Genomic DNA, 109,682 nt, shown 5'->3' with positions numbered 1-109,682 from the left:
TCCCCCGCTACCGCACCTACCTCACCGCGGATGCGCAGCCCGAGGAGGACCTGCGCCTGATCGCGGACACCATCGACGGCATCCGCCCCCCGCTGCCCGTGGGCGACGCGCTCAAGGCGCTCGGCGCCGCGCTCACGGCCCGAGGCCCCGCCGCCGATGCTTTGCGCGTCCGGATGCAGCAGGTGACCGGCGCGGTGGCCGCCAAGGCGCAGGAGGACACCGCCTTCTATCGCGAGACCCGGCTGCTTTCGATGAACGAGGTCGGCGGAGAGCCCGACGACGGCGCGCTCGATACCGCGTCGTTCCATGCGCTGATGACGCAGCGCGCCGAGGAGATGCCGCATGGCATGGTCCTGACCTCCTCGCACGACACCAAGCGGTCCGAGGACGCGCGCACCATGCTGATCGCCGCCACCCATGCGCCCGCGGCCTTCGACGCGTGGATGGCCCGATGCGCCGCGCAGGCGCCCGAGGGGCTGGACCCGGGCACGGAATGGTATCTCTCGCAATCGCGGCTCGCGCTCGGGCCGGAGGCGGAGGCCGCGGCGGAGCGGCTGGCCGATCACGCGGTGAAGGCGCTGCGCGAAGCCAAGGAGGCGACCTACCACACCGCCCCCGACGCCGCCGTGGAGGACCGCGCCACGGGCTTCGCCCGGGCGCTTGCCGAGACGGAGGAGGGCCTTGCCGCCCTTGCGGAGATCGCCGCGCAGCTGTCGCTGGTTCAGGTGGCGCTCAAGCTGACGATCCCGGGGATTCCCGACATCTACCAGGGCGCCGAGATCATCACCCGGACGCTGACCGACCCGGACAACCGCCGCCCGGTGGATTTCGACCTGCTCCGGCGCGCGCTGGAGGCGCCGGATGCGCTGCCGCAGGGGCCGGCGCGCGACAAGTTCGCATTGACCCGGACCCTGCTGCGGCTGCGCCGTGACCGGCCCGCGCTCTTCCTCGAAGGCAGCTATGCGCCCGCCGAGGCCGCGCCGGGTCAGCTCTCCTTCACCCGGCAGCACGAGGGGCTGACGTTGCTGGTCACGGTCGCGCTCCGGCCTGGCGCGGCGGCGGAGGGCGCAGCGGAGGGGGAAACGCTCTGGCCCCGCGATGCAGGACAGGGCCCGGTGCGGATCGCGCTGCGGACGGCCTGACGTGGCCGCCCGGCGGCGCTGCTCAGACCGCCCGCGACAACCCCGCCTTGACGCGCCGCAACGGGATCGAGCTTTCGATGGAGGCGACGCCATGCACCTTGGTGAGCTTGCCGACGAGGAAGACCTCGAAGGTCTTCAGGCTCTCGGTGGCGATGCGCAGCAGGTAGTCGCGGCTGCCGGTCATCAGCCAGCAATCGACGACCTCCGGATAGGCCGTGACCGCGGCCTCGAAGGTCTCGAGCGCCTCGTCGACCTGCCGGTCGAGCTTGACCGAGACGAAGACGGAGACGCCGAACCCGAGCGCGGCCTCGTCGACCAGCGCGGTGTAGCCGGTGATGATCCCCGCCTGTTCCAGCCGTCGGATCCGGCGCGCGACGGGGGTCTGGCTCAACCCGACGCTTTCGGAGATCTCGTTGATCGACGCGCGTCCGTTGGCCAGAAGCGCCTGCATGATGTCGCTATCAATTTTATCTATCACGAGAGTTTCCGCCACGGTCCTGCAGGATGGCGCCATTTATCTCTACCGCAGGCACCAAAGGCAATCACATTTGGAAGGACTCGCCAAGCGGTGCGTGAGATACTCCGCGCGATCCCGAGGAGGAATGAATGACGTCGACCCTGAAGCTGACCGAACAGCGCCTGCTGTGGCTGTCCCACTGGATGATCCACCACGCCAACCACATCCGGCCCAAGGTGGACGGGATCAAGGTCGGCGGACACCAGGCCAGCTCGGCCTCGATGGTGTCGATCATGACGGCGCTCTATTTCTCCGCGCTGCGGCCGGAGGATCGGGTGGCGGTCAAGCCGCATGCCTCGCCGGTCTTCCACGCCATGCAGTACCTGATGGGCAACACGACCCGCGTGAAGCTGGAGGCCTTCCGCGGCCTCGGCGGGGTCCAGAGCTATCCCAGCCGGACCAAGGACATCGACGACGTGGATTTCTCCACGGGCTCGGTCGGTCTTGGCGTGGCGATCACCTCCTTCGCGTCGCTGACGCAGGATTACATCGCCGCCAAGGCTTGGGGCCGCGACGTGCCCCTGGGCCGGATGGTGGCGCTCGTCGGCGATGCGGAGCTGGACGAGGGCAACGTTTATGAATGCCTTCAGGAGGGTTGGAAGAACGGCCTCCGCAACACCTGGTGGATCATCGACTACAACCGCCAGTCGCTTGACGGGGTGATCCGCGAGGGGCTCTGGCAGCGGATCGAGAAGATCTTCGACGCCTTCGGCTGGGACGTGGTGCGGGTGAAATACGGCGCGCTCCAGCGGGCCGCCTTCGAGGAAGAGGGCGGCGATGCGCTGCGCGACTGGATCGACAGCTGCCCGAACCAGCTCTATTCGGCGCTGACCTACCAGGGCGGCGCGGTCTGGCGGAAACGGCTGCTCGACGATCTCGGCGATCAGGGTCCGGTGAGCCGGCTGATCGAACGGCGCAGCGATGCGGAACTGGCCGCGCTGATGGAGAACCTCGGCGGGAACTGCGTCCAGACCATGGCGGACACCTTCGCCGCGATCGACCACGACCGGCCGACCTGTTTCCTCGCCTACACGATCAAGGGCTGGGGCACGCCGATCGCGGGGCACAAGGACAACCACGGCGGGCTGATGACGACCGCCCAGATGGCCGAATGGCAGGCGCACATGGGCGTGCCCGAGGGCGAGGAATGGGAGCCCCTCGCCACGGTCGAGGACCCGGAGGCCTTCCGCGACTGGCTGTCCCGCGTGCCGTTCTTCGCCGAGGGGCCGCGCCGTTTCAGCGACGCCCGGATCGCGGTGCCTGAGATCCCCCTGCCGAAGGACGCCGAGATCGCGACGCAGATGGCCTTCGGCAAGCTGCTGGACGCGATCGGCCGCACCGACAGCGCCCTGGCGGAGCGGATCCTCACCATGTCGCCGGACGTGACCGGCACGACGTCGCTCGGCCCCTGGGTGAACCGCCGCAAGCTGTTCGCGCGCGAGGCGCAGGCGGATACCTTCCGGGAGGAGAAGATCCCCTCGACCGCGAAATGGGACTTCGCGCCGGAGGGCCAGCATTTCGAGCTCGGCATCGCCGAGATGAACCTCATGCTGATGCTGGGTGCGGCGGGCCTGTCCCATTCGCTCTTCGGGCGGCGGCTGATCCCCATCGGGACGGTCTACGACCCCTTCGTGGCGCGCGGGCTCGATGCGCTGAACTATGCCTGCTACCAGGACGCGCGCTTCCTGCTCGTCGGCACGCCCTCGGGCGTCAGCCTGGCGCCCGAGGGCGGCGCGCACCAATCCATCGGCTCGCCCCTGATCGGGATGAGCCAGGACGGCCTCGCCGCCTTCGAGCCCGCCTTCGCGGACGAGCTCGCCGCGATCCTCGAATGGTCCTTCGACTACCTCCAGCGCGACGGCGAGGGCGATCCTGACGAACGGACCTGGCTCAGGGACGAGACCGGCGGGTCGGTCTACCTGCGGCTCTCGACCAACCCGATCGAGCAGCCGGGCCCGCGCCCCGATCCGGACTGGCGGCAGGGTGCCATCGACGGCGCCTACTGGCTGCGCAAGCCCGGCCCGAACTGCGAGGTCGTCATCGCCTACCAGGGTGTCGTCGCGCCCGAGGCGATCCGGGCGGCCGGTCTGCTTGGCGAATTCCGCCGGGACATCGGCGTGCTGGCGGTGACCTCCGCCGACCGGCTGAACGCCGGCTGGACCGCCGCGCAGCGCGCCCGCGCGCGGGGACAGGAGGCGCAGTCGCTGGCCGAGCGGCTGCTCTCCCCCCTGCCCCGCGACTGCCGGATCATCACGGTGATCGACGGGCACCCCGCGACGCTGGGCTGGCTCGGTTCGGTCGCCGGTCACGTGACGGTGCCGCTCGGGGTCGAGCATTTCGGCCAGACCGGCACAATCGGCGATCTCTACCGGGTGCACGGGATCGACGCCGAGGCGATCGTCGAGAAGGTCCGGGGGCTCACGGCGGGACGAAAGGTGCCCTCCCGCCTCGTGGGGTGAGGGCGGCGCGGAGAGCCGGCTGACATCATTGCGGTGCGGCGTCCTGCGCGCCTTCGCGCCGGGGCGCCCGCCTCAAGCCTCTCCGGACGGCCGCAGGAAAGTTGCGCCCCATGCAAGGCCATTGCCTTGCCAGACAGGCGCCGGGTCCGGCGAAACGGTTGACAACGCCCGATTTCGGGCCAGTTTCATGCGCCCCACACAAGGACATACCCGGGCAGGCCCGACGACGCTCCGGCACCCCGGGGCCGCCTGCCGATCCGAAGACCACAAAGGAGCCCCGCCATGGAAGCTCAGGTGATCGCCGCGCTCATCCTGTTGCCCTTCGCATTGGCCTTCATCTACGCCGCCGTCCACGAGTACCTGCGGTACAAGTCCGACGGACGCGCGAATTACGGCCTCGTCTACAACGAGGAGACCGGGACGACCCACGTCACCGGGATCGCCGACGACCAGGAAGCCTACGACCCCGAGGATTACGATCCGAACGCCTACCGGGACCTCGACGTTAAGCAGGAGCCCGAGGAGAAAAGCAGCTAGACGGCCCCTCGGTCCTTCTGAACCGACCGCGCCTTCGCGCCCCCCGTCCGACCTTCACACCGCCTTGAGCAGCCGCAGCGCATCGTAGACCGCCGCATGCGTGTTGCGCGCGGCCACGGCGTCGCCGATGCGGAAAAGCTGGTAGCGCCCGTCCGCGTTGCGCAGCAGCTCCTGCCTCCGGCCCTCGATCAGTGCGTCGTAATCCACCTCGCCCAGGTTGGTCGATCCGGCGCGCAGGTCGAAATAGAGCTCGTCCAGCGGGCGCGTCCCGTGATTGACGACGACCTGATCGACCACCCGCTCGCGCTGCACCCCGCCGTAATCGCTGCCGATCTCCGCGATCAGCCGGTTGCCCTCGCGGCGCACGGCATCAAGCTTCCACGTCACGGTGAAGGTCACGTCGCGGGCCTGCAACAGGCGCATGGCCGGGGTGAGCGACATCGCCATCACCTCGGACGAGATGTTGCGGTCGCGCGTCATCAGCTCGACCCGCGCGCCGCTGCCCGAAATCAGCTCGGCGGCCTGAAGCGCGGGATAATCGCCGGCGTCGTCGTAGATCAGCACGCTCTCGCCCGGCTTCACATCGCCCGAGAGGATGTCCCACGCGGAGACCACCAGATCGTTGCCGTCCGCGAGGACCTCCGTATGCGGCAGGCCGCCGGTCGCGACGATCACGACATCCGGCGCGTCGTCCCGGACCGTCCCGGCATCGGCGACGCTGTTGTAGCGGATGGTCACGCCCATCCGGTCGCATTCGGACAGCCGCCACTGGATCAGCTGCATCATCTCGGCCCGGCGCGGCGTCAGCGCCGTGAGCCGGACCTGCCCGCCGGCCTGCGGGGCGGCTTCGTGGACGATCACCTCGTGACCGCGGCACGCGGCGACCCGCGCGGCTTCGAGCCCTGCGGGCCCGGCCCCGACGATGACCACCTTCCGCCGCGACTCCGCGCGGGCGATCTCGTGCGGCTGCTCAAGCTCCCGGCCCGTGGCGGGATTGTGCAGGCAGAGCGCCATGCCGCCCTGGTAGATCCGGTCGAGGCAGTAGTTCGCGCCGACGCAGGGGCGGATGCGGTCCTCTTCCCCGCGCATGATCTTGGCGACGATATGCGGGTCGGCCATGTGCGCCCGCGTCATGCCGACCATGTCCAGCTTGCCGCTGGCAATGGCGTGCCGGGCGGTCGCGACATCCTGGATCTTGGCGGCGTGGAATGTCGGAAACCGCGTCGCCGCACGGATCTCTCCGGCGAAATCGAGATGCGGCGCGCTCCGCATGCCCTGCACCGGGATGACGTCGGTGAGGGCCGCATCCGTGTCGATATGCCCCCGCACGACGTTGAGGAAATCGACCATCCCACTGTCCTTCAGCCGGTGCGAAATCTCGAGCCCGTCCTGTTTCGTCAGCCCGCCCGGCACGTCCTCGTCCGCGGTGTAGCGGACACCGACGAGGAAGTCGGCGCCGCAGCGCTCCCGGATCGCCCCGAGCACGTCGAAGGTGAACCGCAGCCGGTTCTCGAGGCTGCCGCCGTAGGGGGCGTCGAGATCGTTGGTCAGCGGCGACCAGAACTGGTCCATGAGGTGCCCGTAGGCCTCAAGCTCGATCCCGTCGAGCCCCGCGGCCTTCATCCGCTCCGCCGCATCCGCGTAATCGGTGATGATACGGGCGATGTCCCAGTCCTCGGCCCGCTTGGGAAAGGCCCGGTGCGACGGTTCGCGTTCGTGTCCGGCCGAGACCACGGGCAGCCAGTCGGCCTTGTCCCACCGGGTCCGGCGGCCAAGGTGGGTGAGCTGGATCATGACCGCGCAGCCGTGATCGTGGCACGCGTCGGTCAGCGCCTTCATCCAGCCGACGACCTCGTCCTTCCAGGCCAGGATGTTGTTGAAGACCGGCGGGCTGTCGCGCGAGACCGAAGCCGATCCCGCGGTCATCGTCAGGGCGACACCGGCGCGCGCGCGTTCGGCGTGGTAGGCGCGATAGCGCTCCTTCGGCATCCCGTCCTCGGGATAGGCGGGCTCGTGACTGGTGATCATCAGGCGGTTCTTCAGCGTCAGGTGCTTCAGCTGGAACGGCTGGAGAAGTGGATCGGCGGTCATCGGACCCTCCTGGTCTGCCACCTAGCGATTCCACGAAATGTTCATACCTGTCAAGTTTATGATCGGACCTGTCCATTTCACTTGTTGGCGCGGCGTCGCGGCGCTACGCTCGCCCCCATGACCGAGACGGGTATCCAGGATCAGACCGGGTGGCGCGGGTCGCGCGACGTGTGGCTGGCGGCGGCCCGGACCGCGCTGCTGGAGGGCGGGATCGACGCCGTGAAGGTCCAGCCGCTGGCGACCGGCCTGAACCTCTCGCGGACGAGCTTCTACTGGTTCTTCAAGGACCGTGCTGCGATCCTCGACGCGCTGCTGGACGAATGGGACGCCTCGAACACCGCCGCCCTGGTCGAAGGCTGCGCGGCCTATGCCGAGACGATCCAGGAAGCCGTGCTCAACCTGATCAGCGTCTTCCTCGATGAGACCCGGTTCGAACCGCGCTTCGACATGGCGGTCCGAAGCTGGGCCCACCAATCCGACGCGGCAAGCCAGCGCGTCCGGCAGGCCGACGACAGGCGCCTCGCGGCGATCCGCGCCATGTTCGCGCGGTTCGGGTTCTCGGATGACGAGGCCGACGTGCGGGCGCGGACCGTGTACCTTGTCCAGATCGGGTATATCTCGCTCCAGACCCGCGAGAGCCTGCGCGACCGGATGGCGCGCGTTCCGGCCTATGTGAAGACCTTCGCGGGCGCCGCCGCGACCGACCGGGACCTGGCGAGGTTTCGCGCCCGGCACGCGACGGGGGCCCCCGAAGACGACGGCCCCTAGGGTTCGAGCGCGCCGCGCGACGCCATCCGAACCCGACGCCGCGCAGGCACCGGGGCCCGTCCCGGCCCGAAAGCCGCAAGGCGATCGAGGCGCGCCCCGGCGCGCGCAGTTCGAACAGGCTTATGGCCAGAGCAGCGCGATGTAGCCGACATAGGCCGCCAGAAGCACGCCGCCCTCCCAGCGGGCGATGCGCAGGCCGGTGGCAGCGAAGAGGACCAGGAGGCCCGAGACCCCCAGCATGACGAGGTTGTCGAAGGACACGATCTCGGCCGGGACGACGGAGGGCGAGATCAGCGCCGTGGTGCCGCCGATCCCGAGAATGTTGTAGATGTTCGACCCGACGATGTTGCCGAAGGCGATGTCGCTCTGCTTTCTCAGCGCGGCCAGGACCGAGGTGACGAGCTCCGGCATCGAGGTGCCGAGCGCGACGACCGTGAGTCCGATCACCGTCTCGGAAATCCCGAAGGAGCGGGCCAGCCCGACCGCGCCCTCGACGAAGAACCGGCCCCCGAGGATCACGAGGACAAGCCCTGCGACCGCAACCGCCAACGGCACCAGAAGGCTGCCCGCGGAGGGGCGCGACGCGCGCAGCGCCGGGTCCGCACCCTGCAGCGCGGCGCCCTTGTCGTACAGTGCCCCGTGCGGCGCCGCATTCCGTTCCTGCCGGATGGCCATGGTGATGTAGGCGACGAGAGCCGCGAGGAAGACGACGCCCACGCCGCGGCCCATCGGGATGACGGCGCTCGCCCCGGCGAAGACGACCGCCGTCGCGAGCATCACCGCAGCGTCCCGGCGCAGGGCCGCAGACGTCACCGCGATCGGCAGCAGCAGGGACGAGACCCCGACGATCAGCAGGACGTTGGCGATGTTCGACCCGACGATGTTGCCGAAGGCGATGCCCGGAGAGCCCGCCAGCGCGGCCTGGACCGAGGTCACGAGCTCGGGCATCGAGGTCCCGAAGCCGACGAGCGTGAGGCCGATCACCAAGGGCGAGATCCCCAGCCGCTCGGCGACCTGCACCGCGCCGCGGACCAGCAGCTCCCCGCCCGAGACAAGCAGGAGGAGGCCGCCCAGCAACGGTAGCCAGATGTCGAACATGTGCAGTACTCCCGATCCGATTCCCCCTGAGATGTGCATCGCACGCCCTCACATTCAAGAATCCGCCCATCTCGTCACGGCGGATTTCACGGCTTCCTTGTGGTCGCGCGCCGATCCGGGCGTCCCGGTCCATGGGCCGCGCCAGTCGCAGACGGTCCGCAGATAGCGGCGTGATCCGGCACGGCGCGGAGGTCATCAGCGCCGCGCTGGCGGCGACGTTCCGCGACCAGGCGTTTCCTGGAACAGGTGCGGCAAGGGTCGGGAGAGACGCGCGCCCCGGGCCCTCCGCTGCTCCGTCAGCCGAGGTCCACCGTCCGAGACACCGCGCGTCAGGAGGACGCGACGAGCTCGAGAAGCCTTCGGCCGAGAGGGGCGTCCGGATCGGCCAGGTCGTGGACGACGGTGAGGTGGTTCCGGCCGCGCTCGCGGCGGAGCTCGGTCGGCTGCTCCTCCCGGTCGAGGAGCGCGTTCAGGGCGACGGCCTGATCCTGGAACGGCGCGGTCTCTTCGTCGCCGCGGGTGATGATGCGCCGCGGCCCCGGAATGTGCCGCGCCAGCAGGGGCGACCAGGCGCGGGCCTCGTCGTCGGTCATCTTCGCCTCGTCCTTCAGGAACGAGCCCGGGATGCCGGAGAGGTCGTAGATCCCGCTGACCAGCATGAGGCCACGCAGCGCGGGCAGGTCGGCCGGGCCTGCGTCTCCCGGCGCCTCGGAGGCGAGCAGCGAGGCGAGATGCGCCCCGGCCGAATGGCCGCTCACCGTGAAGCGGGCCGGGTCGGCGCCGATCTCGGGCGCCATGCGGACGACGTGCCGCGCGGCGTTGCGGACCTGAGCCACGATCTCGGCCAGCCGGGTCCCGGGCATCAGGTCATAGCCGATCAGCGCGGCGATCCCCCCGGCCGCGATCACGGGCGCCGCGACGCGGGTATGCGCCGCCTTGCTGCCCCCCCGCCAATAGCCGCCGTGGATGAACATGTGCAGCGGCGCGCCGGGGGCCGGATCGGGCGGAAATACGAGGTCGAAGCTCTGCCGCGGCGTCGGGCCGTAGCTCAGGTTCCGTTCGATGCGCACGGTCTCGGCGAAGGCGCGGCTGCGCGCCTCCGTCTCGGCCATGATCGCGTCGAAATCGGGGATGAAGTCCCGGTTGCGGTAGAGGTCGTGCTCGGCCATCGCTCGTCCTTTCCCGCCGTCAGAATTCGACGGCGAAGTACTTGGGCTCCATGAACTCGAGGATGCCGATGACACCGCCCTCGCGCCCCAGCCCGCTCTGTTTCGCGCCGCCGAAGGGGGCGGCCGGGTCCGACATCAGCCCGCGGTTGATGCCGACCATCCCGGTCTCGATGCCGCGTCCGACGCGCATCGCCCGCATGATGTCCCCCGAATAGACGTAGGCCGCAAGCCCGTACTCTGTGTCGTTGGCCAGGCGGATCGCCTCCTCCTCGGTCTCGAAGCGGTAGATCGCGGCGACGGGGCCGAAGATCTCCTCGTGCGCGAGGGCCGCATCGCTCGGCACATTCTCCAGCACCGTCGGCGGATAATAATAGCCGCTGCCGTCCACCGGCGCGCCGCCCGTGGTGGCCCGCGCGCCGCGCGCCTTCGCCTCCGAGACCAGCCGGTCGATCTTGTCCACGGCCTTCGTGGTGATCATGGGCCCGCACTGGGTCTCGGGATCGTAGCCCGCGCCCAGCTTCAGCGCGGACATGCGCTGCGTCAGCCCCGCGACGAAGGCATCGTGAATGCCCGCCTGCACGTAGAAGCGGTTCGCGGCCGTGCAGGCCTCGCCCCCGTTCCGCATCTTGGCCACCATCGCCCCGTCGAGCGCGGCCGAGAGGTCGGCATCGTCGAAGACCAGGAAGGGCGCGTTGCCGCCCAGCTCCATCGAGCAGTTCACGACCGATTTCGCGGCCTCCGCCAGCAGGATGCGCCCGACCCCGGTCGATCCGGTGAAGGAGAGCTTGCGCACCCGGGGATCGGCCAGCATGGCCGCGGTGACCGGGCCGGGGTTCGAGGTCGTCAGCACGTTCACCACCCCGGGCGGCACGCCTGCCTCTTGCCCGAGCCGCGCCATGGCATAGGCGGTCAGCGGCGTTTCCGAGGCGGGCTTGAGGATCACCGTGCAGCCCGCGGCCAGCGCCGGCGCGATCTTGCGCGTGGCCATCGCCGCCGGGAAGTTCCACGGCGTGATGAGCACCGCGATCCCGATCGGCTCGTGATCCACGAGGATGTTGTGCGCGCCGGACGGCGTGTGGCGGAACTCGCCACCGATCCTGGTGGCTTCCTCGGCGTACCAGCGGAAGAACTCGGCGGCATAGGCGACCTCGCCCCGCGCGTCGGCCAGCGCCTTGCCGTTCTCGAGGCTGATCAGCAGCGCCAGCTCCTCGGCGCGCTCGGTCATCAGGGTGAACCACCGGCGCAGGATCTCGGATCGCTGCCGCGGCGGCGTGGCGCGCCAGCCGGCGGCGGCGGCCTCGGCGGCGTCCACGGCGCGCATGGCGTCCTCGATGGAGGCGTCGGGCACCTCGGCCAGCGTGGTGCCGGTCGAGGGGTCGGTCACGGGGATGCCGCGCCCGGCCTGCCATTGGCCGCCGATATAGAGACCCTCGGCATGAAGCGCGGGGTCCGCGTAGCCGGTGAAGGCGGTGTCGAGTGTCATCCTGGGATCTCCGTCAATGGGTTTCGAGCACGGCCAGCTCGCCGCGGAAGGCCGCGCCGACCAGCCGACGCATGTCCTCGGGCGGCAGCGGGCGCGGGTTGTTCTGGATCAGGCGCGCGATGCCGCAGGATTGCTCGGCCACCCAGTCGAGCTTGTCTTCGGCGAGCCCGAGGTCGCGGAGCGTGCGGGGTATGCCGATGCGCCCGAAGAGTGCCGCAATCGCCGGGATCACCTCCGCGCCGCTTGTCAGGCCGATGGCCGCGGCGATCCGGTCCAGCTCGGGACCGATCTCGGGAGCGTTCCAGGCCATGACGTATGGCATCAGGCAGGCGACCCCCGCGCCATGCGCGGTATGGGTCAGCGCGCCGACCGGGTACTGGATCGCATGGGCCGCGGCGGTCCCGGCCACCCCGAAGGCCAGCCCGGCCGTGGTGGCCCCGAGCATCACCTGCGCCCTCGCCTCGGCGTTTCGGCCGTCGGCGCAGGCCGCCTCCAGCCCCTCCCAGAGCAGCCCGATGGCGGTCAGCGCGAAATGGTCCGAGGTCGCGTTCTTGCCGACGAAGACCCGCTCCTGCGCCAGCCCCGGTTCGGGCGCGCGGCGGATCGCGGTGAAGGCCTCGATCGCGTGGGTCAGCGCGTCGGCCCCGGCGATGGCGGTCAGGGCGGCCGGGCAGGTCAGCGTCAGGTCCGGGTCGCAGATCGAAACGGTGGGAATGATGTGGGGCGAGGAGATGCCGACCTTGAGCTGGCGCTCCGAATCCGAGAGCACCGCCACCGGCGTCGCCTCGGAGCCCGTTCCGGCGGTGGTCGGCACGGCGATCAGCGGCATGACCGGGCCGGGGACCAGGAACTCGCCGTAGTAATCCTGCGGCGTGCCGCCGTGGGTCAGCAGGACCGCCACGCATTTCGCCATGTCGAGGCAGGACCCGCCGCCGACCCCGATCACCAGGTCGGGCGCGAAGTCCCGCGCGGCCTCCGCGCTGGCGACGGCGGTTTCGACGGGCACGTCCGGCAGGGTCGAGCCATCGACCCGGACCGCCAGGCCCGCGGCCTCGAGCTGCGCGACCATGGCGCGGAAATCCGCGTCGCCGGCCAGCCGTTCGTCGGTCACCACCAGCGCCCGCCTGCCAAGCGTGGCCGCGACCTTGCCGAGGGCCGCGCGCTGGCCGCTGCCGAAAATCAGTTCGCGCGGGGCTCTGATCGTGCCGAATAGGGTCATTTCGTCTCCTGTCATGTCGTCTGCCCTCTGCGAGGGCGTGCAGTTCGTCGTAGCGGGCGCCGGGCAGCGCGATGCCGTCGCAGAGCGCCTGCGCCCGGCGGGCGCGATCCCGTCGCCGGGCACGGCCACCGGGCGCCAGCCCGCGAAGCTCGGCCTCGACCAGGAGATCGGTCTGGAGACGCGCATGCGCCGCGGCCACACCGCGCGGCACCTGCGCCTTCTTTGCGACGTTCCGAAGATCTCCGATCGAAACCAGCACGCGTCCCCTCCCGGATCAGATCCTATATGATATTGTATTTGACATACGACATCCTATCAGTGTTAGGTTCGGCCTTGTCAAGAATGCTGAAGTGGGGAGGAACGCATGGCAGTCACGGCGGATCGCGACGAAAAGGGCGGGTTCGTGCGGCCTTCGAGCATTGCCGAAAGCGTGCACCAGCGGATCTACGAACAGATCATGTCGCTGGAGATCCCGCCCGGCGCGCGGATCCCCATCGACGGGCTGGCGCGCGAACTGAACGTGTCGCAGACCCCGGTGCGCGAGGCCCTCACCCGGCTGGAGCGCGAGGGTCTGGTGCGCAAGGCCCACCTGATCGGCTATTCCGCCTCGCCCCAGCTCACCCGCAAGGAGTTCGACGACCTCTACAGGTTCCGCCTGATGCTCGAACCCGAGAGCGCGCGGCAGGCCTGCCGGAAGCTCACGCCCGAGACGCTGGCGCGGATCGAAAGCGCCGCCGCGGACATGGAGAAGGGCGAGCAGCCGGTCGACCGCAACAGCCGCTATTCCCGTTTCGCCCGGGCGGACGCCCATTTCCACGACGAGATCCTGCGCGTCGCCGACAACGAATTCGTCCGGCAGGCGCTCAACGACCAGCACATCCACCTGCACATCTTCCGCCTGATGTTCCACAGCCGCGTCACGCAGGAGGCGCTCGAGGAACACGAGCGCCTGCTTGCCGCCTTCCGCGCCGGCGCGCCCGAGGATGCCTACAGCGCGATGCACGACCACATCGAGCGCTCCCGCGACCGGCTCGCGGCGGCCTTCGAATGAGCCTCGCGGCCCCCGATACCGCGCCGGGTCGGACCGCCCCCGCGCCGGTGCTGCGCGCCGAGAGCCTGTCGAAGGCCTATGGGCCGATCACCGTGCTCAGCGATGTGACGCTCGATATCCGGCCCGGCGAGGTCCACGCGATCATCGGCGAGAACGGGGCCGGCAAGTCGACGCTGATGCGGCTGCTGTCGGGGCATGCCGAGCCGACCGGCGGGGCGATGGCCATGGCCGGCGCGCCGGTCGCCTTCACCAATGCGGTTCAGGCCGAAGATGCGGGGATCGTCCTGGTGCACCAGGAAATCCTTCTCGCCCCCGATCTCACCGTGGCGCAGAACCTCTTTCTCGGGCGCGAACTGTCCCGCCTCTTCGCCGTCGACGACAGGCGGATGAACCGGCGCACCGCCGAGGTTCTGGCGCAGGTCGGCGCCTCGGCGCGACCCTGGACCATCGTGGGCGACCTGCCGCTGGCGCAGCGCCAGCTGGTCCAGATCGCGCGCGCCCTGCTCGACGACCGCAAGGTCATCATCCTCGACGAACCGACCGCGATGCTGGCGCATGACGAGGTCGACGCGCTGCTCGACATCGTGCGCAACCTGCGCGCGCAGGGCGTCGCCGTGCTCTATATCTCGCACCGGCTGGAAGAGGTGGAGGCGCTGGCCGACCGCGTCACCGTCCTGCGCGACGGCAAGATGATCGGCACATGGCCGGCCGCCGATCTCGACCAGCGGCAGATGGCGGAACTGATGGTGGGGCGCGAGCTCTCGATGCTCTACCCGCCGAAACGCGAGCCGGCGACGGCCGAGCCCGCGCTCACGGTCGAGGACCTGACGGTCGACCACGGCAGGATCACCGGCTCCTTCAGCGTCCGGCCCGGCGAGGTGCTGGGCATCGGCGGCATGATCGGCGCCGGCCGGACCGAGCTGATCGAGGGCCTGATGGGGCTCCGCCCCTCCCAGGCCGGCGCGATCCGGGTGAACGGCACGGCGGTCGCCAAGCCCGGCGTCGGCGCGCTGATGGCGGCGGGGGTCGTCTACCTGACCGAGGACCGCAAGGGGAAGGGCCTGCTGCTGAACGAGGGGCTGGGGCCGAACCTGATCCTGCAGGCGATGGACATGATCAATCCGCGCCTCCGCCTCGACCGGAAGAAGGAGGCCGCGGTCGTCAGATCCGCGGTGGAGGACTACGACATCCGCGTCCGCAGCCTCTCGATCGAGGCCGGGCAGCTTTCGGGCGGCAACCAGCAGAAGCTGCTGCTGGCCAAGGTGATGCAGGCCGACCCCTCGGTCGTCATCATCGACGAGCCGACGCGCGGCATCGACATCGGCAACAAGAGCCAGATCTACCGCTTCATCGACGGTCTCGTCCGGGCCGGGAAGGCCTGCGTCGTGATCTCGTCGGAGCTGCCCGAACTCGTCGGTCTTTCCGACCGCGTGCTCGTCATGCGCGGCGGTCGCTTCGTCGCCGAGCTGACGGGCGGGGACATCACCGAGCAGAACGTCGTCTACGCCGCCGCGAGCAGCGGCAAGGACACCGAGGGGAGGAAACGCGCATGAGCAGCGCCGAGATCGCAACGCTACCCGAGAGCGAGGGCTTCCGGATCCGCTGGGGCGACCTCGCCCCCTTCATCGCCCTCGGCGTGATCATCCTGCTGGGCACGATGATCAACTCGAACTTCATGTCGGCGAACAACATGCTGAACGTGATCACGCGGAGCGCCTTCATCGCGATCATCGGCGTGGGCGCCACCTTCGTCATCGCGACCGGGGGCCTCGACCTCTCGATCGGCTCGATGCTGGCCTTCGTGGTCGGCATCATGATCATGGCGATGAACGCGCTCGCGCCCTCTCTGGGGCCCTGGGCGATCCCGGTCGGCGCGCTCGTCGCGCTGGTGGTGGGCTCGCTCTGCGGGTTGATGAACGGGCTGATCGTCACCGTGGGACGGATCGAGCCCTTCATCGTCACGCTCGGCACCATGGGCATCTTCCGCGCGCTCATCACCTACATGACCGACGGCGGCTCGCTCTCGATCGACCGCAGCCTGCGCGCCGCCTACCGCCCGCTCTATTTCGGCGATTTCCTCGGCGTGCCCTACCCGGTCATCATCACGCTGGTCATCGCGCTTCTCGGCGCCTTCATCCTCTACCGGACGAAATACGGCCGCCGCGTCACCGCCGTCGGCTCGAATGCCGATGTCGCCCGCTTCTCGGGCGTGCATGTGGGCGGCGTGCGGACCATGGCCTTCGTCATCCAGGGCTTCTGCGTCGCCGTGGCCGCGATCTGCTACGTGCCGCGCCTCGGCGCCGCGACGCCGACCACCGGCCAGCTCTGGGAGCTGCAGGTCATCACCGCCGTGGTCATCGGCGGCACGCTGCTGCGCGGCGGCAAGGCCCATATCTGGGGCACGGTCGCGGGCGCACTCATTCTCGAGGTCATCGCCAACGTCATGGTCCTGTCGGACATGGTGTCGGAATACCTCGTCGCCGCGGTCCAGGGGGCGATCATCATCATCGCCATGCTGGCTCACCGCTTCACAAGCTCCCGCTGAACGGACGGAGCGCACATGAACCCAATGGAGGAGGGAACCATGGAACTGAGAACGAAAGGGGCCGCACTGCTATCCGCGGCGGCAATCGCGGGGGCGCTGACCGGCGCGGCCGCACAGGCGCAGGACAAGGACTTCACCATCGCGGTGTCGATCCCGGCCGCGACCCACGGCTGGACCGGCGGCGTGGTCTACCACGCGCAGGAGGCCGAGAAGCAGCTCGAGGCGGCCTACCCGAACATCGACGTCATCGTCTCCACCGCGTCCTCGGCCACGGCCCAGGTCGCCTCGCTCGAGGACCTCTCGGCCACCAACGAGCTCGACGCGCTGGTGATCCTGCCCTTCACCTCGGAGGAGCTGACCGGCCCGGTGGAACAGGTCGCCTCGAACGGGACCTTCATCACGGTGGTGGACCGTGGCCTGTCGGACCCGTCGATCCAGGACCTCTACGTCGCCGGTGACAACATCGCCGTCGGCGCCAACACCGCGAAATGGCTGGTCGAGAAGCTGGGCGGGACCGGCGAGATCGTCGTGCTGCGCGGCATCCCGACGGTGATCGACGACGAGCGCATCAAGGGCTTCCAGGACGTCATCGACCAGTCCGACATCAAGATCCTCGACATCCAGTACGCCAACTGGAACCAGGACGAGGCCTTCACCCTGATGCAGGACTACCTCGGCAAGTATCCCAACATCGACGCGGTCTGGGCGAACGACGACGACATGCTGCTCGGCGTGATCGAGGCCGTGGACCAGGCGGGGCGCGAGGACGTCCAGTACATGCTGGGCGGCAACGGCATGAAGCAGGTGATCGAGATGGTGAAGGCGGGTGACGAGCGCACCCCGATCTCGACCCCCTACCCGCCGTCGATGATCGCCTCGGCCATGTACATGACCGCGGCACAATTCGCCGGCCAGGCGCCGATGCGCGGATCGTTCAAGCTGGATGCCCCGCTGATCACGCCCGAGAACGCCGACCAGTTCTATTTCCCGGACAGCCCGTTCTGACCATCCAGAGCACCGTCCGGCCACTCCGTTCGGCCGGACGGATCACCCAAAGACGCAGGAGACCCAGATGAGCGGCAAGAAAATCCTCATGCTGACCGGTGAGTTCACCGAAGAATACGAGATCTACGTCTACCAGCAGGGCATGGAGGCCGTCGGCCATACGATCCACGTGGTCTGCCCCGACAAGAATGCGGGCGACATGATCGCCACCTCGCTGCACGATTTCGAGGGGCACCAGACCTACACCGAGAAGCCGGGCCACAATGCCGAGATCAACAAGACCTTCTCGGAAGCCGAGGCCGAGCTCGACAGTTACGACGCGGTCTACGCGGCGGGCGGGCGCGGCCCGGAATACATCCGCACCGATCCCCGGGTGCAGGCGATCGTGAAGCACTTCCACGACACCGGGAAGCCGATCTTCACCATCTGCCACGGGGTGCAGATCCTGATGGCGGTGCCCGGCGTCCTGAAGGGCAGGACCGTCGCCGGGCTCGGTGCCTGCGCGCCCGAGGTGGTGGCCGTCGGCGGCACCTATTACGACGCCGATCCGAAGGAAGCCTATGTCGACGGCAACATGGTCTCGGCCAAGGGCTGGACCGCGCTGGCCGCCTTCATGCGCGAATGCCTGAAGGTGCTGGGCACGGAAATCCGGCACAGCTGAGCGCAACATGCATCCCGGCAGGCGAAGGGTCCGGAACGACCCTTCGCCTCCGGTGCATCTGCCGGCTCCGACGTGTCAGCCCTGTTCGTTCGGGGACCTGACCAACTCCGGTCTCGCCAGGAAGCCGGGCGAAAAGATCATGTCGCAAAGCGGCGCGAACCGCGCCTCCAACTCGGCGCAATGCGCATCGACCGTCATTCCCGCGTCGCGGATGAACCCGTGAAAGGTCTGGGTCCAGACGTCGTAGAACAGATGCGCGATGGCGCGCGGATCGCCGGTCGCACCGGAATGCAGGGTGAGGTCGTAGCGCGACAGGATCACCGTGATGAGGTCCAGCAGCGCGTCATCGACCTGCCGGAACGACATCGCAAGCCCGGTCGTCGGATGGCGCATCGCCGCGGCGTTGGCATAGCGCCAGATGCGCTTGCTGGCGATGTTCATGGTCTCCACCGAGATGTCCGTGAAGACCGTCATCACCGTCTCGAGGAAGGTCACGTCCGTCCTCGGCTCCAGCACATTGCTGGTCTCGCGCGCCTTCTGGGCCCCCTCGGCAATGATCGCGATGAGGATGCCGTCCTTGTTGCCGAAATAGTTGAACACGGTCGGGGGCGACACGCCCGCAGCTTCGGCGATCTCGGCCATGGTGGTCGCGTCAACGCCGCGCTCGCCGAAAAGCCGTCTTGCGTGGTCGCGGATCTCCTCCCGCCGCCGCGCCTTCTTGCGGGACCGGAGGCTTCCTTCGGCCCCGTGCTCGCCATCCGGGCTGATGGCTGTCGCGTCCGATGCCGCCATGCCCTGCCTCTGCGCCCTCGTGCCCTTCATCCGGATCTTTCTTTACTCCGTAAAAGTTTTTATTGACTAAAACTTTATCGTCAATAGCAATGGAGCCGTCGACCGGTCTGGGGAGGGTCCTGGTCCATCGTCTGTCACGCTCCTGCACTCGGGGACTGCCCCGCCGTCCCATCGGCAGGGCCTCGTTGAACCCGGATACGCCAGCCCGGGCACGGATGCCATGCCCATGCAGGCTGGCCGCAACGCGGCAGGACAGGAGGCGGGCTGCCGTCGACAGCGTGCAAGACAGCTGAGAGGAGATACGCGTGTTTCAACTGAACTATGTCGCGGCGGGACTGACGGCCGCCGCCGCCTTGACCAGCATGGGAGGGCCCGCCCTGGCGCAGTCGGACGACCCGAGCCGCTGGCTCGCGCCCACGATGATCGAGGCGCGGGCGAACATGTTCATGCCCGGCCTCAACTATCTGACGTTCCAGCACATGGACCAGATGTTCGCCACCCGCGAGGTGGCCGCCGGCGACACGGTGTGGGAGCTGCCGGAAAACCCGATGTCGCTGGAAGGCGACTACACCATCCAGGGCGAGACCTTCGACCTCGAAGGCGCACTCGAGAGGACCCGGACCAACGCGCTCGTCGTGCTGAAGGACGGAGAACTCGTCCACGAGACCTATCGCAACGGCAGCGGGCCGGACACCCGGTTCCTGACCTTCTCGGTGGCGAAATCCTATACCTCCACCCTGATCGGCCTTGCGCGCGCCGACGGCCTGATCGAAAGCCTCGACGACAAGGTCACGACCTACCTGCCCGAGATGGAGGGCTCCGGTTACGACGGGCCCACGGTGCGGGACCTGCTCCGCATGCGCTCCGGCGTGAACTGGGAAGAACGCTACGAATTCGGAAGCGAGACCCAGCTGACCACGGTGCATGACAACTCGCTCGTCGCCTACAATTACCGCTGGTGCGACTACGCGGCCAACGAAAGCGAGCCCGGGGCCAACGCGCCGGACGCCGTCTTCAACTACGCCACGCTCGACACCAGTGTCCTGGGCTGCATCGTCGAGCGCGTCACCGGGAAGACCGGGGCCGAATACATGTCCGAAAAGCTCTGGAAACCGATGGGCGCGGAACACGATGCCTACTGGATCATGGACGGCCCCGACGACGTGGGGCGCGAGTTCTTCGGCGCGGGTCTCGCCGTCACCGGCCGCGATCATGCGCGCTTCGGCCAGATGTTCCTGCAGGGCGGCATGGCCAACGGGCAGCAGGTCGTCCCGGCAGACTGGGTGACCGAGGCGACCGTGCCGGACGAGGGCTACGAGCCTTTCGCAGAAGGCGCGCCGATGGGTTACCAGTACCAATGGTGGACCGATGCGGCGAGCGACGTCTTCATGGCCCTTGGCCTGCACCACCAGTTCATCCGCGTCGATCCGGAGAACGACATCGTCATCGTCAAGATCAGCTACACGCAGGAACCGGTGGGAAGGGACGCGGAGAACGAAGAGCTCTTCGCCCAGATCACCGCGAAACTGACGCAGTGACCGCAGCGCGCGGGCCGGGACGTCCCCGGCCCGCGCGTCGTTCATCCGGGCTTCGCCAGAGCTTGCGCGGGCAGCCCCGGGTGATCGTCGTGTCTGCGGCCGGCACGGTCCTCGCCGTGTTCGAGGACGATGCCGGCCGGGATCAGGGATGTCTTCAGGATATGCTTCCGTGCATCATCCGGCGGCGCAAGTGCGGCGGAGCTTCATCGAGAAACGCGATAGCCTTCGTCTTCGATCGCCTTCCGGATCGCATGCGCGTCCGTCCCGCTTTCCACCGATACCCGGCCCGACGCTCGGTCCACCGAGACCTTCGCATCGGGGTCGAGGCCCCGGACCGCTTGCGTGACTGCCTGCTCGCAATGGCCGCAGGTCATTCCCTGAACTTGGAAATCCATTGTCCGCCTCCTTGTCTGATCGACCGAATATCGGGGCTTCCAGCGCTGGAAGGTCAAGACGTGCGCAGTCACGCACTCGTGCAGATCCCGCTGATCTCGATCCCGCGCGGACCTGCCGGATGGCCTGTTCCCCGGCATGCGCCGACGAAGAGGCGCCTCTACACGACAAGCATCGTCGGGTTCGGGCCGGGACAGCCTTTCCGGGCAAGGGCGGGGCGTCCGGGTCTTGCGGAGTTCAGCTCTCCAGGTGCCTGCGCCGCAAATCGAACTCCCCCGGCTCGATTTCGCCACGGGCGAGGCGCTCCTTGAGCACGTCCATCGCATCCCGCCCACCCGGAGCGGCCCGCCGCTCGCCCTTCCAGCGGATCGCGAGGACGACCAGAGCGGCAAGACCACCCCAGAACAGGATCATCATGCCGAACCCCATGAGCCCCATGCCCCAGCCACTCATGTGGCCGTGGTAGTAGCTGTCGCCGGCCGGATCGGCGGAGACCGGTCCTGCGGCAATGACCGCCGCCGACGTCAGGAAGATCATGGCGGTTGCCTCGAAGCGTTTCATCTCGCTCTCCCGTAAAAGGATTTCATTGCCCCACGCGGGATCGATAGCAGACGGAGGAAGCGCTGGATTTGATGCCCGTCAAACTGAACCCGGATTCCCGGTCTTGAAGCGCCCCCGAGCAGCGACCGCACGACAAGGCTTCAGCCGGTCCGAAGGCGGGCATGCCGCCCGTCTTGACGGTTGCGGTCGGGTCAGATCGACTTGGCCCTGAGCCGAAGCGCATTGGCTATGACGGAGACCGACGACAGGCTCATGGCGAGCGCGGCGATCATCGGCGACAGCAGAAGGCCGAAGGCCGGATACAGCACCCCCGCCGCCACCGGCACGCCAAGGCCGTTATAGAGAAAGGCGAACAGCAGGTTCTGCTTGATGTTCCGCACCGTGGCGCGGGACAACCGCCGGGCCGACAGATCGCCCCTGACAAGCGTGACGCCGGCACTTTCCACCGCCACGTCGGCGCCGGTGCCCATGGCGGGGTTGGTGCCGCCTTCAACGCGCCAGCGCATCATGTTTCAGGACGTCGTGGGGCTGCTGGAGAAGGTGCGCGACCGAAGCGGCCCGGGTGGAGGCGGAAATCGCTCGGGACGCCGCAGCGCGCCGAGGCTCTGCCGGCTTCAGCGGCCGAGCGCATCCTTGATGGACCAGCCGCTCTCCCGCAGCATTCCCAGAGCGTGGCGACGCATGTCGCGCTGCCGCTTCATGGCATTCTCGAAGTCCTTCAATGCCACTGTCGGCAGGCCGGCATCACCGAGGCGCTCCAGATCGGGTGTTGGCGGCACCTCCTCGGCCATCCTGGTGCCGCTCCCGGCATGTTCGAAGAACTCAGTCAGCGAGCGCCGGGCCGACAAGAGATCGAGGGCCGCCGGGCGGGCCTCGGGCGCGATGCCGTGCTCGACCAGAAGCAGCGCTTCGCTGAGCTTCACGATCTGCACGGGCATGGAGCGCCCCGCTTCAGCGGTGCCGAAGGTGTGCAGGATAGGATAGGAAAGGTGAGAGGCCGCTGTTCCCGCGATCGGCGAGGAGAGACTGGCGAGCCTCGTCCCGAGCGAAAGCAGGTTCCCGTCCCGCCACCCGTTGATGACGATCTCTTCCGGAGTGTCGCCCATGGAGTCGATCATCGACGCCACGGCCCTCTTGTGCGCAGCGGCCGACAGCATCGGCACGAGATACGTGGCGGACATCGTCACCGACAGGAAACCGGTGGCGACGCAGAGCGCGGTCAGGATCTGCCACAGCGCTCCGTCCGGCCGGTAGTCGCCCAGACCCAGCGTGAAGAGGGTGAACCCGGAAAAGTAGATGCGGGCGGCGAAGTCGGCGGGCTCTCCGCTGCTCGCCCGCAGAACAGCGTCCGAGACCGGGAGGAAGATCAAGGTCCAGCCAAGCCAGAGAAGCGCCATCCACATCAGGATCGTGCAGAGCGAGAGGATGCCGCCAGCCGAACCACGAAGCGGCCCCGGGCCCCAGGGAAGACGCTTCCAAATGCCGATATTCATCCTCGCACTCAGGGGGCCGCCGCCGCCCAGGCTGATCGTCGTGTTGAACATGTCATAGAGCGTCAGCAGGACGATGAACGCTCCAACGACAACAATAGCTACTTCCATCACGGGCGCGCCCTGAACAACCGGGCTCCTCCAAAGGCTTCACAATGGTGATCGTGGCCGGCACGAGAGCCGGCCTTCTGTCGCGGACAGCGCAGGCCGCGTCATCGTCGAACGGAAGACCGGCGGCCGATCGGCCGCCGGTGTCCCGGGATCACTGCACCTGCGGCAGTGCGTCGTTGCAGGCCGTGGCGCAGCGGCGGCAGCACTCGGCGCAGATGCGGCAATGCTCATGCTTTCCGGCATGCTTTTCGCATTCCTCCGCACAGCGGTTGCACGCCTCGGCGCATGCCTTGATCGCGGCCGCCAGAACGGCCTCGTTGGACCCGGTGCGGCGCGATGCCATGGCACCGGTCGCGGCACAGATGTCCGCGCAGTCGAGATTGAGGCGGATGCACTGGCGCAGGTCGGCAACCATATCCTCGGCCAGACAGGCATCTGCGCAGGACGTGCAGGTCTGGGCGCAAGCGTAGGCTTCCTCGATGAACTTCAGCAGCGCATCGGCCGTGTTGCCCTGAACGTCGGGGTGGGTGCTGATCATTTCGCGGACTTGCACAGCTATCTCCTTCTCGTTTGCAACGACGGGAAAACGCAAGGAATGAAGGGATGTTCCTCGTGCTGTCGCGCCGGGCGCTGCCGGATGCCGGATGCCGGATGCCGGATGCCGGATGCCGGAACCGTGTGGGAGCCAGGGGTCGGGACAAGGGCAGTCACGCTGTCGGCACGGTTCCGCCATCGATCACGTATTCGGCGCCGGTTATGGTCCCGGCCAGGTCCGAAGCGAGGAAGGCGATCAGGTTCGCGACCTCGCCAGGTTTCGACGGACGCCCGATCGGCACCCCGCCGAGCGAGTCCATGATCATGCGCTTGCCGGCTTCCACGTCGACCCCGTGCTCGATCGCGAGGCGTTTGGCCAGCTCGACGGAGGATTCGGTCTCGATCCAGCCCGGAGAGACCCGGACGACCCGCACCCCCCTTGGCGAGATCTGCTTCGACAGGCTCTTGCTGTAGGTGGACAGGGCCGCCTTGGCGGCGGCGTAGGCGGTCGTCGCCTCCGGCAGCGGCAGCTCGCGCTGGATGGATGTGACGTGGATCACGACGCCGCTGCCCCGCGCCTCCATCTCCGGAACGAGCGCGCGGTCGAGGCGCACCGCCGGCATCAGGTTCAGATCGAGCTCGCGCCGCCATTCGTCGTCGTCGAGCGCCCTGTAGCCGCCCGCGGGCGCCGAGGAACCGCCGAGCATGTGGACGATGATGTCGACGCCACCCAGCCTCTCTCGCACGGCCTCGGCCACCCTGGCGCACCCCTCGGCCCGGGTCAGGTCCGCCGCCACGAACCGGTCTTCCGGCATCTCCGGCGGCCTGGTCCGCGCCGTCGTCAGAACGTCGGCGCCAAGCGCCTGGAACAGGGCCACGGTCGCCGCTCCGGCACCGCGCGTGCCGGAGGTGACGAGCGCCCGCTTTCCCTCGAGGGTCAGGAAGGGGCTCATGGCACGATCTCCAGTCCGGCGATCTTGTCCCCGCGAAGGACGAAGAAATAGCGCAGGTCGACCGGGCTGCCGGGGAAGTTGCCGACAAGGTGGCTGGTGACGATCGTGCGCTGACCATCTTCCGCGATGTCGAAGGGCTCGACCGTGTAGGTGTATTGCGTGGAGGCATTCGCCATCCACTGCCGGATCGCGTCGCGACCCGTATAGCTGTTGCCTTCGTCGACGACGGTGGCGTCCTGCGTGAACAATTCCGACAGCGCCTGCGCGTTGCCTGTCTTGTCAGACGAGAAATAGGCGTCAATCGCGTCTGGCAGATCGATACTCATGGTGGATCTCCTTTCTGGATATGGAGCTCGCCGCTTGCCCTCCCGGGTCGGATCGGGACCGGCGCCCTGGGCATGAATTTAAGCCTTTGACACAATGCGGATAAGCGGGACTAATCCGGACGTGGAGTTTGGATTTTCGGGATAATGGGAACCTACAAGCTGGCCGATTTTGACGCGGTCCTGGCGATTGCCCGCAGGGGATCGTTCCGGGCGGCCGCGCTGGACGTGGGGATGTCCACGAGCGCGCTCAGCAGCGCGGTCTCGAAGCTCGAGGAGCAACTGGGCGTGCGGCTCTTCAACCGCACGACCCGCAGCGTGTCGCTGACCGCCGCCGGGCAGCGTTTCGTCGATCAGGTCAGCCCGGCGCTCAAGGACATTCACGGCGCGATCGACACGGTCCGGTCGCAGCAGGAGACGCCCACTGGGATCCTGCGCATCAACACCTTCGCCACGGCGGGCCGGGAGATCCTGGCGCCGCTCGTCCTCGAATACCTCCGGCGGTTCCCGGGGGTGCAGATCGACCTCGTGACCGAGGGCAACCTCGTCGACATCGTGGCGGAGGGTTTCGATTTCGGGGTGCGCAGCCAGAACCTTGTGCCGACGGATATGATCGCCATCCCGCTCGGGCCCGCGCGCCGCTACGCGGTCGTCGCGACACCCGCCTATTTCCAAGGCCGGGAGCCGCCGCAGGGGCCTTCCGACCTGAAGGCGCATGCCTGCATCCGGACGCGCCTGCCGAATGGTGCGCTCTTTCGCTGGCAGTTCGAAAGCGACGGACAGCCCGTTCATGTCGATGTAGAGGGGCCGATCACGCTGGACGAGGCCAGCCTCGCGCGCATTGCCGTTCTCGATGGGCTCGGCATCGGGTTCTTCATGGAATCGGACGTGCGGGAGGATATCGAGGCGGGGCGGCTGGTGCGTGTCCTCGAGGCCTGGACGCCGCCGCTGGCGCCGCTGTGCCTGTACTATCCCAGTCGGCGCAATCCACCGGCGGCCTTCAAGGTGTTCGTCGATCTCGCCCGCGAACTCGCGCGATCCTCGAGAGCGCGTTGAAGGCGTCGGGCCAATCCCGTCGCAAGAGAACGACTTGGGGCAGCGGCATCAGCGCAGCGCAAGATCGGGAGGCCTCGCACCGCTGAGCTTCGCGCGGGCCGAGGTCAGCTACGAGGCTTCCTTCCATTTGACCGGGGTCACGTAGGCGATGCGATCCTCGGCGCTGACCATGACATCGCCGTCCTGGATGTTGACCTGCAGCTTCATCGAGCGGCTTGCCATCTCGGCAAGATCACGGGTCGTCGCTTCGGGAAGGTTCATGACCTGAAGGTTGTCGAAACGGGTCGTGCCGCCCTTGATCTTGTCCCACCAAAGCTCGGCAGTCCTGCCGCCATAGGTATAGACGACGACCTTGCCGGCCTTGCCACAGGACTGACGCACGACCTTTTCACTCGGAAGTCCCAGGGCCACCCACAGTTCCAGTTCACCGCTCAGGCTCTTTTGCCAGATGTCGGGCTCGTCATCCGTCGAAAGGCCCTTGGTGAGCTCCAGATGCTCACCGGCATTGAGGGCGAACGCCAGAAGTCGCACCATCAATCTTTCGTCTGTCTCCGAGGGGTGCTTCGCGACCGTCAGCTTGTGGACCTCGTAGTAGTGCCGGTCCATGTCGGAGACGGAAAGCTCGACTTTGTAGATGGTGGAATTTTGCGCCATGACGGTTCCCTCACTCGCGAAGATGGCGATGCCTATTGGGTCTGAAGTCGATGTGGAAGCGGATAAGACACGGTGCAACAAAAGAGGCCGCCAGAACGGTACACTTCCGCGGTACGACACCGGGAGGTGGCCTTCAGCAGGTGTCGGTTCACACCTTCTTCACGACGACTGACTGAAGGACAAGTTCGGCTGGCTCCTGGGAGTCCATGAACGCCACGTCGTAGGCGTCGCGACCCACTGCGATGATCGCCATCGTATCTGCCCGGGCCATGCCCGTGGCATCGACAAGCCACCACTTTCCGCTCAGCCAGACTTCCGTGACGGCGTGAAAGTCAGGAGGCTCGACGTCCGGGCTGTAGACGGCCACCATGCGGGCGGGGATTTCTGCGGCGCGCACCAGCGAGCACATGAGATGCGCGTAGTCGCGGCATACGCCCTGCCGTCCGGCGAACGTCTCGAGCACGTTGGTGTCCGCATCCGAACTGCCAGGCACGTAGGTCAGGTTGGCCTCGATCCAATCTCGCAAAGCAAGGACCTGCTGCCCGCCGCTCAGGTGCCCGAAGCGGCGTTGCACGAAAGTCCTGAACTTGTCCGACTGACAGTAGCGCGAGGGTCGCAGATAAGGCGCGACATCGCCGGGGAGCAGATGCAGTGGCATCGCCTCGAGCGTTTCGAACCGAGGTTCCGGCCGAGTGATGTCGAGCAGCGCACGATAGGTCAGGTTCATCTCGCCATCGGGAACCTGCGCCCAGATCCGCTCGCCGACATCCGAGTCCCCGTTGATGCGGGTCAGCGTGGCTCCGCCGATGTCCAGATGCTCCTGAACCACCACCTGCCCTTCGACCTTTCCCGCCTCCAGTGCAAGGAACACGGTGTTTGGACGGGGGAAACGGTAGGTCATCGCGAGGTCGATGGTGATACGCATGCGGGCCCTTGTCTTTCGAGTTGTGCGCACGGCTCTGAACGCCTGTCCATGGGGTCCCGACCGAAGAGTGCCTGTCCGGAACGCCGGGTGCCTGTGCGATACGGAGCGCTACAGGCGCGCCAGAAGTTCAGCTTTCTTCGTTTCGTACTCTTCCTTGGTGAGGATGCCCTTCTCGAACAGGCCGGCGAGCCGTTCGATCCGGCTGAAGATCTGGTCATCGCTGCTGGCCTGAGCGGCCACGACATCAGGCGCCGGTTGTGTTTCCGGTTCAGCACCCTGTGCAGGGGCCGGAGCGGCAAGAGGCGCCTCCGTTGAAGCCCGGGTCGCGCTGTCTCGCGACGTGGGCGATGCGCCATCGACGATCGGCAGCTCCGAAATCGGGACGAGGCCGCGCTGGCTGGTGAAGCTGAGGCTCTGCCCCCCGCCCTGCGCCTGTCCGAAACCGCTGATCCTGTGGTCGCCGGTGTCGTAGACCGTGGTCTGCCCTCCGACCTTGACCGCCAGCCTGCGCTTGTCGGGGAAATAGGCATAACGCAGGTCATTCTGCGCTCCCGCGGAAGACGGCTGACCAAGATCGGCGGGCCAGTCGCTGCTCTCTTGCGCGAACAGGCTGACCCCGGACAGGTCAGGAGGCCCGCCTTGAGACTGCGACTGCGAGGACACCGGTACGGCGAAAAGCCGGTGCTGTTGCACGATCCCCGAGAGCTCCGTGCAAAGGGTGTCGACCCGGGCCTTCAGGCCGTCGTTGAACATGTCACCGACCATGGTCATCCCACCCCGTGACCATTGCCCCATGCCGCCAAGCTCGGGGTGGTTGAATTGCGCCTGAGCGCCATGTCCGGCCGAGACCGCCACGAGCATATGCAAGGCGGCATCGCTGCTGATCCCATGGCGTGCCGCGATATCGGCCACGATCGCCTCGCCGTCTTCAGTCAGTTGGGGCATGTGTCGACGCTCTGGTTGCTCCAGCCGTGAAGGTAGCACCGATGGGTCGCGTTCGACAGGCGCTTTCAACCGCCATGAGAGCGCATCCCACGGGCCGGGGCAATCATCGGCTCAATGCAGCCGGGCCCGCACAAAATAGGCCTGCACCGACGCTTCTCCGAGCAGCCGAAGCGCCTCAAGTCGGTGGAGACCTTCAATCAGAACGTAGCCATTGCCGTCAGACCGGAGTTGAATCGGGGTGGTCTGCCCGTCTGCCAGAATGCTTTCGGCAAGTTTCAGGACCTTGTCCTCGGACAGTGTCTTCTGTCGCTTGAGGGGAACCCGGACATCGCGGATCGTGACCTGCTCCCCTGAAAAGTCCGCGGTTTGAGGTTAGCCTGTTCTCCAAACGAGGAGACAGACGATGCGGAAAAGCCGTTTTAGCGAAGAGCAGATCATTGGCATCCTGAAGGAGCACCAAGCCGGGATAGGCGCCAAGGAGCTCTGCCGGAAGCACGGCGTCAGCGATGGCACGTTCTACAAGTGGCGGTCGAAGTATGGCGGCATGGAAGTGTCGGAGGCCAAGCGGCTGAAGGCGCTCGAAGCCGAGAACGCGAAGCTGAAGAAGATGCTGGCGGAACACATGCTCGACGTGGCCACGCTCAAGGAGATGCTGGGAAAAAACTTTTGAAGCCCGGTGCAAGGCGGCGAGCTGTGGACTGGGCCATGAAAGAGAAGAGCTACAACCAGCGGCGGGCCTGTGCTTTGGCCGGGATTGATCCGCGCGTCTACAGGCGGCGATCATCCAGACCTGCAGACGCCGAGCTGCGGGAGAGGCTGAACGAGCTATCCAGCGAACGGCGTCGCTTCGGCTATCGTCGACTGCACCTGCTTCTTGATCGCGAAGGCTGGAAGGTGAACTGGAAGAAGCTCTACCGGATCTACCGAGAAGAAGGCTTAACAGTCCGTAAACGAGGCGGTCGCAAGCGGGCCCTGGGGACCAGGGCGCCGATGGCGATCCCGCAGGGGCCGAACCAGCGCTGGTCCCTGGACTTCGTCTCAGACAGCCTGTCCGATGGTCGCCGCTTCCGGGTGCCCTGCGTCATCGACGACTTCAGCCGGGAATGCCTGGCCGCGGTCGTGGACACCTCACTGTCAGGGCAGCGCGTTGGCCGTGAGCTCGACAGCATCGCTCGGGTGCGCGGCTATCCATGCATGGTGGTCAGCGACAACGGCACGGAGCTGACCTCGAATGCCATCCTCAAATGGCAGGAGGACCGCAAGGTCGAGTGGCATTACATCGCGCCAGGAAAGCCCATGCAGAACGGCTTCGTCGAGAGCTTCAATGGCCGCCTGCGCGACGAATGCCTCAATGAGCACCTGTTCGCCAATCTGCGCCATGTCCGCGACCTAATCGAGGCGTGGCGCGAAGACTACAACCACCACCGCCCCCACACCAGCCTCGACGGGCTCACCCCGTGGGAGTATCACCAACGGTCAGTAGAGGACCAAAACCTGAACAGAGCTAACTCATAAGTGCGGACTCTATGGGGAGCAGGTCAAAGCGGACATTCCACCAGGATCACGCCGCCAGACCCGGCGCAGCACTCGTGCGCAAAATGCAGCCCCCCAATACCACACCGTTACTACGCTATCGTATGGCAGTAGGTGGTTATTGATACTCAGCGAAGTCTTTTTAACGCATACAGATCGTGCAGAGCGCCAATGGTGTTAAGCATTCGCTGGAAGAAATCGTCGTATATTCTGGGGAGGTCGTGGTTTATCTTGTGGTCACGTCCGTAAAAATTTGATCTATTCTTGAATACTTCGAAGCGCCCTTCCGCCATATCAGGGATTAAAACAAAGCGCTCAACCAATCGGTTTCGCTTGAAACTTTCATACAAGCGAGCGCTAATATCTAAATGACCGTCATGCACGATCCTATCCCTGATGGAGCATATCGTCCAAATAAGTTCATCCTTCACAAAAAGAGTGCCTGCGCGCTCATTCATGGTGAGTGACTTTTTGTCTCCATACTGTCTTGACCCACCTTTAAGCTTTACTATTTTGGAGTAATCAATATCATCTCGCTCTGCTTCCAGAGAAATTTTGACAGCATAGTCCAATAAGCTCCTCATGCGAACGAAGATGGTTTCCAAATGAGCATGCAGCAGTGAAGTTTCGGCGCCAACTGAAGAGCGCAAGCCAACTGTTTCGTTGATTGAGTAGAGGTAGGGAGCACAATCATTCAGGATACCGTAAAATTCACCGATAACCTGACTGACCTGTGCGCTTGTTCGCTGGACATTCGTGAGAAGGCCTTGAACATCTTGCAAGTATATAAACTTATGCAATACTCTCTCGCTTGCTGATCCGGCTATGAGTTTTTCAAATTGCGCTTTCGTTACCCGGCTTTCGGGCTCGACACCCGCCATGTGCACCCAGTCAGGAATTCTATCATGAAATATCTCAAACTCGACATCAGATATTATTGATCTGCGTATGTGGCCATGTGTTGCTGCACATAGATTATCAAAGTCGACATCAATATTAGTGTCCGTGCGACGCCAATACCCTTGGGCGTCCTTAAAGTATCCTCGAGAACCCTCTTCGCGGATACGTTTCGATGGCCTGCCATCCAGATTTTTTATAGGCTTTAAGTCGTCACCGGATACTGGCCATCCAGCGATTTTCTTCTCGCCGATTGGAACTTGCACTGATATCTTCCGATACCCACGGCGGTCTTTTGATCTTTTGGTCATTTCTGGAAAGTAACTGGGGCGCTCGAGATGATCAATCGGCACTCGCCGGGCTCAACCCGGCGCCTGACGCTCGGGGCCGACAAAGGATATGACAGCGTCGACTTTGTCGCCGCGCTCAGGCGTATGGTCGTGTCGCCACATGTCGCGCAGAAGGCCCGGCATTCCGCCATCGACGGGCGCACCACCCAGCATCGCCGCTACGCCTTGTCCCAGCGGAGCCGGAAGAAGATCGAGGAACCCTTCGGCTGGGCCAAGACCGTGGGTGGCATGAGCCAGACCCTTCACCGCGGCATCAACAGGGTCCGCGCGCAGTTCACGATGACAATGGCGGCCTGCAATCTGGCCAGGCTACCGAAACTCCTGGCAGCGTGACGAACAGGGCAACCCGGACACGCGTCCGATGCAGATACCGATGTCGACAAAAGCTGCCTTCAAGCCATCAGGGCAAGAAATCGTCCTTCGAGCCCAACTTCTTCAGCGGCTTGTTAGGGAACCGCAAGAACGCGGTCGATGCAAGCACTGCGTTCCACACGCGCGGCATCCGTAGCGACGGTGTCGACGCACAAGCGTCTTCCTATCCTGCCCTCGTTGGCATAGATAGCAACGGAATAATGTCGGGCGGGTGTTGCATGACTGCATATCTGGCTGAACTATTCGCATGGATTAAAGCTAATCCCGGGGCGACAGCAACCATCAGCGCTGCCATTATCGCCGTATGCGGCGTGGTTTTCTCCGCTTTCAGTGCTTTTGTGACGGGTCGAAGATCGGTTTATATCTCATCTGTGACGGCGGAAAGGTCGAAGTGGATCGAGAAGCTACGTTCGAACATCGCAGAACTTCTGCAAGTGTGTGCCGCGATAAACAACGAAACGCAACGAACCCATGGCTATGACGATTGGAGAAACAGGGCCGATGGCCTCATTTCCCTTATATCCTTACAGCTAAACCCCGCAGACGAGGACGGCATCGACAAAAATCTGATCGCGCATCTCAGGATACTCGTTAAAGCCACTACAAAGTCACCGGACGAGTTCCGGAAGGAAGAAGAGAAATTTGTCCGTCATTCCCAGTTCATGCTCAAGGAAGAGTGGGAGAAAGTGAAATCCGAGGCGCGCGGATCAATCTCGAAAATATGGCATAAGATTCGGGGAAGGAAATGCGCTCGTAGGTGTGCTTACAAGCGTTTCGTCCGCGAAGAACTGCCGTGGGCATCAATGAACAAATAGCGTGACATCAGATGGCCTTCAGGCCAGATTGTCGTCCGGATGCCACGAACAAGGAGCGAGGTTTGCTGCAAAAGCGAATGGCCGGTTCGTTCGCACTCGGACTGCCCAGCCATGCTGCACGACGCTATGGATGACCGGATCGAGGAAGCCGCGCCGCAGCGACCTGCTGCCTCTTGCCCGGCAGCTATGGGCCGGTCGCGTTCATGAGTTAGTCCCGAGATAGCACACGGTCTCCCTCCGCCCGCCAGCGGGCTGACGGAGACCGTAGGCAAGCGCCGGTCGCGGCAATGTGTGCGCCGACGATCCCGGATCGTCACGCCCCGGGGGCGCCATCCGCGTAGTCCTCTTGTTGAAATTTCCGTCTTCCGTTTTCAGCCTTGATGCGTTTCCTCTGTTCATGAAAACGAGCGCCACCGCGCTCGTGGTCGTCTCCCGTCGGTGGCCGGGATTTCGAAGACCGCCCGGGACGGCCTTCTCTGACAGACGAAATGGAACTTCGCCACGGATGCACGTCGTCGCTTCCGCTCTCGCGGATGCCATCACCTCCGGGGAGTGATCAGATCCCCGCAGCGCGCTGCGTTTTCGGTGATGCGCAACGGTTTCTCGCGAGCGTCCAGGGGTGCTGGATCTTGTGCTGCCTCCTTTCTCTTCGCTCGACCGTGCAGTCCTCGGCGGCATCCTCATGCCCGTCCGTCATAGGGAAGAAATGGAACGACAGGATCCGGACCAAAACACTTCCGTGGTCGGAAACCGAAAAAGTCAGCTCTTAGCCCCCTCTCGCGCCTCGCTCGGTTTAAGCCTGCTCCCAACGAGTCGCCCGACGGGGACGAGGACGGCGTCCTTCAGTTGGGGCGCACCAAGGCTCTCTGCCAGAGTAGTCGATCGGCGTCACGGGGCCGATCAACGGCTCTGGCCGGAGGATTTCGTCTTCCGTGTCGAACAGAGCGGAAGTTTTTTCTTCGTGCCGCGGGCGGCTGGCCAATCTTCAAATCAAGGAACGGGAATAATGGTCAATCGCCCCGCAGGAACAAGGAGGGAAATCCCAAGAAACGGACAGGCTTGATGCTGCCACGACTGGCAGACGCGCAACAAAAGGAGGACCCATCATGCTGCGCAAGCTACCCTCGAAGACCCTGTCCGCAGACCAAACTCTCGACGCCGTTCGCGCGCATTTCGACGAGCACGGAGCCGCGCTGTGCAGCGCCGCCGGGCTGATCGACGGGGAGGCCGGAACGGCTCGCGTCCTGCGCCTGATGACCGGCTTGCGCGAAGCATCGCGCCTGGACCGGGCGACTCGGCGCAGGCTTGTCGACCTGCACCGCCTGCTTTCACTCGACCCCGTCATCGACGAGTTCGAACCGGATCTGTCTTCATGGATCCTCCTCGATCCAGACAGCCCCGAAGTGGAAGAGCTCTGCCTGCTCACCGATCGGCTCTATGACCTTCTGTTCGAGATCGGAGAACTGGACGATGAGCGGGATGCGCTGGCGCTTGCCCTCCCGGCGCAGGACGCGGCCTGAACTGCGGCGCCGGCCATGCAAGGATCGCACGGCCGGCGTCATGGCCCCGGACGAACGCAAGGACCGATCCTCAGCCTTGCATCGCCTTGGAGCCTCATCGGCAGCAAAATACCATGCGCCAGGCAGATTTCTTCTTCGTCATCCCGATGAACGACCAATGTTCTCGTCACCAGCACCTAAGAACAGCCTTCGCAACCAGCCGAAAGGACCCAGCCAACGCCCCAGTATCTCCCTGCGACGGAACATGACGCCGATGAATCAGGCACCCAGCACCGTTTCCGCCACCGCATGAAAGGGAGATCATCATGCTCAACACCACCTCACTCGACACCGCCGAGGCGCGTTTCGGCGCCGCCTATGCGGTGGAGCAGCACCTCCGCCGCCACGGCGCGAGCCTCTGCGACCTGCTCGACGCGCTCGATGATCCGAGCGGGTTCGCGGCGCTCTGCGATCTGCATGGCGCCTTCGGGCAGCCGATCCCGGATACAGATGCCGTCGAGGCCGCGCTGCGCGATATTCGTCGTATCCTGGCCGACCAGGCGCCGACGTCGCTCGACAGGATCGGTCATGAGAGGGGTCTGCCAGCTACCGACATGACCCGGTGGCACGGCGCGCGCGTCAGCGAGCTTCTCGGGCGGTTCCGTCGTGCCGACTGAGACCGGGGCACGCTGTGTCCTTCAGCTGGCGCGTCGGCGCCGCCTGAGCGTCCATCCCGATCAGTTCGGGATGGAGCAGGACATCTGCGACGTGACGCTGTGGCTCATCGAGAAGCACAGCCTGTCTCGTGTCCACGTCTGGGTGGACCGGCACTACACCCAGATCAGCCGGGGGATCGCAGGCGTGACCGTCATGACTTCACCAAGGCATCCCGCGCAGCTGACCGACGCGGCGCACGAGGCGTTTCTCGCGCTCGGCTACACGATCGAAGACACCCGCGCTGACACTTACGGCCATCAGCTTTGCGACGGCCATCACTCAAGGCATGAGGTCATCCAGGCCTATGCGCGCATAGAAAACGCGCTGAGGCTCTGGCGGTCACAATAACAAATACTTGGACACCTCGGAAAAGGGCGGCGGAAGCCGCCCTTTTTGCGTGCCTTGGGTTCGTCGGTGCAAGGCATGCCGGCATTGCACATCGGCTTCTCGGGAAGTCTTCGAAAACGGTCGCGGTTGTGCTCGTCCTGGAGAACTGGCACGCGATGAGTGGCGGCGGAAACTATGCCGCAAACCCAAGAACGCCACGGCCAGGACCAAGCCCGAGAAAGATTACGAAAACCGTTTCTGCCGCGTGCTTCGGATGCCTATATCCCTCAGGACAGAGTCGAACCCTCGTTCTCGTTATAAACGGCCGAAATAACGGAAAATCGGGCGCTTACGCCCGATTGACCTTATTCGCCTGCGGAATGGACCTCCGAAGCCCGCCGGTGGCCACTAATTGGTAGTGGCGATACCACCCGAAGCCGCTGGTTCACCCGCATTTCGAATGACCGCAGGCCGCGCAGGTCATGCAGCCTTCGATCATCACCAGCTCGTACTGGCCGCAGGAGGGGCAGGCCTTGCCGCGACGGCCGTTCTCGAGGCCGATCACCTTGGCCTGCGGGTCGGTCTTCAGGCCGAGGCCCTCGCCCTCGATGAAGCCGATCGAGATCATGTGGCGCTCGATGACGCCGCCGATCGCCGCGAGGATGGAGGGGATGTACTTGCCCTGCACCCAGGCGCCGCCGCGGGGGTCGAAGACGGCCTTCAGCTCCTCGACCACGAAGGAGACGTCCCCGCCGCGCCGGAACACGGCCGAGATCATCCGGGTCAGGGCCACGGTCCAGGCGAAATGCTCCATGTTCTTCGAGTTGATGAAGACCTCGAAGGGACGGCGGCGGCCGCCCACCACGATGTCGTTGATCGTGATGTAGATCGCGTGCTCGCTGTCCGGCCACTTGAGCTTGTAGGTCGAACCTTCAAGCTCCTGCGGCCGGTCGATCGGGTCCTGCATGTAGATGATCTCGCCGCCCTCCTCGGGGACGGGCTGGGCCGCGGGCTGTTCGCCCGGCGCGGACTCGGTGGTCTCGGAGACCGACAGGACGGAGCCGGTGACGTCGTTCGGACGGTAGGTCGTGCAGCCCTTGCAGCCCGAATCCCAGGCTTGCATGTAGACGTCCTTGAAATCCTCGAACGAGATGTCCTCGGGGCAGTTGATCGTCTTCGAGATCGAGCTGTCGACCCATTTCTGGGCGGCCGCCTGCATCTTGACGTGCTCCGAGGGCGCCAGCGTCTGGGCGTTCACGAAATAGTCGGGCAGTTCCGCGTCGCCCTTCAGCTCGCGCCACATCCGGACGGCGTAGTCGACGACCTTCTCCTCGGTCCGCGACCCGTCCTTCTGAAGCACCTTGCGGGTGTAGGAATAGGCGAAGACCGGCTCGATCCCCGACGAGACGTTGCCCGCGTAGAGCGAGATGGTTCCGGTCGGCGCGATCGAGGTCAGCAGCGCGTTGCGGATGCCGTTCTCGCGGATCGCGTCGCGGACATCCTCGTCCATCAGCCGCATGGTACCGGAGTCGAGATACGGATCGGCATCGAACAGCGGGAAGGCGCCCTTCTCCTTCGCGAGATCGACCGAGGCGAGGTAGCTCTCGCGCGCGATCAGCTTCAGCCAGGCTTCCGTCTGCGCGGCGGCCTCGTCGGAGCCGTAGCGCAGGCCCAGCATCAGGAGCGCGTCGGCGAGGCCGGTCACGCCGAGGCCGATCCGGCGCTTGGCCGCCGCCTCGGCCGCCTGCTGCGGCAGCGGGAATTGCGAGGCGTCGACGGTGTTGTCCATCATCCGGATCGCGGTCCGGACGAGCTTCGACAATGCCGCGCCGTCCAGTTCGGCCGCGTCCGAGAAGGGATCGGTCACGAGGCGGGCGAGGTTGACCGAGCCCAGAAGGCAGGCGCCGTAGGGCGGCAGGGGCTGCTCGCCGCAGGGATTGGTGGCGGCGATGGTCTCGGCGTAGTTCAGGTTGTTGGCGGCGTTGATCCGGTCGATGAAGATCACGCCGGGCTCGGCGTAATCAAAGGTCGACTGCATGATCTTGTTCCAGAGATCGCGGGCCTGGAGCGTGTGATAGACCTTGCCGTCGAAGACCAGGTCCCAGGAGCCGTCGCTCTTCACGGCTTCCATGAAGGCGTCGGTCACGAGGACCGAGACGTTGAACATCCTGAGCCGCGCCGGGTCGGATTTCGCGGTGATGAAGGCCTCGATATCCGGGTGGTCGCAGCGCATCGTCGCCATCATCGCGCCCCGGCGCGACCCGGCGGACATGATGGTGCGGCACATCGCGTCCCAGACATCCATGAACGACAGCGGGCCCGAGGCATCCGCGGCCACCCCCTTCACGTCCGCGCCCTTGGGCCGGATGGTCGAGAAATCGTAGCCGATCCCGCCGCCCTGCTGCATGGTCAGCGCGGCCTCGCGGAGCATCTCGAAGATGCCGCCGAGGTCGTCGGGAATGGTGCCCATGACGAAGCAGTTGAACAGCGTGACCTTGCGGCCCGTCCCGGCCCCCGCGGTGATCCGCCCGGCGGGCAGGAACTTGAAGTCCTCGAGCGCCTCGTAGAACGGCGCCTCCCATGCGGCGGGGTCGGATTCGACCGACGCCAGCGCCCGCGCGATTCGCCGCCAGGAATCCTCGACGGAGCGGTCGATCGGCGTGCCGTCGGCCTCCTTGTAGCGGTATTTCATATCCCAGACCTGTTCGGCGATCGGGGCGGCGAAACGAGACATCGGCATACTTCCGGCAGCTTGAAAGGGAGCGTCCAAGCTAGCACTTGTTGTCCGGCCTCTCAACGTCATATCTTGGCTTGGAAACCATAAATAGATATGTCTTCGCGTGACGACCACAATATGTTGGGGGCGGCCTTGGGAAAATCGGTAAATCTCGTGAAATTGTCCGTGGGGACGGAGAGCGTGGAGGGCCTCGCCGCCTGGCAGGCGACCCGCGTCGCGCAGACCGAGGACGGCCTGCCGCGGCATGTCACGCGGATGTGGCCGAAACGTGAGGCCGAGGTTCTGGCGGGCGGGTCGATCTACTGGGTCATCAAGGGGCTGATCCAGTGCCGCCAGCGCATCCTGCGGCTGGAGGAGGTCGTCCGCGCCGACGGCATCCGCCGCTGCGCCATCGTACTGGACCGCGAGCTTGTCCGCACCGCGCCATCCCAGAAGCGCCCGTTCCAGGGCTGGCGTTACCTTGCCGCCGGGGACGCGCCCCGCGACCTTCCGCCCGGCCGCCAGAGCGAGGACGCGCTGCCGCCGGAGCTTTCCGCCGCTCTGGCCGAGATCGGCGTGCTCTGAGAAAACGCAAACGGGGGCCCGCGGCCCCCGTTCCCCGTCATGCCGATGGCAAGATCAGAAGGCCGCGATCACGGCCGAGCTGATCGCGCTGTGCCGGGCGTACTGGACATTGCCGGCCAGGCTGTTGAGCGGCAGCTTGGCGGCGGGGGTGCCGCCGAGCGGCATCGTCACCCCGAGGCGGACGATGTTGAGATCTTCCGAGGTGCCGCCGGAGCCGATGCGGGTCCGCCCCAGTTCGCACGCACGCCAATTCCGCAGCGCTACATTCGGAATTCCGACCTCGACCGCTCAGCCCCGCGCAATCAGATCGCGCAGCCGTTCCAGAGTCCGGCGTTCCGCACCGTCCATCGCGGCGTTGCGCGACCGGAAGAGCGTCGCCTGGCTTTTCAGGAGCGGGCCGTCCGACAGCGGGCGCAGGTGGTTCGCCCGCAGCGTCTCGCCGGTCGAGGTGATGTCGGCGACCGCCTCGGCGGTCTCGTTCTTCACCGTGCCCTCGGTCGCGCCCTGGCTGTCGACCAGCTGGTAATCGGCCACGCCGGCCTCGCGCAGGGCGTCGCGCACCAGCCGGTGATACTTGGTCGCGATCCGCATCCGGAAGCCGTGGTCGCGGCGGAAGGCGGCGGCGGCGGCGTCGAGGTCGTCGAGCGTCTCTACGTCGACCCAGAAGTCCGGCACCGCGATGATCAGGTCCGCCTGGCCGAAGCCCAGCTCGGCCAGCACCTCGACCTGCATGTCCCACTGCGCCAGCTTCTCGCGCACGAGGTCGATGCCGGTGACGCCGAGGTGGATGCGCCCGGCCGCCAGTTCCCGCGGGATCTCTCCGGCGGAGAGCAGGACCAGCTCCACGCCCTCCACACCCTCGACGCGGCCCGCGTATTCCCGCTCCGATCCCGTCCGCCCCAGCGTCACGCCGCGGGCGCCGAACCAGTCGAAGGTCTTCTCCATCAGCCGCCCCTTGGAGGGCACGCCCAGTTTCACGCTCATGTCCGCCCCCCGAGTTCGCGGATCAGCCCCGGCCGGATCACGCCGCCGACCGCGGGGATCGCCCGGCCCTGCCCAAGCTGCCGGGTCAGCGCATCGTAGCGCCCCCCGGTGGCGACGGGCGGCAGGTCGGGCCGGGTCTCGGCGTAGAAGCCGAAGACGAAGCCGTCGTAATATTCCATGTGGGTCCGGCCGTAGGCGGCTTCGAAATCCAGCGCCTCGGTGTCGATGCCGCGCCGGGCGAGCGCCGCGCCGCGGGCCTCGAGCCGGTCGAGCGCCGGGCCGATCCACGGCAGGTCCACCGCGATGTCGCGCAGGTGCTCGAGCGCGTAGGGCATCTTCTCGCGCACGGCGAGCACGGCGTCGATCAGTTCGACCACGCCGGCGGGGATCGGGTCGGCGGCGGCCTCCTGCCGGAGGCTCTCGAGCCGCTCCTCGACCTGCGCCCGGGTGCGCAGACCGATCTCGGGCCCGGCCTGCGCGAAGGGATCCTCGGCGGCGAGCAGCGCCGCGCGCTGCGCCGGCAGCGGCGCCGAGGAGGAGAACCGGTCGAGCAGCGCCCGGAAGCGGCGCGGCCGCCAGATGTGACGCATCAGCGCGCGCTTGCGCCTGTCCGAGATGGCCAGCCCCGAAACGGCCGTCGTGAGGATACCGATGTCCCCGGTCGCCGTGCGCAGGCCCATCGGCGCAAGGATCCGCTGGAAGAGGGCGAAGATCTCGGCATCCGCATCGGGCGGGTTGGCGCCGTCGAAGATCTCGAACCCCGCCTGGACGTATTCCGAAGCACGGTGCTCGTCCTCTTCCTGCCGCCGGAAGACTTCGCCCGCATAGCAATAGCGCGCTGGTTCCGCGCCGTCGGCCATGTGCATCTGCACGACCGGCACGGTGAAGTCCGGGCGCAGCATCTGTTCGCCGCGCAGCGCATCCGACGTCACGTAGGCGCGCGCCCGGATGTCCTCGCCATAGAGGTCGAGCAGGGTCTGCGCGGGCTGCAGGATGGCGGCCTCGACGGGGACCGCGCCCTCGGCCTCGAAAAGCGCGCGAAGGCGGGCGGCCTCGGCGAGGTCGGCCGCGCGGGCGGCGGTGTCCTGGGCGAGCGTGGTCATGCGAACGCCCCGAGGTCGAGCGCCTTCGAGAAGAACTCCATCACCCCTGCCCCGCCAGGATCTCTTTCAGCTTCGCGACCATCTCGCCGCGCGGCACCTCGAACTGGGAGGGGCGTTCCTTCCACTCCTCCAGCGTCGCGTTCTCGGCGATCTGCGCGCCGAGGATCAGGTCCTTGATCTGCACCACGCCGCGCTCCTTTTCGTCACCGCCCTCGATGACGGCGGCCGGAGAGCCGCGCTTGTCCGCGTATTTGAGCTGGTTGCCGAAGTTCTTCGGGTTGCCGAGGTAGATCTCGGCCCGGATCCCGGCGTTCCGGATCTCGGATACCATCGTCATGTAATCGGCCATCCGGTCGCGATCCATCACCGTCACGACGACCGGCCCCTGCACGGTGCCGCCGATCCGGCCCTTCTCGCGCAGCGCGGCCAGCAGCCGGTCCACGCCGATCGAGATCCCCGTCGCCGGCACCGATTGCCCGGTGAAGCGCTTCACCAGATCGTCGTAGCGCCCGCCGCCCGCGACCGAGCCGAACTGCCGCTTGCGGCCCTTCTCGTCGAGGATCTCGAAGGTGAGCTCGGCCTCGAAGACCGGGCCGGTGTAATAGCCGAGGCCGCGGACAACGGAGGGGTCCAGCTCGATCCGCCCGGCGTCGTAGCCCTGGGCGTCCAGAAGCCCAGCGATCTGCTCCAGCTCGTCGACGCCCTCGGCGCCGATCGCGGAGCCGCCGACCGCCGCCCGCAGGTTCGCCAGCGTCCCGGCCGCATCCGCGGCCTTCGACGTCAGGAAGGCGATCACCGGCTCGGCCTGCGCCTCGCTGAGCCCCACGCCGTCGATATAGGCGCCCGAGGCATCGAGCCGCCCCTTGCCCAGAAGCTCGCGCACCCCGGCCTCGCCGACCTTGTCGAACTTGTCGATGGTGCGCAGCACGTCCGCCGCCTGCCCCTCGTCAGAGACGCCCATGGCCTCCAGCACCCCGTTCAGCACCTTCCGGTTGTTCACCCGGATCAGGTAATCCCCGCGCGGGATCCCCACCTCTTCCAGGCAATCGGACAGCATCGCGCAGATCTCGGCATCCGCGGCGACGGAGGCCGTGCCGACCGTGTCCGCATCGCATTGATAGAACTGACGGAACCGGCCCGGCCCCGGCTTCTCGTTCCGCCAGACGGGCCCCATGGCATAGCGCCGGTAGGGCGTCGGCAGGTCGTTGCGGTGCTGGGCATAGACCCGGGCCAGCGGTGCCGTCAGGTCGTAGCGGAGCGCCAGCCAGCCGCCCTTGCCCTCGTCATCGGACTCCTGCCAGGCAAAGACGCCCTCGTTCGGCCGGTCCACGTCGGGAAGGAACTTGCCCAGAGCCTCGACCGTCTCGACGGCGGAGCTTTCCAGAGCCTCGAAGCCGTAGCGATGGTAGACCCCGGCGATCTTCGACAGCATCGCGGCGCGCTCGGTCACCTCGGCGCCGAAATAGTCACGGAACCCCTTGGGCGTTTCAGCCTTGGGGCGCGGGGATTTCTTGTCTTTGGCCATCGTCATTCCCGGGTCTGGGTGTCGCGGCGCGGTCTAGCCCATGCCCCGCGGGCAGGCAAGCGCCGGCTCCGGCCGCGGGGAACCTGATTTGCCTTTATCGCATTGTGCCGTCATACGGGCCCCAGGGCACCGGACGGTAATGGCTTCGTGGGGGAAGGCATGCAGGAAATCGAGGAAAAGCTCGCGCATCTCGAGCGGATGGTCGAGGAGCTTTCGGATGTCACCGCGCGCCAGCAGACCGAGATCGCGCTGCTCACGCGGCGGGTCCAGCTGCTGATGGAGCGCGAGGCGCAGCGGGAGACGGATACCGGCGGCGGGATGCATTTCGGCGACGAGAAGCCGCCGCACTGGTAGCGCTCAGAAGGCGCCCATGGCGATGCCCGCGGCAAGCGCAGCGCCGAGCTCGCGGCATCTGGCAAGCGCGTCCTCCGGCACCGTCTTCTCGGCGAGGATCTCTTCCGGCGTCTGCGCCTTCAGGTTGACGATCACCGGCTCCTGCACCGGCCTGAGCCGCCAGCCCTGCGCGATCCGGGCCGTCTGGCGCGCGCAGTTCTCTCCGTCCGATCCGGCGCAGACCATCTGCGCATAGGGCCTGCCCTCGATCCGGCCCAGCACGGCGTAATAGCTGCGGTCGTAGAAATCCTTCATCACGCCCGCAATGGCCGCGAGGTTCTCGGGCGCGCAGAAGAGATAGCCCTTCGCGGCCAGCAGGTCGTCCGGCCCGGCCTCGGCGGCCGTCTTCAGCACCACCTCGGCCTCGCCGCGTGCGGCCTCGAAGGCGGCCTGCGCCATCTGGCGGCTGCCGCCGGTCTTCGAATGGTAGACGATCAGAAGGTCGGTCACGTCGCGCTCCCTCCGGGCGGTGTCAGATTTCCTCGACCGCCATCACCCCGCCGAGGTGCTTGATCGCGCCCTTGATCGCCGGGGTCACGGGGAATTCGGCGCCCGAGTCGATCTCGACCTCGCCGGGCAGGGTGTCGTCCAGCAGGCAGAACCAGATCGGCCCCTTGGGGATGTTCTTCACCGTCTGCGCCGCGTCGCGGAGCACGTTCGCCACGGGGTCGATGGCCGAGAGATCCTCGACGAAGATCTTCAGCCCCGTCGCGCCCGCATCCGCCACCACGTTGTCGATCGGCTGAACCCCGCGGGCGAGCAGTTTCAGCTGGTCGCTCTCCATCGTCGCCTCGACGGTCAGGACGACCTTCGAGCCGTTCTCGAGATGATCCCGCGATGCCTCGAGCGTATCGCTGAAGATCGTCACCTCGTAGGCCCCCGTCGTGTCCGAGAGCTGCGCGAAGGCGAAGCGGTTGCCCCGCGCCGACTTCCGCTCCTGACGGCCCGCGACAATGCCGGCCATCTTCGCGATGATCGCCCCGCCCTGCGCCAGCTTCATCACCTCGTCGAGCGTCTTGACGCCCTTGCGCTTGAGCGGCCCCTGGTAATCGTCGAGCGGGTGGCCCGAGAGGTAGAAGCCCACGGCCGAGAATTCCTGCGCCAGCCGCTCCGCGGGCAGCCAGTCCGCCACCGGCGAGAGCCGCGGCTCGGGCAGGTCGTCCCCGGCATCGCCGAAGAGCGACACCTGGTTCGAGGTCTTCTGCTCCCAGATCGCCGCCGAATAGGCCATCAGCCCCTCGAGCGAGTCGAAGATGCGCCGCCGGTTCGGGTCCAGTTCATCGAAGCAGCCCGAGCGCGCCATCATCTCCAAGGGCCGCTTGCCGATCTTCTTCAGCTCCACCCGGCGGGCAAAGTCGTAGATGTTCACGAAGGGCTTCTCGCGGCCCTCGACCTTCCGGCCCTCGACCACCAGCCGCATCGCCTCCACGCCCACGTTCTTCAGCGCGCCGAGCGCATAGACCAGCGCGCCGTCCCTCACCTTGAAGGTGGCGTCCGAGCTGTTGACCGAGGGCGCGACCCAGGGCAGTTCCAGCGCCTTCTTCACTTCCTCGAAGTAGACGCCCAGCTTGTCGGTCAGGTGGATATCGCAGTTCATGACGCCCGCCATGAACTCCACCGGGTGGTTCGCCTTGAGCCATGCGGTCTGGTAGGAGACCACCGCATAGGCCGCCGCGTGGGACTTGTTGAAGCCGTAGTTGGCGAATTTCTCGAGCAGGTCGAAGACCTCCGAGGCCTTCTTCTTCTCGACCCCGTTCTCGGCCGCGCCCTTCTCGAACTTCGGGCGTTCGGCGTCCATCGCCTCCTTGATCTTCTTGCCCATGGCGCGGCGCAGCAGGTCGGCGCCGCCGAGCGTGTAGCCCGCCATCTCCTGGGCGATCTGCATCACCTGCTCCTGGTAGACGATGATGCCCTGCGTCTCTTCGAGAATATGGTCGATCAGCGGATGGACCGAGGCGCGTTCGCGCAGCCCGTTCTTCACCTCGCAATAGACCGGGATGTTCTCCATCGGCCCCGGGCGGTAGAGCGCCACGAGGGCCACGATGTCCTCGATGCAGGTCGGCTTCATCCGCTTCAGGGCGTCCATCATGCCCGAGCTTTCCACCTGGAACACCGCGACCGTCTTGGCGCGGGCGTAGAGGTCGTAGGTCTTCTCGTCATCGAGCGGGATGGCGTTTATCTGGTTCTCCGCGCCCTCGGCGGGGGTATAGAGCTGCGTCCCGTCCGCCGCGACGTGCAGCGGGCGCCCGCCCGCGTGGATCTGCTCGATCGCGTTCTGGATGACCGTGAGGGTCTTCAGGCCGAGGAAGTCGAACTTCACGAGCCCCGCCTGCTCCACCCATTTCATGTTGAACTGGGTTGCCGGCATGTCCGACCGCGGATCCTGGTAGAGCGGCACCAGCCGGTCGAGCGGCCGGTCCCCGATCACGACACCGGCGGCGTGGGTCGAGGCGTTCCGGAGCAGCCCCTCGACCTGCTGGCCATAGGTCAGGAGGCGGTCCACCACCTCCTCGTCGCGGGCGGCCTGGCGGAGGCGTTCTTCCTGAATCAGCGCCTGTTCGATCGAAACGGGCTTCACGCCCTCCACCGGGATCATCTTGGACAGCCGGTCGACCTGCCCGTAGGGCATCTGGAGCACCCGGCCGATGTCGCGCACCGCGGCCTTCGACAGCAGCGCGCCGAAGGTGATGATCTGGCCGACCTTGTCGCGGCCGTATTTCTCCTGGACGTAGCGGATCGTCTCCTCCCGCCGGTCCATGCAGAAGTCGATGTCGAAGTCGGGCATGGAGACCCGTTCCGGGTTCAGGAACCGCTCGAAGAGCAGCGAATAGCGCAGCGGATCGAGGTCGGTGATGGTCAGCGCATAGGCCACGAGCGAGCCCGCGCCCGAGCCCCGGCCGGGACCGACCGGGATGTCGTTGTCCTTCGACCACTGGATGAAGTCGGCCACGATCAGGAAATAACCGGGGAAGCCCATGCCCTCGATGATCCCCAGCTCGAAATCGAGCCGCTTCTGGTATTCCTCGACCGACACGGCATGCGGGATCACGGCGAGGCGCTTCTGGAGCCCCTCGTTCGCCATCCGCCGCAGCTCGGCCACCTCGTCGTCGGCGAATTTCGGCAGGATCGGGTCGCGCCGCTCGGCCTTGTAGGCGCAGCGTTTCGCGATCTCGACCGTGTTGGCGATGGCCTCGGGCAGGTCGGCGAACAGCGTCACCATCTCCTGCTGCGACTTGAAGTAATGCTGCGGGGTCAGGCGGCGTCGCTCTTCCTGCTGGTCGACATAGGCGCCCTCGGCGATGCAGATCAGCGCGTCATGCGCCTCGTACATGTCGGGCTTGGGGAAATAGACGTCGTTGGTGGCGACGAGCGGCAGGTCCATCGCATAGGCCATTTCGACGAAGCCGCGCTCGGTCAGGCGCTCGTTCGCGGGCAACCCGCTGTCGCCCGGGTGGCGCTGCAGCTCGACATAGAGCCGGTCGGCATAGATCGCCTTGAGCTGGTCCATCAGCTCCTGCGCGGCCGGGCGCTGGCCGGCCTGCAGAAGCATCCCCACGGGGCCGTTCGCGCCGCCGGTCAGGCAGATGAGGCCGTCGCCGTGCAGCCCCAGCTCCTCGATCGTGACATGGGGGACCTGGCCGCGCTTTTCGACATAGAGGCAGGTCGAGAGCTTCATCAGGTTCTCGTAGCCCGCCTCGTTCTGCGCCAGCAGGACGACCGGCGCGGGGGGCTTGGGCATCTGGCCCGGCACGGTCGGCAGATAGGCCACGTCGACCTGGCAGCCGATGATCGGCTGGATCCCGGCGCCGGCGGCCGAGACCGAGAATTCCAGCGCGCAGAACATGGAATTCGTGTCGGTGACGGCGACCGCCGGCATCTCCATCTTCTCGCAGAGCGCGGGCAGCTTCTTGAGCCGCAGGGCGCCTTCGAGAAGGGAATATTCGGTGTGCGTGCGGAGGTGGATGAATCGCGGAGAGCTCATGGCGCGAAGGTAGCCGAGGGGGCGGCCGGGCGGAAGCGGCGAAGCGCCGCCCCGGCGGCGGATGTGCCCCGCGGGGTGCCGTGACGCCGCGGCGTCACCGGCCCACACAGGAACCCTACGCGCTTGTGAAAGTTGGGCGCTGGCACGTGACCCGAGGAAGGATTACTCTTTGTCCATGTTGAAGCGACTGGCCCTTGCCCCCGTTCTCACCCTCGCCATGGCTCTTCCGGCCATGGCCGAGAAACTGCCCCTGGGCGATATCTCGTCCTACCTCAACGGGCTGAAAACCGCGCAGGCGAAGTTCACGCAGGTGAACGACGACGGCTCGCTCTCGACGGGCACGCTCTACATCAAGCGTCCCGGCCGGGTGCGGTTCGAATACGATCCGCCCGAGGAATCGCTGGTGATGGCCGGCGGCAACACGGTGGCGATCTTCGACCCGAAGTCGAACTCCGGCCCCGCCACATACCCGCTTGCCCGGACGCCCCTGTCGATCATCCTGGCCGCGAACGTGGACCTGGGCCGGGCGCGGATGGTGACCGGGCACAGCTCGGACGGCAAGACCACGACCGTCACCGCGCAGGACCCGGATCACCCGGAATACGGCAACATTCAGATGGTCTTCACCGACAGCCCGACCGAGCTGCGCCAATGGGTGATCACCGACGATTCCGGTGCCAGGACCACCGTCGTGCTGGGTGACCTGCGCTCTGGTGTGAGTATCCCCGACAGTCACTTCAACATCGAGATGGCCAAGGCCCGCAAGGCGCCCGAGCGCCGCTGATCCTCAGCGGCGGCTGCAGGTCGCCAGCTGCACACCATAGGTGACCGCCCGGGTCTGGACCCGGTCGGCCACCGCCAGCAGCCAGGCCTTCTGCCGATAGGTGCCCCGGGCATAGCCGGTGTGGCCGTCGTGATAGGCGAGGTACTGGTTCCGCACATCGTTCATGTCGATGCCGAGCCGCTGGTTGGTCTTGGTCATGTACCAGCCCATGAAATCGGTGGCGCTGCGGATGTCGTCGCGCTTGGCACGGCGGTTGCCGGTCTCGCGCTTGTAATCGTCCCACGTGCCGTCCAGCGCCTGGCTGTAGCCGTAGGCCGAACTCTGCCGACCCATGGGGATGATCGCCAGCGCGTATTTGTGCGGGGTCCGCGCGTTGCCGATGAACTTGCTCTCCTGATGGATCATCGCCATCAGGACCTCGGGACGCACGCCGTACTTGCGCTGCGTCCGCTGGAATGCCTTCAGATACTTGGGCCGCTCCTTGACGATGCTGCACGCATTGTCGAGATCCTTGGGCGCGGAGAAGTTTCCGCCGCCGCAGGACGCGACAAGCAACAGAATCATGGCGGCACGGAGAATTCTGCCCATTCGCCTCTTGCCCACTCGTTCGTTTTTTTCGTTCGGCGTTTGCCGCCGTTGGCGACAGGATAGCGCAAACCGGCTGCGGGGAAAATCACGATTTCCTCAGGCGCCCCGGTCAGAGCACGGCAGCGAGGATCAGCGGCAGGTAGAGGACCGAGGCGAGGGTCGAGGCGACGACCAGCCCGGCCACGGAATCGCTGTCCGCGCCGTATTTCTCGGCCAGCAGGAACGAGGTCACGGCGACCGGCGTCGCGATCTGCAGCACGAGCACCGCGAAGGCCACGTCGTCGAGCGCGAACCAGCGCCCGAGCGCCCAGGCCACGCCCACGCAGAGCGCCACCTTCACCACCGACAGAAGCGCCGCGCGCGCCATGTGCCCCGGGTGCAGCCGCGCCACGGCCACGCCCAGGGTGATGAGCATCAGCGGGATCGCCATCTGGCCTGTCAGCTCCAGCGTGTTGGTCAGCCACCGCGGCGTCTGCCAGCCCTGCCAGAGGAAGATGCCGCCGAGGATCGTCGCCCAGAGCAGCGGCTCCTTCAGCGCCCGGGTGAGCGATCCTCCGCCCGCCACGATCCAGATGCCGAAGGTGAAGGACCACAGCGCCATGATCGCGAAGACGACGACCGCGTAGGAGAGCCCCGTCTCGCCGAAGGCAAACAGCGCCAGCGGCAGCCCGAGGTTGCCGGTATTGCCGAAGATCAGCGGCGCCAGGTAGGTCCGCGTCTCGAGCCGCATCAGCTTGACCAGCACGAAGGCCGCGAGCGTGAGCACCCCGTAGGCCGCCGCCGCGGCATAGGAGAGCGCGGCGAGCGCCGCCGGGTCGATCTCGGTCTTCATGAGGGCCGTGAAGATCAGGCAGGGCACCGAAAGCGTCATCGCCAGCCGGGTCACGAACTGCACGCGGTACTCGAATCCGGCCTTCACCCAGACAAGGCCGACACCGGCCAGAATGAAGACTGGCGCCACGATCTGGAGCACTGTAAGGGCGAGGTTCACAGACTGTTTCCCCTGATTTCCACGACAGAATTGGACATTCGCCGGGTGTTAACGGTAGTAGTGGAGCCAAGGGGCTGTAACACATGCTGAAAGCACGTGCTAAATATCATCTTGGGCAGGTGGTCCGCCACCGCAAACACCCGTTTCGCGGGGTGGTTTTCGACGTCGATCCGGAATTCAACAATACCGACGAATGGTATGCCGCGATTCCGGAGGACAGCCGTCCCTGCAAGGAGCAGCCGTTCTACCACCTGCTGGCCGAGAACGATCAGAGCTACTACATCGCCTACGTCTCCGAACAGAACCTGGTCGAGGATTACTCGGGAGAGCCGGTCGATCATCCGGACATCCCCGATCTCTTCGGACCCTTCGAAGACGGGCACTATCCCCTGCATTTCCAGCTGAACTGAGCGGTCCGCCGACGCGGCAGAGGCGCCGGGCCGAAGCCCGGCCGATACCTGGTGCCGCCGTGTCGCGCAGGGCCGGGCGCCGGACCCGGCCCCTCCGCTCAATACCCGATGGCGCAGCCGTCCTTGCGCGGATCGCTGCCGGCCATGAGCACACCGTCCGGGCGGATGTGGATCGCCTGCGCGCCGCCGATCGCCTCGTCCGGGACGCGCACGTCGTGGCCCAGATCGGCCAGCGCGGTGCGGGTCGCCTCCGGGTAGCCGCGCTCCACGTTCAGAACGCCGTCCGTCGCGAAGCAGCGCGGCCCGTCGATCGCCGCCTGCGGGTCGAGCCCGAAGTCGTGCACATTGGTGGTGAACCGCGCATGCCCGGTGCATTGATAGGCCCCGCCCATGACGCCGAAGGGCATGATGACCCGCCCGTTCTCGCGCAGCATGCCGGGGATGATCGTGTGCATCGGCCGCTTGCCCGGCGCCATCTCGTTGGCGTGCCCCTTCTGGAGCGAGAAGCCGGCGCCGCGGTTCTGCAGCAGGATGCCGAACTTCTCGGACGCGATGCCCGAGCCGAAGCCGTGGAAGATCGAATAGATCAGCGACACGGCCATCCGGTCCTTGTCGACCACCGTGATGTAGACGGTATCGCGATGCACCGCCTCGGACAGCGCTGCGGGCGAGGGCATCACGCGGCGCGGGTCGATCAGCGCGGCGAGTTCCTCGGCCGTCGCATCCGAGAGCATGTGGTCGAGCCGGGTCATGTGATCGGCATCCGACACGAACCGGTCGCGCGCGTCATAGGCGAGCTTGGTCGCCTCGGCCTCGATATGCGCGCGCTCCGGCCCCCAGGGGTCCATCGAGGCAATATCGAAGTGTTTCAGGATGTTGAGCAGCAGGATCGCCGTCGCGCCCTGCCCGTTCGGCGGATGCTCGAGCAGTTCGATCCCGCGGTACATGCCCGAGACGGGCCGCGTCGGCGTCGCCTCCACGCCTGCGAAATCCTCGACCGTCTGGGGACCGCCGAGCGCCTGGAGCGCGGCGACCATGTCCTCGGCCACCTCGCCCTCGTAGAAGGCCTGCGCCCCCTCGCGGGCGACGCGGCGCAGCACCTCGGCCTGGCCCGGGGCGCGGAACAGCGTGCCGACCTGCGGCACCTCGCCGTTCGGCAGGAAGTGGCGGCGGGCGGTTTCGTTCAGGGTCTTGTGCTTGAAGGCATAATCCCATGCGACGCGCGGGGCGACCGGCACGCCCGCCTCGGCATGGCGGATCGCCGGCTCCAGCAGCGCCTCGAGCCCGAGCTTGCCGTAGCTTTCGCTGAGGCGGCAGAACGCGTCGACCGCCCCCGGCACCGTCACCGCCCAGGGGCTTTGCAGCGGCACCTTGGCATGGCCCTCGGCGCGCAGCTTCTCCGGGTCCGCGCCCGCCGCCGCACGGCCCGAGCCGTTCATCGCCTCGACCTCGGCGCCCGGCCCTTTCGAGACCAGAGCGAAGAGGTCACCGCCGATCCCGGTCATCGCCGGCTCGCACAGGCCCAGAAGCACCGCGCCCGCAATCGCCGCGTCCATCGCGTTGCCGCCCCGTTCGAGAATCGAGACGGCCTCTTTCGCGGCCAGCGGATGCGACGTGGCGCAGGCACCGTTGAGGGCAAGGACCGGCGAGCGGCCGGGCAGGTGAAAGTCACGCATTATCAGGATCTCCCATTTCGGGCGCGATCCTAGTCACCCTGCGTCGCCCGTCCAGACCTAGCTGCACGGAATGTCCGAAGCCGCACTCAGAGGGCAAGGGTCGCTGCATAGTACCTCGACGTCGCGCACTGGGTGGGGGCTGTTGGAACGCGACGCCGAGGGAAGCCATATGCAGCTACGCCCTCCTTATCGCGCGGATTTCCGACGGAACTTCGCTCCGATTGAGGCAATTTGATGAAGGCGTGAAATTTGCGGGGACAATTCGGCGCTTCGACCGGGACTGATCGGGAAATGGAAACGGCCGCCTCGGCAGCTGCGGCGGGCCTTCCGGCCCGATTGCAGGTGCCGGATCCGATCGGTCCCTGATGCGTCGGCGCGAGTCTCCACCGACGCGAACGGGTGCACGATGGTCCTGCGGCGCCGCAGCGGTCCGCGGCGACCGGCGACCGGCGCGCCGGACTCACGCGTCTTGTCAGGGGTTCACTTCTGAATGGGGCGCCGCGATGACTGTCGGCCTTCGCCCTCGTGTCCGCACGGCCAGTGCAGCGTCGGGTCGAGGCCGACGGCGACACGAAAGGTCAGCACGTTCTCCGCGTTCTGGCGGCGATAGGCGATGTCACGGGCGATGTGGCGGATGATGAACCAGCCGAAGCCGCCCTCGGGCGCATCCGGCCCCTCCCCGTCCGGGGTCGAGAGATCGCTCAGCGGCAATCGCTCCTCGGGCATGGGTCTGCCGCTGTCACGGATCAGAACGTGCAGCCCGTCCGCGGCGTGGTGCAGTTCCAGATGCACGGGACGCTCCGCCGCCCCGCGGTAGGCGTGTTCCACCACGTTGTTCAGCGCCTCGGCCAGCACCAGTTCGACCGATCCCTTCTCGTCCGGATCGAGGGACAGGATGTCGATGCTGCGCATCACCCGCGCCAGGACCTCGCGCACGCCGAGCAGCGAGCCGTCGAAATCGAGCCTGACATCGTCCAGAAGCGGCGCGCCGGCACCGGCGCGGGTCCGGCCGGTTTCAGATCGCATGGTGCCCGAGGGCCCGGTCGAGATCGGCATGGATGGCAAAGACACTGTCCATCCGGGTGAGCCGGAAGACCTTGTCGACCTTGGGCTGCAGGGCGGCGAGATCCAGCCGCTGTCCCTCTGCCAGCCCCTTCATCACCGAGACGATGGCGCCCAGCCCGCTCGAATCGATGAAATCCACCGCTCCGAGGTCGAGCACGATCCGGCGCGGCCCGCCGGGGATCGCAGCGCGCATCGCGTCCTTGAAGCGGATGGCCGCCGCGGCGTCGATCCGCTCCGCATGGACCGAGATGACGGTGACGCCCGCCACCTCTCTCGCATCAAGTTCCATCCTGGTCCCTCGCATCAAGTTCCATTCCGGACCTCCGATTCCAGCCGAAGTCGCGCAGCAGGCTAGACGGCATTCCTTACCATTCGGTATGCAGGCATGAACCGAGGAGGAAATTTCATGCAGGATGTGGTCATCGCAGGCGCGGCCCGGACCGCCATGGGCGGCTTCCAGGGGGTCTTCACCGGGGTGCCCGCCGCCGAACTGGGCGGCGCGGCGATCCGCGCGGCGCTGGAGAACGCGGGCGTGTCGACCGTGGACGAGGTGGTCATGGGCTGCGTCCTGCCCGCGGGACAGGGGCAGGCCCCGGCCCGGCAGGCGGGCTTCGCGGCCGGCCTCGGAGAGGAGGTGCCGGCCACGACGCTCAACAAGATGTGCGGATCGGGGATGAAGGCGGCGATGTCGGCCTACGACCAGATCGCGCTCGGCCAGAACTCCGTCATGGTCGCGGGCGGGATGGAGAGCATGACGAACGCCCCCTACCTTCTGCCGCAGATGCGCGGCGGCGCCCGGATCGGACACCAGCAGGTGGTCGATCACATGTTCCTCGACGGGCTCGAGGACGCCTATGACAAGGGCCGCCTGATGGGCACCTTCGCCGAGGATTGCGCCGAGGCCTTCCAGTTCACCCGCGAGGCGCAGGACGAATATGCGCTGAAATCCCTCTCGAACGCGCTGGAGGCGCAGGAATCCGGCGCCTTCGCCGGCGAGATCGCGCCCTTCACCGTCACCTCGCGCAAGGGCGAGACGGTGGTGGCGGCGGACGAACAGCCCGCCAGCGCCCGGCCCGAGAAGATCCCCACCCTGAAGCCCGCCTTCCGCAAGGACGGGACGGTGACGGCCGCGAATGCCTCGTCGATCTCGGACGGGGCGGCGGCGCTGGTCATGGCCTCGGGCGCGACGGCGAAGGCCAGGGGGCTGAACGTGCGGGCGAAGGTGCTGGGGCATGCGAGCCACGCGCAGGCGCCGGGGCTCTTCACCACGGCGCCGGTGCCGGCCGCGCAGAAGCTGCTGCGGCGGCTCGGCTGGTCGGTCGGGGATGTCGACCTCTGGGAGGTCAACGAGGCCTTCGCCGTGGTCCCGATGGCCTTCATGCAGGAGATGGGGCTGTCGCGCGACATCGTGAACGTGAACGGCGGGGCCTGCGCGCTCGGCCATCCGATCGGCGCCTCGGGCGCGCGGATCATGGTGACGCTGCTCAATGCGCTCGAGACGCGGGGGCTGAGACGCGGCGTCGCCGCGATCTGCATCGGCGGCGGCGAGGGCACGGCGATCGCGATCGAGCGGGTCTGCTCGAGACGCGGGGGCTGAGACGCGGCGTCGCCGCGATCTGCATCGGCGGCGGCGAGGGCACGGCGATCGCGATCGAGCGGGTCTGAGGCCACACTCCCCCGATTCCTGTCGCGCGGCGCTTGCCAGTGCCCCCGCAGGTCGCGTCATCCTTGGCGCGACCGACAGCAAGGGGATGCCATGAGCAGGTTGAACGTTCTCGGCGGGCTCGTCCGCCTCATGATGCCCGCGGGCGTGATCTCGGCCCTCTATGCCGGGCGGCTGGCCGAGGTGGAGGGGCGCCGGATCGACCCGAAGGCGCAGGCGCTGCTCGACCTCGTCGCGACGGTGCGCGGGCCGGAGCCGGTCTACGACGTCGCCACCAGCCGCGAACAGCTGGCGGGGTTCGTGAAGCGCTTCGACCAGCCCGGGCCGGAGGGCGTGCGCCGGACCGAGGAGGAATTGCCGGGCGCCGAGGGGGTCCGCGCGGCGCGGGTCTACAACCCCGAAGGGGCGAAACCGGCGCGGACGCTCCTTTATTTCCACGGCGGGGGCTGGATCCAGGGCTCGATCGACACCCATGACGCGCTCTGCGCGAAGCTCTGCGCGGGGGCCGGGATCCGGGTGATCTCCTACGATTACCGCCTGGCGCCGGAGGACCCCTTCCCCGCCGCGCCGGACGATGTGCTTGCCGCCTACCTCGGGCTGGTCTCGGGCGGGCTGGACCTGTCCGCCGATCCCGCGCAGCTGGTGGTGGGCGGGGACAGCGCGGGGGGGAACCTCGCGGCCGGGCTGATGCATGACCTGCGGGCGGGGGGCCATCCGCTGCCGACGGGGCAGCTGCTGATCTACCCGGCGGTCGACGGGCGGATGTCCTCGGGCTCGATGCAGGCGCTGGCGGAGAGCCCGATGCTGTCGCGGCCGCGGATGGAATGGTACCTGGAGCAGTACCTGCCCGAGGGGCACGACCGCGAGGATCCGCGGTTCTCGCCGCTCCTGTCGGAGCGTCTCGAGGGCCAGCCGCGGGCGCTGATCCTCGTGGCCGGGCACGACCCGCTCTGGGACGACGGGCAGAGCCATGCCCGCGCGCTGCGCGCGGCCGGGGTCGAGGTCGAGCTGCGGGAATATCCCGGCCAGGTGCACGGGTTCCTCAACCTGACGAAGGTGCAACCCGAGGGCCGCACGGCGATCGCCGACGTGGCGGGCTGGCTGCGCGCCGTCTTCGCGGATGCCCCCGCGACGCGCGTGGAGGAGAGCGCATGACATTGCGGGACGCTGCCTCTGCGGGCCTGCGGGTTCCGCGTCGAGGGTGAGGCGAGCGTCGCCTCGCCTGTCACTGCACGATGTGCCGTAGGACCTCGGGCCATGTCCGGGCCTCGGCCCGGGCGCGGAGGAGAGCGTGACGATCGAGGGGCCGGTGACCTGGTTCGCGGCCTCGGAAAGCGCCGAGCGGGGATTCTGCCCGGGCTGCGGCGCCTCGATGTTCTGGCGCGGGCATGGCGAGGGGATGGTGAGCTTCGCGCTCGACTGCCTGGACGGTGACACCGGGCTGCGGCTGGAAAAGCACATCTGCACGGCCGACAAGGGCGATGACCACGAGATCGCGGACGGGCTGCCGCAAAGCTGAGGTCTTGCGCCGGGCCTTGCCCGTCGCCCGGGCAACGCCCGCCCCGGCCATCGAGGCCGGGACGGGCGTCGGGGGGCCGTCTGCCCCCCCTGCCCCCCGAGGATACGCAACCAGAGGAAGGGGCGGGAGGTGGTCATGGCCGCGGCGGCGCGGTATGGGGCGGCATGGATGAATATGCGCCTCCCGACGTGCCGCTCGACGTGATCCACGCGGATCACGAATTGCTGGTGGTGAACAAGCCCTCCGGGCTGCTCTCGGTCCCCGGGCGGGGGGCGCACCTGGCCGATTGCCTGCTGGCGCGGCTGGAGGCGGCCTTCCCGGGCGTGCTGCTGGTGCACCGGCTGGACCGGGACACCTCGGGGGTGATGGTCTTTGCCCTGACGCCCCATGCGCAGCGCCATCTCGGGCTGCAGTTCGAGCACCGGCGGACGAAGAAGACCTATGTCGCGCGGGTGGCGGGCGAGATGGCGGAGAGCACGGGGACCGTCGACCTGCCGCTGGCGGTGGACTGGCCGAACCGGCCGAAGCAGCGGGTCGATCACGAGGCGGGCCGCCCGGCGCAGACCGACTGGCGCGCGCTGAAGCGCGGGGATGGCGAGACCCGCGTCAGGCTCCTGCCGCGGACCGGGCGGAGCCACCAGCTGCGGGTCCACATGGCGGCGCTCGGCCATCCGATCCTGGGCGATCCGTTCTATGCCGAGGGGCCCGCACGCGACGATCACCCCCGGCTCATGCTGCATTCGGAAGAGCTGCGTCTGCTGCATCCGGACGGCGGGCGCGGCATGTCCTTCCGCGCCAAGGCGCCGTTCTGAGCGCATTGGCCTTTGGCGCCCGTCCCGGTATGAAGGCGCAAAGCGCGAAGGAGCCACCGATGACGCCCGAGGAGATCGCCCGCCTGCCCTATCGCCGCAATGTCGGCGTGATGCTCGCCAATGCGGCGGGCGAGGTCTGGGTCGGCCAGCGGCTGGATTACGAGGGCGCCGCCTGGCAGATGCCTCAGGGCGGGATCGACGCGGGCGAGGACGCCCGCAGCGCCGCCCTGCGCGAGCTGGAGGAGGAGACCGGGATCACCCCGGACCTCGTCACCGTCGAGGCCGAGACGCAGGGCTGGCACGCCTATGACCTGCCCCATGACCTCGTCTCGAAGCTGTGGAAGGGGCGGTTCCGCGGGCAGGAACAGAAGTGGTTCCTGATGCGTTTTCACGGCAGCGACGCCGACGTGAACATCGCCACCGAGCACCCGGAGTTCTCAGAATGGAAATGGATCGGACCCGACGCCCTTCTGGGCGCCATCGTCCCCTTCAAGCGCGCGGTCTACGAATCGGTGCTGGCCGAGCTGGGCGGACGCTTGGCGCCGCGCTGATGTTCGGAGGGCTGGCGGGACAGGCCATGGCGCTGTCCTGCCTGCGGCCCGACGTGGCACGGACCTATGCCGAAGCCGCCGAGGCCGAGGCGGCCTATGTCGTCGTGCACGGCGAGCTCGATTTCGAGCCCGGCGACATGCCACCCGCGGAGGGGACGGAGCCTGCCCCCAAAAGCCGCGAGCTGCGCGCCACGCTGCACGGCAAGGGTCTGACCCAAGGGGGGTTCGACACGCCCTTCACGCGCCCGATCACGCTCGAGGCGCAATGCCTCGGCCCGTGGTGCGCGCAGGCGGAACCGGGGGTGGAGGTGCTGGCCTTCGTCGAGACCGCGGGCGATGGCTACCGGCTGACGATCACGCCCTGCGGCGGCATGGCCTTCCAGGAGCCCTCGGAGGCGGACATCGACCGCGTGGTCGCCTGCTATCAGGGCAAGGCCTGCGCGCCCGAGGGCTGACCCTTCCGCGCCCGTTCGAGCTGGACGTTCAGCGCAGCGCCGAGAAGGACGACGAAGGCGCTCACGAAGAGCCAGACCAGCAGCGCGATGGCGGCCCCGATGGAGCCGTAGACCTCGTTGTAATGGCCGAAATTCGTCAGGTAGACCGAGAATCCCCATGATGCCACGCCCCAGAGGGCAATGGCGAGGCCGGCCCCGGGGGTGACCCACCTCATCCGGTCGTCGCGCGTGTTTGGCCCGTAGCGGTAGAGCAGCGCGAGGCCGAAGAGCATGACGGCGATGGCCGCCAGCCACCGCACCGCCGAGATCGCGAGCGTGGCGACCAGATCGAGCGGGATGAAGGCGAGGATCACCGGCAGGACGACCACGGAGGCCAGCGCGATGATCGTCACGCCGAAGAGGATGACCGTCAGCAGGAGCGCGGTCATGTAGTGGCGGATGTTCTTCCGGCGCTGGCGCCCGTGGATCATGTTGAGACCCAGCATCAGCGCGCCGACGCCGGAGCGGGCCGACCAGGTGGCCAGCATGAGCGACAGCAGGCCTGTCCAGCCCAGCGTGTCCGTGCCCGCGTTCATCAGCTTCGTGGCCTGCAGCTCGATCAGCCGGAAGACGTCGCCGGGCAGGATCTGCCCGAGCAGGTCGATCTGATCGAGGATCGCGTCGTTGTCGGTGAGAAGCCCCCAGATCGCGATGATCGCGGCAAGGCCGGGAAAGAGCGACAGCATGGAGAAGAAGGCGACACCAGCCGCAACGAGGCCCATGTTGGCCTCGGCGACCTGGCGCCATACCGCGAGGAGGGCCGTCCCCCACGCGGCAAGGCCGGATTTTCCGGCTGCATGTCCGGGGACCGTCAGGTCGATGTCGCTGGCGTCGGCGCCAAGATCGCTCGCCATGGTCCCCTTTCGCCAGGGTTCAGATGCGCCGGGTCTCGGACCTCGGCCCCGCGAGGAGCCAGATGAGGAAGCCGACCAGCGGCAGGATCAGGACCAGGAGCACCCAGAGCACCTTCTTGCCGGTGCTGGTCCCCGACCCGATGATGGACACGATGGCCCAGATGTCCAGTGCGAGAATGATGAGGCCGCCAAGGCCGCTGAGTTCGAGCATCGATGTTCTCCGCGTTAGGTTGTGCAGGGGGAACCCGCGCGCCGGCCCGGAAGTTCCCGGGCGGCGCTTCCATGGAGCTGCGGCAATCATCTGAAAGGTTCGGCTGGCGGGGTGCCTGAGGTAAATCGGGGACGCACACCCCGCCATGCCCTAAGTGCCGGAATTCGCACACCGGCTCAGGCCAAACTAGCCTCGGGCCGAAAGGTTCCCGCCGGGCGCAAATTTTTTCGGGGGAACGATTTCAAAAATTGACGCGTTTGATCCACAGACCGCACCGCCCCGTGGCGGCGCAGCGTAGGAAACTGAAATGAAAGGAAAATCCCATGCTCTGGTGGGCTCTTACCTTCTTTGTCATTGCGATCGTCGCCGCCGTTTTCGGGTTTGGCGGGATCGCCTCTGCATCGGCCGGCATCGCCCAGGTGCTGTTCGTGATCTTCCTGGTCCTGTTCATCGTCGCGATGATTGCCCGGGCCGTGCGTGGCCGCACGCCCTGAAACGGCAGCCCCGAGTGAGGGGACAAGTCCAACCGAAAAGGGCGGTTCCTCGCGGAACCGCCCTTCTCTTTGGCTGCAACCGAGGGTTATCCGTGCAGCGTCTCTGTCGAGGAGAAGAACATCGCCTGGCTCGCGGCAAGGCGGACCTGCTCCTCGGTATAGGGCTTGGTGATCAGGAATGCGGGCTCGGGCTTCTCGCCCGTCAGCAGACGCTCGGGGAAGGCGGTGATGAAGATCACCGGCACGTCGCCAAGCTGGCCCAGCAGATCGTTGACCGCGTCGATCCCGGAGGAATTGTCGGCCAGCTGGATGTCCGCGAAGATCAGATCCGGCGTCTCGGCCTGGCCCAGCTTCACCGCTTCGTCGCGCGTGCGGGCGACACCGGTCACGGCATGGCCCATGTCGGCGACGATGCTCTGGAGGTCCATCGCGATGATCGCCTCGTCCTCGATGATCATGACCTTGCCGGTCACGCTCTCGGAGAGTTCCTGCTGGGCGATGCGGACGAGCTCCTCGGCCTCCGCCTCGCCGACCATCATGATCTGGCCGATCTGGTTGAAGTTGAATTCCTCGATCGTGTGCAGGAGCAGCGCCTCGCGCGTGTTGGGCGTCAGCCGCTTCAGATGGAGCTGCGCACGCGCCTTCAGGCCGGTCTCGGCCTCTTCGACGGGGGAACCGGAGCTGGTCCAGATCGCGTGGAAGGCACCGAACAGGGCGACCTTGGTCGAGATCGACCGGTCGACGAGGTCCGGATCCTCGAGCATCGCTTCGAGCGTGGCTGCCGCGTAATTGTCCCCGGATTGCTGGCTCCCTGTCAGAGCGCGGGCGTAACGTCGCAGAAACGGAAGCTCTTGCGCCACATTCGTGACGAAATCTTCGGTAGCTACGGGTTGGTTCATGGAAACTGGCACCTTTTTCGTATTTTCTGGGAACCAAACGCCACCATCGGCGTTAGGTTCCGAAGTTTTTCAACGCACCGGCACAATCGATAAGGGATCATGGCGCACGACAGCGAAAATGACAACGTTCGACGGCAGATCGACGAAAACCTGAGGCGGGTCTATCAGGAAAAGGTCGAAGAGGATCTTCCAGATCGCTTCAAGCAGCTTCTCGAGCAGCTCAAGGCGAAAGAAGACAACGGCGGCGCAAGATGAGCGGCTCCGATCCTCGTGATGCCATCGTCGAACATCTTCCAGCCCTTCGCGCCTTCGCGATGAGCCTGTGCCGGAATTCCGCGCAGGCGGATGACCTCGTGCAGGACACAGTGGTGAAGGCCTGGACGAAATTCGACAAGTTTCAGCAGGGCACGAACCTTCGCGCCTGGCTGTTCACCATCCTTCGGAACACCTTCTACTCGGGCCGCCGCAAGGCGCAGCGCGAGGTCGCTGACGTCGACGGCGTCTTCTCGGCCAACCTCGCTTCGAAGCCCGATCACGACGGGCGTCTGGCGCTGAAGGACTTCGAGGCCGCCTTCGCGAAGCTTCCCGACGAACAGCGCGAAGCGCTTGTGCTTGTCGGCGCCTCCGGCTTCTCCTACGAAGAGGCGGCCGACATGTGCAATTGCGCGGTCGGGACGATCAAGAGCCGCGCCAACCGCGGACGCGCGAAATTGGCGGAATTGCTCGAGCTCGACGAGAGCGAGAGCATGGAACTGACGGATCAGTCCACCATGGCCGTCCTGGCCGCCAATGCCCGCTCCGCCAGCTGAAGACGCCCGCCCCATGCGGAAACGCCTGTTCGAAAGCCTCGGCACGAGGGTCGTGGCGATGCTTTCCATCGCCCTTCTGCCCGTGGGGCTCATCTCGCTCTACCAGACGAGCCACGTGATCGATCAGGCCGATGAGCTGTCCCGTTCGGCGCTCATCGGCCTGACGCTCTCGACGGTGGAATCGCAGAGCGACCTGATTCACGAGGGCTTCGCCGCGGCACGAGTCCTCGGCGGCGCCCTCGTGCCCATCCGAAACGATCCCGAGGCCTGTTCAGAGCTGATGCGCGGCTTCGTCCGCTCGCACCCCTCCTATTCGCTCGCCACCTTCGTCGACAGCGAGGGGCAGACCAACTGCAACTCCGAAAGCCGCTTCGCCGATCTCTCGGGCTCGAAGACCTTCGAACAGATGCGGGAGGAGCCTCGGCGGCTCTTCACCTATGTCGACCGCGGGGCGATCACCGGCGGGCCGGTGATCCTGATCGCCCAGCCGGTCTATGACAACATGGACCTGATCGGCCATATCACCCTGTCGCTCCCGCGCGAGAACGTGCAGCTCGATCCGAATTACGTCGAGGGCCGCACGCCGATCAACGTCATCACGCTGAACGCCGACGGCGAGGTCATCATGGCCCCCGGCGACATCGACACGGCGCGGTCGCAACTGCCCGCGTTCCGGGACCTGACCTCGTTCCTCTACCGCCGCGCCACGACCTTCGTCGCCGACGACCGGACCGGGGCCGAACGGATCTATTCCGTCGTGCCGATCATCCCCGGCGTCGCCATCGCCTTCGCGGTCTGGGAGCCGACCGACCCCTCGGCGAACGGCCCGCTGATGGCACGCGCGGCGCTCGCCTTCCCGCTGCTGATGTGGGCCATCAGCCTGATCGTCGCCTATATCGCCGTGCACCGCCTCGTGATCCGCCACATCCGGGCGCTCCGCCGGAAGATGCGCGAATTCTCCACCAATGGCGTTCAGTTCGTCCCCGCCGGCGCGATCACCCGCGACAGCGCGCCGTCCGAGCTGAAGCAGATGGAGGAGAGCTTCGACAACATGGCCGAGCGGATCACCCGTGACACGGCCGAGCTCGAGAACAACCTCCACGAGAAGAACGTGCTGCTGAAGGAGGTCCACCACCGGGTGAAGAACAACCTCCAGCTCATCGCCTCGATCATGAACATGGAGATCCGCAAGGCCCGCGAGAGCGAGACCCGGTCCACCCTCAAGCGGGTGCAGGACCGCGTCCTGGGCCTCGCGACGGTGCATTCGAACCTCTACCACACCTCGCGCCTGGCCTCGCTGCGCGCCGACAGCCTGCTCCATGACATCCTCGGCCAGACGTTGAAATCCGCCCTGCCCGGCGAGGACAGCGTCCGGGTCGAGATCGAAACCGACGAGATCGTCCTCTACCCCGACCAGGCGGTGCCGCTCTCGCTGCTCGCGACCGAGGCGGCGACCAATGCCGTCAAGTACCTCGGCCGGCCGGTCGACGGCAGCCTTCCCTGGGTGAAAGTGACGATGAAGGAACTCGACGGCGGGCGCTTCCGCTTCACGATGACCAATTCGCGCGGCACGCCCATGCACCTGCAGGGCGACGTGCCCGACGGGACCGGCCTCGGCAACCAGCTGATCGACGCCTTCGCCATGCAGCTCGGCTCGCGCACCGAGGTGACCGAGACCGACGAGAGCTATTCGCTTTCGGTCGTGGTGAAGATCTCCGGTTTCACCGGATCGAAGGAGACCTGATCAGATCCACTTCGCCAGCGGCGGCAGCGACATGAGCACCGCGTTGGCATCGTGGCCGGTCTCCAGCCCGAACTTCGTCCCGCGGTCGTAGACCAGGTTGTATTCCGCATAGAGCCCGCGGTGCACGAGCTGCGCATCGCGCTCGTCCTCGCCCCAGCCCATGCCCATGCGGCGCTCGACCAGCGGCAGGTAGGCCGGCAGGAAGGCCGTGCCCACGTCGCGGATGAAGGCGAAATCCGCCTCCCAGTCGCCGGTGCAGTGATCGTCGAGGAAGATGCCGCCCACACCCCGCGCCCGGCCCCGGTGCGGGATGTAGAAATACTCGTCCGCCCAGGCCTTGAACCGGGGATAGAGATCGGCCCCGTGCCGGTCGCAATGCTCTTTCTGCACCGCGTGGAAATGCAGGGTGTCCTCGGGATATTCCAGGCAGGGGTTCAGGTCCGACCCGCCCCCGAACCACCAGCCGTGCGGGGTCCAGAACATCCGCGTGTTCATGTGCACGGCCGGGCAATGCGGGTTCTGCATATGCGCGACCAGCGAGATGCCGCTCGCCCAGAACCGCGGATCCTCCGCCATCCCCGGCAGCCCGGTCCGTGCCGCCATCGCCGCCTGCGCCCGCGCGCCCAGCTCGCCGTAGACGGTCGAGACATTCACCCCGACCTTCTCGAAGACCTGTCCGCCGCGCATCACGCTCATCAGCCCGCCGCCCGCGTCGCCGCCGTCCGGCGCCGCGCGCCGCGTCTGCGTCACCTCGAAGACCCCGGGCGCGGCCCCGGCCGAATCCTCCAGCGTCTCGAAGGCCGCCACGATCCGGTCCCGCAACTCTCGGAACCAGCCCGAGGCCCGCGCCTTCTCCTCCAGCATCTCGCTCATCGCCGCCTCCGTCTGCCAGGATCACGCGCAGCGCATAGACCCCACCTCGCCCCGATCGCAAGGTCCCCCGCTTCCTCTTGCCAAAAATATCCTCGGGGGGAGGCTGCGCCCGAAGGGCGCGGGCGGGGGGCAGACAGCCCCCCGGCCGACAGGCCACGCGCGGACCGGGCCCGATGCCCGGTCCGCGCGTCCCCGTGGCGCCGCCCGCCGGGCGGCGCAACCCGGCTCAATGCGCCGGCGCGTGCACCGGGTCGATCAGGGTCCGGCCGCCGTCCAGCGTCATGATCTGTCCGGTCATGAAGCCCGAGGCGTCGCCGGCAAGGTATTGCACCGTCTCGGCCAGCTCGCCGGGGGCCGCGATCCGGTGCAGCGGCGTGCAGGCCTCGATCTCGTCGCGGTATTCGCCGTTTTCCTTGAGCGTGTTCTGCAGGCTGGCGGACATGACCGAGCCGAAGGCCACCGCGTTCACCCGGATCCGGTGCGGCGCCAGCGCCACGGCCATCGAGCGGGTCATCTGGTCGATCGCCGCCGAGGCCACTGAATAGCCCAGAAGTTCCGGATTGGCCCGCCGTGCCGCGATCGACGAAAGGTTCACGATCGCCCCGGCGGAGCCCTCGGTCTGGCCCTCCGCCTGCTTGATCATCCGCTTCGCCACGCTCTGCGACAGGCGCAGCGCGGTCATCAGGTTCTGCTGCAGCAGGAATTCGACATTGTCCTCTTCCGCCTTCAGCGCCTGCGACGGCAGGATCTTGCGCGAGGCGTTCACCAGGATGTCGACCCGGTCGAAGGCATCGATCGTGGCCGACAGCAGGTTCGCGATGGTCAGCTTCTCGCGCAGGTCGCCCGCGAAGTAGCGGATGTTGTCATCCTCGGTCTGCTCGCCCAGCTCCGCGACCAGCCGTTCCTCGTCCACGTCGGCAAAGACGACATTCGCCCCCCGGTTCGCGAAATGGCGCGCGATGGCGAGCCCGATACCATTGGCGGCGCCCGTCACGATGGCGGTCCGGCCGGCGATGGAAAACGACATTGGGGTCTCCTCCCGTAAGGCGTTCGGTCAGGTTAAGCGATCGCGCCGCCCGTGGCGAGCGGAGAGCGTGGCGCAGAGCACCTTGAACCGGCCATCGCCGCCGATCTCCTCGACCGTGCCGAAGCCGGCGCGGATCGCCTCCTCGTAGGGCAGGTGCCGGTTGGCCACCAGCCAGAGCCGCCCGCCCGGCCGGAGCATCGCCCGCGCCGCGTGGATGAAGCCCTGCCCGATGCCCGGGTCGGCGGCGCGGGACTGGTGGAACGGCGGGTTCGTGACCACGTGGTCCATCGGCGCCTCGGGCCGCCACGTGGTCGCGTCCGCCCAGTGGAAGCGCGCGCGCGGATCGGTGACGTTGAGCCGCGCGCAATCGAGCGCCGCGCGCTCCGCCTCGACCAGATCGACGCTCTTCACCCCGTCCCGCTTCAGCACCTGCGCCGAGAGATAGCCCCAGCCGGCCCCCAGATCCGCAACCCGGCCCGCCAGGTTGCCGGGGAGCAGGCCCGCCAGCAGCGCCGACGCCGGATCGACCCCATCGGCCGAGAACACGCCCGGCGCGGTGCGCCAGCCGCCCTCCAGTTCCTGCGGTGCGCCCGCCGCCCAGTCGGAGAAATCGCCGCCCTCGAACCAGAAGAGCTTGCCATGCGCCTTGTTGACCGGCCCCGAGACCGCGACGCGGCTGCGCACCGCCTTCAGGATCGAATCCACCCCGTCCGTCCGCGTGCCGTCGACGATGACCGGCCCCGCGCCGAGCTCGACCGCGCGCGCGATCAGCGCCTGCGCCAGCCGCTTGGCGCGCGGCAGCACCACCAGCGCCGCGGCGACGTTGCCCTCGGCCAGGGGCGCGCAGGCGTATCCGGCCGCGGCGAAGGCCTCGACATCCGGGGCAAAGCCGCTCACCACGACCACCCGGTCTTTCGGCAGGCGCGACAGGTCCATCCCGGCGCGCGGCGCGAAGACCGCGATCCGTCCGGCATCGGGCAGGCGCAGCCCGCCCTCGTCGAGGGCCAGTTCAAGGCGTGGCGCGGACATGGCCCGGGCCTATTCCTTTTCCATGGTGCATTGCAGCGGGTGCTGGTGGCGGCGGGCGAAATCCATCACCTGCGCGACCTTGGTCTCCGCGATCTCGTGGCTGAAGACGCCGACCACGGCGACACCCTTCTTGTGGACCGTCAGCATGATCTCGAAGGCCTGCGCATGGCTCATCCCGAAGAATCGCTCCAGCACCGCGACGACGAATTCCATCGGGGTGTAATCGTCGTTCAGCAGCAGCACCTTGTAGAGCGGCGGCCGCTTCGTCTTCGGACGCGTGTCGGTGACGACCGAGGTGTCGCTGCCTCCGCCATCGTCCTGCGCCATCATCTCAAGCTGCTGCCGGCTCATCGCCACGTCCGTTTCTCTCCGGGTTCCCGTCATAGGGTTTCCTATATAACTTCCCCCCCGCATGAGAAAAGAGGCCCGGCGCCCGCCCGGGGGCATGATGACGGAAAATCTCACGACAATCGGCTTCGATGCGGACGATACGCTCTGGCACAACGAGCGGTTCTTCCGCCTGACGCAGGACCGATTCGCCGAGCTGCTGGCCGACCACGCCGAGCGCGACCACCTCGAGGCCCGCCTGCTGGCCGCGGAACGGCGCAACATCGGGCAGTACGGATTCGGCATCAAGGGCTTCGTCCTGTCGATGATCGAGACCGCGATCGAGGTCACGGACGAGAAGGTCCCCGCCTCCGTCATCCGCCAGCTGATCGCGGCCGGTCAGGAGATGCTGCAGCACCCGATCGAGCTGCTGCCCCACGCCCGTGCCGCCGTCGAGGCGGTGGCCGACACGCACCGGGTGATCCTCGTGACCAAGGGCGACCTGCTGGATCAGGAGCGCAAGCTCGCGCAATCGGGCCTCGGCGAGCTCTTCGACGGGGTCGAGATCGTCTCGGACAAGACCCCCCGGACCTATGCCGAGATCTTCACCCGTCACGGCGACGGGCCCGAACACGCGATGATGATCGGCAATTCGCTGAAATCCGACGTGGTTCCCGCGATCGAGGCCGGAGGCTGGGGGGTCTACGTGCCGCATGGCATGACCTGGGCGCTGGAACACGCCGAGGAACCCGCCGACCGGCCCCGCTACCGCCGGCTCGACGATCTCGGCGGCCTCGCGGCGCTGGTGTCCGGGATCGGTTGAGACAAGGATGCGTCACGCCGCCCCCGAGTCGCGCCGCGAGCTCCCTGGAACACCCAAAACCGCATGGGCGCGGATGCAGATTGCAGGCTTGCCTTTCCGGCCTCCGTTTCTGGGGCGATCCGAGGCGACAGCCACTAGATGTGGAGCAGAACATGAGGAATTTGCGGCAACTTGTTCGAAACGCCCGCTTTGCAGCGGATGCAACCTGTGGTAGCCTGATGGCTATCAACAATGGTCAGCTGGGCAAACCGGCGGCAGAGGCAGTGAAAAGGCAGATATCGTGACAGCTCGGCGCAACCGGCTGGCTCCCGTGGGGCCGTTTCTTATCATTCTCGCACTGGCGACCCTCCTTCCGCTGAAGGGCCTTGCCGCGCCCTATGCGGCGATGGTGATGGACGCCAGGACCGGCGAGGTTCTCCATTCCGAAAACGCGGACGCAAGGCTGCACCCGGCCTCGCTCACGAAGATGATGACGCTCTACATCGCCTTCACGGCGGTGCGGAACGGCGAGATCTCCCTTGACGACGACATCCGCATCTCGCGGCATGCGGCGTCGGAACCGCCGTCGAAGCTGGGCCTGCAGTCCGGGCAGAAGATCAAGTTCCGCTACCTGATCCGCGCCGCCGCCGTGAAGTCGGCGAACGACGCGGCCACCGCCATCGGCGAGGCCATCGCCGGGTCCGAGGCCGCCTTCGCGCGGCGCATGACGGACACCGCGCGCGCCCTCGGGATGACGCGGACCACCTTCAAGAACGCGCATGGCCTGACCGAAGAGGGGCATCTCTCGACCGCGCATGACATGACGGTGCTCGGCCGCCACCTGCTGTTCGACTTCCCCGAATACTACAACATCTTCTCGCGCCAATCGACCTACGCGGGGATCCGCGAGGTGGCCAACACCAACCGCCGCCTGCTCGCCGCCTACAAGGGCGCCGACGGGATCAAGACAGGCTACACCCGCGCGGCGGGCTTCAACCTCGTCTCCTCGGCCAAGCGCGGCAACGAGCGGATCATCGCGACCGTCTTCGGCGGACGCTCCTCGGCCTCGCGCAATGCCAAGATCGCGGAGCTGCTGGATCTCGGCTTCAAGCGCGCGCCGAGCCATGCGCCGGTGCAGGCGCCCTCCGCGCCGGTCTATGCGGCGGCCGACGCCAGCGGCGGGTCGCTCTCGTCCGGCAAGACCATCCGCCTGCAGACCGCCGTCAAGGCAAGCCTGCGGCCGAAGATGCGCCCGGGCGGCACGTCCCCGGCCACCGGGCCCGAGGCGATCCCCACCAACCTGGTCGCCGTGGCGATGACCGAGGTGATCGAGGCGACCGTCGCCGAGGTGCAGGAAGAGACCGTGCAACTGGCCGGCATCGGCACCGTGGCCCCCAAGGCGCGGCCGGAAGAGCTCGAGGTCGTCACCCGCGTCTCCACCTCGGGCGGGCGCCACTGGGGCATCAACGTCGGCCGCTATCCCAGCGAATACAAGGCCGAGCGGGTGCTGCTCCAGACCGCGCTCAACGAGATGTCCACGCTCGACGGTTCGCTCCGGAAGGTCGTCCGCAAGCCCACGGGCTTCGATGCGAACTTCCTCGGGCTGACGCGGGAGACCGCGGACCTCGCCTGCCGCCGGCTGCAGGCCCGCAACCAGACCTGCTTCATGATCGGGCCGGCCAGCTGATCCCTCGCAGCGCCGGCACCATTGCACCGCCGCCCCCTCGGGGGCGGCGTGTGTATTTCGGGGGTGTCAAACGCGTAGTGCCCGCCATGTCGCGAACCGCCGGGACACGGGTTGCGAACCGGCATCCCGCGGCAATGTCGCGGCAGCGGCCAGCCTATCCTGACGCGGCAGCGGCCGGCGCGTCCTGAAGCGGCGGAGCCAGCCGCGCCGCACGCCTTCCCCGAAGCGACGACGCCGGGACGTGCGGCTCCCGCCGGGCGTGCCATGCCGGGGCGTTTCCGTATTCAGGGCTTCGGGTGATCGTCCCACTCGTCCGAGAGGATGCGCTGGCTGTCGCCCTCCGGGTCGTCGTACTGGTTCGTCCGCACGGTCCAGAGGAACGCCAGCAGCCCGACACCGCCGAGCAGCAGGGACACCGGGATCAGCCAGACCAGAACGTCCATCGCCCTACCTCAGCCGCAGCGCATTGAGCGAGACGGTCACGGAGGACAGCGACATCGCCAGCGCGGCGATCAGCGGCGTGGCGAGGCCCGCGACCGCGAGCGGCACCGCCACCACGTTGTAGAGCGTCGCGATGCGGAAGTTCTCGCGGATGCGCCGGACCGCCTTGCCCGCGACGTCCAGCGCCTCGGGCACCGGGGACAGATCCCCGCCAAGCAGCACGATGTCGGAGGCCACGCGCGCCGCATCGAGCGCCGAGGCGGGCGAGATCGACACATGCGCCACGCTCAGCGCCGCCGTGTCATTGAGACCGTCGCCCACCATCAGGACCTTCGCGCCCTCCGCCTGCAGCGCCTCGATCCGCGCGGCCTTGTCGCCGGGCAGCGCCTCGGCCAGCCAGTGCCGGATGCCGAGCCGTCCGGCCAGCGCCTCGACCGCCGGCGTCGTGTCGCCGGACATGAGGACGACCTTCACGCCCCGGGCCAGCAGTGCCGCGACCGCGTCCTCGGCCCCAGCACGGAGGCTGTCGGTGAAGCGGAAGGCCACCGCCCGCCGTTCCCCGACCTTGAGGAAGGCCGAGGTCTCGGCCCCCGCCTCGGCCCCGACCCAGGCGGCGCGGCCCAGCCGGACCTCCTCGCCCCGCCAGAGGCCGCGCGTGCCGTAGCCCGGCAGTTCCGCGACCTCGGCCACCTCTGCCGCCGCGACGCCCCGCGCCCGCAGCGCGGCCGCCAGGGCCATGCTCAGCGGATGCGCCGAGCCCTCGGCAAGCGCCAGCGCAACCTCCATGTCGCGCAGGTCGTGCCCCTCCAGTCCCATCACCTCGGGCGCCCCCGCCGTCAGCGTGCCGGTCTTGTCGAAGACCACGGTATCGACCTCCGCGAGGCGTTCCAGCGCGGTGTGGTGCTTGATGAGCATCCCCCGCCGGAAGAGCCGGCCGGAGGCGGCGGTCGTCACCGCCGGCACGGCAAGGCCCAGGGCGCAGGGGCAGGTGATGATCAGCACGGCCGCCGCGATGTTCAGCGCCACCCGCACGTCGCCCGACCAGAGCCACCAGCCCACGAAGGACAGCGCCGCGAGGATATGCACCCCCGGCGCATAGAGCTTCGCCGCCTTGTCGGCGAGCGAGGTGTAGTTCGACCGACCGCTCTCGGCCACCGCCACGAGCTCTGCCATCCGGTGGAGCGAGGTCTCCGCCCCGACCGCCGTCGCCCGGACCACCAGCGGCCCGGTCAGGTTCACCTCCCCCGCGCTCACCGCCACGCCGGGGCCCGCGAAGACCGGCAGCGTCTCGCCGGTGAGCAGCGAGCGGTCCACCTCGGACCGGCCCTCGACGATCTCGCCGTCGACCGGCATCCGGCCACCCGGGCGGACCCGGACCAGCATCCCCGGCGCGAGCTCCGCCACCGGCACCTGGCGTTCGCCGGTGCCCTCCACGAGCCAGGCGCGCGGAACCTCGAGCGCCGTCAGCTCCTCTGCCGCCGAGCGGGCGATGGCCCGCGTCCGGTGGTCGAGGTAGCGGCCCGCCAGCAGGAAGAAGGTCAGCGAGATCGCCGCGTCGAAATAGGCGTGCTCGCCCGAGAGCATCGTCTCCCAGAGCGATGTGACCAGCGCCAGCAGGATCGCGAGCGAGATCGGCACGTCCATGTTCAGCCGGCCCACGCGGAGCGCGGCCCATGCGTTGCGGAAGAACGGCTGGCCCGAGAAGGCGATCGCCGGGAGCGTGATCGCGGCGCTGATCCAGTGGAACATGTCGCGGGTCGCCGCCTCGGCCCCGGACCAGACCGAGACCGACAGCAGCATGACATTCATCATCGCGAAGCCCGCCACGGCCATCCGCATGAGAAGCTCGCGCCCCTCCCGGTCGGTCTTGGTCGCGGCGATGGTCCCCGCGTCCAGCTCATGCGCCTCATATCCCGCCCCGGTCAGCACCGCGACCAGATCGTCCGCCGTCACCTCCGGCGCCGCGGTCACCGAGGCCCGCTTGAGCGTCAGGTTCACCCGCGCCTCGTGGACCCCGTCGACCCGCGCCAGCGCGCCCTCGACCCCCGAGATGCAGGCCGCGCAATGGATCCCCGGCAGCGAGAGCGAGATCGTGGCGTCCTTCATCGCCGCCTTCGACTGCGCGAGCGCCTCCGACGCGGGCATCGCCGCGCAGGCGGGACAGGCCGACATGGGGGCGCGGAGGTCTGCCGTCATCATCTCACCACGTGCAGCACGACGCGCTGGCGGAAGACGGTGCCGTCCTCGGCCACCGCGGTCATGCGGATGTTCCAGTTCCCGGCGCCAAGTTGCAACGGCGCCTCGTAGACCGTGCCGTTGAAGGCGAAGACCGGCTCCACGTCCTCCTTCACGTTCGTCGCCCGGCCGACCACCGCGTGCAGGTCCTTCACCCGCACCGGATCGCCGTTCCGGTCGGTGATCGACAGATGCACCATCCCGTCCACGTCATCGGCATAGATCGTCCAGCCGAGCGCCTCCTGCGCCGCGCGGTCCGTGTCGAAATGCTGCGAGGCGACGTAGGAGTTCGCGACCTCGAGCCCCGGGAAGGTCTTCACCGCGTTGACGGCGAGCGTGACGTTCACCGCGATGATCACCCCGAAGGCGCCGACGAAGCCCGCCAGCACGTGCCAGCCCTTCAGGCGGAAACCGCTCTCCGTCGTGCCCATCACTGGCCCCTCCCGTTGAAGACCGTATCCCTGTAGGCCCGGTCGCCGTTGCTGGTATCCTCGATCCAGATCCGCACGTCCGTCGCCTCGGCGCCCGCAGGGGCGGAGCCGCCCGGTGCGATCACGTAGACCCGCTCCTGCCCGGCGGTGTCGGCGGGGACGGTGACGGTGGCGTAGGGCGTGCCCTCGACCTGCAACCGGAGCGCCGGGTCGCCGGTGACGCCGATGCGGAAGGGCCGTTCCTCGCCGTGCTTGTTGCGGATCCGCAGGTCGTAGGTGTTGCGGATCGACCCGTCCGAGAGCGTCACGTAGGTCGGGTTCCGGACCGGCGCGACGGTCATGTCGATGTCGGGCCGGATGAACAGCGCGACCAGCAGGCCGACCCCGACCAGCGACCAGAGCGCGGTGTAGAGGATCGTGCGCGGCCGGAAGATGTGCTTCCAGATGTTGCGCGGCGGGTTGCCGGCGCGCTCGGACTGTTCGTCGGTCAGGGCCATGTAGTCGATCAGCCCGCGCGGCTTGCCGATCTTGTCCATGATCTCGTCACAGGCGTCGATGCAGAGCGCGCAGGTGATGCAGGCCATCTGCTGGCCTTCGCGGATGTCGATGCCCATGGGGCAGACGTTCACACAGGCATTGCAGTCGATGCAATCGCCGAGCGTCTCCTTCGGCGGAACCGGCCCGCCCACGCCGAGCGGCATCCCCGGCATCGGCACGAAGGGCGACATGCCGCCCGCCTTCTCTCCGGCGGCCCGGGTGGTGGCCATCGCCGCCTCGGCCTTCTCGCGCCGCCGCTTGCCCTTGCCGCGCGGCTCGCCGCGCCATTCGCGATAGGCGACGGTGATCGTCTCCTCGTCCATCATCGCCGCCTGGATGCGGGGCCAGGGGCAGGCGTAGATGCAGATCTGCTCGCGCATGAAGCCGCCGAAGATGAAGGTCGTCATCGTGAGGATGAAGATCGTCGTATAGGCGACCGGATGCGCATTCAGGGTGAAGAGGTCGACCAGCAGCGTCGGCGCATCGGTGAAGTAGAAGACCCACGCCCCGCCCGTGGCGAGCCCGATCAGGAACCAGACCACCCACTTCGAGATCCTCAGCCGCGCCTTCCGTGCGTCCCATTTCTGCCGGTGCAGCCGGAGACGGGCATTGCGGTCGCCCTCGATCCAGCGCTCCACCAGCATGAAGAGGTCGGTCCAGACGGTCTGCGGGCAGGTATAGCCGCACCAGACCCGGCCGAGCGCCGAGGTGAAGAGGAAGAGCCCCAGCCCCGCCATCACCAGGAGCCCCGCGACGAAGTAGAATTCGTGCGGCCAGATCTCGATCCAGAAGAAGAAGAACCGCCGCCCGGCCATGTCCACGAGCACCGCCTGATCCGGCAGCTCGGGCCCGCGGTCCCAGCGGATCCACGGCGTCAGGTAGTAAATCCCGAGCGTCACCAGCATGATGACCCATTTCAGGTTCCGGAACTTGCCGTGGACCCTACGGGGGAAAATCGGCTCTCGGGCCGCGTAGAGGCCGGGGTCTTGATCGGTGGTGGCCACGGGGAAGTCTCCGTCAGCTATGGTGCACCTGCGCCTTCTGACAGGCGCGCGGCAGTCCGGCATTGACCTCGATCAAATGGGATATCTCCCGCTCACCTATTGCGTCAACCCGCCGCAGCCTCGGCCGCCTGCGCCCGGATCCAGCGATGGAGCTTGCGGGCGTCCGCCCGCATCGGTCCGGGCCGGGTGACGATGAAATAGCCCTTCTTGCGCCGGTCCTCGAACAGCAGCCGCAGGCGTCCCGCGGCGATGTCGGCCTCGACGAAGGCGCCCGCGGTCACCGCGACGCCCTGCCCCTCGCGTGCCGCCTCGATCATCAGGTTGCCGGGCAGCGAGGTCAGGCCCTTGGCCCGGTCCAGCACCGCCCCGAACCGTTCCAGGTATTCGCTGGCCTCGTTGGTGCCGATCTCCTGCATCCAGTGGAAGCGGGTCAGGTCGCCGGGGCTCTCGAAGACGCCGTCGCCGACGAGGCCGGGCGCGGCGACGATCACGATGGGCGTGCGCACCAACAGCTCGGCCTCGAGGCCCGGCCAGCTGCCCGAGCCGTAGCGCACCGCCATGTCGAACCCGCCCGGCCGCATCGACCGCAGCTCGGGCGACGGGTCGATCATCAGCGAGACGCCGGGGTTCTTCGCCCGGAAGCCGCCAAGCCGCGGCATCAGCCAGTTGGCGGCGAAGGCGGGCGTCGTGGTGATCTGCACCGGCCGCTCGGCATCCGCCCCCGTCAGTTCCGAGACGGCGCGGTAGATCCGCTCGAACCCGCCCTGCACCGCGTCGGCCAGCACGTCGCCCGCCTCCGTCAGGTCACCCCGGGCGCCGCCGCGGTCGATCAGGGTCTGGCCGAGATGCTGCTCGAGCGCGCGGATCTGCTGGCTGACCGCGGCGTGGCTCACGTTCAGCCGCGCGCCCGCGGCGCTCATCGAGCCGGTTTCGCAATAGGCCGCGAAGGCGCGGAGCGCCGTCAGCGGCGGCATGGCCATCCAGTCCATTGTAAGCCCACCTTACATCCTGCAGCCATTCCTGATTAGCAAAGGGCGCAGGCGAAAGCCATATTGGAGCATACCAGAGCCGATCACGAAAGGAGATCAGAATGCTCTCCCCGTTCCACGAATTCTTCATGGCCGCCACGCGCATGCGGCCCCGTCAGTACCGCTCCCTTCCGAACCAGCCGCGCGCCGACAAGGGGCGCTGGCGAGCGAGCCCGCACTGGCGGGACATGCCCGAGGATTTCTGACACCCGACCTTCCCGGTCGCCTCCACCCCGTGGGGCGGCCCGACTTGAGCCGCCCGCGAGCCAAGGTTCGCGCGGCGGCTCACTTGTTTGTTGCGGTCGGGCAATCTATTTCCATTGCATGTTCGACCGCCTGCCCTTCACCAAGAAGCCCCCCAGCGTCGCCGTCATCCGGCTGCAGGGGATGATCGCCTCCGGCCCGCGCGGTCCGGTCAGCGACCACGCCCTCGCGCCGCTGATCGAAAAGGCCTTCCGCAAGGGGAAACCCAAGGCCGTGGCGCTCGTCGTGAACTCGCCCGGCGGCTCGCCGGTGCAGAGCTCGCTGATCGCCGCCCGCATCCGGCGCCTGTCGGAAGAGAAGGAGATCCCGGTGATCGCCTTCGTCGAGGATGTGGCGGCCTCGGGCGGGTACTGGCTGGCCTGCGCCGCGGACGAGATCCTGGCCGACGAAAGCTCGATCCTCGGCTCCATCGGGGTGATCTCGGCCAGCTTCGGCGCGCATGTGCTGCTGGCCCGGCAGGGCGTGGAACGGCGGGTGCACACGGCGGGCCAGTCGAAATCCATGCTCGACCCGTTCCGCCCCGAGAACCCGAAGGATGTCGCCAGGCTCGAGGCGCTTCTGGGCGACATCCACGCGGCCTTCATCGACCACGTGAAGGCGCGCCGCGGCGACAGGCTGAAGCCGGTCGAGCCGCTCTTCGAAGGCGACGTCTGGCTCGCCCGCCGCGCCCATGAGCTGGGGCTGATCGACGGCATCGGCCACCTCGCCCCCGAGATGAAGCGCCGCTACGGCGACAAGGTGCGGTTCCGGGTCTACGGCCAGAAGCGGGGCATCCTGCAACGGCTGGGCGCAACCTTCTTCCAGGACGCGATTGCCGGTATCGAGGAGCGGGCGGCCTATGCCCGCTTCGGGCTCTGAGCGCATGATCGTCAAGATCGTCATCCTCTTCCTCGTCGCCATGGGCGTGATGGCCATGTTCGGCAAGCTCCGCCTGCCGCGCCTGCCCGGCCGGGCCTCGGCCAAGTGTCCGCGCTGCGGGCGCCACCGTATCGGCAAGGGCCCCTGCCCCTGCGGGAAGAGCTGAGGGATGGAGCTTCTTCAGGCTGTCGTTCTGGCGCTCGTGGGGCTGGGCGTGCTGGTCCTGGCCGGGGACCTGCTGGTCCGGGGCGCGGTGAACCTGTCGCTGCGGATCGGGATCCCGGCGCTGATCGTCTCGCTCACCATCGTGGCCTTCGGGACCTCGGCGCCCGAGCTGCTGGTCTCGATCGACGCCGTCCTGTCGGGCGCTCCGGGCCTCGCGCTCGGCAATGTGGTGGGATCGAACATCGCCAACATCCTGCTGGTGCTGGGCGTGCCCGCCATGATCTCGGGCCTGCACAGTTCCACCGTGGACACGCGGCACAGCTACCTCGTCATGATGGCGGGCACCGTGCTCTTCATCGGGCTCGCCCAGTTCGGCCAATACGGACGGATCGCGGGGATGATCCTGTTCGTCGCGCTCATCCTCTCGCTCTGGGACCAGTTCCGCGACGCCAAGGCCCACCGGGCCGAGACCAAGGCCGCCGCGACGGAGGAGGCGCTGGAAGGCGCCAATCCCCACATGCGGATGTGGAAGATACTCGCCTTCCTTGCCGCGGGCATCGTGGGCCTGCCGATCGGCGCCCGTCTGCTGGTGGAAAACGCCACCGTCATCGCCACCGCCTTCGGCGTCTCCGACGCGGTGATCGGCCTGACGCTCGTCGCCATCGGCACCTCCGCGCCCGAGCTGGCCACAACCGTCGCCGCGGCGCTCCGGAAACAGGCCGACGTGGCGCTCGGCAACGTGATCGGGTCGAACCTCTTCAACCTGCTGGGCATCGTCGGCGTCACCGCGCTGATCGCGCCGATCCCGGTCGACGAGCAGATCGCGCGGTTCGACCTCTGGGTGATGCTCGGATCGTCGCTGCTGCTGGCGCCCTTCGTCCTGCGGCGACGCGACATAGGCCGGGTCTGGGGCGTGGCCTTGACCGCGGCCTATCTGGTCTACCTGTTGCTTGTCCTGATCTGAACGGGAGGTCCCCATGACCGCAGCACTGGTCACCGGCGCCGGCAAGCGCCTTGGCCGCGCCATCGCCCTGGCCCTCGCCGAGGCCGGGCACGACATTGCCGTCCATTACGCCGGCTCCGAGGACGCCGCCGAGGAGACCGCCGAGACGATCCGCGGCATGGGCCGCAACGCGGTGACCCTGCAGGCCGACCTGACCGTCGAGGCCGAGATGCAGCGCCTCGTGCCCGCGGCCGCCGAGGCGCTCGGCCCGCTCACGGTGCTGGTGAACAACGCCTCGATCTTCGAATACGACAACATCACCACCGCCGACCGCGACAGCTGGGACCGTCACCTGGAATCGAACCTGCGTGCCCCCTTCGTGCTGACCCAGGCCTTCGCCGCACAGGCGCCCGGGGCCGGCACGGATGCGCAGGGCGAACCCCTCGCCCGGGCCCTCATCGTGAACATGATCGACCAGCGGGTGCGCAAGCTCACGCCCGAGTTCATGACCTACACGCTGGCCAAGTCCGCGCTCTGGACCCTCACCCAGACCGCGGCGCGGGCACTCGCCCCCCGCGTGCGCGTGAACGCCATCGGTCCGGGTCCCACGCTGATCGGCGCGCACCAGAGCGAGGCCAGTTTCGCCAGCCAGCGCGAATCGACGGTGCTGGAACGGGGTTCGAATCCCTCCGACATCACCGGCGCCCTGCTCTACTTCCTGAATGCGCCGGGGGTGACCGGACAGCTCCTGTGCACCGACGGGGGACAGCATCTTGGATGGCGGACACCGGACGTTCAGGGGGTTGAGTGACCTTGGGACAGGGGGTGCAGGGGAAGTTGTGCACCGGTCACACAACCGTCATCCAACCGTTACCGAAACATCAACGTTTTCAGCGGCTTGCCGAGTGTCCATTTTTCTTTCCAGCAAAATCAAAGACTTGCATATGCGCCTAAAAAACAGGCAAAGCGACGAAGTCGGTCGAAAACAACGGAAATTTCCCCGCCGCCAAAACTTGTCTCCAGACTTGTCCACAGGAACGGGGGAAAGCTTGAGGCTTGCCGGAATTCGCGGGACGTTGCAGGGAGGGCCGAGAATCGCCCTCCCCTCCAGCTGAGCCGACGTAAGACGAAGAATGCAGAACGATTCGAAAACCGGATACGCGGTGATTCAGGACTATGTCCGCCGCCTCGACAGCTCGCCCGGCGTGTACCGGATGCTCGATTCGGAGAGCCGTGTGCTCTACGTCGGCAAGGCGCGCAACCTGAAGGCGAGAGTTTCGAACTACGCGCGCCCGTCCGGCCATTCCGGGCGGATCGCCCGGATGATCGCCGACACCGCGTCGATGATGTTCCTGACGACCCGGACCGAGACCGAGGCGCTGCTGCTCGAGCAGAACCTGATCAAGCAGCTCAAGCCCAAGTTCAACGTGCTGCTGCGCGACGACAAGAGCTTCCCGAACATCCTCGTCGCCAAGGACCACGCCTTTCCGCAGATCAAGAAGCACCGTGGCGCGAAGAAGGAGAAGGGCGCCTATTACGGCCCCTTCGCCAGTGCGGGCGCGGTGAACCGGACGCTGAACCAGCTGCAGAAGGTCTTCCTGCTGCGCAATTGCACGGATGCGATGTTCTCGTCCCGCTCGCGGCCCTGCCTGCTCTACCAGATCAAGCGCTGCTCGGCCCCCTGCGTCGGCCATATCTCGGAAGCCGATTACGCCGCCTCCGTCTCGGACGCGGAACGGTTCCTCTCGGGCAAGTCGACAAACGTGCAGGAGAAGCTCGCGAAGGAGATGCAGGCGGCCTCCGAAGACATGGAATTCGAACGCGCCGCCGCCCTGCGCGACCGGATCCGGGCGCTGACGCAGGTGCAGTCCGTGCAGGGCATCAACCCGCGCGGCACGGCCGAGGCGGATGTCGTGGCGCTGCACATGGAGCACGGCCACGCCTGCGTGCAGGTCTTCTTCATCCGCGCGAACCAGAACTGGGGGAACCGGGATTTCTATCCCCGCGCGGGCGCCGACATCGACGAGGCCGAGGTGCTCGAGGCCTTCCTCGGCCAGTTCTACGACGGCAAGGAGCCGCCCCGGCAGATCCTCCTGTCGCACCCGATCGAGGACGCGGACCTGATGGCGCAGGCGCTGTCCGAGAAGGCGGGCCGCAAGGTCGAACTGCTGGTCCCCAAGCGCGGCGAGAAGGCCGAGCTGGTCGAAGGCGCGGTGCGGAACGCGCGCGAGAGCCTCGGCCGGCGGATGGCCGAGAGCCAGGCGCAGACCAAGCTCCTGCGCGGGCTGGCCGAGGCCTTCGAACTGGAGGCCCCGCCGAACCGGGTCGAGGTCTACGACAACTCGCATATCCAGGGGACGAACGCGGTCGGCGGGATGATCGTCGCCGGGCCCGAGGGGTTCATGAAGAACCAGTACCGCAAGTTCAACATCCGCGGCGAGGACCTGACGCCGGGCGACGATTTCGGCATGATGAAGGAGGTGCTCACCCGCCGCCTGAAGCGCCTGCTGAAGGAGGATCCGGACCGCGAGAAGGGCCTCTGGCCCGACCTGATGCTGATCGACGGCGGCGCGGGCCAGGTCTCGGCCGTGCAGGAGATCATGCAGGAGCTGGGCGTCTCGGACGTGCCCTTCGTGGGGGTCGCCAAGGGGATCGACCGCGACGCCGGCAAGGAGGAATTCCACCGCCCCGGTCGGCGGCCCTTCGCGCTCAGGATGAACGACCCGGTGCTCTACTTCGTCCAGCGCCTGCGCGACGAGGCGCACCGCTTCGCGATCGGCACCCACCGGGCGAAGCGCTCCAAGGCCGTCTCGGCCACGCCGCTCGACGAGATCGCGGGCGTGGGCGCGACCCGCAAGCGGGCCCTGCTGGCGCATTTCGGCTCGGCCAAGGCGGTGAGCCGCGCGAACCTCGCGGATCTGAAGGCGGTCGAGGGGATCTCGGACACGCTGGCGGAAACGATCTACGACCACTTCCACGACCAGGGCTAGGCCCCGCCCGGCGCCGCCGCGGGCCGGGCGCAGGCCCGGCCTGCCCGGACGGATGCGCGGGCCCGGATGTCAGGCCGCGGCCCTTCGCCGCCCGTCCCAGACCGCGACGGCATAGAGCGCGATCCCCACCACGGCGAGGCCCGCGCCCACGAAGCCCGAAGCCGGGTAATCGTAGCCCGCCCTCAGCGCCATGGCCGCAAGGAAGGGACCGAGCGCATTGGCGAAGTTGAATGCCGCGTGGTGCATCGCCGCCGCCATCTGCTGCGCCTCGCCCGCGACATCCATCAGCCGCGACTGCAGCACGGTCGAGATCCCGCCGAGGGTCCCGAGGCAGAAGATCACCGGCACCAGCGTCCAGAGGTTGCCGGCCGCGAAGGGATAGGCCAGCAGCACCAGCACCCCCGCCCCGAAGCAGCCGAAGACCGTCGCGTCGGCGTTGCGGTCGGCGAGCATCCCGCTCAGCAGGGTGAAGACGGTCATGCCCGCGCCGGTCACCATCAGCACGAAGGGCACCGCGGCCTCTCCGGCGCCGGTGGTGTAGATCACGGTCGAGGCGAGGTAGGTGTAGACCGCGAAGAAGCCGCCGAAGCCGATCGCCCCGGTCGCCAGCAGCAGCCAGACCTGCCGGTTCTTCAGCGCCCCCAGTTCCCGCAGGGGGTTGGCGCCCGGGTCGGGCCGGTCGCGCGGCGCCACCTGCCAGACCGACAGCGCCGTGGCCAACGAGATCACGCCGACCACCGCCAAACCCCACCTCCAGCCGACCGCCTGGCCAAGCCAGCTGGCCGCGGGCACGCCGATCGTCGTGGCCAGCGTCAGCCCCACGAAGACCCGCGCGACGGCCGAGGCGCGCCGGTTCCGCGGCACGACCGAGGCCGCCGTCAGCGCGGCGATGCCGAGGTAGGCGCCATGCGGCAGCCCCGAGAGGAAGCGCATCAGCGTGAAGGTCCCGAAGGTCTCGGCCAGACCAGAGCCGGCGTTGAACACCGCGAAGGCGAGCATCAGGAGCACCAGCATCACCCGGCGCGAGACCTTGGCGCCAAGCACGGAGAGCGTCGGCGCGCCCACCACCACGCCGAGCGCATAGGCGCTGATCGCGTCGGCGGCCCTGGCCTCGGACACGGCCAGATCGGTCGCGAAATAGGGCAGCAGCGCCATGGAGGCGAATTCGGTGGTGCCGATCGCGAAGGCCCCGAGCGCGAGCGCGAGGATCACGAGGCCGGCCGGAGCGGGCGCGGCCCCTGCAGCAGGGGCTGGCGCGAAGGCGGGTCGGGTCATGCGGAAGCCCTGTCTGTTGACGAACGGCTCCTCCCTGACGCCTCGCTATCCCCGCGGCAGGTGAAGCGCAATGGCCAGTGCGATCAGTCGCGCAGGCGCCAGCCGGTGCGGAAGATCCACCAGATCACCGCCATGCAGATGGCGGTGAATCCGCCGATGGCAAGCAGGCTCAGGCCCACGGGCACGTCCGCCTGTTCGAAGAAGGCCCAGCGGAAGCCCGAGATCAGGTAGACCACCGGGTTGAAGAGCGTGATCTTCTGCCAGAGCGGCGGGAGCATGGAGATCGAGTAGAACGAGCCCCCGAGGAACACCAGCGGCGTCACGATCAGCATCGGCACCAGCTGGAGCTGTTCGAAGTTCTTCGCCCAGATCCCGATGATGAAGCCCATCAGCGCGAAGCTGACGCAGGTCAGCACGAGGAAGAGCAGCATCGCCAGCGGATGCGCGATGGTCAGATCCACGAAGAGCGACGCGGTCCCGAGGATCACAAGCCCGATGAAGAGCGACTTGGTGGCCGCCGCGCCCACGTAGCCCACGACCACCTCGAGGAAGTTCACCGGGGCCGAGAGCACCTCGTAGATCGTGCCGATGAACTTCGGGAAGTAGATCGCGAAGGAGGCGTTCGAGATCCCCTGCATGATGACCGAGAGCATGATCAGCCCCGGCACGATGAAGGCGGCGTAGGTGACGCCCTCGACCTCGTCGATGCGCGACCCGATGGCGGTGCCGAAGACGACGAAGTAGAGCGAGGTGGAGATCACCGGAGAGATGAAGCTCTGCAGGATGGTGCGGAAGAATCGCATCATCTCGTTGCGGTAGATCGACCAGATGGCCCGGGTGTTCATGCTGCGCCCTCCTGCACCAGACCGACGAAGATCTCCTCGAGCGAATCCTGCCGGGTGGAGATGTCGCGAAGCTTCAGGCCCGCGGCGGACAGCTCGGCCAGGAGGCCGGTGATCCCCGTCTTTTCCTGGTGCGTGTCATAGGTATAGGTCAGGTCGGTCCCGCCCTCGGAAAGCTCGAGGTCATAGGCCGAAAGCGTCTCGGGCACCGACTGGATCGGCTCCCGCAGTTCGATGGTGAGACGCTTGCGCCCGAGCCGCGCCATGAGGGTCGCGGTCTCTTCCACCAGGAGGATCTCGCCCTTGTTGATGACGGCGATCCGGTCGGCGATGGCCTCGGCTTCCTCGATGTAATGGGTGGTCAGGATGATCGTCACGCCCGACTTCTTCAGCTCGGCGACGACCTCCCACATGTCCTTGCGGAGCGCGACGTCCACGCCCGCGGTCGGTTCGTCCAGGAACAGCACCCGCGGCTCGTGGCTGAGCGCCTTGGCGATCAGCACCCGGCGCTTCATGCCGCCGGAAAGCTCCTTGGTCGGCTGATTGCGCTTGTCGAGAAGCGAGAGCTTTCCCAGCACCTCGTCGAGATAGGCGTCGTTCCGGCGCTTGCCGAAGAGCCCGCGGGTCAGCCGCACCGTGTTGATGACCTTCTCGAAGGGTTCGAGAGAGATCTCCTGCGGCACCAGCCCGATCATGCTGCGCGCCGCGCGGTAATCGGTCTGGATGTCGTGCCCGCCCACGGTCGCGCTGCCCGACGTGGGAACGGTGATGCCGCAGAGGGTCGAGATCAGAGTCGTCTTCCCGGCGCCGTTCGGTCCGAGGAGCGCGATTATCTCTCCTTCCTCGATGTCGAGCGTCACGCCCTTGAGCGCCTCGAAACCGCCGTCGTAGATCTTCTTGAGGTCCCGGACCTGCAGGATGGGGGCCATGGGTCGCCTCCGATGTTCGCCATGTGTTCGAGCCGCGGAAAGTAACCCGTGCACCACAAAAGACAAGACCGCCCGTGGGCGGCCTTTCCTGCATCAGCGCACAGAACTCGCGCGGCCTCCTGCGGTCAGCCGCCGGTCATGCGCTTCAGCCAGCCCTTCTTCTCGGCCTCGGGGGGCTCGTCTCCCTCTGCCGGGCCTTCCAGAACCTCCTGGAAGCGGGTGAAGAATTGGTCGGCCATCTTCTTCGCGAACCCGTCGATGATGCGCGAGCCGAGCTGCGCGAGCTTGCCGCCGACCTTCGCCTCCACATCGTAATGCAGGCGGGTGCCTTCGGGGATCTCCTCGAGCCGCACCTTCGCGTCGCCCTTGGCGAAGCCCGCCGCGCCGCCCTTGCCCTCGCCCGAGAGCGTCAGGGACTCGTTCTCGACGATGTCTGTCACCGTCACCAGGCCCTTGAACGTGGCCTTCACCGGTCCGACCTTCTGCACGACCACCGCCTCGAAGCCCTCTTCCGGCGTGCCGGTCACCTCCTGCGCGCCGGGCACGCATTCCTGCAGCACCTCGGGCGACATCAGGGCCGCAAAGACCGTTGCGGGATCGGCCTTGATCTCGCGGCTCTCGCTCATCTGCATCGGGTCGTCTCCTGATCTGTCCGTCGGATCAGACGCTACTCCACCGCGGGCGGGAACGGAATAGGACCTCAGTCGAAGTCGAATATCTCGGACAGGAGGCTCTTGCGCTTCTTCCGCTTGTAATGGCCGCGGTGCTCGTCGCGGTAGCGGGGATCGTAAGGCTGCTCGTGTTGCGGATGGTGCTGGGGCGCGGGCGGCGGCGGCGCGGGCCGGCGCACGGCGGCCTCGTGGTCATGCGCGGACCGGTCGATGATCTTGTCCAGCTCCCCCCGGTCGAGCCAGACACCCCGGCATTTCGGGCAGTAGTCGATCTCGACCCCCTGCCGGTCGGTCATCATCAGCTCGGTTCCGTCCACCGGACATTGCATCGTCATCTCCTCATGTTGCCGCCTTCCATGTGGGTTGCGCAGCCCCGCGCCGCAAGGCGTTAACCGCGACTCCCGAAAGCCGCTGACAGGGAACGGGCCAAAAGCGTATCAAATTGATCAGACGTCACGGGCCGGGCGAGCACGCCCCCGGACGCCACCATCAACCAAACGACGGTGTGGGCCGCATGCGCGGCCCGGTCGCGCAGAGCGACCCTCTTCGTCTTCAGACCGAGGAGACCCGACGATGCGCATCCTGATCACCGAGACCAGCTGGATCATGGCCACGATCGCCAAGCTCATGCGCGACGAAGGCTTCCTCGTCTCCGAAGCCGCCGATGCCGAGGACGTGCTGACCCACGTGGCCCAGTGCCAGTACGACGCGGTGCTATTCGACCCCGACCTGCCCGACATGGACGGATCGGACCTGATCCGCCGCCTGCGCTCCCGGGCCCCGCAGCTGCCGATCCTGCTGTTCTCGCGCGAGGTGTCCCACCGTGACCGCCTGCGTGGTCTCGCCATCGGGGCGGACGACGTGATCGCCTGGCCCTTCGACGGCGCCGAGATCGCCGCCCGGGTGCGTGCCTTCGCCCGTCGGGCCCGCGGCTTCGCCTCCTCCACGCCCGAGTTCTGCGGCCTGCGCATCGACTTCGACCGGCGCCGGGTCAGCTTCGCCGGGCATTCGATCCACCTCACCCGGCTGGAATACGAACTGGTCGAGACCCTCGCGCTCGCCAACGGGCGCCTGCTCGGACGCGAGGCGCTGATCACCCGGCTTTACGGCTGGGAGGACGAGCCCGACTGGAAGATCCTCGACGTCTACATCTGCCGCATCCGTGCGAAACTCGCGACCCTCGACGCGCCGGCCCAGCTCATCGCGACCAGTTTCGGCCAGGGCTACCGCATCAATCTTCTGGCCGACGCGCTCGTGGCGGCCTGAGGCACGACCGGCCGCGGCGCGCCTCTCTCGCCCCTCCACTGCGCCGCACCGGACCGAAGGCCGGGCCGTCCCTCCACGGCCCGGCTTTCTGCTGTCCGCCTGCACGCATTAACGAACGCTTAACCGACGCGGCCGAGACTTGGCGGGTCCCGAGGGCCTCCCGCCATGCTCCGCCTCTGCCTGACCCTGATCTGCCTCTGCGCCGCCGCGCCCGCCCTGCCCGGCGCATGGCCGCGCGGCGCGGGGCAGGGTTTCGCCGCCCTCGCCGCCCGGGTGGCCGATGGCACCCTGCCGTCCGAACCATCCTACCGCGGGTCGCTCTACCTCGATTACGGGGTCACGCCGCGCAGCGGCCTCACGCTCGAACTCGACACCGCACGCGGGCGGGTGGTCAAGGCGCTCGGCTTCTACCGCTTGTCGCTCCTGCCGCCGCAGGGGGCATGGCAGATCGACGCCGCACTCGGGGCGGGCCGCCTCGACGGCGTGGCGGCCGTGTCGCCCCGGCTGACCCTGGGCCGGAGCTTCCGCCTCCGCGGCGCTCCCGGCTGGGCCGAGGCGATGCTCGGGGCCGAGATCACCCGCACCGACCAGGCCGGCAAGATCGACCTGACGCTCGGCCTCGCCCCGACCCCGCGGATGCGGTCCTACGTGCAGCTCTTCGCCTACAGGGCCCGTGGCGGGACGCTCCACCTGCGCGGCGAAAGCTCGCTCGCCGTCCGGCTGACCAACCGCCTGTGGTTCGATACCGGGCTGTCGACCGGGATCACGCCGGACCGGGACTACCGGCTGAAGCTGGGGATCTGGACAGAGTTCTGATGGTCATTCCCGCGGGTCCGCACTAGGCTCCGCCGCATGACCGTGACCGATCCCATCCGCGAAACCGACGCCGAGGCGCGCGCCCTCGCCCGCACGCTCCTGCGCGACGCCACCTTCGCCGCGCTCGGCGTCATCGACCCGGAGACGGGCGGTCCGATGGTCACGCGCATCGCCATCGCCACCACCTCGTCGGGCGCGCCGCTGACGCTGATCTCCGACCTCTCCGCCCATGCGCAGGCGCTGAAGCGGAACGACGCCTGCTCGCTGCTGGTCGGAGAGCCGGGCCCGCGCGGCGATCCGCTGACCCATCCGCGCCTGACGCTGATGTGCCGGGCGCATGCCACGCGGCAGGGCGAGCCCGGGCATACCGAGCTCGCCGCACGCTACCTTGCGCTGCGCCCGAAGGCGAAGCTCTACTCGGGCTTCCAGGATTTCTTCCACGTCACCTTCGAGGTGACCGCCGCCCATCTCAACGGCGGCTTCGCCCGCGCCTACCGCCTGACGCCCGCGGATCTGGCCGCCTGATCAGAGCGCGTCGTCCATCCGCACGATGACCGAGACGGTGCCCGAAACCGGCACCTCCCAGTTGAGCGTCACCTGGTCCCGGTTCGCGCCCTCCCGCAGCTTCACGTAGGGCAGGCCCCAGTGCCCGGTGCCGCCGGACCGCTCGATCCTGCCGTTGGCGACGACCCCCTCGACCGTCTGCGCCCAGCCCCCGAAGGGCAGCTTCGGCGCGCAATCGACGGTCCAGGTGTCCGAGACGCTCGCCTGGTCGTGACGGATCAGCACCGGGTTCACCACGCCCACCGTGACCGAGTTGAACATGTTGTCCGAGAAGGTCACGTTCTTGCAGCGGTCGTAATCGAGATCGGCGAAGGAGGTGTCGACGCTCTCGACCCGGTCGATCTCGCCGTGGATCACGCGGAAGATGTTGCCGGTCACCGCCAGGCCGTTCAGGAAGTGCCCGGCGCCGTAGGGCTTCACCACGAGGAAGGTGAACCATGGCGCGACATCCGAACACAGGAAGACGTTGTCCGTGACCGAGAGCCCGGAGAACGAGAATTCCGACGAGAAGCCGGGCGCCGCGTCGTGTTCGTTGCCCCATTCGATGAAGCAGTTGTCCACATAATTGCCGTTGATCGTCGCCCGCGTGTTCGGGTGCGTCAGCACGAGGCCCGGGGTGCGCACCGCGTTGTTCTCGTCATCGCCCTGGAACCAGTGGTTGCCGGTGATGATCGTGCCGGTGCCGGCCAGCACCGCGAAATGCCGGAACTGCACGATCCGGTTGTCGCGGAGCTTCACGTCGTTGGCATTGGCATTGAGCGCGATCGAGACGCGGTCGGCGCTCTTCACCCCGCCCTCGTCGCTGAGGAACTGGCAGCGGTCGATCAGCATGCCCTGACAGCCCTCCCCGTGGCTGGTGATGCCGCGGTCCTTCGGCTTGTTGATGACGCAGTCGCGCACGTGGAAGATCAGCCCCGAGGGCGGCAGCAGGATCCCCGAACAGCGCCCCGAGAGGCGGAACTCGATATCCGACATTGAGAACTTGTCGAAATCGTCGAAGCCGCTGAAATCCAGCATGTATTTGAAACGACGGAAGGTATAGGTCTGGGTCCCCGCCGCGTCGTGGAGCGGCGCCGAGAGGGTGATCTCCTGCGCGCCGACGTTGCGGTCGCGGACGTAGACCTCGCGCCCGACGCCGTTGCCGGTGACGAGCGATCCGACCTGCACGTTGGCCACGTTCACCACGTTGGTCAGCTTCAGCGCCGAGGCGGGCGAATAGCTGGCCTGGCTGGTCACGGTGTCGGTGTCCCACGCGCTGGTCTCCGCCGCGTCGAACTGGCCGTTCCGGATGTGACGCCGGGTCGAGAACGTGGTCTTGTTGGCCACCGCTGCCGCCATGTCGATCGGCCCGGTGACGATGACCCGGCGGCCGCACATGTCGAGGCTCTCGTGCTGGCTGTCGTTGAGGAGCGACTGGAACGCCTTGCGGAAGGCCAGCTCCTCGTCGCCGAAGGCGTCGATGTAGCTGGGCAGGTCGAAGTTGCGGGTCAGCGACAGGATCGAGCCCGCCGCCATCACCACCGTGCCCTCGAACTGCACCCGGCTGTCGAGCGTCAGCGACCCGCCGAGGAAATAAGTCCCCTCCGACACCATGACGAGCCGGCCCTCCGCCGCGGCATCCGCCGCCTCGAAGGCGGGCAGGTCGTCGGTGACGCCGTCGCCGAGGGCCCCGAAATCGCGCACGTCGACCCAAGGCATCATCTTGCGCAGGAAGAGCTCGGTCACGTCCTCGATGACCAGGTCGTCGATCCGCACCACCCCGCCGTTCGGGCCGGTGAGGTCCAGCCCGAAATGGCCGTAGACCGGGGCGGTGCCCCAGACCATGTCCACCCCCTGCCGGTTGCCGGTGCCGACGATGGCCGACACTTCGACCACCTCGCCGTATTGCGTGAGCGGCACGGCGGGCCCGGCCTCGACCAGCCCGGTCACGTGGCTGTCCGCGCCATCGCCCGCCCAGCCCGCGATCCGGACCGAAGGCAGGTTGCCGCTGACCGCCTTCACCCGGGCGGTGACCCGCAGGTAGCAGCCCGGCAGGATCGGCGTCTCGCCCATGTAGCGCAGCTTCTGGGTCGCGCTGCCCTTCAGCAGTTCGAGGCAGCCGCCGAAATCCGCATCCGCCGACACCAGCGCGGCGGCGACGTCGCCGTCATAGGTGTCGGACCCCGCGGTGCCGTCGCCCTTCGACCAATCGCCGAGCCCCGCCGCGAAGGCGGGGGGCATGAAGAGAATCCCGTCGGTGATCGCCTTGTTCATCGCTGTCCCTTTCCCAAGCGGTCCGCGCCCGGACCCGTCAGGAAGAGGGAGCTAGCAGAGCCGGCTTAACGCGCCCTGCCGCCACCGCGCGCCGGCCCGTCCCGGCGCAACGCTTCAGGCCGCCACGTCGGGCGGCGGCAGAAGCTGCACGCCGTTGATCTTCCAGCCGTTTTCGGTCTCGATCATCTCGTAGGCCAGCAGGTGGCGGCGGCCGGCGATGTCCTCGACCTCGACGATCTGGCGCAGGCCACGCCGCCCCTCGCCGAGGTCGAGGAAGCGGAAGGACTTCGGCCGGTGGACCATCGGATAACCGTTCCGGACCATGGCGCCGAAATTCTCGGGCGTGCCGAAGAGGCCGCGGATGGTCGGGCTGGCATGTTCGAAGGCGGCCGCGAAATCGTCGGCGCGGAAGCGTTCGAACTGGTCGGCGATCACCGTCTCGATCTCGGTCTGCTGGGCGGCCGCCGGGATGGCCGCGGCCAGCCAGATCGCCAGTGCCGTCAGGAAACGTCGCATGGGTCACCTCCGGTTTGTGCCTTGAGATACGGGCCCCGCCGGCGCATGGTTTCATTTCCGCGGAAGGGAAAGACCGAACCACATGGCCTATCGACTGAAATCGCCCGAGAAGTCGCTGACGAAAGAGATGCGCCGCATCGCGCGCAGCCAGCTCGACGCCGCGCTCGAGGCGGTCACGACGGAGACCGGCGAGACTCTGGCCGAGACGATCCACACCGCGCGGAAGAAGGTGAAGAAGACCCGCGGCCTGCTGCGCCTGATCCGCCCCGCCCTGCCCGCCTATTCGACCGAGAACCGGGCGCTGCGCGATGCCGCGCGGCTGCTGTCGCCGCTGCGCGACCGCGGCACGCTGCTGGAGGCCTACGACGCGCTGCTGGACCGTTATCCCGACCAGCCCCGCCAGCCCTTCGCCTCGTTCCGGGGGGCGCTGACGCTTCAGCACAAGGAGATCGCGGGCGACCCGGCCACCTTCGACGCGCTCGAGGCCTTCGGAGACCAGATCGCGACGGTCCGGGGCCGGATCGACAAGTGGTCGCTGAAGGAGCGGGACGCGGAGGCGATCGCGGCGGGTCTCGTGAAGACCTACGACCGGGCCGGAAAGGCCACCGCGCGGGCCCGCAGGAAGCTGACCGAGGACCGGCTGCATGAATGGCGCAAGCGGGCGAAATACCACCGCTACCACGCGCAGATCCTCGCCCCCGTCTGGCCCGAGGTGATGGAGGTGCGGCTGGCGCAGAGCAAACGGCTCGAGGATCTGCTGGGCGAGCATCGCGACCTGTCGCTGCTCTCGGCCGAATGCCGGGCGCTGGAGCGTCCCAACGACATGTCCGCCCGCGCGACCTTCACCGGCCTCGCCGAGCGGCGGCAGGCCGAGATCATGGCCGAGGCCTTCCCCCTGTCCGACCGTCTCTTCGGCGAACCCGGGCAGGCACTGGCCGCCCGCTGGACCGGCTGGTACCGGCTCTGGCGCAAGGGACGCTGAGCGCCGCCCGGGGGCGTCACTCCTCGAGCAGCCACCGGAACGAGCGTTTCATCTCGATCGCGCCGTCCGCCTCGAACCACTTGCCGTGGGCCAGGATGACACGCTTCGGGTTCCACAGGATCATCCGCAGGACGTCCTCGCGCAGCAGATCCTCGTTGCCGGCGAAGGTCATGCGCATGTCCCGCGGCATCCCGCCCCGCGGCGCGCCGATACCCGCCATGCGGATCATCGGCCACATCCACCACGGTTTCTTGCTGCGCTCGAAATTCTCCATCAGGTCCGTCAGGATCAGGGTCCGGCTGGCGCGGTGGTGGAACACCGACTCCTGCACGACCTTGCTGCCGCGCACGATCAGCCAGTCGAAATCCTTCGACCAGCCGGGCACGGCGCCTGCAAGGTGCCGGTCGAATTCCAGCGGGATGTGGTGCTTCCGCGCCCGCGCCTCCACGCCCGGCGCGATCCAGGCCGTCGCCTCGGGAAAGGCGCGTTTCCACTCCGTCAGATAGGCGTAGTGGATGACGCTCGGCGCGATCAGCTCGCGTACCGGCCCCAGGGCCGTGATCCGCTCCTTCAGCGCATCTGTCAGGCGGATCGGGGAATGCAGCCAGAGCCCCCCGTCCGACAGGCGCACCACCGTCATGCGGGTCGAAAAGGGCATCCCGTAGAACTTGATGGCCGGACCGTCGACGATCCAGATGTCGTCGGCGATCGGCTTCGGGATGTCGAGCGGTTCGTATCCGGTCGTCAAGGCTGGTCCTTTCGCTCGAACGGGCGTTTGAGCGCCCGACTCCGGCAACCAACCTGTCGTTGAGATGATTGTCAATCAACTCAACCCTTTGGTGCGAATTACGACCCCCATGACCCCACGGAAGCACACTGGCACGGCGGGTCCGGGGGCCGCGGCGCAGCCCCCTGCGAGGTCAGGCGAAGTCGCCGTCGAGCGCCCTGTCGATCAGCTGGACCGTCTCCTGCACGCCGTAGAGCGCGATGAAGCCGCCGAACCGCGGACCCTGGCTGGCGCCGAGGAGCACCTCGTAGAGCGCCTTGAACCAGTCGCGCAGCGGATCGAACTTCTCGCGTCCGACCGCGAAGACCAGCCCCTGCAGCTCTTCGGCATCCATCGGCCCGCCCCAGTCCTTCAGCGCATCGCGCAGCTCGACCAGCGCCTGCCGTTCGAGGTCGGTCGGCAGGCGATAGACCTTCTCCGGCTTCACGAAATCGTTGAAGTAGCGGACGGCGTATCCCGCCGCGGCATCCAGCCCCGGATGGGTCTCGGGCGTGGCCTCCGGCGCGTAGCGGCGAATGAAGCCCCAGAGCGTCTCCTTGTCCTCGGCCGACGCAACCGAGGCGAGGTTCAGCAGCATGGAGAACGACACGACCATGTCCGAGGCGGGCACGTTGTGGCCGTGGATGTGGAAGACCGGGTTCGCAACCTTCTGTTCGTCGGTCTGGTCCGGGTAGGCGCGGAGCTGCTGGTGGTATTCGTCCATCGCCCGCGGGATCACGTCGAAATGCATCCGCTTCGCCGTCTTGGGCTTCTGGTACATGAAGTAGGACAGGCTCTCGGTCGAGGCGTAGGACAGCCATTCGTCGATCGACAGACCGTTGCCCTTCGATTTCGAGATCTTCTCGCCCTTGTCGTCGAGGAAAAGCTCGTAGGTGAAATGGTTCGGCTTCCGGCCGCCGAGGATCTCGCAGATCCGGTCGTAGATCGGCGTGTTGGTGCTGTGATCCTTGCCGTACATCTCGAAATCGACGTCGAGCGCGGCCCAGCGGGCACCGAAGTCGGGCTTCCACTGGAGCTTCACGTTGCCGCCCGTCACCGGCAGCGTCCATTCGCGGCCGTCCGGATCGTCGAAGGTGATCGTGTAGGTTTCCGCATCGACCTTCTTCATCGGCACGTAAAGCACGCGCCCGGTCTCCGGGTGGATCGGCAGGAAGCAGGAATAGGTCTGCTGGCGCTCTTCGCGGAGCGATTTCAGCATGACCTTCATGATGTCGTCGTAGCGTTCGACCGCGCGCTTGAGCACCTCGTCGAACTGGCCCGACTTGTAGAATTCGGTCGCCGAATAGAATTCGTACTCGAACCCGAAGGTGTCGAGGAAGCGGCGCAGCATCGCGTTGTTGTGGTGCCCGAAGCTCTCGAATTCCTCGAACGGGTCGTAGACGCTCGTCAGCGGGCGTTGCAGATCCTCCGCCAGCCGCTCCTGGTTCGGCACGTTGCCCGGCACCTTCCGCATCCCGTCCATGTCGTCCGAGAAGCAGATCAGCCGGGTCGGGATGTCCGAGATCACCTCGAAGGCGCGGCGGATCATCGTCGTCCGCAGCACTTCGCCGAAGGTGCCGATATGCGGCAATCCGCTCGGGCCGTAGCCCGTCTCGAACAGCACGTAGCCCTTCTCGGGTGGGGCCTTCTCGTAACGTTTGAGCAGGGCGCGGGCCTCTTCGAAAGGCCAGGCCTTCGAATTCATCGCGGCGTCACGCATATTGGTCATGGCTCAAACTCCTGGAGGGCCCGGGACTCACCGGGGACAGGGGCGCTACCTATTGCCCGCCTCGCGCCGGGTCAATATTCTGCGCTGCAACACATGTGACGAGGATCCCCATGACCGAGACCGAAACCCACAGCCTGACGGCCCAGGACTGCCTCGTCGCTCTGATGATCGCGGTCTCCCTGTCGGACGAGAACGTCCGCACGATGGAGCTGGTCAAGATCGAGGACGCGGTGAACACCCTGCCGATCTTCGGGCATTACGACACCGACCGCATCCAGACGGTGAGCCAGATGGTCATCGACCTCTTCTCGGAAGAGGACGGGCTCGACGCGCTCTTCGGCCTGATCCGGGAAAGCCTGCCGGCGCGGCTGTTCGAAACGGCCTACGCGCTCTGCTGCGACGTCGCCGCGGCGGACGGCGTGCTGCGCGAGGCCGAGCTGCGGTTCCTCGAGGAAGTGCGCTACGAGCTGGAGCTTGAACGGCTCGTCGCGGCGGCCATCGAACGCGGCGCCCGGGCCCGGCATCTTACCGAATAGGCAGAAACCGGCGCTTTCAGGCCACGGCGGGCGGATTTCTGCAAGGTCGGGAAAACCCGAATTGCCGCAATGTCCGGCGCGGCGCAGAGTGGGAGCATCCATTTTCCGGTGCTCCCATGACCCGCATGCATTTCCTGATCCTCGCGACCCTGGCGCTCTGCGTCCTGCCCATCCTCGGCACGCTCACCGAAAGCCCGGCGCCGCGCCACGCGGTGCAGATCCCGGCCGAATTCCAGATCCGGCACTTCTGAGGCGTCAGCGATAGGTTTCCGACCAGCGGTCGATGAGGTCCTGCTGCAGGATCTTCGCCCGGCCGTTCCAGGCCATCATCCCCGGCGGCCGTTCCCGTTCGTGATCGCCGAGCGCCTCGCGCCGGGGCACGTCGGCACAGAAGATCGCGAAGACGAGCTCCTTGCCGCCCGGGCCGGTGATGTAGCCCGCGAGCCCGCTCACGAAGTTCAGCGTCCCGGTCTTGGCGACCACCTTCGTCGGGCTGTTCGGCAGCGGCCGGCGCTGCTTGTCGCGCATCGTGATGGACTTCAGGATCGGCCTGAGCCGCTTCTGCGAGATCGGGTCCGCCAGAACGCGCATCATCGCGTCGGCCATCACCCGGCTGTCGCCGCCAAGGCCCGAATGATCCACCACGGCCACGCCGTCGGTGCGGAACTTGTCCGAGAGCCAGCCGCTCATCGTGGCAGCGGATTCGACCAGGCTGGCGGTGCCCGGGTTCAGCTTTCGGCTGGCGCTCATGCCGACGCATTCGGCGGTGATGTTGGTCGAATGATAGAGCATGTCCTCGAGGATCTCGACCAGCGGCCCGCTCTCGAAACTGGCGAGCACCTCGCCCTCGGGCGGCAGCTCGGCCAGCTCGGCCTCCTTCAGCACGATGCCATGCGCCCGCGCGAGGATGCCGAACACCTCGCCCGCGTAGAGCTCGGGCTTGAAGATCGGCAGCCACCGCGACCCGCCCTTGCCGAGCGCGCCGTCCGCCACCGTCCAGCGGTCGCGGTCGTCGCGGTCCTCGTAGGTATAGACGGGTCCCGCGCGGTCGGCGACCTGCATGCTGGCAACCGTCACGTCGGGGCGGTACTTGCCGGTGCGGGCGTCCATGGTGACGTCCCACTTCCCGCTCTCGCGCTTCCATTCGAAATGCACGCGGTTGAAGTTCAGGTTCAGTCCCGAGACCGCCGGGCTGTAGGCCACGTGATCGGGCTGTTCGACGTCGATCGTCGGCACGAAGGGCAGCGCGCCCCCGTAGACGAGGAACCGGCCCGCGACCTCGGTCACCCCGGCCTCCTTCAGCCTGGTGGCCAGCGTGCCCAGCCCGTCGGTGTCGAGCGTCGGATCGCCGGACCCGAAGAGCACGAGGTCACCGTCGAGCCGGCCGTCCAGGATCGGCCCGGTGGCCAGCAGGGTGGTTTCGAAGCGATGGTCGGCCCCCAGGACCTCGAGCGCGTAGACCGAGGTCAGCGCCTTGCAGACGCTCGCGGGGGGCAGCGCGACACGCGTGTCCTGCCCTTCGAGCGTCAGGCCGCTTTCGGCATCGGCGACGACATAGCCCACGCGTCCGGTCAGCCGCGCCTTCTCGACCAGCGACTCGGCGGAGGGGGCGGTGCTCTTGCCCAGGTTCGACGGACGGGCCCGCGGCCGCAGGGAATCGACCGGGCCCTCTGCCAGTGCGGAACCGGCCAGCGCGGCCAGTGCGCCTCCCAGCAATGCGCGCCTCGTTACACGGGTCCCCGTCGTCTCCGCCATGCTCACCACTTCCCTTTACGTCGCAATTCCGTGGAGGATAGTGCGACCATCGGCACATTCACGAAACACCAGCTCGGCGCGTCGCTTCGCCCGAGCCGGCCTGCCATCCGGGCGGGCATCCGGGCGAAATCGTAGACCCGGGCCGCCTTGGACATCCGGGCCGAGATCCTCTGCCCCGGCCGGGCCAGAACACCCACGGGAATGTTCTCCATGATCCATCGCCACTCCTGCCACCTGTCCAGCTGCGCGAGGTTGTCGGCCCCCATAAGCCACACGAACCTCACACCCGGGTAAAGGCGCCGGAGCGCCCGCAGTGTCCGTGCGGTATAGCGCGTACCGATCCGGGCTTCGATATCGGTGACCTTCACATTCGGATGATGGATGATGTCGCGCGCCCGCGCCAGCCGTTGCTCCATCGGGGCGGGGCCGTTCGCCTTGAGCGGGTTGCCGGGGCTCACCAGCCACCAGATCTCGTCCAGCGCGAAACGCTTCAGCGCCTCGCGGGTGATCATCGCGTGACCGTCATGGGCCGGATCGAACGATCCGCCGAGAAGACCCACCACCTGTCCGGCGCGGGCATGGGGAAATCCGCTACGCATGTCAGCGATCTAGCCGATGCCGTACGGGAAGGAAAAGGGGGGCGTTCCGATACCACGATTGCAGAAGCCGCCGCCGGCGGGCCCGATCGGTCGGGATCACCGGCGGGGCATCCTGCATCCGGCCGCGGGCAGGCTCAGCCATTGCCCTCGGATGGGCCCGTCACGGCCATCGGATCGTCGCGCCCGGACAGGAAGGAGCCGAACACCTCGAGCGAAGGCACGTTGTCGCAGACCACCTTCAGGAAGACGAGGAACGGCACCGCCATCAGCGCGCCTGCCACGCCCCAGATCCAGGCCCAGAACACCACGGCGATGAACACCACCGCCGCGTTAAGCTTGAGGTGGCGCCCGACGAGCATCGGCGTCAGCATCTGCCCCTCGAGCGTGGTCAGCCCGAGATAGGCGAGCGGCGGGATCAGCGCGTCGCCCAGCGTGTCGAAGGTGACGAGCGAGACGGCCGCGCAGAGGATCACCCCCGTCAGCGCGCCGATATAGGGCAGATAGTTCAACAGGAAGGCCGCCGCGCCCCAGAGATAGGCATAGGGCATCCCGAGCAGGTAGAGCACGCTGCCGACGGCGAGCCCGAGGCTCGCGTTGATCACGGTGATCGCACCCAGATAGCGCGAGATCTGGCGTTCGATGTCGTTCGAGATCCGGAGCGCGCGCTTCTTGTCGGTCAGCGTCGGCAGCGCCTCGACCATCTTGCGCTGGTACATGTCGCCGGCTGCCAGCAGGAACATCGACAGGATCAGGGCGATGAGCAGCGAGGATCCCAGCCCCGCCAGCGAGGACAGCGCCCGCGTCAGGATCCCGGGATCGTCGTTGACCACGACCCGCTGCTGTCCGTCCGCCGCGCCCTCGTCCCCGCCGCTGGCGAAGTTCTGCATGTCTTCCGAGGCCTGCTGCACCTTCTCGATATGGTCCTTCACGCTGTCCATCTTCTCGCGCAGCTCGAAGCGGATGCGGGGCACCTCGTCCATCAGATCGCCTGCGGGGCCGCTGAGGAAGTAGACGGATGTTCCCGCGAACAGGCCGAACGCGAAGACCAGCACGATGGCCGAAACCGGCGCGGGCACGCCCATGCGGCCGAGGCTGCGCACCACCGGGGACAGGGTGAGCGCGATCAGGAAGCCCAGCACGATGGGCATGATCACCACCTCGGCCAGCGAGATCGACCAGAAGAGAAGGAGAATGAATATTCCGGAGAGCAGGTATTCAACCCGGCTGAGACCCGACCGTTCGGCCAATTCCGTCGTCTCCTCGTTCCCGCTTTCGCTGGTCTGTTGCTGGCTAGTGGCGTCCATCATCTCGTAACACTCCGCTGCACAGGCGGTTCCCGAGGAAAGCGGGAATGTCGGATTGCTACCGACCGCCGTGGCCCTTATCTAGCGCGCAACTGAACAAGGAGGATTCCATGGCCGCCTATCAATACGTCTACCACATGTCCGGCGTCTCCAAGACCTACCCGGGTGGCAAGAAGTGCTTCGAGAACATCCATCTCAACTTCCTGCCCGGCGTGAAGATCGGCGTGGTCGGCGTGAACGGCGCCGGTAAATCCACCCTGCTCAAGATCATGGCCGGCTGGGACAAGGACTTCCAGGGCGAGGCCTGGCACGCCGAGGGCGCCAAGGTCGGCTACCTCCCGCAGGAGCCCGAGCTCGACCCCAGCCTCGACGTGCGGGGCAACGTCATGCTGGGCGTGGCCGAGAAACAGGCCAAGCTGAACCGGTTCAACGAACTGGCGATGAACTACTCGGACGAGACCGCCGAGGAGATGGCCCAGCTCCAGGACGAGATCGACAGCCAGAACCTCTGGGATCTCGACAGCCGCGTCGACATCTCGATGGAGGCGCTCCGCTGCCCGCCGGACGATGCCGACGTGACGACGCTCTCGGGCGGTGAGAAGCGCCGGGTCGCGCTCTGCAAGCTGCTGCTCGAGGCGCCGGACATGCTGCTGCTCGACGAACCGACGAACCACCTGGATGCCGAGACGATCGCCTGGCTCCAGCAGCACCTGATCGACTACAAGGGCACCATCCTCTGCGTGACCCACGACCGGTATTTCCTTGACGACATCACCGGCTGGATCCTCGAGCTGGACCGCGGCCGCGGCATTCCCTACGAGGGCAACTATTCCGCCTGGGTCGAACAGAAGGCCAAGCGGCTTGAACAGGAAGCCCGCGAGGACAAGGCCAAGCAGAAGACGCTGGCCCGCGAGCTCGAATGGATGCGGCAGGGCGCCAAGGCCCGGCAGGCCAAGCAGAAGGCCCGTATCTCGCGCTACAACGACCTCGCCGACCAGTCCGAGCGCGAGCGCGTCGGCAAGGCGCAGATCGTGATCCCGAACGGCCCCCGCCTCGGCGGCAAGGTCATCGAGGTCGAGAACCTGCGCAAGGCCATGGGCGACAAGCTCCTGATCGAGAACCTGTCCTTCTCGATCCCGCCCGGCGCCATCGTCGGCGTGATCGGCCCGAACGGCGCCGGCAAGACGACGCTCTTCCGGATGCTGACCGGGCAGGAGAAACCCGACGAGGGCACGGTCGAATTCGGCGACACGGTGAAGCTCAGCTACGTCGACCAGTCCCGCGACGACCTGAACCCCAACGACAACGTCTGGGAAGCGATCTCGGACGGGCAGGACATCATCGCGATCGGCGACGCCGAGGTGAACTCCCGCGCCTATTGCGGGGCGTTCAACTTCAAGGGCGGCGACCAGCAGAAGAAGGTGAACCTGCTGTCGGGCGGTGAGCGCAACCGCGTCCACATGGCGCGCCTGCTGAAGGACGGCGGCAACGTGCTGCTGCTCGACGAACCGACCAACGACCTCGACGTGGAAACGCTCCGCGCGCTGGAAGACGCCCTGGTCGATTTCGCCGGCTGCGCCGTGGTCATCTCGCACGACCGCTTCTTCCTCGACCGGATCTGCACCCACATGCTCGCCTTCGAGGGCGAGGCGCATGTCGAGTGGTTCGAAGGCAACTTCGAGGATTACGAAGAGGACAAGAAACGCCGGCTCGGCCCCGATGCGCTGGAACCGAAGCGGGTCAAGCACAAGAAGTTCAGCCGCTGAGGCGCGGATATCGTCCGGGCGGGTTCACCCCCGCCCGGCAGACCCGCCGAGCCCGGACAGGAGCCCCTCGTGCACCCGGGCGCCGGCGGCCAGCACGCCGCTCACCTGCGGATGCGGGTTGTTGAACCGCAGTGCCGCGCCCGTCCGGTCGCTGACCGCGGCGCCCGCCTCGCGCAGCAGCAATTCCCCCGCCGCGATGTCCCATTCCCAGCTGTCCCGCAGCGTCAGCATGGCATCGAAGCGCCCCTCGGCCACCAGGGCGAGGCGATAGGCCAGCGACGGACGGTAGGCCCGCGTCACCGGCGGCACCCCGCCCGGCCAGTGCCGCGCGTCATAGGTGGGCTTTGCCGCCAGCATCGTCGCGCCCGAGAGCGTCTCGCGCGCCGAGGCCCGGATCGGCCGGCCGTTCAGCCGCGCCCCCTGCCCGCGCGCGGCGGCATAGAGCTTGCCCTTCACCGGGAGGTAGACGACCGCCGCCGTGACCAGCCCGTCCTCGACCACCGCCAGCGCGTGCGACCAGCTTTCGCCGCCCGCGATGAAGCTGCGCGTGCCGTCGATCGGGTCGATCACGAAGACCTGCCTGCGGTCCAGCCGCTCCGGGTCGTCGACGCTTTCCTCGGACAGCCAGCCGTATCCCGGCCGGGCGCCGCGCAGGCGCTCTTCCAGCATGGCGTTCACGGCAAGGTCGGCCTCGGTCACCGGGCCCAGCCCGTCGGGCTTGTCCCATGTCTGCGGATCGCGCCCCGCGAAGCCGAGCGCGATGCGGCCGGCCTCGCGCGCGGCCTCTTCCAGAAGCGTCAGGTCAGCTTCCGGCAAGCGTCATGCCTTCGATCAGCAGCGACGGCACCACGTGGCTCAGCCAGGGACGCGCGTCGTTGGCGGGCGTCATCGACAGGAACATGTCCCGCAGGTTGCCCGCGATGGTGATCTCGTTCACCGGATAGGCGATCTCTCCGTTCTCGATCCAGAGACCGGCCGCCCCGCGCGAATAATCCCCGGTGTTGGGATTGATCGTGGACCCGATCATCGAGGTCACCAGCAGCCCCGTCCCCATGTCGCGGATCAGGTCCTCCCGGCTCTGCGTGCCCTGCGTCAGCGCGATGTTCCAGTTCGACGGCGAGGGCGGCGCGGAGAGGCCGCGCGCGGCGTTGCCGGTCGGCGTCATGCCGAGCTTGCGGGCACAGGCGAGATCCAGCGTCCAGCCGGTCATCACCCCGTCCGCGACGATCTCGCGCCGGGCGGTGGCCAGCCCCTCGCCGTCGAAGGGCCGCGAGCCTCCGGTGCGCAGGCGGTGCGGATCCTCGATGACCGACAGGCCCTTCGGCAGGATCTGCCTGCCGAGATCGCCGCGCAGGAACGAGGCGCCGCGGCTGATCGCCTGCCCGTTCACGGCGCCCAGCAGATGGCCGATGATCGAGCCCGATATCCGTTCGTCGAAGAGCACCGGGTAGGCCCCGGTCTTCGGCTGCCGCGCGCCGAGCCGCGCCACCGCACGCTCGCCCGCGCGGCGCCCGATGTCCTCGGGGCTGCGCAGGTCGGCGGCGTAGATGCGGCCGTCGTGATCGTAATCGCGCTCCATCCCGGCGCCCTCGCCGGCCTGCGCGGTGCAGGACCAGGAGGTCGAGCTGCGTTTCATCGCGCCGCGGAAGCCGTTGGAGGTGACCAGCACCATCTCGCTGGACCCGTAGCCCGCGGCGGCCGATTGCACCTGCGTGACCCCGGACACCTCGAGCGCCGCCGCCTCGGCCGCCAGCGCCGCCTCTTCCAGCGTCGCGGGCGCGGGTTCCGGGGCGGGATCGAAGAGATCGAGATCCGGGATGTCGCGGGCCAGCTGGACCGCGTCCGCGAGCCCGATATAGGGATCCTCCGGCGCTTCCCGGGCCATCGCGACGGCGCGTTCGGCCATCGCCTGCATCGTCTCGGCCCGGATGTCCGAGGCCGAGACGCAGGCCTGCCGCTGGCCCAGGAGCACCCTCAGGCCGATCTCGACCCCTTCGGCCCGCTCGGCATGTTCCAGGACGCCCCCCCGCACATCGACCGAGACCGAGGCGCCGCGGCGCACCACCGCGTCCGCGGCCCCTGCTCCGGCAGAGGCCGCCGCGTCGAGAAGGGCCGAGGCGATCTGGTCTAGGTCGGGGCTGGATCGGGTCATGCTGGTGCTCCGTTCAGGGTCCATTGCACGTAGCCCGCCACGGCCCCGAGAGCAAGCGAGGGCACCCGAACGCAGACGCCCGCGCCAGGTGGCGCGGGCGTCCGGATCGTCTCGGAGGGCGCCCTCAGCGCAGCGGCATCGGCATGCCGTTGACCGAAAGCTCGCCCTGCTCGGACAGCTCGATATCGGCCTCGAGGTCGTCCGGACCGTTCACCGGCTTGCCGAGCTGCGAGAGCATGCCCGCGCCCATCATCGCCTGCGCCGGCGGGACGAGCCCCATCTGGCTGAGCGTGTTGAGCAGCCCGACGACGCCGGTCATGCGGATGTTGGCGGTGCCGAAGACGTTCGGCCCCTGCCCGAAGGGGCTGGTCGCCTCGTTGTCGACATCGAGGTCCGCCGTCGCGCCGATCTCGGCGCCGAGGCCCCGGACCGTCAGCTTGTCGAGCTTGAGCGTCTCGATCTCGCCGGGGGTGCCGCCGGTCTCGCCGAGCTGCTCCATCGCCGCCTCGTCGGTCACGTCGACGAAGAGCCGCCCGGTGCCGCTGAGCGCCAGCTCGACCGTCAGCGGGTCATGCGGCAGCCCGTTCTGCGGATCGGCCATCGCCCAGATCTGATCCGGCAGGGCCAGTTCGTTGACCGTCAGCGAGAGGCCGAAGTCCTGCGGCTCCTCGGTCTCGGACAGCGGCATGGCAAGCTGCAGGCCAAGCTCGTTCGCCGAGACGTCCACCGGGAAGGGCATCTCCGAGCCGGAGGCGCTCATCGACACGCCCGAGGCGAGGATCTGGTAGACCAGCCGCGCCGCGTCGATCGTGAAGACGAAGCTGCCGCCGTCGGAGGAGCTGCGGTAATCGAAGGAGCTCTCGGCGTCGCTGTAGGCCAGGTCGGTCTGGCCGCCCGAGTAGTTGAGCGTGGCGTTGGCGGAATAGCCCGCCTCCATCGCCGCGGCCATGTCGGAGATGTCGACACCCTCCGGCACGTGCCCGCCGCCGGTGGACGAGATGCCCTCGAGCGATCCGCTCATCTTGATGGTGCCGGAGCTGTCGGGTTCGGGATTGGCGATGTCGACGTTGTAGCTCAGCCCCTCGGCATCCAGCCGCTGTTCGACCGTGTAGCCGTCATCCTGTGCGATCGTCGCGGTCCCCGTCAGGCCGTTCAACGTCAGTTCGATGGTGCCCAAATCGACCGGCTCTCCGCCCCGCTCTAGGTTCGCGAGCGAGACCCCGGCGCTGTCGGCGGCGAAGGTGTAGTCGATGTCCTCCGGGGTGCCCGACGCGACCAGCGAGAAGTTCTCGGTCGTCTGCAGGAGCTCCAGATCGACCGGGTCCTCGTCGGGCGCCTCGACACGGACGTCGATGGTCTGGCTGGGCGCCATGTCGAACAGCACCGTGCCGTCGCCCTGCCCGGTCAGGATGTATTCGGGGATGGTGACGGTGAAGGAGGTCTCGTCCTCGTCCATCTCCATCTTCAGCACGATGTTGCTGAGCGTGAGCGTGTCGCCCGAGCTCTGCTCATCCGCGCTCACCTCGTAGCCCGCGCCGGTCAGGTAATCCTCCAGCTGGGTCCAGAGTTCATCCGGCGTCAGCGCGAGACCCGGCGAGGCGAAGACGGCAAGCGTCGCGGCCGCGGACGTGCGGCGCAACACATTCCAATTGTGCGGTTTCGTCATCGAACTGACTCCCTTTCGAAAAGCCCCCATACCTTCAAGTCTGGCGAAAGGGCGGTCAAGTCGAATGGGGTGGACCGCGCCCCGGGTCCCGGACTACGACTCGCGCAAAGCATGCGCCAGAAAGGGACGGGACGCTATGACCGACATGACAGGCAAGGTCGTGATGATCACCGGCGCGAGCCGGGGCATCGGAGAGGCCGCCGCGCGGATATTCGCCGAGGCCGGGGCGCGGGTCGTCCTGCTGGCCCGGGGCCGCGAACGCATCGCGGAAATCGCAGGCGAGATCGGCGAAGCCGCGCTCGCCATTCCCTGCGACATTTCGCGCTACTGGGAGGTCGAGACGGCGGTGCGGTCCACCGTCGAGACCTTCGGACGGCTCGACGTGCTGATCGGCAACGCGGGCGTGCTGCAACCGATCGACCATCTCGAGACCGCCGACCCGGACAGCTGGGGCCACGTCATCGACGTGAACCTCAAGGGCGTCTTCCACGGCGTGCGCGCGGCGATGCCGGTGATGCTGGCCGCGGGCGGCGGGACGATCCTCAACGTCTCCTCCGGCGCGGCCCATGCGCCGCTCGAGGCCTGGAGCGCCTATTGCGCCTCCAAGGCCGGGGCGGCGATGGTGACGCGCTCCGCGCATCTCGAAGGCGCGGACCGCGGGCTGCGGGTGATGGGCCTCTCGCCGGGCACCGTGGCGACGCAGATGCAGCGCGACATCAAGGCTTCGGGGATCAACCCGGTCTCCAGGCTGGAATGGGAGGATCACATTCCCCCCGAATGGCCCGCGAAGACGCTGCTCTGGATGTGCTCGCCCGATGCCGACGAATTCCTCGGCCAGGAGCTGGCACTGCGGGACGAGACCGTCCGCCGCAGGGCAGGACTGATCGCATGATCGCGGTCGATCGCGGGGCCGAAGGTCTCTGGACGATCACGCTCGACCGGCCCGACAAGGCCAATTCGCTGACCGCGGAGATGCTCGAGACGCTGGCCGAGGCCGCCGAGTCGGCGCAGGCGGCGCGCGCGGTCGTGCTGACCGGCACCGGCAAGGTGTTCTCGGCCGGGGCCGATCTCGAGGCGGCGAAGGCGGGGCTGGCCGTCTCGCCGCTCTGGGAACGGCTCTCCACCGCCATCGCGGCGCTGCCGGGGCTGTCGGTCTGCGCGCTGAACGGGACGTTGGCGGGCGGCGCCATGGGCATGGCGCTGGCCTGCGACATCCGCATCGCGGTGCCGGGGGCGAAGTTCTTCTACCCGGTGATGAAGCTGGGCTTCCTGCCGCAGCCCTCGGACCCCGGGCGGCTGGCGGCGCTGGTCGGCCCGGCACGGGCGCGCCTGATCCTGATGGGCGGGCAGAAGATCACCGCCGAGGAAGCGCTGGCCTTCGGGCTGATCGAGCGGATCGTGGAGCCCGACGCGCTGATCGGGACGGCGCGGGAGATCTGCGCCGACACGCTGGCCGCGAAACCCGAGATCGCGGCGGGGATCAAGGGGATGTGCTCGTAGCGCCGAGGTTTCGCCGCCCTTGCGACCGCACCGCCTCGGGCTCGGGCCGCCGGGTCCCGGGCCTGTCCGGGCCGTACACGGCTCTCCGTCCGTCGCAGGGAACGCCACTGGCCTCCACGGGTTAAGGCTGTATCATCCAGCGACCCTGGCCGGGAGACAGCCAATGAGATTGAGAGGCGTGCGCCGCAGCAGCAACGTGGAAGACCGGCGCGGCATGCGCTCGGGCATGCGCGGGATCCCGATCGGCGGGGCCGGCGGGATCGGCATCGGCGGCCTGCTTCTGGTGCTGGCCATCGCCTTCTTCACCGACATCGAGCTGACGCCCTATGTCTCGGGCAACGGCGGCACCGCGGGGGCCTACGTGGACAGCGAGCTCACCCCCGAGGAGGAACAGGCCGCCGATTTCACCCTGCGCGTCCTCGCCACGACCGAGGACGTCTGGGGCGAGGTCCTGCAGCAGCAGGCGGGCATGGCCTATGACCCGCCGGTTCTGGTGCTCTTCTCCGCAGTGACGCAGAGCCCCTGCGGCGGCGCCTCCGGCGCGACCGGCCCGTTCTACTGCCCGCTCGACGAGAAGGCCTATCTCGACCTCGACTTCTTCGCGACGCTCGCCCGCCAGCTGGGTGCGCGGGGCGATTTCGCGCAGGCCTACGTGGTGGCGCATGAGGTCGCACACCACGTCCAGAACGAGATCGGCATCCTCGACGACGTCAACCGCGCCCGACAGGCGATGAGCGAACGCGAGGCCAACGCCCTGACGGTGCGGCTGGAGTTGCAGGCGGATTGCCTGTCCGGCGTCTGGGCCGCGCATGTCGAGGGGCTGCTGGAGGCCGGCGATCTGGACGAAGCGCTGAACGCGGCGATGCAGATCGGCGACGACACGCTGCAACGCCGGTCCGGACAGGTGCCGCATCCCGAGAGCTTCACCCACGGGACGAGCGCACAGCGCGCCGGATGGTTCAAGCGCGGCTTCGACAGCGGCGAGATGCAGTCCTGCGACACCTTCGCGGCAGAGCGTCTCTGAACGGGCAGCGAGCGGCCCCCGCCCCTAATCCTCGAACTTCGCCCGTCGGCTGGCCGATTGCACCCGCTTGTGGAAGCGCGTCATCTTCCTGCCGCGGGCGCGGCTCTCGGACAGCGTCTCGCTCGCCTGCCGGTCCTCGGCCTTGAGCTTGCGCCAGCGGGCGAGGCGTTCGGGATCGAGCTCGCCTGCCTCGACGGCCGCACGGACGGCGCAGCCCGGCTCGCTCTCGTGGGCGCAGTCGCGGAACTTGCAGGCCTCCGCCAGCTCGGTGATCTCGGCAAAGACCGTGTCGATGCCCGAGGCGGCATCGAAGACCCCCATCTCGCGCATCCCGGGCGTGTCGATCAGCCAGCCGCCCGCCAGCGTGCGGTGCAGCGACCGCGACGTGGTGGTGTGGCGGCCGCGGGCATCGTCCTCGCGGACGCCGCCGGTGGCCCGGTCGGTGCCGCAGAGCGCGTTGGCCAGCGTCGACTTGCCGGTGCCGGACATGCCGATCAGCGCGACCGTCCGGCCCGCACCGCACCACGGGGCGAGGGCCTGAACCACCTCGGGCGCCTTGGCGTTGAGCGCGATGGCCTCCACGTCCCGCGCGGCCGTGCGGGCCGCCGCGAGATAGGGCGCCGGATCGGTCGCGAGGTCGGACTTGGTGATCAGGATCACCGGCTCGATGCCGGCCTCGTAGGCGAGCGCAAGCGCCCGCTCCAGCCGGGGCAGCGAGAAATCGTCGTTGCAGGAGGTCGTGATGAAGAGCGTGTCCACGTTCGCCGCGATCAGCTGCGGCCGGGTCTCGATCCCCGCCGCCTTCCGCGCCAGCTCGGTCCGGCGGTCGAGAAGGCGCAGGACCCGCTCCGCCCCGGGCTCGATCAGCAGCCAGTCGCCCACGGCCACGTCGCCCGCGCCGATCTCGGAGGGCAGCACCAGCCCGCGGGGGCCGGTCCCTGTCAGAACGGAGAGCCGGTCGCGCTGGATCTCGGCGACGCGTCCGGGGGTCAGGGCCTCGGCCTCTTCGGGGGACAGCTGGGACAGGAAATGCGCGGACCACCCGAGGTCCAGCAGGCTCGGCATCGGGGCGGTCATCTGCGAGGGGGGCGCGCGCTGGTCATCCGCGCGATATTACGCGAGGTCCGGGGCAGCGGCAATCGGGGATGGGTGGGGTGAGAGGCTGGACAACGACCCAAGCGGGACTCGTTACGGCTGCTTCCTTCCGGACCTGACCGGGTTGGCGAGGCACTTGCCCGCGCCAACCTCTCAAGGGGCCATATAGGGGCCATGACACGGATTCGCAACCCGTCCGCAGGCCACCCCGCCCTGCGCCGTCTCAGCCCGTCCGGCCCGGCATGCCGCCGCGCCGCTTCGGCGCCCGGATGGTGCCCAGAACGGCCATCGGACCGGCCATCAGCGCGGCAGTCAGCCGGTTCGCCTTGAGATCGGCCTTCACCTTCTCGATCTGCATCACGCCATCGATTCGCCGGTCGAGGAAGTCCCAGGTCGCGGCATGGCCCGGGCTGTCGTCGCCCAGCCAGTAGAGCACGGTCGAACCGTAGACCCCGGACAGCGTCATCCGCTTGGTGTACCAGTTCACGTCGTCCGAACTGTCGCCGAGCGCGGTCCAGATCGCGTCCGCCGTGCCCCAGAGCGCCTTCGTGCCCTCGCCCGCGTTCTGCGGCAGGGCGAAGAGCGTCATGCCGCGGCGCACGAATTCGCGGTCCCCGGCCGCTTCCAGCCGGAACCGGACCGCCCGGGCGATCCGGTCGCGGAACCGAAGCGCGGTGAGGTCGGCCTGTTCGAGCTTGCGCAGCATTTCCGCGTCGCCTCGCCGGTGATAGGCCAGCGCCATGTCGAGCGCGCCGCGGGGATAGAGGGCCCGCGCGAGCCCGGCATCGATGCCGGCATCGGCGCGCGCGGCCTGGAAGGTCGCCTCCGACCAGCCGTCGAAGGGCACATGGGGCAGCGCGGCGTCGAGCAGCCGCTCCGCGGGGTCGGGCGCCGGGGTCTGGGTGGCGGTGGCATCGGTCATGGGGGCCTCCGGGTCTGATGTCCTTGCACTGGACAAATAGGGCGCTGCTTGGTAGAACGCCACTTCCTGCAAATTCTCTTGCAACTCTAACCTAGGAAGGTGGTGACAACCACATGCAGGTCTCTGTTCGCGACAACAACGTCGATCAGGCGCTCCGCGCCCTGAAGAAGAAGCTCCAGCGCGAAGGCGTGTTTCGGGAAATGAAGCTCAAGCAGCATTTCGAGAAACCCTCCGAGAAGAAAGCGCGCGAGAAAGCCGAAGCGATCCGCCGCGCCCGCAAGCTGGCGCGCAAGAAGGCGCAACGCGAAGGTCTCCTCTGAGAGCTTTCCTTCGGAACAGAACGTTACGTTCGAGACGACCCCCGTGGCCCAGCCCCGGGGGTTTGTCGTTTCCGGGGGTCAGCGTGCGGCTGGCCGCGCCGCGGGCAGGTCGGGCCGCCAGTCCCCTTTCAGCACCGCCAGCGCCGTCAGCAGCCCGTATCCCACCATCGCCACCGCGATCACCGCGTAGAGCGCGCCCAGCGTGCCCCCTGCGCCGATCACGACGACCCCGCCTGCGACGACGACCGCGAGCCGGGCAGAGGCCGCCATCACCGGCCAGAAGACACGCCCCGCCCCCTGGCTCGCGAAATAGAGCGCCAGGCCGATGGCGAGGAAGCCGTAGAACGGCGTGACGATCCGCAGGTAGCCCTCGGCCGAGGCATGGACCGGCCCGGCAAGATCGTCGAGGAAGAGGCCCAGCCAGAGGTCGGGCATGATGGCGACGGCAAAACCGATGCCCGCCACCAGCGCGGCGGCCATCCCGGCCGCGGTCCAGGCGACCGTCCGGGCGCGGGGGACGTTGCCGGCCCCGATGTTGGTGCCGACCATGGCGGTCGCCGCGGTGCCGAAGCCGAAGGTGATCGGGATCATCAGGAACTCGAGCCGCGCGCCCAGCCCGTAGCCCGCCAGCGCCTCGGCCCCGAAGCGGGCGACGAAGCCGGTGACGACCAGGGTGGTCAGGATGGTCTGGACCGGCGACAGCGCGGCGACCATCGCGACCCGCAGGATCGCCCCGAAGAGCGCGCGGGCCGGGCGCAGGTCGGCGAAGACCGGGAAGCCCAGGCCACCGGCGGCGAAGTAGAGCAGGATCAGGATCGTCACCACCCCGTGCCCGGTGAGAAGGCCCAGGGCGAGCCCCGGCACGCCGAGCGCGGGCAGCGGCCCCCAGCCGAGCGCGAAGGCGCCCGAGCAGGTGGCCGAGATCACCGACATCGCCACCAGCGAGAGCGACGGCAGCAGCATGTTCCCGGTGCCCCGCATGACCGAGGCCGAGATCTGCGAGAGCCACACCAGCACCGCGCCGGGGAAGAAGACCGCGCCCCAGGCCAGCGCATCGTCGAGGATGTCGCCCCGCCCGCCGAGCGCGGTGAAGATGCCCGCTCCGAAGCTCAGGAAGACGACGGCGAGCACCGCCCCGGCCATCACCGCGATCATCAGGGCGTGAAACGCGATGCGGCCCGCGCGGGTCTCGTCCCCTGCGCCGAGCGCCCGGGCGACGGCGGCCGAGGTCGAGCCGCCGAAGGCGCCCCCGGCCAGTGTCTGGGTCAGCATCACGAAGGGAAAGACCAGCGCGACCGTGGCCAGCGCCTCGACCCCCAGCAGGGCCGCCCATGTGCCCTCGGCGACCGAGACGAGGACGGTGGCGAGCATCCCGATCACGTTGGGCGCGGCAAGCTTCGCGAGCGTGCCCGTCACCGGGCCGTTCAGCATCGCGTGGGCGCGCTTCAGGCGGCGCGCATTGGTGTGGGACTGGGTCATGGGGGCCTCGGGATGGGTCTCGGGTCCAGTAAGTTCCAAAAGGGAACCCAAGGCAAGAAAATTCCTTTTCGGAACCCACTCGGCGCATTAGGTTCCGTCCATGCGGTGGAACGAGCTTCAGAACGAGACCTGCCCGGTGGCGCGCGGCCTCTCCGTGGTCGGCGACCGCTGGACGCTGCTCGTGCTGCGGGATTGTTTCCGGGGCCTCAGGCGGTTCGAAGAGCTGCATGAGAGCCTCGGGATCACCCGCCACGTGCTGTCGGACCGGTTGAAGGGGCTGGAGGCGGCGGGCGTGCTGGAACGGAGGCAGTACAGCGATGCGCCGCCGCGCCATGAATACCGGCTGACGGACAAGGGCCGCGACCTCTACCCGGTCCTCATCGCGCTGATCCGCTGGGGCGAGACGCACCAGCCGCGCGCGGACGTGCCCGATTTCACCTTCCGCGACCGCCACACCGGCGCGGTGATCGAGCCGGTGCTGACCGACCGCCGGACCGGGCGCGAGATCGACCCGCGCCAGGTCTCGGCCAGCCGCGAAGACACCGGCTGAGCCGTCGGGACATCGCGCAATCCGGCCCGCGGCCGCCGCGCCGGTCACATCCCGGCGAGCGGCGCCGAAACGGGCGTCAGTCTTGCGACCAGCGCCTCGCGGCGCGGGCCATCCGCGCACCGTAATGCCGGGCGGAGCTTTCGCAGCCCTCGGTCAGCCCGCCCTCGCCATCGGAATTCACCGCCAGCCCCAGGAAGGTGCCCGAGACGTTGAGGCCGCGGTTGCCCTCGATCACCGGGGCGCCGATGACGTCCTGACCGATCCAGACCATGCCCTGCTGGGCGGCGAAGATCGACAGCGCGTGCAGGGTCGCCAGCTTGTCGCCGCCGGTGTTCACGCCGCTGGTGAAGCCGCCCGCCAGCTTGTCGAGCCACTGGCGCTTGACGAAGATCGCAGAGCCGGTGGCGTCCATGAAGGCTTTGAACCCCGCCGCCGGGCCGCCCATGTAGGTCGGCGTGCCGAAGATGATCGCATCGGCCTGCGCCAGCGTTTCCCAGCCGGCGTCACCGATCTTCGAGACGTCGATGAGGTCGGCCTCGACCCCCTCGGCGCGGCTGCCGTCGGCGATGAGCTGGGCGGCAAGGGTGACCGAGCCGGAGCCGGACCAGTGGGCGATGGCAAGACGGGGCATGTCAGGCGCTCTCCTTGAGGATCATGTCTGCGGCCTTCTCCGCGATCATGATCGTCGGAGCGTTGGTGTTGCCGCTGGTGATCGCGGGCATGACACTCGCGTCCACCACGCGCAAGCCCCCGACCCCGCGCAACCGCAGCTGCGCATCGAGGGGCGCCGCGTCATCCGCGCCCATGCGGACGGTCGAGACCGGGTGGAAGATCGTGGTGCCGACCTCTGCGGCGGCCTTGGCGAGCTCCGCGTCGCTCTCGTGTGCGGGACCGGGTTTCATCTCCTGTGGCGCATAGGCTGCGAGCGGCGCCTGCGCCATGATCCGGCGGGTCAGGCGGATCGCGTCGACGGCGGTGCGGCGATCGCCTTCGGTCGAGAGGTAGTTCGGCGCGATCCGCGGCGCCTCCAGCGGATCGGCCGAGGCGATCTCGACCGTGCCGCGGCTTTCGGGGCGCAGGTTGCAGACCGAGGCGGTGATCGCCGGATAGGCATGGAGCGGCTGCCCGAAGGCGTCGAGCGAGAGCGGCTGGACGTGGTATTCCAGATCCGGCGTCGCCAGCCCCTCGCGCGAGCGGGTGAAGGCCCCGAGCTGCGAGGGCGCCATCGACATCGGGCCCCGGCGGCGGAAGGTGTAGTCCATGCCGATCAGCGCCTTGCCCCAGAGCGAATTGGCCAGGGTGTTGAGGGTCTTCGCCCCGGTCAGCCGCCACGACAGGCGAAGCTGGAGATGGTCCTGCAGGTTCCGCCCCACGCCGGGCATGTCGCGGAGCACCTCGATGCCATGTGCGCGGAGCAGCTCCGCCGGGCCGAGGCCCGAGAGCTGGAGGATCTGCGGAGAGCCGATGGCGCCGGCGGAGAGGATGACCTCGCGCGCCGCATGGGCGGTCACGACCCGGCCGTCCCGAAGGTATTCGACGCCGGTGGCGCGGCCCTCGCTCAGGATGACGCGGCGGGTGTGGGCCTCGGTCTCGACCTTCAGACCGGGCGCCCTGGCGGTGCGCAGGAAGGCCTTGGCGGTGTTCATCCGCCAGCCGTTCCGCTGGTTGACCCTGAAATAGCCCACGCCCTCGTTGTCGCCGGTGTTGAAATCCTCGGTGCGCGGGATGCCCGCCGCCTCGGCCGCCGCGATCCAGTCGTCGAGGAGCTGCCAGTGCAGGCGCTGGTTCTCGACCCGCCATTCGCCGCCCTGGCCGTGGAACTCCGACCGGCCGTCGACGTAATCCTCGGATTTCAGGAAATACGGCAGGACGTCGTCCCAGCCCCAGCCGGTCAGGCCCGTCTGGCGCCAGCCGTCGTAATCCGCGGCCTGGCCGCGCAGGTAGAGCATGCCGTTGATCGAGGAGCAGCCGCCGAGGATCCGGCCGCGCGGATAGAGCAGGCTGCGGCCGTTCAGCCCCGGCTCGGGCGCAGTCCGGAACATCCAGTCGGTGCGGGGATTGCCGATGCAGTAGAGATATCCCATCGGGATGTGCACCCAGTGGTAATTGTCCCTGCCCCCGGCCTCGAGCAGCAGGACGCGGTGGCCCGCCTCACCCAGGCGTTTCGCCAGCACGCAACCCGCGCTGCCGGCGCCGACGATGATGTAATCCCAGCTCATGTGGCTCCTCCCGAGGGGGATCATCGCGGGCGGACGGGCGGATGTCTATGGGCCAGGGGTTGCGCCGGGCGGGGCCCGTCGCGCCGGAGGGGGGCTGTCTGCCCCCCTCTTGGCCTGCGGCCAATTCACCCCCCGAGGATACATGGACCAGAGGAAGGTGGGG

112 protein-coding genes, 1 other RNA gene and 3 pseudogenes (1 of these 116 running past the window's edge) are annotated in these 109,682 nt (G+C 67.7%); 53 read left to right on the top strand and 63 right to left on the bottom strand.

The annotated features are described in order from the left end of the window. Positions 1-1,142: the 3' portion of a malto-oligosyltrehalose synthase gene (gene treY, locus Q344_RS0118880; RefSeq protein ID WP_028288149.1), read on the top strand. It extends 1,144 nt beyond the left edge of the window; only the last 1,142 of its 2,286 coding nucleotides appear in the window; the start codon falls outside the window, past its left edge; it ends in the stop codon at positions 1,140-1,142. 22 nt (positions 1,143-1,164) lie between these two features. Here treY and Q344_RS0118875 read toward each other — a convergent pair whose 3' ends face one another. Then, on the bottom strand, positions 1,165-1,617 hold the full coding sequence (locus Q344_RS0118875) for an Lrp/AsnC family transcriptional regulator (protein WP_370283602.1): 453 nt from the start codon (positions 1,615-1,617) through the stop codon (positions 1,165-1,167). Positions 1,618-1,748: 131 nt separating this feature from the next. On the opposite strand from Q344_RS0118875, the gene Q344_RS0118870 reads away from it, so the two are divergent. Together Q344_RS0118870 and Q344_RS0118865 are read left to right on the top strand one after the other, a co-directional pair. Next, positions 1,749-4,118 carry a transketolase gene (locus Q344_RS0118870; protein ID WP_028288147.1) on the top strand — a complete coding sequence of 790 codons (2,370 nt, stop codon included), beginning with the start codon at positions 1,749-1,751 and terminating at the stop codon, positions 4,116-4,118. 282 nt (positions 4,119-4,400) lie between these two features. After that, on the top strand, positions 4,401-4,655 hold the full coding sequence (locus tag Q344_RS0118865; RefSeq protein WP_028288146.1) for a hypothetical protein: 255 nt from the start codon (positions 4,401-4,403) through the stop codon (positions 4,653-4,655). Between the two features lie 54 nt (positions 4,656-4,709). On the opposite strand, the gene Q344_RS0118860 is transcribed toward Q344_RS0118865, so the two are convergent. Then, the gene (locus Q344_RS0118860) at positions 4,710-6,746 is read right to left on the bottom strand and encodes an NADH:flavin oxidoreductase (RefSeq protein WP_028288145.1); all 2,037 of its coding nucleotides are present in this window, start codon (positions 6,744-6,746) and stop codon (positions 4,710-4,712) included. 117 nt (positions 6,747-6,863) lie between these two features. Here Q344_RS0118860 and Q344_RS0118855 point away from each other — a divergent pair, with 117 nt between their 5' ends. Then, entirely contained in the window at positions 6,864-7,514 is a 651-nt protein-coding gene (locus tag Q344_RS0118855) for a TetR/AcrR family transcriptional regulator (RefSeq protein WP_028288144.1), read from the top strand. 120 nt (positions 7,515-7,634) lie between these two features. Here Q344_RS0118855 and Q344_RS0118850 read toward each other — a convergent pair whose 3' ends face one another. The 4 genes from Q344_RS0118850 to Q344_RS0118835 all read right to left on the bottom strand — a co-directional run bounded on the left by Q344_RS0118850 (position 7,635) and on the right by Q344_RS0118835 (position 12,483). Then, positions 7,635-8,612, bottom strand: coding sequence for a calcium/sodium antiporter (locus Q344_RS0118850; protein WP_028288143.1), 978 nt, complete (start codon positions 8,610-8,612; stop codon positions 7,635-7,637). A 329-nt stretch (positions 8,613-8,941) separates the two neighbouring features. Further along, positions 8,942-9,781: an alpha/beta hydrolase gene (locus tag Q344_RS0118845; RefSeq protein ID WP_028288142.1), complete on the bottom strand. Its 840-nt coding sequence runs from the start codon at positions 9,779-9,781 to the stop codon at positions 8,942-8,944. A gap of 19 nt (positions 9,782-9,800) precedes the next feature. Next, positions 9,801-11,264: an NAD-dependent succinate-semialdehyde dehydrogenase gene (locus tag Q344_RS0118840; RefSeq protein WP_028288141.1), complete on the bottom strand. Its 1,464-nt coding sequence runs from the start codon at positions 11,262-11,264 to the stop codon at positions 9,801-9,803. Between the two features lie 13 nt (positions 11,265-11,277). Continuing rightward, positions 11,278-12,483 (bottom strand): iron-containing alcohol dehydrogenase, encoded by a 1,206-nt coding sequence (locus tag Q344_RS0118835; protein WP_028288140.1) that lies wholly within the window; start codon positions 12,481-12,483, stop codon positions 11,278-11,280. Between the two features lie 37 nt (positions 12,484-12,520). On the opposite strand from Q344_RS0118835, the gene Q344_RS0118830 reads away from it, so the two are divergent. The 6 genes from Q344_RS0118830 (at position 12,521) to Q344_RS0118805 (ending at position 17,745) form a co-directional block, all read left to right on the top strand. Continuing rightward, on the top strand, positions 12,521-12,772 hold the full coding sequence (locus Q344_RS0118830; RefSeq protein WP_156954756.1) for a hypothetical protein: 252 nt from the start codon (positions 12,521-12,523) through the stop codon (positions 12,770-12,772). A gap of 75 nt (positions 12,773-12,847) precedes the next feature. Further along, positions 12,848-13,534 (top strand): GntR family transcriptional regulator, encoded by a 687-nt coding sequence (locus tag Q344_RS0118825; RefSeq protein WP_028288138.1) that lies wholly within the window; start codon positions 12,848-12,850, stop codon positions 13,532-13,534. Then, positions 13,531-15,087, top strand: coding sequence for a sugar ABC transporter ATP-binding protein (locus tag Q344_RS0118820; protein ID WP_028288137.1), 1,557 nt, complete (start codon positions 13,531-13,533; stop codon positions 15,085-15,087). The genes Q344_RS0118825 and Q344_RS0118820 overlap by 4 nt, the downstream gene beginning before the upstream one ends. Then, positions 15,084-16,079: an ABC transporter permease gene (locus tag Q344_RS0118815; protein WP_028288136.1), complete on the top strand. Its 996-nt coding sequence runs from the start codon at positions 15,084-15,086 to the stop codon at positions 16,077-16,079. The genes Q344_RS0118820 and Q344_RS0118815 overlap by 4 nt, the downstream gene beginning before the upstream one ends. A gap of 39 nt (positions 16,080-16,118) precedes the next feature. Beyond that, positions 16,119-17,084, top strand: a complete 966-nt coding sequence (locus Q344_RS0118810; RefSeq protein WP_028288135.1) for a substrate-binding domain-containing protein — start codon at positions 16,119-16,121, stop codon at positions 17,082-17,084. 67 nt (positions 17,085-17,151) lie between these two features. Continuing rightward, positions 17,152-17,745 carry a DJ-1/PfpI family protein gene (locus Q344_RS0118805; RefSeq protein ID WP_028288134.1) on the top strand — a complete coding sequence of 198 codons (594 nt, stop codon included), beginning with the start codon at positions 17,152-17,154 and terminating at the stop codon, positions 17,743-17,745. A 75-nt stretch (positions 17,746-17,820) separates the two neighbouring features. On the opposite strand, the gene Q344_RS25250 is transcribed toward Q344_RS0118805, so the two are convergent. Next, positions 17,821-18,567 (bottom strand): TetR/AcrR family transcriptional regulator, encoded by a 747-nt coding sequence (locus Q344_RS25250; RefSeq protein ID WP_051630845.1) that lies wholly within the window; start codon positions 18,565-18,567, stop codon positions 17,821-17,823. Positions 18,568-18,842: 275 nt separating this feature from the next. On the opposite strand from Q344_RS25250, the gene Q344_RS0118795 reads away from it, so the two are divergent. After that, positions 18,843-20,075 (top strand): serine hydrolase domain-containing protein, encoded by a 1,233-nt coding sequence (locus Q344_RS0118795; RefSeq protein ID WP_211249931.1) that lies wholly within the window; start codon positions 18,843-18,845, stop codon positions 20,073-20,075. Between the two features lie 203 nt (positions 20,076-20,278). Here the strand turns inward: Q344_RS0118795 and Q344_RS0118790 are convergent, their stop codons facing one another. The 7 genes and pseudogenes from Q344_RS0118790 to Q344_RS0118760 form a co-directional block, all read right to left on the bottom strand. Then, positions 20,279-20,470, bottom strand: coding sequence for a heavy-metal-associated domain-containing protein (locus Q344_RS0118790; RefSeq protein ID WP_028288132.1), 192 nt, complete (start codon positions 20,468-20,470; stop codon positions 20,279-20,281). Between the two features lie 235 nt (positions 20,471-20,705). Then, positions 20,706-21,029 carry an SHOCT domain-containing protein gene (locus Q344_RS0118785; RefSeq protein ID WP_051630842.1) on the bottom strand — a complete coding sequence of 108 codons (324 nt, stop codon included), beginning with the start codon at positions 21,027-21,029 and terminating at the stop codon, positions 20,706-20,708. A gap of 191 nt (positions 21,030-21,220) precedes the next feature. Next, positions 21,221-21,502, bottom strand: a pseudogene (locus Q344_RS0118780) (haloacid dehalogenase); the annotation flags it as partial. Between the two features lie 141 nt (positions 21,503-21,643). Further along, positions 21,644-22,630: a potassium channel family protein gene (locus Q344_RS0118775; protein WP_028288129.1), complete on the bottom strand. Its 987-nt coding sequence runs from the start codon at positions 22,628-22,630 to the stop codon at positions 21,644-21,646. Between the two features lie 151 nt (positions 22,631-22,781). Next, complete coding sequence (locus tag Q344_RS0118770) at positions 22,782-23,183, bottom strand: four-helix bundle copper-binding protein (protein WP_028288128.1); 402 nt, start codon at positions 23,181-23,183, stop codon at positions 22,782-22,784. A 154-nt stretch (positions 23,184-23,337) separates the two neighbouring features. Next, complete coding sequence (locus Q344_RS0118765; RefSeq protein ID WP_028288127.1) at positions 23,338-24,117, bottom strand: SDR family oxidoreductase; 780 nt, start codon at positions 24,115-24,117, stop codon at positions 23,338-23,340. Beyond that, complete coding sequence (locus tag Q344_RS0118760; RefSeq protein ID WP_028288126.1) at positions 24,114-24,443, bottom strand: nuclear transport factor 2 family protein; 330 nt, start codon at positions 24,441-24,443, stop codon at positions 24,114-24,116. The genes Q344_RS0118765 and Q344_RS0118760 overlap by 4 nt, the downstream gene beginning before the upstream one ends. A 144-nt stretch (positions 24,444-24,587) precedes the next feature. Between Q344_RS0118760 and Q344_RS0118755 the strand changes: the two genes are divergently transcribed. After that, entirely contained in the window at positions 24,588-25,496 is a 909-nt protein-coding gene (locus Q344_RS0118755) for a LysR family transcriptional regulator (protein ID WP_028288125.1), read from the top strand. Between the two features lie 108 nt (positions 25,497-25,604). Here Q344_RS0118755 and Q344_RS0118750 read toward each other — a convergent pair whose 3' ends face one another. From Q344_RS0118750 to Q344_RS25675, 4 genes are all read right to left on the bottom strand, one after another. After that, positions 25,605-26,150, bottom strand: coding sequence for a YaeQ family protein (locus Q344_RS0118750; protein ID WP_028288124.1), 546 nt, complete (start codon positions 26,148-26,150; stop codon positions 25,605-25,607). 148 nt (positions 26,151-26,298) lie between these two features. Beyond that, complete coding sequence (locus tag Q344_RS0118745) at positions 26,299-27,075, bottom strand: transglutaminase-like domain-containing protein (protein WP_028288123.1); 777 nt, start codon at positions 27,073-27,075, stop codon at positions 26,299-26,301. Between the two features lie 108 nt (positions 27,076-27,183). Beyond that, positions 27,184-28,020: an SHOCT domain-containing protein gene (locus Q344_RS0118740; protein ID WP_028288122.1), complete on the bottom strand. Its 837-nt coding sequence runs from the start codon at positions 28,018-28,020 to the stop codon at positions 27,184-27,186. Between the two features lie 111 nt (positions 28,021-28,131). Then, on the bottom strand, positions 28,132-28,356 hold the full coding sequence (locus Q344_RS25675; RefSeq protein ID WP_084178496.1) for a ParB N-terminal domain-containing protein: 225 nt from the start codon (positions 28,354-28,356) through the stop codon (positions 28,132-28,134). Positions 28,357-28,423: 67 nt separating this feature from the next. Between Q344_RS25675 and Q344_RS26605 the strand changes: the two are divergent. Together Q344_RS26605 and Q344_RS0118725 are read left to right on the top strand one after the other, a co-directional pair. Then, a pseudogene (locus Q344_RS26605) lies at positions 28,424-28,576 on the top strand (transposase); the annotation flags it as partial. Then, positions 28,543-29,535, top strand: a complete 993-nt coding sequence (locus tag Q344_RS0118725) for an IS3 family transposase (RefSeq protein WP_229669163.1) — start codon at positions 28,543-28,545, stop codon at positions 29,533-29,535. The pseudogene Q344_RS26605 and the gene Q344_RS0118725, both read left to right, overlap by 34 nt. A gap of 146 nt (positions 29,536-29,681) precedes the next feature. On the opposite strand, the gene Q344_RS26200 is transcribed toward Q344_RS0118725, so the two are convergent. Next, complete coding sequence (locus tag Q344_RS26200; protein WP_156954753.1) at positions 29,682-30,716, bottom strand: hypothetical protein; 1,035 nt, start codon at positions 30,714-30,716, stop codon at positions 29,682-29,684. A 63-nt stretch (positions 30,717-30,779) separates the two neighbouring features. Between Q344_RS26200 and Q344_RS24440 the strand changes: the two are divergent. From Q344_RS24440 to Q344_RS0118705, 5 genes and pseudogenes are all read left to right on the top strand, one after another. After that, a pseudogene (locus tag Q344_RS24440) lies at positions 30,780-31,133 on the top strand (transposase); the annotation flags it as partial. Between the two features lie 257 nt (positions 31,134-31,390). Beyond that, the gene (locus tag Q344_RS26195; RefSeq protein WP_156954752.1) at positions 31,391-31,987 is read left to right on the top strand and encodes a hypothetical protein; all 597 of its coding nucleotides are present in this window, start codon (positions 31,391-31,393) and stop codon (positions 31,985-31,987) included. Between the two features lie 1,106 nt (positions 31,988-33,093). Then, on the top strand, positions 33,094-33,507 hold the full coding sequence (locus tag Q344_RS0118715) for a hypothetical protein (RefSeq protein WP_028288118.1): 414 nt from the start codon (positions 33,094-33,096) through the stop codon (positions 33,505-33,507). Positions 33,508-33,812: 305 nt separating this feature from the next. After that, positions 33,813-34,163, top strand: a complete 351-nt coding sequence (locus tag Q344_RS0118710) for a hypothetical protein (protein ID WP_028288117.1) — start codon at positions 33,813-33,815, stop codon at positions 34,161-34,163. 70 nt (positions 34,164-34,233) lie between these two features. Beyond that, the gene (locus tag Q344_RS0118705) at positions 34,234-34,551 is read left to right on the top strand and encodes a hypothetical protein (protein WP_028288116.1); all 318 of its coding nucleotides are present in this window, start codon (positions 34,234-34,236) and stop codon (positions 34,549-34,551) included. A 424-nt stretch (positions 34,552-34,975) separates the two neighbouring features. Here the strand turns inward: Q344_RS0118705 and Q344_RS0118700 are convergent, their stop codons facing one another. Next, positions 34,976-37,264, bottom strand: coding sequence for an adenosylcobalamin-dependent ribonucleoside-diphosphate reductase (locus Q344_RS0118700; protein WP_028288115.1), 2,289 nt, complete (start codon positions 37,262-37,264; stop codon positions 34,976-34,978). 120 nt (positions 37,265-37,384) lie between these two features. On the opposite strand from Q344_RS0118700, the gene Q344_RS0118695 reads away from it, so the two are divergent. Beyond that, complete coding sequence (locus tag Q344_RS0118695) at positions 37,385-37,831, top strand: DUF1489 family protein (protein ID WP_036539972.1); 447 nt, start codon at positions 37,385-37,387, stop codon at positions 37,829-37,831. A gap of 288 nt (positions 37,832-38,119) precedes the next feature. On the opposite strand, the gene hisG is transcribed toward Q344_RS0118695, so the two are convergent. The 3 genes from hisG to hisS are packed head-to-tail and all read right to left on the bottom strand — an operon-like array spanning position 38,120 to position 41,443. Continuing rightward, positions 38,120-38,815 carry an ATP phosphoribosyltransferase gene (gene hisG, locus Q344_RS0118685; RefSeq protein ID WP_028288113.1) on the bottom strand — a complete coding sequence of 232 codons (696 nt, stop codon included), beginning with the start codon at positions 38,813-38,815 and terminating at the stop codon, positions 38,120-38,122. Next, a complete protein-coding gene (locus tag Q344_RS0118680) occupies positions 38,812-39,918 on the bottom strand; it encodes an ATP phosphoribosyltransferase regulatory subunit (RefSeq protein WP_028288112.1) in 1,107 nt (368 codons plus the stop codon). Before Q344_RS0118680 ends, hisG begins: the two co-directional genes overlap by 4 nt. Positions 39,919-39,958: 40 nt before the next feature. Further along, complete coding sequence (gene hisS / locus Q344_RS0118675; protein ID WP_028288111.1) at positions 39,959-41,443, bottom strand: histidine--tRNA ligase; 1,485 nt, start codon at positions 41,441-41,443, stop codon at positions 39,959-39,961. 159 nt (positions 41,444-41,602) lie between these two features. Here hisS and Q344_RS0118670 point away from each other — a divergent pair, with 159 nt between their 5' ends. Then, entirely contained in the window at positions 41,603-41,797 is a 195-nt protein-coding gene (locus Q344_RS0118670; protein ID WP_028288110.1) for a SlyX family protein, read from the top strand. A gap of 3 nt (positions 41,798-41,800) precedes the next feature. On the opposite strand, the gene Q344_RS0118665 is transcribed toward Q344_RS0118670, so the two are convergent. Continuing rightward, positions 41,801-42,286 carry a flavodoxin family protein gene (locus Q344_RS0118665; protein WP_028288109.1) on the bottom strand — a complete coding sequence of 162 codons (486 nt, stop codon included), beginning with the start codon at positions 42,284-42,286 and terminating at the stop codon, positions 41,801-41,803. A 22-nt stretch (positions 42,287-42,308) separates the two neighbouring features. Continuing rightward, positions 42,309-45,818 carry a DNA polymerase III subunit alpha gene (gene dnaE / locus Q344_RS0118660; RefSeq protein WP_028288108.1) on the bottom strand — a complete coding sequence of 1,170 codons (3,510 nt, stop codon included), beginning with the start codon at positions 45,816-45,818 and terminating at the stop codon, positions 42,309-42,311. Between the two features lie 175 nt (positions 45,819-45,993). Between dnaE and Q344_RS0118655 the strand changes: the two genes are divergently transcribed. Beyond that, on the top strand, positions 45,994-46,602 hold the full coding sequence (locus tag Q344_RS0118655) for a LolA family protein (RefSeq protein WP_036539970.1): 609 nt from the start codon (positions 45,994-45,996) through the stop codon (positions 46,600-46,602). Between the two features lie 3 nt (positions 46,603-46,605). On the opposite strand, the gene Q344_RS0118650 is transcribed toward Q344_RS0118655, so the two are convergent. Together Q344_RS0118650 and Q344_RS0118645 are read right to left on the bottom strand one after the other, a co-directional pair. Continuing rightward, on the bottom strand, positions 46,606-47,190 hold the full coding sequence (locus Q344_RS0118650) for a transglycosylase SLT domain-containing protein (RefSeq protein WP_028288106.1): 585 nt from the start codon (positions 47,188-47,190) through the stop codon (positions 46,606-46,608). Positions 47,191-47,299: 109 nt separating this feature from the next. Beyond that, the gene (locus Q344_RS0118645; protein WP_028288105.1) at positions 47,300-48,181 is read right to left on the bottom strand and encodes an AEC family transporter; all 882 of its coding nucleotides are present in this window, start codon (positions 48,179-48,181) and stop codon (positions 47,300-47,302) included. Between the two features lie 83 nt (positions 48,182-48,264). Between Q344_RS0118645 and hspQ the strand changes: the two genes are divergently transcribed. Further along, positions 48,265-48,591 carry a heat shock protein HspQ gene (gene hspQ, locus Q344_RS0118640; protein WP_028288104.1) on the top strand — a complete coding sequence of 109 codons (327 nt, stop codon included), beginning with the start codon at positions 48,265-48,267 and terminating at the stop codon, positions 48,589-48,591. Positions 48,592-48,689: 98 nt separating this feature from the next. On the opposite strand, the gene Q344_RS0118635 is transcribed toward hspQ, so the two are convergent. The 3 genes from Q344_RS0118635 to Q344_RS0118625 all read right to left on the bottom strand — a co-directional run bounded on the left by Q344_RS0118635 (position 48,690) and on the right by Q344_RS0118625 (position 51,621). Continuing rightward, the gene (locus tag Q344_RS0118635) at positions 48,690-50,267 is read right to left on the bottom strand and encodes a gamma-glutamyltransferase family protein (protein WP_028288103.1); all 1,578 of its coding nucleotides are present in this window, start codon (positions 50,265-50,267) and stop codon (positions 48,690-48,692) included. A gap of 480 nt (positions 50,268-50,747) precedes the next feature. Beyond that, a complete protein-coding gene (locus Q344_RS25245; protein WP_169739207.1) occupies positions 50,748-51,293 on the bottom strand; it encodes an ATP-binding protein in 546 nt (181 codons plus the stop codon). Beyond that, the gene (locus Q344_RS0118625) at positions 51,283-51,621 is read right to left on the bottom strand and encodes an STAS domain-containing protein (protein WP_028288102.1); all 339 of its coding nucleotides are present in this window, start codon (positions 51,619-51,621) and stop codon (positions 51,283-51,285) included. The genes Q344_RS25245 and Q344_RS0118625 overlap by 11 nt, the downstream gene beginning before the upstream one ends. A gap of 117 nt (positions 51,622-51,738) precedes the next feature. On the opposite strand from Q344_RS0118625, the gene Q344_RS0118620 reads away from it, so the two are divergent. The 6 genes from Q344_RS0118620 to Q344_RS0118595 all read left to right on the top strand — a co-directional run bounded on the left by Q344_RS0118620 (position 51,739) and on the right by Q344_RS0118595 (position 56,332). After that, complete coding sequence (locus tag Q344_RS0118620; protein WP_028288101.1) at positions 51,739-52,929, top strand: thiolase family protein; 1,191 nt, start codon at positions 51,739-51,741, stop codon at positions 52,927-52,929. A 159-nt stretch (positions 52,930-53,088) separates the two neighbouring features. Continuing rightward, positions 53,089-54,150, top strand: coding sequence for an alpha/beta hydrolase (locus tag Q344_RS24430; RefSeq protein WP_084178491.1), 1,062 nt, complete (start codon positions 53,089-53,091; stop codon positions 54,148-54,150). 136 nt (positions 54,151-54,286) lie between these two features. Beyond that, positions 54,287-54,514, top strand: a complete 228-nt coding sequence (locus tag Q344_RS24425) for a GFA family protein (RefSeq protein ID WP_229669164.1) — start codon at positions 54,287-54,289, stop codon at positions 54,512-54,514. Between the two features lie 164 nt (positions 54,515-54,678). After that, on the top strand, positions 54,679-55,326 hold the full coding sequence (locus Q344_RS0118605) for an RluA family pseudouridine synthase (protein ID WP_028288100.1): 648 nt from the start codon (positions 54,679-54,681) through the stop codon (positions 55,324-55,326). A 59-nt stretch (positions 55,327-55,385) separates the two neighbouring features. Next, positions 55,386-55,877 carry an RNA pyrophosphohydrolase gene (locus Q344_RS0118600; RefSeq protein WP_028288099.1) on the top strand — a complete coding sequence of 164 codons (492 nt, stop codon included), beginning with the start codon at positions 55,386-55,388 and terminating at the stop codon, positions 55,875-55,877. Beyond that, positions 55,877-56,332 (top strand): hypothetical protein, encoded by a 456-nt coding sequence (locus tag Q344_RS0118595; protein WP_036539967.1) that lies wholly within the window; start codon positions 55,877-55,879, stop codon positions 56,330-56,332. The genes Q344_RS0118600 and Q344_RS0118595 overlap by 1 nt, the downstream gene beginning before the upstream one ends. Here Q344_RS0118595 and Q344_RS24420 read toward each other — a convergent pair. After that, positions 56,302-57,225, bottom strand: a complete 924-nt coding sequence (locus tag Q344_RS24420) for a YihY/virulence factor BrkB family protein (RefSeq protein WP_084178490.1) — start codon at positions 57,223-57,225, stop codon at positions 56,302-56,304. The two genes, Q344_RS0118595 and Q344_RS24420, sit on opposite strands and share 31 nt — an antisense overlap. A gap of 19 nt (positions 57,226-57,244) precedes the next feature. Next, positions 57,245-57,436: a PLDc N-terminal domain-containing protein gene (locus Q344_RS0118585; protein ID WP_028288097.1), complete on the bottom strand. Its 192-nt coding sequence runs from the start codon at positions 57,434-57,436 to the stop codon at positions 57,245-57,247. A 323-nt stretch (positions 57,437-57,759) separates the two neighbouring features. Here Q344_RS0118585 and Q344_RS25670 point away from each other — a divergent pair, with 323 nt between their 5' ends. Continuing rightward, positions 57,760-57,930, top strand: coding sequence for a DUF1328 domain-containing protein (locus Q344_RS25670; protein WP_028288096.1), 171 nt, complete (start codon positions 57,760-57,762; stop codon positions 57,928-57,930). Between the two features lie 86 nt (positions 57,931-58,016). On the opposite strand, the gene Q344_RS0118575 is transcribed toward Q344_RS25670, so the two are convergent. After that, entirely contained in the window at positions 58,017-58,829 is an 813-nt protein-coding gene (locus Q344_RS0118575; RefSeq protein WP_028288095.1) for a response regulator, read from the bottom strand. A gap of 99 nt (positions 58,830-58,928) precedes the next feature. On the opposite strand from Q344_RS0118575, the gene Q344_RS0118570 reads away from it, so the two are divergent. From Q344_RS0118570 to Q344_RS24415, 3 genes are read left to right on the top strand one after another with little or no spacing between them, the layout of a single operon-like run. Further along, positions 58,929-59,084 (top strand): NepR family anti-sigma factor, encoded by a 156-nt coding sequence (locus Q344_RS0118570; RefSeq protein ID WP_028288094.1) that lies wholly within the window; start codon positions 58,929-58,931, stop codon positions 59,082-59,084. Further along, a complete protein-coding gene (locus Q344_RS0118565; RefSeq protein ID WP_028288093.1) occupies positions 59,081-59,638 on the top strand; it encodes an RNA polymerase sigma factor in 558 nt (185 codons plus the stop codon). The genes Q344_RS0118570 and Q344_RS0118565 overlap by 4 nt, the downstream gene beginning before the upstream one ends. A gap of 13 nt (positions 59,639-59,651) precedes the next feature. Next, positions 59,652-61,382: a sensor histidine kinase gene (locus tag Q344_RS24415; protein ID WP_051630835.1), complete on the top strand. Its 1,731-nt coding sequence runs from the start codon at positions 59,652-59,654 to the stop codon at positions 61,380-61,382. Here Q344_RS24415 and hemF read toward each other — a convergent pair whose 3' ends face one another. From hemF to clpS, 4 genes are all read right to left on the bottom strand, one after another. Beyond that, entirely contained in the window at positions 61,383-62,255 is an 873-nt protein-coding gene (gene hemF / locus Q344_RS0118555; protein WP_028288092.1) for an oxygen-dependent coproporphyrinogen oxidase, read from the bottom strand. It lies immediately after the preceding gene. A 226-nt stretch (positions 62,256-62,481) separates the two neighbouring features. Continuing rightward, positions 62,482-63,282, bottom strand: a complete 801-nt coding sequence (locus Q344_RS0118550; protein WP_028288091.1) for an SDR family NAD(P)-dependent oxidoreductase — start codon at positions 63,280-63,282, stop codon at positions 62,482-62,484. 27 nt (positions 63,283-63,309) lie between these two features. Continuing rightward, positions 63,310-64,311, bottom strand: a complete 1,002-nt coding sequence (locus tag Q344_RS0118545) for a class I SAM-dependent methyltransferase (RefSeq protein WP_028288090.1) — start codon at positions 64,309-64,311, stop codon at positions 63,310-63,312. Positions 64,312-64,320: 9 nt separating this feature from the next. Then, on the bottom strand, positions 64,321-64,641 hold the full coding sequence (gene clpS / locus Q344_RS0118540) for an ATP-dependent Clp protease adapter ClpS (protein WP_156954761.1): 321 nt from the start codon (positions 64,639-64,641) through the stop codon (positions 64,321-64,323). A 118-nt stretch (positions 64,642-64,759) separates the two neighbouring features. Between clpS and Q344_RS0118535 the strand changes: the two genes are divergently transcribed. After that, positions 64,760-65,461, top strand: a complete 702-nt coding sequence (locus Q344_RS0118535; protein ID WP_028288088.1) for an HAD family hydrolase — start codon at positions 64,760-64,762, stop codon at positions 65,459-65,461. Positions 65,462-65,771: 310 nt separating this feature from the next. After that, entirely contained in the window at positions 65,772-67,127 is a 1,356-nt protein-coding gene (locus tag Q344_RS0118530; protein WP_036539945.1) for a D-alanyl-D-alanine carboxypeptidase family protein, read from the top strand. A gap of 284 nt (positions 67,128-67,411) precedes the next feature. On the opposite strand, the gene ccoS is transcribed toward Q344_RS0118530, so the two are convergent. From ccoS to Q344_RS0118505, 5 genes are all read right to left on the bottom strand, one after another. Next, the gene (gene ccoS, locus Q344_RS0118525) at positions 67,412-67,570 is read right to left on the bottom strand and encodes a cbb3-type cytochrome oxidase assembly protein CcoS (protein WP_028288086.1); all 159 of its coding nucleotides are present in this window, start codon (positions 67,568-67,570) and stop codon (positions 67,412-67,414) included. Positions 67,571-67,574: 4 nt separating this feature from the next. Beyond that, positions 67,575-69,764 (bottom strand): heavy metal translocating P-type ATPase, encoded by a 2,190-nt coding sequence (locus tag Q344_RS0118520; protein WP_028288085.1) that lies wholly within the window; start codon positions 69,762-69,764, stop codon positions 67,575-67,577. Continuing rightward, positions 69,764-70,234: a FixH family protein gene (locus tag Q344_RS0118515; RefSeq protein ID WP_028288084.1), complete on the bottom strand. Its 471-nt coding sequence runs from the start codon at positions 70,232-70,234 to the stop codon at positions 69,764-69,766. Before Q344_RS0118515 ends, Q344_RS0118520 begins: the two co-directional genes overlap by 1 nt. Beyond that, entirely contained in the window at positions 70,234-71,775 is a 1,542-nt protein-coding gene (gene ccoG, locus Q344_RS0118510) for a cytochrome c oxidase accessory protein CcoG (RefSeq protein WP_028288083.1), read from the bottom strand. Before ccoG ends, Q344_RS0118515 begins: the two co-directional genes overlap by 1 nt. A gap of 104 nt (positions 71,776-71,879) precedes the next feature. Beyond that, positions 71,880-72,764, bottom strand: a complete 885-nt coding sequence (locus tag Q344_RS0118505; RefSeq protein WP_028288082.1) for a LysR family transcriptional regulator — start codon at positions 72,762-72,764, stop codon at positions 71,880-71,882. A gap of 101 nt (positions 72,765-72,865) precedes the next feature. On the opposite strand from Q344_RS0118505, the gene Q344_RS26190 reads away from it, so the two are divergent. The 6 genes from Q344_RS26190 to uvrC all read left to right on the top strand — a co-directional run bounded on the left by Q344_RS26190 (position 72,866) and on the right by uvrC (position 78,023). Then, the gene (locus Q344_RS26190) at positions 72,866-73,009 is read left to right on the top strand and encodes a hypothetical protein (protein ID WP_156954750.1); all 144 of its coding nucleotides are present in this window, start codon (positions 72,866-72,868) and stop codon (positions 73,007-73,009) included. A 118-nt stretch (positions 73,010-73,127) separates the two neighbouring features. Beyond that, positions 73,128-73,925: a S49 family peptidase gene (locus Q344_RS0118495; protein WP_028288081.1), complete on the top strand. Its 798-nt coding sequence runs from the start codon at positions 73,128-73,130 to the stop codon at positions 73,923-73,925. A gap of 4 nt (positions 73,926-73,929) precedes the next feature. Further along, complete coding sequence (locus Q344_RS0118490) at positions 73,930-74,091, top strand: hypothetical protein (RefSeq protein ID WP_028288080.1); 162 nt, start codon at positions 73,930-73,932, stop codon at positions 74,089-74,091. Between the two features lie 3 nt (positions 74,092-74,094). Next, a complete protein-coding gene (locus Q344_RS0118485; protein WP_028288079.1) occupies positions 74,095-75,054 on the top strand; it encodes a calcium/sodium antiporter in 960 nt (319 codons plus the stop codon). Positions 75,055-75,067: 13 nt separating this feature from the next. Beyond that, the gene (locus Q344_RS0118480; protein WP_028288078.1) at positions 75,068-75,844 is read left to right on the top strand and encodes an SDR family oxidoreductase; all 777 of its coding nucleotides are present in this window, start codon (positions 75,068-75,070) and stop codon (positions 75,842-75,844) included. A 322-nt stretch (positions 75,845-76,166) separates the two neighbouring features. Beyond that, positions 76,167-78,023, top strand: coding sequence for an excinuclease ABC subunit UvrC (gene uvrC, locus Q344_RS0118475; protein WP_028288077.1), 1,857 nt, complete (start codon positions 76,167-76,169; stop codon positions 78,021-78,023). Positions 78,024-78,092: 69 nt separating this feature from the next. On the opposite strand, the gene Q344_RS0118470 is transcribed toward uvrC, so the two are convergent. The 5 genes from Q344_RS0118470 to Q344_RS0118450 all read right to left on the bottom strand — a co-directional run bounded on the left by Q344_RS0118470 (position 78,093) and on the right by Q344_RS0118450 (position 82,069). Further along, positions 78,093-79,298 carry an MFS transporter gene (locus Q344_RS0118470; protein ID WP_028288076.1) on the bottom strand — a complete coding sequence of 402 codons (1,206 nt, stop codon included), beginning with the start codon at positions 79,296-79,298 and terminating at the stop codon, positions 78,093-78,095. 83 nt (positions 79,299-79,381) lie between these two features. After that, positions 79,382-80,143: an ABC transporter permease gene (locus Q344_RS0118465; RefSeq protein WP_028288075.1), complete on the bottom strand. Its 762-nt coding sequence runs from the start codon at positions 80,141-80,143 to the stop codon at positions 79,382-79,384. After that, positions 80,140-81,069, bottom strand: coding sequence for an ABC transporter ATP-binding protein (locus tag Q344_RS0118460; protein WP_028288074.1), 930 nt, complete (start codon positions 81,067-81,069; stop codon positions 80,140-80,142). Before Q344_RS0118460 ends, Q344_RS0118465 begins: the two co-directional genes overlap by 4 nt. Before the next feature lie 125 nt (positions 81,070-81,194). Continuing rightward, complete coding sequence (locus Q344_RS0118455; RefSeq protein WP_028288073.1) at positions 81,195-81,701, bottom strand: SRPBCC family protein; 507 nt, start codon at positions 81,699-81,701, stop codon at positions 81,195-81,197. Positions 81,702-81,769: 68 nt separating this feature from the next. Further along, complete coding sequence (locus Q344_RS0118450; protein ID WP_028288072.1) at positions 81,770-82,069, bottom strand: TFIIB-type zinc ribbon-containing protein; 300 nt, start codon at positions 82,067-82,069, stop codon at positions 81,770-81,772. Positions 82,070-82,313: 244 nt separating this feature from the next. On the opposite strand from Q344_RS0118450, the gene Q344_RS24410 reads away from it, so the two are divergent. The 3 genes from Q344_RS24410 to Q344_RS0118435 all read left to right on the top strand — a co-directional run bounded on the left by Q344_RS24410 (position 82,314) and on the right by Q344_RS0118435 (position 84,347). Next, positions 82,314-83,006 (top strand): response regulator transcription factor, encoded by a 693-nt coding sequence (locus Q344_RS24410; RefSeq protein ID WP_051630833.1) that lies wholly within the window; start codon positions 82,314-82,316, stop codon positions 83,004-83,006. Between the two features lie 165 nt (positions 83,007-83,171). After that, a complete protein-coding gene (locus Q344_RS0118440) occupies positions 83,172-83,822 on the top strand; it encodes a hypothetical protein (protein ID WP_028288071.1) in 651 nt (216 codons plus the stop codon). 36 nt (positions 83,823-83,858) lie between these two features. Beyond that, on the top strand, positions 83,859-84,347 hold the full coding sequence (locus Q344_RS0118435; protein ID WP_036539932.1) for a HugZ family pyridoxamine 5'-phosphate oxidase: 489 nt from the start codon (positions 83,859-83,861) through the stop codon (positions 84,345-84,347). On the opposite strand, the gene Q344_RS0118430 is transcribed toward Q344_RS0118435, so the two are convergent. Both Q344_RS0118430 and Q344_RS0118425 read right to left on the bottom strand, forming a co-directional pair. Then, positions 84,348-86,639: a glycosyl hydrolase family 28-related protein gene (locus tag Q344_RS0118430; protein WP_028288069.1), complete on the bottom strand. Its 2,292-nt coding sequence runs from the start codon at positions 86,637-86,639 to the stop codon at positions 84,348-84,350. Between the two features lie 114 nt (positions 86,640-86,753). After that, positions 86,754-87,155, bottom strand: coding sequence for a DUF4864 domain-containing protein (locus Q344_RS0118425; RefSeq protein ID WP_028288068.1), 402 nt, complete (start codon positions 87,153-87,155; stop codon positions 86,754-86,756). An 82-nt stretch (positions 87,156-87,237) separates the two neighbouring features. Here Q344_RS0118425 and Q344_RS0118420 point away from each other — a divergent pair, with 82 nt between their 5' ends. Then, positions 87,238-88,137 carry a CHAD domain-containing protein gene (locus Q344_RS0118420; protein WP_028288067.1) on the top strand — a complete coding sequence of 300 codons (900 nt, stop codon included), beginning with the start codon at positions 87,238-87,240 and terminating at the stop codon, positions 88,135-88,137. A gap of 16 nt (positions 88,138-88,153) precedes the next feature. On the opposite strand, the gene Q344_RS0118415 is transcribed toward Q344_RS0118420, so the two are convergent. Continuing rightward, a complete protein-coding gene (locus Q344_RS0118415; RefSeq protein WP_028288066.1) occupies positions 88,154-88,885 on the bottom strand; it encodes a DUF4336 domain-containing protein in 732 nt (243 codons plus the stop codon). A gap of 172 nt (positions 88,886-89,057) precedes the next feature. Beyond that, positions 89,058-90,632, bottom strand: coding sequence for a lysine--tRNA ligase (locus Q344_RS0118410; RefSeq protein WP_028288065.1), 1,575 nt, complete (start codon positions 90,630-90,632; stop codon positions 89,058-89,060). A gap of 110 nt (positions 90,633-90,742) precedes the next feature. Here Q344_RS0118410 and Q344_RS0118405 point away from each other — a divergent pair, with 110 nt between their 5' ends. Both Q344_RS0118405 and Q344_RS26725 read left to right on the top strand, forming a co-directional pair. Then, the gene (locus tag Q344_RS0118405; RefSeq protein WP_028288064.1) at positions 90,743-91,168 is read left to right on the top strand and encodes a tellurite resistance TerB family protein; all 426 of its coding nucleotides are present in this window, start codon (positions 90,743-90,745) and stop codon (positions 91,166-91,168) included. Between the two features lie 116 nt (positions 91,169-91,284). Then, positions 91,285-91,419, top strand: a complete 135-nt coding sequence (locus tag Q344_RS26725; RefSeq protein WP_268238626.1) for a hypothetical protein — start codon at positions 91,285-91,287, stop codon at positions 91,417-91,419. 4 nt (positions 91,420-91,423) lie between these two features. On the opposite strand, the gene dacB is transcribed toward Q344_RS26725, so the two are convergent. The 3 genes from dacB to Q344_RS24405 all read right to left on the bottom strand — a co-directional run bounded on the left by dacB (position 91,424) and on the right by Q344_RS24405 (position 94,829). Then, entirely contained in the window at positions 91,424-92,884 is a 1,461-nt protein-coding gene (dacB, locus tag Q344_RS0118395; RefSeq protein WP_308423345.1) for a D-alanyl-D-alanine carboxypeptidase/D-alanyl-D-alanine endopeptidase, read from the bottom strand. Between the two features lie 41 nt (positions 92,885-92,925). Further along, the gene (locus Q344_RS0118390) at positions 92,926-93,522 is read right to left on the bottom strand and encodes a nicotinate-nucleotide adenylyltransferase (protein WP_028288062.1); all 597 of its coding nucleotides are present in this window, start codon (positions 93,520-93,522) and stop codon (positions 92,926-92,928) included. Between the two features lie 134 nt (positions 93,523-93,656). Further along, positions 93,657-94,829 (bottom strand): AI-2E family transporter, encoded by a 1,173-nt coding sequence (locus Q344_RS24405; RefSeq protein ID WP_229669165.1) that lies wholly within the window; start codon positions 94,827-94,829, stop codon positions 93,657-93,659. A 107-nt stretch (positions 94,830-94,936) separates the two neighbouring features. Between Q344_RS24405 and ettA the strand changes: the two genes are divergently transcribed. Continuing rightward, the gene (ettA, locus tag Q344_RS0118380) at positions 94,937-96,592 is read left to right on the top strand and encodes an energy-dependent translational throttle protein EttA (RefSeq protein WP_028288061.1); all 1,656 of its coding nucleotides are present in this window, start codon (positions 94,937-94,939) and stop codon (positions 96,590-96,592) included. 24 nt (positions 96,593-96,616) lie between these two features. Here the strand turns inward: ettA and Q344_RS0118375 are convergent, their stop codons facing one another. The 3 genes from Q344_RS0118375 to Q344_RS0118365 form a co-directional block, all read right to left on the bottom strand. Beyond that, a complete protein-coding gene (locus Q344_RS0118375) occupies positions 96,617-97,408 on the bottom strand; it encodes a 3'(2'),5'-bisphosphate nucleotidase CysQ (protein ID WP_028288060.1) in 792 nt (263 codons plus the stop codon). After that, positions 97,395-98,744, bottom strand: a complete 1,350-nt coding sequence (locus tag Q344_RS0118370; protein ID WP_028288059.1) for a TldD/PmbA family protein — start codon at positions 98,742-98,744, stop codon at positions 97,395-97,397. The genes Q344_RS0118375 and Q344_RS0118370 overlap by 14 nt, the downstream gene beginning before the upstream one ends. 124 nt (positions 98,745-98,868) lie before the next feature. Continuing rightward, positions 98,869-100,410 carry a hypothetical protein gene (locus Q344_RS0118365; RefSeq protein WP_028288058.1) on the bottom strand — a complete coding sequence of 514 codons (1,542 nt, stop codon included), beginning with the start codon at positions 100,408-100,410 and terminating at the stop codon, positions 98,869-98,871. A gap of 136 nt (positions 100,411-100,546) precedes the next feature. On the opposite strand from Q344_RS0118365, the gene Q344_RS0118360 reads away from it, so the two are divergent. From Q344_RS0118360 to ypfJ, 3 genes are all read left to right on the top strand, one after another. After that, positions 100,547-101,302, top strand: a complete 756-nt coding sequence (locus Q344_RS0118360) for an SDR family oxidoreductase (RefSeq protein ID WP_028288057.1) — start codon at positions 100,547-100,549, stop codon at positions 101,300-101,302. Continuing rightward, positions 101,299-101,910: an enoyl-CoA hydratase/isomerase family protein gene (locus tag Q344_RS0118355; protein ID WP_028288056.1), complete on the top strand. Its 612-nt coding sequence runs from the start codon at positions 101,299-101,301 to the stop codon at positions 101,908-101,910. Before Q344_RS0118360 ends, Q344_RS0118355 begins: the two co-directional genes overlap by 4 nt. Positions 101,911-102,073: 163 nt before the next feature. Beyond that, on the top strand, positions 102,074-102,934 hold the full coding sequence (gene ypfJ / locus Q344_RS0118350) for a KPN_02809 family neutral zinc metallopeptidase (protein WP_028288055.1): 861 nt from the start codon (positions 102,074-102,076) through the stop codon (positions 102,932-102,934). Positions 102,935-102,958: 24 nt separating this feature from the next. On the opposite strand, the gene rsgA is transcribed toward ypfJ, so the two are convergent. The 3 genes from rsgA to Q344_RS0118340 all read right to left on the bottom strand — a co-directional run bounded on the left by rsgA (position 102,959) and on the right by Q344_RS0118340 (position 104,951). Then, positions 102,959-103,999, bottom strand: a complete 1,041-nt coding sequence (gene rsgA, locus Q344_RS0118345) for a ribosome small subunit-dependent GTPase A (protein WP_156954749.1) — start codon at positions 103,997-103,999, stop codon at positions 102,959-102,961. 88 nt (positions 104,000-104,087) lie between these two features. Beyond that, positions 104,088-104,184: signal recognition particle sRNA small type (gene ffs / locus Q344_RS25365), an RNA gene on the bottom strand. Positions 104,185-104,252: 68 nt separating this feature from the next. Next, complete coding sequence (locus tag Q344_RS0118340; protein ID WP_028288053.1) at positions 104,253-104,951, bottom strand: COQ9 family protein; 699 nt, start codon at positions 104,949-104,951, stop codon at positions 104,253-104,255. Between the two features lie 113 nt (positions 104,952-105,064). Here Q344_RS0118340 and rpsU point away from each other — a divergent pair, with 113 nt between their 5' ends. Continuing rightward, positions 105,065-105,271, top strand: coding sequence for a 30S ribosomal protein S21 (rpsU, locus tag Q344_RS0118335; protein ID WP_005614280.1), 207 nt, complete (start codon positions 105,065-105,067; stop codon positions 105,269-105,271). Positions 105,272-105,349: 78 nt separating this feature from the next. Here rpsU and Q344_RS24400 read toward each other — a convergent pair whose 3' ends face one another. Then, entirely contained in the window at positions 105,350-106,750 is a 1,401-nt protein-coding gene (locus Q344_RS24400) for an MATE family efflux transporter (RefSeq protein ID WP_051630831.1), read from the bottom strand. 100 nt (positions 106,751-106,850) lie between these two features. On the opposite strand from Q344_RS24400, the gene Q344_RS0118325 reads away from it, so the two are divergent. Further along, positions 106,851-107,300, top strand: coding sequence for a winged helix-turn-helix transcriptional regulator (locus Q344_RS0118325; protein ID WP_028288052.1), 450 nt, complete (start codon positions 106,851-106,853; stop codon positions 107,298-107,300). Between the two features lie 76 nt (positions 107,301-107,376). Here the strand turns inward: Q344_RS0118325 and Q344_RS0118320 are convergent, their stop codons facing one another. Both Q344_RS0118320 and Q344_RS0118315 read right to left on the bottom strand, forming a co-directional pair. Then, a complete protein-coding gene (locus tag Q344_RS0118320) occupies positions 107,377-107,931 on the bottom strand; it encodes a flavodoxin family protein (RefSeq protein WP_028288051.1) in 555 nt (184 codons plus the stop codon). A gap of 1 nt (position 107,932) precedes the next feature. Beyond that, complete coding sequence (locus Q344_RS0118315) at positions 107,933-109,519, bottom strand: GMC family oxidoreductase (protein WP_028288050.1); 1,587 nt, start codon at positions 109,517-109,519, stop codon at positions 107,933-107,935. Positions 109,520-109,682 lie beyond the last annotated feature (163 nt).

The organism is Pseudooceanicola nanhaiensis DSM 18065 (genome assembly GCF_000688295.1).
GTDB lineage: Bacteria > Pseudomonadota > Alphaproteobacteria > Rhodobacterales > Rhodobacteraceae > Pseudooceanicola > Pseudooceanicola nanhaiensis.
Note: the sequence above shows the minus strand (reverse complement) of the source record. Positions and strands in the feature narration are given on the sequence as shown.

What these genes read in the sequence shown, in the direction of transcription:
- Q344_RS0118870 (WP_028288147.1), top strand. Translation starts at nt 1,749, where the DNA reads ATGACGTCGACCCTGAAGCTGACCGAACAGCGCCTGCTGTGGCTGTCC.
- Q344_RS0118865 (WP_028288146.1), top strand. Translation starts at nt 4,401, where the DNA reads ATGGAAGCTCAGGTGATCGCCGCGCTCATCCTGTTGCCCTTCGCATTG.
- Q344_RS0118860 (WP_028288145.1), bottom strand. Translation starts at nt 6,746, where the DNA reads ATGACCGCCGATCCACTTCTCCAGCCGTTCCAGCTGAAGCACCTGACG.
- Q344_RS0118855 (WP_028288144.1), top strand. Translation starts at nt 6,864, where the DNA reads ATGACCGAGACGGGTATCCAGGATCAGACCGGGTGGCGCGGGTCGCGC.
- Q344_RS0118850 (WP_028288143.1), bottom strand. Translation starts at nt 8,612, where the DNA reads ATGTTCGACATCTGGCTACCGTTGCTGGGCGGCCTCCTCCTGCTTGTC.
- Q344_RS0118845 (WP_028288142.1), bottom strand. Translation starts at nt 9,781, where the DNA reads ATGGCCGAGCACGACCTCTACCGCAACCGGGACTTCATCCCCGATTTC.
- Q344_RS0118840 (WP_028288141.1), bottom strand. Translation starts at nt 11,264, where the DNA reads ATGACACTCGACACCGCCTTCACCGGCTACGCGGACCCCGCGCTTCAT.
- Q344_RS0118835 (WP_028288140.1), bottom strand. Translation starts at nt 12,483, where the DNA reads ATGACCCTATTCGGCACGATCAGAGCCCCGCGCGAACTGATTTTCGGC.
- Q344_RS0118825 (WP_028288138.1), top strand. Translation starts at nt 12,848, where the DNA reads ATGGCAGTCACGGCGGATCGCGACGAAAAGGGCGGGTTCGTGCGGCCT.
- Q344_RS0118820 (WP_028288137.1), top strand. Translation starts at nt 13,531, where the DNA reads ATGAGCCTCGCGGCCCCCGATACCGCGCCGGGTCGGACCGCCCCCGCG.
- Q344_RS0118815 (WP_028288136.1), top strand. Translation starts at nt 15,084, where the DNA reads ATGAGCAGCGCCGAGATCGCAACGCTACCCGAGAGCGAGGGCTTCCGG.
- Q344_RS0118810 (WP_028288135.1), top strand. Translation starts at nt 16,119, where the DNA reads ATGGAACTGAGAACGAAAGGGGCCGCACTGCTATCCGCGGCGGCAATC.
- Q344_RS0118805 (WP_028288134.1), top strand. Translation starts at nt 17,152, where the DNA reads ATGAGCGGCAAGAAAATCCTCATGCTGACCGGTGAGTTCACCGAAGAA.
- Q344_RS25250 (WP_051630845.1), bottom strand. Translation starts at nt 18,567, where the DNA reads ATGAAGGGCACGAGGGCGCAGAGGCAGGGCATGGCGGCATCGGACGCG.
- Q344_RS0118790 (WP_028288132.1), bottom strand. Translation starts at nt 20,470, where the DNA reads ATGGATTTCCAAGTTCAGGGAATGACCTGCGGCCATTGCGAGCAGGCA.
- Q344_RS0118785 (WP_051630842.1), bottom strand. Translation starts at nt 21,029, where the DNA reads ATGAAACGCTTCGAGGCAACCGCCATGATCTTCCTGACGTCGGCGGCG.
- Q344_RS0118775 (WP_028288129.1), bottom strand. Translation starts at nt 22,630, where the DNA reads ATGGAAGTAGCTATTGTTGTCGTTGGAGCGTTCATCGTCCTGCTGACG.
- Q344_RS0118765 (WP_028288127.1), bottom strand. Translation starts at nt 24,117, where the DNA reads ATGAGCCCCTTCCTGACCCTCGAGGGAAAGCGGGCGCTCGTCACCTCC.
- Q344_RS0118760 (WP_028288126.1), bottom strand. Translation starts at nt 24,443, where the DNA reads ATGAGTATCGATCTGCCAGACGCGATTGACGCCTATTTCTCGTCTGAC.
- Q344_RS0118755 (WP_028288125.1), top strand. Translation starts at nt 24,588, where the DNA reads ATGGGAACCTACAAGCTGGCCGATTTTGACGCGGTCCTGGCGATTGCC.
- Q344_RS0118750 (WP_028288124.1), bottom strand. Translation starts at nt 26,150, where the DNA reads ATGGCGCAAAATTCCACCATCTACAAAGTCGAGCTTTCCGTCTCCGAC.
- Q344_RS0118745 (WP_028288123.1), bottom strand. Translation starts at nt 27,075, where the DNA reads ATGCGTATCACCATCGACCTCGCGATGACCTACCGTTTCCCCCGTCCA.
- Q344_RS0118740 (WP_028288122.1), bottom strand. Translation starts at nt 28,020, where the DNA reads ATGCCCCAACTGACTGAAGACGGCGAGGCGATCGTGGCCGATATCGCG.
- Q344_RS26195 (WP_156954752.1), top strand. Translation starts at nt 31,391, where the DNA reads ATGACTGCATATCTGGCTGAACTATTCGCATGGATTAAAGCTAATCCC.
- Q344_RS0118715 (WP_028288118.1), top strand. Translation starts at nt 33,094, where the DNA reads ATGCTGCGCAAGCTACCCTCGAAGACCCTGTCCGCAGACCAAACTCTC.
- Q344_RS0118710 (WP_028288117.1), top strand. Translation starts at nt 33,813, where the DNA reads ATGCTCAACACCACCTCACTCGACACCGCCGAGGCGCGTTTCGGCGCC.
- Q344_RS0118705 (WP_028288116.1), top strand. Translation starts at nt 34,234, where the DNA reads ATGGAGCAGGACATCTGCGACGTGACGCTGTGGCTCATCGAGAAGCAC.
- Q344_RS0118700 (WP_028288115.1), bottom strand. Translation starts at nt 37,264, where the DNA reads ATGTCTCGTTTCGCCGCCCCGATCGCCGAACAGGTCTGGGATATGAAA.
- Q344_RS0118695 (WP_036539972.1), top strand. Translation starts at nt 37,385, where the DNA reads ATGTTGGGGGCGGCCTTGGGAAAATCGGTAAATCTCGTGAAATTGTCC.
- hisG (WP_028288113.1), bottom strand. Translation starts at nt 38,815, where the DNA reads ATGAGCGTGAAACTGGGCGTGCCCTCCAAGGGGCGGCTGATGGAGAAG.
- Q344_RS0118680 (WP_028288112.1), bottom strand. Translation starts at nt 39,918, where the DNA reads ATGACCACGCTCGCCCAGGACACCGCCGCCCGCGCGGCCGACCTCGCC.
- hisS (WP_028288111.1), bottom strand. Translation starts at nt 41,443, where the DNA reads ATGGCCAAAGACAAGAAATCCCCGCGCCCCAAGGCTGAAACGCCCAAG.
- Q344_RS0118670 (WP_028288110.1), top strand. Translation starts at nt 41,603, where the DNA reads ATGCAGGAAATCGAGGAAAAGCTCGCGCATCTCGAGCGGATGGTCGAG.
- dnaE (WP_028288108.1), bottom strand. Translation starts at nt 45,818, where the DNA reads ATGAGCTCTCCGCGATTCATCCACCTCCGCACGCACACCGAATATTCC.
- Q344_RS0118655 (WP_036539970.1), top strand. Translation starts at nt 45,994, where the DNA reads ATGTTGAAGCGACTGGCCCTTGCCCCCGTTCTCACCCTCGCCATGGCT.
- Q344_RS0118650 (WP_028288106.1), bottom strand. Translation starts at nt 47,190, where the DNA reads ATGGGCAGAATTCTCCGTGCCGCCATGATTCTGTTGCTTGTCGCGTCC.
- hspQ (WP_028288104.1), top strand. Translation starts at nt 48,265, where the DNA reads ATGCTGAAAGCACGTGCTAAATATCATCTTGGGCAGGTGGTCCGCCAC.
- Q344_RS0118635 (WP_028288103.1), bottom strand. Translation starts at nt 50,267, where the DNA reads ATGCGTGACTTTCACCTGCCCGGCCGCTCGCCGGTCCTTGCCCTCAAC.
- Q344_RS25245 (WP_169739207.1), bottom strand. Translation starts at nt 51,293, where the DNA reads ATGCGATCTGAAACCGGCCGGACCCGCGCCGGTGCCGGCGCGCCGCTT.
- Q344_RS0118625 (WP_028288102.1), bottom strand. Translation starts at nt 51,621, where the DNA reads ATGGAACTTGATGCGAGAGAGGTGGCGGGCGTCACCGTCATCTCGGTC.
- Q344_RS0118620 (WP_028288101.1), top strand. Translation starts at nt 51,739, where the DNA reads ATGCAGGATGTGGTCATCGCAGGCGCGGCCCGGACCGCCATGGGCGGC.
- Q344_RS24430 (WP_084178491.1), top strand. Translation starts at nt 53,089, where the DNA reads ATGAGCAGGTTGAACGTTCTCGGCGGGCTCGTCCGCCTCATGATGCCC.
- Q344_RS0118605 (WP_028288100.1), top strand. Translation starts at nt 54,679, where the DNA reads ATGGATGAATATGCGCCTCCCGACGTGCCGCTCGACGTGATCCACGCG.
- Q344_RS0118600 (WP_028288099.1), top strand. Translation starts at nt 55,386, where the DNA reads ATGACGCCCGAGGAGATCGCCCGCCTGCCCTATCGCCGCAATGTCGGC.
- Q344_RS0118595 (WP_036539967.1), top strand. Translation starts at nt 55,877, where the DNA reads ATGTTCGGAGGGCTGGCGGGACAGGCCATGGCGCTGTCCTGCCTGCGG.
- Q344_RS24420 (WP_084178490.1), bottom strand. Translation starts at nt 57,225, where the DNA reads ATGGCGAGCGATCTTGGCGCCGACGCCAGCGACATCGACCTGACGGTC.
- Q344_RS0118585 (WP_028288097.1), bottom strand. Translation starts at nt 57,436, where the DNA reads ATGCTCGAACTCAGCGGCCTTGGCGGCCTCATCATTCTCGCACTGGAC.
- Q344_RS25670 (WP_028288096.1), top strand. Translation starts at nt 57,760, where the DNA reads ATGCTCTGGTGGGCTCTTACCTTCTTTGTCATTGCGATCGTCGCCGCC.
- Q344_RS0118575 (WP_028288095.1), bottom strand. Translation starts at nt 58,829, where the DNA reads ATGAACCAACCCGTAGCTACCGAAGATTTCGTCACGAATGTGGCGCAA.
- Q344_RS0118570 (WP_028288094.1), top strand. Translation starts at nt 58,929, where the DNA reads ATGGCGCACGACAGCGAAAATGACAACGTTCGACGGCAGATCGACGAA.
- Q344_RS0118565 (WP_028288093.1), top strand. Translation starts at nt 59,081, where the DNA reads ATGAGCGGCTCCGATCCTCGTGATGCCATCGTCGAACATCTTCCAGCC.
- Q344_RS24415 (WP_051630835.1), top strand. Translation starts at nt 59,652, where the DNA reads ATGCGGAAACGCCTGTTCGAAAGCCTCGGCACGAGGGTCGTGGCGATG.
- hemF (WP_028288092.1), bottom strand. Translation starts at nt 62,255, where the DNA reads ATGAGCGAGATGCTGGAGGAGAAGGCGCGGGCCTCGGGCTGGTTCCGA.
- Q344_RS0118550 (WP_028288091.1), bottom strand. Translation starts at nt 63,282, where the DNA reads ATGTCGTTTTCCATCGCCGGCCGGACCGCCATCGTGACGGGCGCCGCC.
- Q344_RS0118545 (WP_028288090.1), bottom strand. Translation starts at nt 64,311, where the DNA reads ATGTCCGCGCCACGCCTTGAACTGGCCCTCGACGAGGGCGGGCTGCGC.
- clpS (WP_156954761.1), bottom strand. Translation starts at nt 64,641, where the DNA reads ATGATGGCGCAGGACGATGGCGGAGGCAGCGACACCTCGGTCGTCACC.
- Q344_RS0118535 (WP_028288088.1), top strand. Translation starts at nt 64,760, where the DNA reads ATGACGGAAAATCTCACGACAATCGGCTTCGATGCGGACGATACGCTC.
- ccoS (WP_028288086.1), bottom strand. Translation starts at nt 67,570, where the DNA reads ATGGACGTTCTGGTCTGGCTGATCCCGGTGTCCCTGCTGCTCGGCGGT.
- Q344_RS0118520 (WP_028288085.1), bottom strand. Translation starts at nt 69,764, where the DNA reads ATGACGGCAGACCTCCGCGCCCCCATGTCGGCCTGTCCCGCCTGCGCG.
- Q344_RS0118515 (WP_028288084.1), bottom strand. Translation starts at nt 70,234, where the DNA reads ATGGGCACGACGGAGAGCGGTTTCCGCCTGAAGGGCTGGCACGTGCTG.
- Q344_RS0118505 (WP_028288082.1), bottom strand. Translation starts at nt 72,764, where the DNA reads ATGGACTGGATGGCCATGCCGCCGCTGACGGCGCTCCGCGCCTTCGCG.
- Q344_RS26190 (WP_156954750.1), top strand. Translation starts at nt 72,866, where the DNA reads ATGCTCTCCCCGTTCCACGAATTCTTCATGGCCGCCACGCGCATGCGG.
- Q344_RS0118495 (WP_028288081.1), top strand. Translation starts at nt 73,128, where the DNA reads ATGTTCGACCGCCTGCCCTTCACCAAGAAGCCCCCCAGCGTCGCCGTC.
- Q344_RS0118490 (WP_028288080.1), top strand. Translation starts at nt 73,930, where the DNA reads ATGATCGTCAAGATCGTCATCCTCTTCCTCGTCGCCATGGGCGTGATG.
- Q344_RS0118485 (WP_028288079.1), top strand. Translation starts at nt 74,095, where the DNA reads ATGGAGCTTCTTCAGGCTGTCGTTCTGGCGCTCGTGGGGCTGGGCGTG.
- Q344_RS0118480 (WP_028288078.1), top strand. Translation starts at nt 75,068, where the DNA reads ATGACCGCAGCACTGGTCACCGGCGCCGGCAAGCGCCTTGGCCGCGCC.
- uvrC (WP_028288077.1), top strand. Translation starts at nt 76,167, where the DNA reads ATGCAGAACGATTCGAAAACCGGATACGCGGTGATTCAGGACTATGTC.
- Q344_RS0118470 (WP_028288076.1), bottom strand. Translation starts at nt 79,298, where the DNA reads ATGACCCGACCCGCCTTCGCGCCAGCCCCTGCTGCAGGGGCCGCGCCC.
- Q344_RS0118465 (WP_028288075.1), bottom strand. Translation starts at nt 80,143, where the DNA reads ATGAACACCCGGGCCATCTGGTCGATCTACCGCAACGAGATGATGCGA.
- Q344_RS0118460 (WP_028288074.1), bottom strand. Translation starts at nt 81,069, where the DNA reads ATGGCCCCCATCCTGCAGGTCCGGGACCTCAAGAAGATCTACGACGGC.
- Q344_RS0118455 (WP_028288073.1), bottom strand. Translation starts at nt 81,701, where the DNA reads ATGCAGATGAGCGAGAGCCGCGAGATCAAGGCCGATCCCGCAACGGTC.
- Q344_RS0118450 (WP_028288072.1), bottom strand. Translation starts at nt 82,069, where the DNA reads ATGCAATGTCCGGTGGACGGAACCGAGCTGATGATGACCGACCGGCAG.
- Q344_RS24410 (WP_051630833.1), top strand. Translation starts at nt 82,314, where the DNA reads ATGCGCATCCTGATCACCGAGACCAGCTGGATCATGGCCACGATCGCC.
- Q344_RS0118440 (WP_028288071.1), top strand. Translation starts at nt 83,172, where the DNA reads ATGCTCCGCCTCTGCCTGACCCTGATCTGCCTCTGCGCCGCCGCGCCC.
- Q344_RS0118435 (WP_036539932.1), top strand. Translation starts at nt 83,859, where the DNA reads ATGACCGTGACCGATCCCATCCGCGAAACCGACGCCGAGGCGCGCGCC.
- Q344_RS0118430 (WP_028288069.1), bottom strand. Translation starts at nt 86,639, where the DNA reads ATGAACAAGGCGATCACCGACGGGATTCTCTTCATGCCCCCCGCCTTC.
- Q344_RS0118425 (WP_028288068.1), bottom strand. Translation starts at nt 87,155, where the DNA reads ATGCGACGTTTCCTGACGGCACTGGCGATCTGGCTGGCCGCGGCCATC.
- Q344_RS0118420 (WP_028288067.1), top strand. Translation starts at nt 87,238, where the DNA reads ATGGCCTATCGACTGAAATCGCCCGAGAAGTCGCTGACGAAAGAGATG.
- Q344_RS0118410 (WP_028288065.1), bottom strand. Translation starts at nt 90,632, where the DNA reads ATGACCAATATGCGTGACGCCGCGATGAATTCGAAGGCCTGGCCTTTC.
- Q344_RS0118405 (WP_028288064.1), top strand. Translation starts at nt 90,743, where the DNA reads ATGACCGAGACCGAAACCCACAGCCTGACGGCCCAGGACTGCCTCGTC.
- Q344_RS26725 (WP_268238626.1), top strand. Translation starts at nt 91,285, where the DNA reads ATGACCCGCATGCATTTCCTGATCCTCGCGACCCTGGCGCTCTGCGTC.
- Q344_RS0118390 (WP_028288062.1), bottom strand. Translation starts at nt 93,522, where the DNA reads ATGCGTAGCGGATTTCCCCATGCCCGCGCCGGACAGGTGGTGGGTCTT.
- Q344_RS24405 (WP_229669165.1), bottom strand. Translation starts at nt 94,829, where the DNA reads ATGATGGACGCCACTAGCCAGCAACAGACCAGCGAAAGCGGGAACGAG.
- ettA (WP_028288061.1), top strand. Translation starts at nt 94,937, where the DNA reads ATGGCCGCCTATCAATACGTCTACCACATGTCCGGCGTCTCCAAGACC.
- Q344_RS0118370 (WP_028288059.1), bottom strand. Translation starts at nt 98,744, where the DNA reads ATGACCCGATCCAGCCCCGACCTAGACCAGATCGCCTCGGCCCTTCTC.
- Q344_RS0118365 (WP_028288058.1), bottom strand. Translation starts at nt 100,410, where the DNA reads ATGACGAAACCGCACAATTGGAATGTGTTGCGCCGCACGTCCGCGGCC.
- Q344_RS0118360 (WP_028288057.1), top strand. Translation starts at nt 100,547, where the DNA reads ATGACCGACATGACAGGCAAGGTCGTGATGATCACCGGCGCGAGCCGG.
- Q344_RS0118355 (WP_028288056.1), top strand. Translation starts at nt 101,299, where the DNA reads ATGATCGCGGTCGATCGCGGGGCCGAAGGTCTCTGGACGATCACGCTC.
- ypfJ (WP_028288055.1), top strand. Translation starts at nt 102,074, where the DNA reads ATGAGATTGAGAGGCGTGCGCCGCAGCAGCAACGTGGAAGACCGGCGC.
- rsgA (WP_156954749.1), bottom strand. Translation starts at nt 103,999, where the DNA reads ATGCCGAGCCTGCTGGACCTCGGGTGGTCCGCGCATTTCCTGTCCCAG.
- Q344_RS0118340 (WP_028288053.1), bottom strand. Translation starts at nt 104,951, where the DNA reads ATGACCGATGCCACCGCCACCCAGACCCCGGCGCCCGACCCCGCGGAG.
- rpsU (WP_005614280.1), top strand. Translation starts at nt 105,065, where the DNA reads ATGCAGGTCTCTGTTCGCGACAACAACGTCGATCAGGCGCTCCGCGCC.
- Q344_RS24400 (WP_051630831.1), bottom strand. Translation starts at nt 106,750, where the DNA reads ATGACCCAGTCCCACACCAATGCGCGCCGCCTGAAGCGCGCCCACGCG.
- Q344_RS0118325 (WP_028288052.1), top strand. Translation starts at nt 106,851, where the DNA reads ATGCGGTGGAACGAGCTTCAGAACGAGACCTGCCCGGTGGCGCGCGGC.
- Q344_RS0118320 (WP_028288051.1), bottom strand. Translation starts at nt 107,931, where the DNA reads ATGCCCCGTCTTGCCATCGCCCACTGGTCCGGCTCCGGCTCGGTCACC.
- Q344_RS0118315 (WP_028288050.1), bottom strand. Translation starts at nt 109,519, where the DNA reads ATGAGCTGGGATTACATCATCGTCGGCGCCGGCAGCGCGGGTTGCGTG.